We start from the raw sequence: 115343 nt of genomic DNA on the forward strand, positions 1-115343 counted from the left end.
CAACCGGCTGATCACGCATCGCTTCGCGTTCGACGACATGCTCAAGGCCTATGAGACGTTTTCGCAGGCGGCGAGCACGCACGCGTTGAAGGTCATTATCGAGACGTGATGTGGTGTTTTTGATGTTTGCGAACATCTTAAAAACGTTGATAATTTATCTTATGTAAAATTATAAAAATCCACGTGAGGCACCGTTTGCCAGGTGTTCCCGCGCCCCACGTCACTGAGCCTCCTCGAACGACGGCCTGGCGGCTGTCCGCTGCAGTTCGATTGACTTCGCTCCGGCTTTCGGATGAAACACGAATGTCGATGCGGCGAACGTTGGTCCCTGAAGAACGGCGCTTCGATACGCCAGGTATCCGTCAAGATCCACGCGGAGTAGCAAACGCACATGCGCTGCTCGAGCTTGCCTCGATGCGGCCCCATGTGACGCCTGCAGGCCAACCTCTCCCTGACCGCTCGCGCCGCGGCCCCCTTAGTAAAAGCCCTGGTCGGTTGGCTCGACGCCGCGCAGTATTATCGAGCCATATTTTCAGAACGACGTTCTATCAGATAGAACACATAGACACGTAATACACGTAACCGAAGAGTTCAGGAGAGTCCAATGTCCAGCCTGCCAATCGGAGCGACGCGCGCGTCGCTCCGGGACGATGCCGCCGCGCCCGCCACCGCGGCCGAGATCAACGCGCGCATTGACCGCCTGCCGGCCACGCGCGCCATCTGGACGCTCGTGTTCCTGCTTTCGATGGGCGGCTGGTTCGAGTTCTACGACCTGTTCTTCACGGCCTACGTCGGCCCAGGCCTCGTGAAAAGCGGTCTCTACTCGACCACCACGGCTTCGTTCTTTGGGTTCTCGGGGCTCGGTGCGTTCGTGGCGGCCTCGTTCGCGGGGCTTTTCATCGGCACGTTCTGCCTGACGAGGCTTGCCGACCGCTATGGCCGCCGCACGCTGTTTACGGCGTCACTGCTGTGGTACTCGGTGGCGACCTGCATCATGGCGCTGCAGACGAGCGCGCCCGGCATCAACCTGTGGCGGCTCATCGCCGGCATTGGCGTGGGGGTCGAGCTCGTCACCATCGACACCTACGTGAGCGAACTCGTGCCCAAGCACATGCGCGGCCGCGCGTTCGCTTTCGTGCATCTCGTGCAGTACACCGCGGTGCCGGCCGTCGCGTTGCTCGCATGGTGGTTCGTGCCGCGCGCGCCGCTCGGTTTCGATGGCTGGCGCTGGGTCGTGATGTTCGGGGCGTTCGGTGCGCTCATCGCCTGGGCGATCCGCCGCCGCGTGCCCGAGAGTGCACGCTGGCTCGCGCAGCGCGGCCGAACCGAGGAAGCCGCGCGCATTCTCGCCAGGCTCGAAGCGAAGATCGAGACGCAGTCCGGGCGCCCGCTGCCCGCGCCTGTCGTGGAACTGGCCGGCGCGCAAACCGTCAGTCAGGCGCGTTTCGCCGAAATCTGGCAACCGCCATATCGCCGCCGCACCATCACGCTGCTCGTGTTCAATCTGTTTCAGGCGATCGGCTTCTATGGCTTTGCGTCGTGGGTGCCGACCCTGCTCGTTTCCAAAGGCATCACGGTCACGCACAGCCTGCTCTACTCGTTCGTGATCGCCGCCTCGAATCCGTTCGGCCCGCTGATCGGCATGGCGATTGCCGACCGCATCGAGCGCAAGACGCTTGTCGTGCTTTCGGCGCTCGCGATCGCCGTGTGCGGCACGCTATTCGCCATGCAGACTTCCGCCGGCATGCTCATGTTCCTCGGCGTCCTGATCACGCTCGGCGGCACGCTGCTTTCCGTCGGCTATCACGCGTACCAGGTCGAGCTGTTCCCGACTCGCATGCGCGCCACGGCCGTTGGCTTCGTGTATTCGATGTCGCGCCTTTCCGCGATGTTCTCCGGCTTCATGATCGCGTTCGCGCTACGTCACTTCGGTGTGCCAGGCGTATTCGCGCTCATCACCGGCGCAATGATCGTGGTGATGGCGGCTATCGGCATCTTCGGGCCGCGCACGAAGAATCGCGCGCTCGACGACATCTCCCGCTAATCTTTTGAATACGAGACTTCAATCATGCTTCCGTTAGCCGGCGTGCGCGTCCTGGATCTGTCGAATGTGCTCGCGGGTCCGTTCTGCGCCTATCAACTCGCGCTCTTCGGCGCCGAAGTCACCAAGGTGGAACATCCTGAAGGCGGCGACCTCGCCCGGCGTCTGGGTGCCGACAAGGACGCTGCGGCGCGCAATATGGGCGCGTCGTTCGTGGCTGTGAACGCGGGCAAACGCTCGATCACGCTGAACCTGAAAGACCCGCGCGGCAAAGCCATCTTGCTCGATCTGGTGCGCCACGCCGACGTGCTCGTCGAGAACTTCCGGCCCGGCGTAATGGACCGCCTCGAACTTGGCTACGATCAGTTATCCAAAGTGAATCCGGCGCTGGTCTACTGTGCCATTTCTGGTTTCGGCGACGAAGGCGAGCTGTCGCGCCGCCCTGCTTACGACCAGATCATTCAGGGCATGTCCGGAGTCATGAGTGTGACGGGCGACGCGCAGAGCGCGCCGCTGCGCGTGGGCTATCCCGTCTCCGATACGGTGGGCGGCCTCACCGCTGCGTTCGGCATCTGCGCGGCACTCGTCGATGCGCGCGCGAGTGGCCGCGGGCGGCGCCTCGATGTTTCGATGCTCGAAGCCACGCTCGCGACCATGGGCTGGGTCGTGTCGAACTATCTAAACGCTGGCGTGGAGCCCGCGCCGATGGGTAACGAGAATTTTACGGCCGCGCCCTCGGGCACGTTCCGCACCGGCGCGGGTCTGCTCAATATCGCTGCGAATGAAACGCGCCAGTTCGAGAGCCTGTGCGAAGTCATTGGCCGCCCCGACCTGCCGCACGATGAGCGATTTTCCGCGCGCCATACGCGCAAGCAGTATCGCGAAGCGCTCAAGGCCGAGATCGAAGTCGCGCTCGCGGCAGACAGCGCGGCCAACTGGGAAACGCGTCTGCTCGAGCGCGGCGTGCCGGTGGGTCGCGTGCTCTCGGTGCCCGAAATCCTCGCCCACCCACATCTGGCCGAACGGCGCTTCATACGCGAGTTCGAGGCAGTTCAAGGCGAAGCGGCACAGCGCGTGACACGCGCGGGCCTGCGGCTCGCCGATGCCGACGCCGCACCTGCCACGCCCGCACCGACGCTTGGCGCACACACGCGCGAAACGCTTGCACAACTCGGCTACGAGGCCGCCCAAATCGACGCCCTGCACCACGACGGAGTGATCTGAACCATGTCGACGACGAACACCACCCCACCCGATCTCGCCGCCCTGTGTGCCGACTACTGGAGCACCTCGATCACCGACATTCATCCGGGCTCGATCAAGGTGCGCGGCTATCCGATCCAGGAACTGATCGGCAATGTGAGCTTCCCGCAGATGATCTGGCTGATGCTGCGCGGCGAGCTGCCCGGCGACGAGGAGGCCACGCTGCTCGAAGCCGCGCTCGTGGCCTCGGTCGATCACGGGCCGCACGCACCGTCGATCGCGATCTCGCGCATGGCCACGAGCTGTGGCCTGCCTATCAATGGCGCCATGGCATCGGCGCTCAACGCACTCGACGACGTGCACGGCGGCGCAGGCCAGCAGGCGGTCGAACTCTATGCCGACATCGCCGCGCGTATCGTGGCGGGCAGTCCGTTCGATGCGGCGGTCGAGGCAGGCGTGGACGAGTTCATCGCCGTTCATGGCAAATATCTGCCGGGCTTCGGCCATCGCTTTCATCCTGTCGATCCGCGCGCCGGGCGGCTGCTCGCGCTCGTCGATGCGCGCGTGGCGTCCGGCACGATCAAAGGCCGCTATGCGGCGATAGCGCGCGGCATCGAGGCTTTGCTGAAAAGACGCAAGGACCGGCCCGTGCCGATGAATATCGACGGCGTCACGGCAGTGATCTACGCGGAGCTGGGTTTCGCGCCGGAACTGGCGCGCGGCGTATTCTGCCTCTCGCGCGCGGTGGGCATTCTCGCGCACGCGTGGGAGCAACGCGGACGCGGCGAGCGTAACAAAGGACCCATGCCGCGCCAGATTGCCTATGCCTACACCGGCGCGCCAGAGCGGCATCTGGAGCAGTCCTGATCAATGTGCAGTGAAGGAAACCGCATGCAAGCTGCGGTCAAGCCCGCGGCGCTCCCGCTAGCTCGGTGCGGACTCAGGCGTCCTGGCGCGCACGCGCTGCATGCGCGCTTCGGGCGGCGCGCAGCACGCGCGAGTCGCCGCCGAGCGCGTCGGTAGCGCGTATCGCACAATCGAACAACGCATCGAGATGGCGCTCGATGAACGCCCCGTCGATGCGCGAACTCGGTCCGGCGAGCGTGAGCACGCCACGCAACGTCTCGTGAATGCCGAACACGGGCATGGACACGCCCGCAGTCTCACGGTCGCGCTCACCGATCGATATGCAGTAGAAGTCGCGCCGAATGCTTTCGAACGGCTCGCCCGGCTCACCGCCGAACGCGAGCAGCGCGTGCCCGCCCGAGCCGCTCTCGAGCGGCAGGACGTCCCCTTCGCGCACGTGGTGGCGCACCACATGGTGTGAATCGACGCGATGCAGGCACACGCGCACCGCGTTGTCGCGCACGTAGAACGACACGCTCTCCCCGCTCGCCGCGGCCAACTCGCGCATGAGCGGCAGCAGAATGTCGCCGATGTTGAGACTGCGCTGATAGAGTGCGCCCAGCGCGAACGTGGCGGGGCCGAGCTGATAGCGTCCGTCGTCGAGGCGCAGCAGCAGGCGATGTTGAATCAGCGCGCCGGCCAGCCGCAGCAGCGTGCTTTTATAGAGACCCGTGCGCGCCGCGAGTTCGGCGAGCGTGAGCGCGCTATCTCCGGGGCGAAACGCGAACAGGATGGCACACGCGCGGTCGATGACAGCGACGCCTTCTTCTTTCTTGACCGTACCAGCCGGATCTTGCGCGGGCATGAATAGAAAACGTGGGGATGGGGAACGCGTTCGATTTTACGCGACTTGCTGCTACCCTGGGGAGGCTCCCCACCCTCATCTTCACCGCTGTCGCCCGACGCATGCGCCCCGGCCGGCTGGGTTCACTTCACCCGCGCCACCGAGTCGCGCAATGTCACGCTAACCGGGAAGGTGCGCTCGATCGGCCACTGCGTGCCGTAGCACTGGTTGATAAGCCAGCGCACCGCGTTGCGCGTGAGTTCGGCGGTGGGAATGTGCACCGAGGTCAGCGCCGGCGCCATATAGGCGGCTGAATAGTCGTCGTCGTAGCCGATCACAGAGACGTCGTGGGGCACGCGCAACCCCGCCTGCTGCAGGCGCGCGAGCGCACTCATGGCCATCGTGTCGTTCGCGCAGAAGAGCCCGGTGAAGCGGTGTTTGCGCTCGAGGAGCGTGCCGGCCGCCACGTAGCCGCCTTCGGGCGAGAAGTCCGACACGATATGCGGCACGGTTCTGCGCTCGATGCCGTGGCGCGCCAGTTCGGCGAAAAAGCCGTGCAAACGCGCTGCATTGTCCGACGACGTGGACGGGCCGCCGATGACCGCAAGCTCGCGATGTCCGTGTTCGATGAGCGTGCGCGCAGCCATCTCGCCGCCGTGAAAGTGATCGGCGCAGAACGATGCTTCGGGCAACTGATCGAATGCGCGATTCAGGAACGCCATGCGCGGGTGCATGGCGTGCAGCATCTGCAGGTCGTCGTCGTACAGATCGTGGCTGATGACCACCACGCCGTCGCAGTCTCGCCCGATCAGGAAGCGCACGGCCTCGATCGCCTGCTCGCGCGGCGAGGCTTCGCCGCAACCCGTGGCCACTACCACGTGGCGCCGCACGGCGCGCAGTTGCGTATCCGTTTCCTTCAGGATGGTGCCGTAGTACGAGCCGAAAAAGGTCGGCACGAAAATGCCGATGATGCCGAGCGACTTCGTGGCCATCGCCCGGCCGATGGACGAAGGACGGAAATTGAGTTGCTCGATTGCGGCCTGCACGCGCGCGGCCGCCTCCGCCGACACCGGTCCGTTGCCCGATATCGCCCGCGAAGCTGTTGAAAGGCCCACGCCGGCCAGCGCCGCCACGTCTTTCAGGGTCGCCACGTTCCTGGTCTCTCTCTTGTTGTCGGTAATGTCCATCAAATTCGTGCGCCGGTTTCTTCGTCAAACAGCGAAACGTGCGCCCCGTCGATGGAGAACGGCACTGCCGCCCCACTTGCGAGTGGCGTCTTGTCCTGATCGATCGATGCGATCTGCCCCCCTTGATGCTCGATCCACAGTACACGATGATTGCCCATTGGCTCCACGAGCGTCAAGCGCCCTTCCCACGCGGCCTCGTGCGGGCGCACCGCGCCGCCCGCGCGCACGTCCTCGGGGCGCACGCCGAGCACGCAGGCGCGCGTTGGATCGGGTGTGCCCTTGAACGCGTAAGCCGAAACGTCCACGTCGAGGCCCTGCCCGCGAAAGCACAGCCGGCCTTCGTCGGCTTCGAGCCTGCCTCGCAGCAGGTTCATCGGCGGCGCGCCGAGAAAGGTCGCGACGAACAGGTTCTCGGGGCGCGCGTAGACTTCTGCCGGTGTGCCGAACTGCTGGATCGCCCCGCCCTTCATCACCGCCATGCGCGTGGCGAGCGTCATCGCTTCAACCTGGTCGTGCGTCACGTAGATCATCGTCGCTCCGAGTTGCTGGTGCAACTGCTTGAGCTCGCGGCGCAACTCGGTGCGCAACTTGGCGTCGAGGTTCGAGAGCGGCTCGTCAAACAGGAACACGTCTGCCTCGCGCACGAGCGCGCGTCCGATCGCCACGCGCTGGCGCTGGCCGCCCGAGAGCTGCGCGGGCTTGCGCGAAAGCAGCGGTCCGAGCTGCAGCATGTCGGCGGCGCGCTTCACGCGGCGGTCGATCTCCGCTTTGGGCGTGCCGTTGATACGGAGTGCGAACGAGAGATTGCGCTCCACGTTCATGGTCGGATAGAGCGCGTACGACTGGAACACGAGCGCCACGCCCCGATCCTTCGGGTCGGCCCATGTCATGTCCTCTCCGCCGATCTCGATGCTGCCGTCGGTCACGTCGACGAGGCCCGCAATGCTATGCAGCAGCGTGGACTTGCCGCAGCCCGACGGCCCGAGCAGCACGACGAACTCACCTGCGCGCACGTCGAGATCGAGTTCGTCGATCACCGTGTTCGCGCCGAGGTCGATGCGCAGATTGCGTACGGAAACGTTCGTGAGATTGCCCATGCCCTGCTCCTAGCCTTTCACCGCGCCCGAGGCGATGCCGCGGACGAACCAGCGCCCGGAAATGAAATAGATTGCGAGCGGCACGGCCGACGTGAGAATCGTCGCGGCCATGTTGACGTTGTAGATACGCTCGCCGGTCGTCGTGTTGATGATGTTGTTCAGTTGAACCGTCATCGGCAGATTCTTCGTGCCCGCGAACACGAGGCCGAGAATGTAGTCGTTCCAGATGCCGGTGACCTGCATGATGATTGCCACGACGATGATGGGCACCGACATGGGCAGCATGAGTTGCAGGAAAATACGCCAGAACCCGCCGCCGTCGATGCGCGCGGCCTTGAACAGTTCCTGCGGCAAAGACGCATAGTAGTTGCGGAACAGGAGGGTCATGACCGGCATGCCGAAGATCGTGTGGATCAGCACGATGCCGGGCAGCGAGCTGAAGAGATGCACGAAGGCCAGCACGCGCACGAGCGGATACACCATCACCTGCACGGGAATGAAGGCGCCCGCGAGCAGAATGCCGAACAGCACGCCCGCACCGCGTGGCCGCCAGAACGACAGTGCATAACCGTTCACCGCGCCCACGGCGATCGAGAGCACGGTACTCGGCACGACGATACGCACCGAATTCCAGAAGCCCACCTGAATGCCGTCGCAGTCGAGGCCCGTACAGGCGGAGGACCACGCATCACGCCACGGCGCGAGCGTAAATTGCGCCGGCAGTGCGAGCAGATGACCGAGACGGATCTCACTCATCGGCTTCACCGAGGTCACGACCATCACGTACAGCGGCAGCAGGAAAAAGAGCGCCGCCGTTAGCAGAAACGCGTAGACGCCGAGACGCGCGGGCGTGAAATGCTTGCGGGGCTTGCGCCTCGATTGCGCCGCACGCGTTTGGGTGGGCGCGGGACGCAGCGAGTCGGCCACAGGCGTGCTCATGCGCGGTCTCCTTTGAGCGCTGCGCGACTGCGCGCGTAGAAGAACGGCGCAAGAATCGCGAGCACGGTAGCGAGCAGCACGATCGACGCTGCCGAAGCCAGCCCGATGTTCGCGCGGTTGAACAGGTAATCCATGATGAATTTCGCGGGCACTTCGCTCGCGGTGCCAGGACCGCCCTGGGTCATCGCGACCACGGCGTCGTAGAGCTTCACCACCATCACGAAGAGCAGCACGAACGCGGTGGAGAGCGAAGTCTTGAGCATCGGCACGACAATGCTCGCGTACACGCGCCAGCGCGGAATGCCGTCGAGGCGCGCGGCCTTCCAGATCTCGTCGTCGATGCCGCGCAGCCCCGCGAGCAGGAGCGCCATCACGAGGCCCGAGGCCTGCCACACCGTGGCGATCACGAGCGTGTAGATCGCAAAGCGCTGCGTGACGATCCAGTCGAAGCGCGCATGCTCGAAGCCCATCTGCCGCAATACGGCCTGCACGCCGAGTTCCGGATTGAGGATCCACTGCCACACCAGACCCGTTGCGACGAACGACATCGCGTAGGGGTAAAGAAACACCGTGCGTAGCGCACCTTCCGCGACGACGCGCTGGTCGATGAAGATCGCAAGCAGAAGCCCGATCACGAGGCACGCCACGATAAAGCACGCGCCGTAGATCACGAGATTCTGCAGCGACAAGATCCAGCGGTCGTTCTGGAAGAGCCGCACATACTGCGTCACGCCCGCGAACGTGTTGGTCGGCAGCGAGCGCGAGAAGCTGAGCGAGACGCGCGCTGTGAACAACATGGTGCCCAGATACGCGAACAGGACCGTCGCCGCCATGGGCGCGAGCGCGATCCAGGCGGCGAGCGAGAGCCGCCGTCGCACGGGACGTACGCTACGCGCTTGCCCCGTTTGACGTTTGGCCGGATGCAGCTTGGCGGCGTACATGATTGCGCTCAGCTCTTGATTGCGGACGCGAAAGCCTTCTGCGCGTCTTCGGCCGACTGGTTCTTGTTCCAGAAGTTCGTGATGACGTCCTGGAGCGCGCCCTGGACATCAGGCGGAATCAGCATTTCCGGATTCGGCAGTTGCCGCGACTTGTCCTTCATGATCGCCATGCCCTCCTTCGCGCAGATGTCGAAGCCCGAGGTGTCCACGTCCGGGCGGATCGGGATCGAGCCCTTGCGCTGGTTGAACGCTGCCTGCGGTCCCGGCGACGTCATGACTGTCGCCAGCAGTTGCTGTGCCTTGACCTGCTCGGCGTTGTCGGTTTTCGGGAACACGAACACGTCGCCCGCGATCATGTACGGCGAATTCTTGAAACCGGGAAAGCATCCGAAGTCCTTGCCCGCCACCTGGTTCGCCGCCGAGAACTCGCCCTTGGCCCAGTCGCCCATGATCTGCATGCCCGCCTTGCCGGAAATGACGAGCGCCGTGGCGTCGTTCCAGTTGCGGCCCGGCGAGCCCGGGTCGACATAATTATGCAACCGCTTGAAGGTCGTGAGCACGTTGCGGAACGCAGGCGAATTCACGGCGTTCGCGTCGCGGTCGCGGTAGACCTTCATGTAGAGATCGCGGTCCATGTCGGCGAAGATCGCGTCGAAGGTGATCTTCTCCTGCCACGCCTGGCCGCCCAGCGCGAGCGGAATCAGGCCAGCCGCCTTGAGCTTGTCGAGATCGGCGAAAAGCTCGTCGAAATTCTGCGGTTCACCCTTGATGCCGGCCTTCGCGAAAGCGGGCTTCGAATAGAAGAACCAGTCCTGCATGTGGATGTTCACGGGCGTCGCATAGTAATGCCCGTTGATGCGGATCGCATTGACGATCGACTCGGGGAAAGTTCCGCCCCAGTTCTCCTTCGTCGCGACCGCATCGACATTGTTCAGGAGTCCCTGGTCGATAAGATCGTGAAACTGCTTGGACGTGTTGAACTGCGCGGCGGTGGGCGGATCGCCGCCCACGATGCGGTTGATTGCCGTTGCACGCGCCTGGTCCGCACCGGCGATCGCATTGTCCACCCACTTGCCACCCGCCTGATCGTAGGCAAGCGCGAACTGCTTGATCGCGGCAGACTCGCCGCCCGAGGTCCACCAGTGAATCACGTTGGCTTTGAGCGGCTCCGCGGCGTTGGCCGCGAGCGCGCCGGCCAGCGCGAGAGCGGCCACGATGCCGCGCAGAACGGGTGCGTTATGCTTCATTGCGTCTCCTGTCGATCCGGAGCGGGCGCGCCGCGCTTGAACCGGTCCCGCGCAGGGCTCCGGTTGCTCCGGGTTGGTCTGCAAAAGCTTATGGTTGGAAGTTTCGCGGCCACGGCGCGTCTTGCGGCATGCCCGAGCGTCGCATGCCATGCCGTGGTTGTCACGCTAGTTGTTGCCCTTGCCCGGGAACCCTGTCGAACACCCTGAAGCGTTTTCAAGCACCTTCGAGCGCGCGCCGCTGCGCGATGAAATGCGCGATGAGTTCCGCGCTGCGCTTGGGCGTGCGAACCTGCGTGTCGTAGTCGACATGCACGACGCCAAAACGCCGCTCGTAGCCGAACGCCCATTCGAAGTTGTCGAGCAGCGACCACACGAAATAGCCGCGCACGTCCACACCGGCCTTGATTGCGGCGTCCACGGCGGCCAGGTGGCGCTTGAGGAACGAGATGCGTTGCGTGTCGTTCACCTCGCCGTCGCTCACGCGGTCGTCCGACGCCATGCCGTTCTCGGTGATATAGATGGGCGGCAGGTTCTCATAGTTGCGCCCGAAACCGATCAGCAGGTCGCGCAGACCGTCGGGGTGAACCTCCCACCCCATTTGCGTGCGCTCGACGTCCTTCAGCGGCACTTCGACAAAGCCGTGCGCGCCGTCGCTCTTCACGTTGGTGCGGAAGTAATAGTTGATGCCGAGGAAATCGAGCGGCGCCGAGATCGTCTTCATGTCGCCTTCGAGCACGAGCGGCTCGGTGCCCGGCCACAACTCGAACAGCTCTTCCGGGTACGCGCCCTTGAGGAGCGGATCGAGAATCCACGCGTTGTGCTGCACTTCGAAGCGGCGCGCGGCGCGCACATCTTCCGGCGACGAGGAATCGGGTGTGCCGCGCCCCACGTTCGCGACGATCCCCTTGGTCGAGCCCGGGTCGTTCGCGCGCAGCACGTTGGTGGCAAGTCCATGGCCGAGCAGCAGGTGATGCATGGCCTGCGTGGCGTAGCGGCCGTTCGCAAGGCCCGGCGCGTGATGGCCGTTGCCGTAGCCGAGGTACGCCGAGCACCACGGCTCGTTGAGCGTCATCCATGCGTCGACGAGGCCGGAGAGTTCGCGGCTCATGAGGTCCGCGTAGTCGGCGAAGCGGTACGCCGTGTCACGGTTGAGCCAGCCACCGCGATCTTCCAGGTGCTGCGGCAGGTCCCAGTGGTAGAGCGTGGCGAAGGTGCGCACGCCCTTCTCCTTCAGGCGTTCCAGCAAACGCTTGTAGAACGCGATGCCTTTGGCATTGGGCCGTCCCGCCTCGTCCATCACGCGCGGCCATGCAATCGAAAAGCGATACGCCTCGAAGTTCAGGCTTTCGAGCAGGTCGAGATCGGCCTCCCAGCGGTGATAGTGGTCGCAGGCCACGGCGCCCGTGTCGCCGGCGAGCACTTTGCCAGGCGTTGCGCTGAACGTGTCCCAGATCGACGGCAGGCGGCCGTCCTCGTGGATCGCGCCTTCGATCTGATACGAAGCCGTGGCCGCGCCCAAAAGGAAGTCGCTGCGCCACAGTGCGGAGCTGGCGGGCGGAGTGAACGGATCGTCGGCGACTGCGGCGTCGGCATGCGGCAATGCGGTGTCCTGATTCACGAAATCTCCTGCGCGGGAATCACCGGCGTATGCATTCTGGGCAGCCGGATCGGGTTGGAGTGGAAGCGCTTCCACAGCGCTTGAGGCGCACAATAACAGTGGCCAAATCCAACGGACAATCGGGGTTTTTCTGGACGTTATTATGTAGCTGCTTCACACGTTTTTTCCACTACAGGGCTTTCTGGCTTGTAGCATGGCTACACGAGCGTCACGCATCCGCGCGCGACGCCAGATCGGGACGCACCGCCGCGAGCGCTTCGTGCAGCGTCGGGAAGATGTTCGCACGCCCCAGCACGGGGGTGATGCCGTGCCGATCCATGTCCGAGAGCAAGTAGCGGTTCACGCGGCCGAAAATCACCTTCACGCCTCGCTCCGCGAGCGCCGAGCAAAGATCGATCACGGCGCGGCCCGCGGAATAATCGAGATCGGTGATCGCACCCGCATCCACAACCACGCAATGCACCGGCGACGGCGCCCGATCGATCAGCGCGCGCAGTTCATCGACGAACAGGTGGTCGTTCGCATAGAACAGGTCCGCGCCGAAGCGATAGACGATCAACCCAGGCGCCGTGATCTGGCCGGCTTGCGCGGGTTCGGGCAGCCAGTGCCCCTCCTCGTTCGGAACGAGCACCATCGTATGCGGCCGGTAGCTATGGCGCACGTGACGCAGCAACGACAGGCCGATCGCGATGAGGATGCCGTTCTCCACGCCGATCACGACAACGCCAAGCGCCGTGATCACCGCAAGCCGGAATTCGCCGGGGCTTTCGCGGCGAATATCGATGAGCTGGCGAATGTTCACGAGCCCCACGGCAATCGTGAAGACGATCGCGGCCAGCACGCAGTGCGGCAGGTACTGCAGCAGGCGGCTGAAGAACAGCAACACGACGAGCACGACGCCTGCAAACACGAGTTGCGCGAACTGGCTGCGCGCGCCGGCCTGATCGGCCATGGCAGTCTGCGTGAGGCTGCCGTTCACGACGAAAGCGCCGCTCAGCGAAGCCGCCGCATTGGCCGCTGCGAGGCCGAGGAGATTGGCGTCCTCGTCGGTGCGCTCGCCGTAGCGCTCGGCAAACGCGCGGCTCGTGGCGGCGCTTTGCGCGACGATGATGACGAAGCACGACGCGGCCACCTGCAGCAGGTCGATCATCTGGAACCAGCCCACGGCGGGAAAGCTGATATGCGGCAAGCCGCCCTGCACCGGGCCGATCACGGAAATGCCATGACCCGCGAAGTTCAGTACGGCGCTCGCCGCGATGCTTCCCACCACCGCGACGAGCGGCACGGGCCAGCGCGGGCGCAACTTCTTGAAAACCAGGATCGCGGCCACGACGGCCACGGCGATGGCGAGCGTCGCCCAGTGAATCGTGCCCAATTGCGTCACGATCTGCTTGATCTGCAGGACCGTGCGGCGCGAATTGACAGTAATGCCAAGCATGTCGCCGAGCATGGCCACCCCCACCTGCACGCCCACACCTGTGAGAAAGCCGGCGAGCACGGTGCGGGACAAAAAATCCGCGAGAAAGCCGAGACGGAACACGCGTGCAATCAACAACAGCACGGCCGTGAGCAAGGCGGTCATGCCCGCGAGTGCGACGTATTCATCGCTCGAAGGCGCCGCCATGGTCGTAAGGCGGCTCGCGAAAATGGTGGCCGTGGCGGAGTCGGCGGCGACGACGAGGTGACGCGACGCGCCAAAGAGCGCGAATGCAACGAGCGGTAAAAAGCCCGTGTACAAACCGGTGACGGCAGGCATGCCCGCGATGCGCGCGTAGCCAAGCAGTTGCGGCACGTTCATCGAGGCGAGCTGCACACCGGCAAGCGCGTCGCGCAATGCCGACGCGCGAGAAAGCGGCCGTACGCCGCGAAACAGTTCAAACGCCATACGCCATCCTTTCGAAATCCGCCTCTACGTGCGGTGTTTTTTGCTGCGGGTTCACTGGCGCAGTATGTTAGCGCGCGTGGACGTTCCGGGACGTGTTCGATTGCAACGTCGTTGCACGCGCATCAATGAAAGAGGCCAGCCCGCAGGCTGGCCTCATGACTTATACGCGCAATCGCGTAACGCAGCGAGATGGCTATACCCGAATCGGCGGCGGCATATAGCGGCATTCATAGCGTTTTCGGACCGTGCCGTTTTCGTCCACGCTTTCGAGGAACACGTCGAACTGCCAGAGGCGCGCCATGTGGCGGAGCACTTCGTCGGTGTCGCCCGAAAGATGGCGGTTATCGCTCATGAAGTGACGCAGCGTGAGGCTGCGATCGCCGCGCGTGTTGACCGACCACACCTGGATGTTCGGCTCGCGGTGATGCATGTCGTACTGACGCGAAAGCGCCTGGCGCACGTACTGATAGCCACTGTCGTCGTGGATGGCCGAGACTTCGAGCGCGTCGCGCATGTCGTCGTCGAGCACCGAGAAGAGCCGCATTTCACGGATCAGATGCGGCGACAGATACTGTGCCACGAAACTCTCGTCCTTGAAGTTGCGCATGGCATAGTGCAGCGCCTTAAGCCACGGACTGCCGGCCAGTTCCGGAAACCACTTGCGGTCCTCCTCCGTGGGGTTCTCGCAGATGCGGCGAATGTCGCTCATCATCGAAAATCCGAGCGCATATGGGTTGATGCCGCTGTAATACGGCTTCGTCACGGGCGGCTGATAGATCACGTTGCTGTGCGAATGGAGGAACTCCATCATGAAGCCGTCTTCGAGCTTACCCTGCGTATAGAGCGTGTTGAGCAGCGTGTAATGCCAGAACGTGGCCCAGCCTTCGTTCATGACCTGGGTTTGCCGCTGCGGGTAGAAGTACTGCCCGATCTTGCGCACGATGCGGATGACTTCCCGCTCCCACGGCTCGAGCAGCGGCGCGTTCTTTTCGGCGAAGTACAGCAGGTTTTCCTGCGGCTCCGGCGGAAAGCGTTCGTCGAATTCCTCGGCAACGGGCATTTGCTGCTTGGGCAACGTGCGCCACAGCTCATTGACCTGGGACTGCAGATAAGCCTCGCGTTCCCGGCGCAGTGCTGCCTCGCGTTCGAGAGAAAGCTTCTGCGGCCGTTTATAGCGATCCACGCCGTAATTCATCAGTGCGTGGCACGAGTCGAGCAACTCTTCCACGCGGTCCAGACCAAAACGCTCCTCGCATTCGGCGATGTAATTCTTCGCGTAGACGAGGTAGTCGATGATGGCGTGCGCGTCTGTCCATAACCGGAACAGATAGTTGCCCTTGAAGAACGAGTTGTGCCCGTACGCGGCATGCGCGATCACGAGCGCCTGCATCGTCATGGTGTTCTCTTCCATGAGATACGCAATGCAGGGATTGGAGTTGATGACGATCTCGTACGCGAGACCCATCTGGCCGCGGCGATAACTCTTTTCGGTGGAGAGAAAGTGCTTGCCGAACGACCAGTGGCGATAGTTCACCGGCATGCCGACGGACGCATAGGCGTCCATCATCTGCTCGGCGCTGATCAGTTCAAGCTGGATGGGATAGACGTCCAGTTCATATTGCTCTGCAACATGAGAGATATGTGTGTCGTACTCCTCGATAAGTTCGAAGGTCCAGTCGGAGGGGCACGGCAACGGCCGTTTGTCGGCTACGTTCATTTGCACTTCCCTTTGCTGGGCGAGCCCATGCTCCTTGTGGCGAGCAGCCCCGGCGGCAGTTCCGGGCGCTTCGGCGTCTTCGTGATGATCGGGCTTGCGCTCGTCACCGTGTTCGCCATGATGCCCTTTTTCGTGGCCGCTCGTCTTCCGGCGCTCCGGCTGGTAGCCGCGCGCCTCATTGTGCAGGTGGCGTGTCGTCATGAGTGCTCCACCTGCTTTTCGAAAAGCTCCCGGAACACCGGGTAGATGTCCGCCGCGGTGTCGACTTTTTTCATCGCCAGATGCGGTTCGGTGAGTGCGAGCTGCGCGTATTCAAGCCAGAGGTTCTGCTCCTCGGGTGTCACCTGAATATACGCAAAATAGCGCACCTGAGGCAGTATGTCATCCGCAAGAATCTTGCGGCATTTGGGTGAATCGTCAGTCCAATTGTCGCCGTCTGAAGCCTGTGCGCCATAGATATTCCAGTCGCTCGGCGAATAACGGTCCTCGATCACTTTTTTCATCAGCTCCAGCGCGCTCGACACAACCGTGCCGCCGCTTTCGGTGGAATGAAAGAAGGTGTCCTCGTCGACTTCCTCGGCGCGCGTGTGGTGGCGAATGAAGACCACCTCGATCTTTTCGTAATTGCGCTTGAGGAACAGGTACAGGAGGATGAAGAAGCGCTTGGACAGGTCCTTGCGCTGCTCGTCCATCGAGCCCGACACGTCCATCAGGCAGAACATCACAGCCTGGCTCGACGGTTGCGGCTGCTTCACGCGATTCACGTAACGCAGATCGAACGGGTCGATGAACGGAATGCGCCAGATGCGCCCGCGCAGGTGATGAATCTGCTCTTCGAGCAACGCGATCTCTTCGCGCCGGTCGGCCGGGTCGGCCTTGAGCGCTTCGAGTTGCTCTTCGAGATCGTGCAGTTCGTTGACGAGCGGCGCGCCGAGCGCGATGCGCCGGCCGAGCGCGCTGCGCAACGACCGGACGACGTCGATGTTGTTCGGCGTGCCCTCGGCGGCCCAGCCCGCGCGGATGCTCTTCCACGTAGGCACGGCCATGAGATGGGTTTTGACGAGGCGCGGCAGTTCGAGGTCGTCGAAGAAGTACTGCATGAATTCTTCGCGCGAGAGTTCGAACACGAAGTCGTCCTGACCTTCGCCCTCGTTGCTCGCCTGGCTGCCGCCACCGCCTCCGCCGCCCTGTGGGCGCGGAATGCGGTCGCCGCGAATGTAGTCCTCGTTGCCTGGGTGAACCATTTCACGCTTGCCGCCAGGGCCGTGCCGGAACGACGGCTCCGCAATGTCCTTGCGCGGAATGGTGATGCTCTGGTTACTCTGTATGTCCTTGATGCTGCGGTCACGCACCGCTTCCGAGACGGCGTGACGAATATAGTTCTTCACACGGCGCAAAAAGCGCTCGCGATTGGCAATACTCTTGTTCTTTCCGGCCAGCCTGCGGTCGATGATTTGATGAAGCACATCCAGTCTCCCGCTCCAGTTTCGAATGGGCGAGGTGCGCAGTGTTCATTGCCGCGTCCGCCATCGTGCGTGCCGCGTTCACCCGCTCATGGCCACGCCGCCTGCGCCCCGCCGGGGGTCCTCTTGCGCCGCCGCAAACCCGCGGCGGCACACTCGGACGGTAAAGCCTCTTCGTTCACGACGACTTGCGCACGCGCAGATACCAGTCGCAGAGCAACCGGACCTGCTTCGGCGTATAGCCCTTCGCCACCATACGGTTGACGAAGTCCTCGTGCTTGCGCTGCTCTTCCGCCGATCCTTTCGCATTGAACGAGATGACCGGCAAAAGTTCTTCCGTGTTCGAGAACATTTTCTTTTCGATCACCACGCGCAGCTTCTCGTAGCTGATCCACGCCGGGTTCTTGCCGGCATTGGCCGCACGCGCACGCAGCACGAAGTTCACGATCTCGTTGCGGAAGTCCTTCGGGTTGCTGATGCCCGCCGGCTTCTCGATCTTCTCGAGCTCGGCGTTCAACGCCGCACGGTCGAAGCTCTCGCCCGTGTCGTGGTCGCGGAACTCCTGATCCTGAATCCAGAAGTCAGCGTACGTGACATAGCGGTCGAAGATGTTCTGCCCGTACTCGGAATACGACTCGAGGTAAGCGGTCTGAATCTCCTTGCCGATGAACTCCGCATAACGCGAGGCCAGCACGTCCTTCACGAACGACAGGTACTTCTGCTCGGTTTCCGGCGGGAACTGCTCACGCTCGATCTGCTGTTCGAGCACGTACATGAGATGCACCGGATTCGCGGCCACTTCGGTTGAGTCGAAGTTGAACACGCGCGAGAGGATCTTGAACGCAAAGCGCGTGGAGACCCCGTTCATGCCTTCGTCGACACCCGCAAAATCGCGGTACTCCTGATACGACTTTGCTTTTGGATCGGTGTCCTTGAGGTTCTCGCCGTCGTACACCTGCATCTTCGAAAAGAGGCTGGAATTCTCCGGCTCCTGCAAGCGCGTGAGCACCGACATCTGCGCCATCATCTTCAGCGTGCCCGGCGCGCACACGGCCTCGGCCAGCGACGAATTGCGCAGCAGCTTCTCGTAGATCTTCATCTCTTCCGAGTAGCGCAGGCAGTACGGCACCTTCACCACGAAGATACGATCGAGCAGTGCCTCGTTGTTGCGGTTGTTGCGGAACGCCTTCCACTCCGACTCGTTCGAGTGCGCGAGGATGATGCCGTTGAACGGGATCGCGCCGAATCCTTCGGTGCCCTTGAAGTTGCCTTCCTGGGTGGCCGTGAGCAGCGGGTGCAGCACCTTGATCGGCGCCTTGAACATTTCGACGAATTCGAGCAAGCCCTGATTCGCGAGACACAGGCCGCCGGAGTAGCTGTACGCGTCTGCGTCATCCTGTGCATATTGCTCGAGCTTGCGAATGTCCACCTTGCCGACGAGTGACGAGATGTCCTGATTGTTCTCGTCGCCAGGCTCGGTCTTCGCGATGCCGATTTGCCGCAGGATGGAGGGGAAGCGGCGCACCACGCGGAACTTGCGGATGTCGCCGTTATATTCGTGCAGGCGCTTGACCGCCCATGGGCTCAGAATGCTCCTCAGGTAACGGCGTGGGATGCCGTATTGCTCTTCGAGTATTGGACCGTCTTCGTCGTAGTCGAAAAGCCCTAGCGGAGATTCGTTCACGGGCGAGCCCTTGATCGAATAGAACGGCACGCGCTCCATGAGCTGCTTCAGACGCTCGGCGATGGAGGACTTGCCACCCCCGACCGGACCGAGCAGATAGAGAATCTGCTTCTTCTCTTCGAGTCCTTGCGCCGCATGGCGGAAGTACGCGACGACCTGCTCGATCACGTCTTCCATGCCATAGAACTCGCGGAATGCGGGATACACCTTGATGACCTTGTTCGCAAAGATGCGCGACAGGCGCGGATCGTTGCGGGTGTCGATCTGTTCGGGTTCGCCGATTGCCGTCAGCATGCGTTCGCCAGCCGTGGCGTACGCATTGGGATCTTCCTTGCAGAGCGCGAGATACTCCTCGAGCGAGAACTCCTCCTCTCGCGTTTTTTCGAAGCGGGTCGCGAAGCTGCTGTAGATATCCATGCTACCTCCTCGCCGAGATCTGCGACCGATGTCGTGCGCGGCGCGCTATTCGGAAACGACATCGCTCAAATTCATCCTAAACCCTTTTGAAATTTTTCGCACCGTTAAATCGCGCCGGATGTGCCCTCGAAAGCTAAGCATTTTTGAGCGCTTGGAGGGCGCCAGACAACGACTTACAATGATCTTCCCCATTGGTGCAAATTTCAGACCGGGGTCACGCTCCGTCTCACATGCTGTGCCCGCGTCTTGCCCAAATCTCTCGCGCTGAGCGGTCGCAGCAACCCGTCCTCTTACCCGACATTCGACCGGTTTTCGCCTTGTTTCCCGGCCGGTCCGGCGTTACGGCATACGCAGCGCCTCTTCATCAAACGCACCAGCGAAGCGCCGGTGCACAGCCACTCGTTACGATTTGTTCGCGCGCCCACATGGCGCGCTCGTATTGCGCACTGCCGCGCCATTGTTGTGAGCACGCGTCAATGCGATTTTTTTCCCGTTTTACGCGTCGAATTCGCCAGCGTCAGTGACCTGCCGCGCATTCTTGCGCGTATGCGAGCCGGCGTTGACAAGCCCTGTTGACAGTAGTGGTTTTCCCCGCTGCGTTCGAACGACGCGCGCGCAATGACGATGACGCGCGTGACAGGTTGCCAGGTTTACACCCATGAGGCGCGCAATGCGCACAAAAAAATAAAGCCGCCGCGCAATGCGCGCGGCGGCTGTTCATTAGCGCCAATATGACAGGTACGATTGTTACAGCGTGCGCACCTGCGCGACCTAGACAAATTCGACTTCGACTTCCCCTAACCCGTCGATGTGGCCGTGCAGAAGGCCGGGCTTGTCGATGCGGTGCGCACCAACATAGGTACCGGTCGTAATCGTCCATTCGGGCTCGATCGTGATGCCCATTGCAGCGCAATGATTGACGAACCAGACGAGCAATTCGCGCGGATCGCCAGCGGGGTTGCCTGGCGCCTCCGGCACGAGCGAGGCGCCGTCGAACGTCAGTTCGAGCTCGGGAGCGACGAAATCGAGCGCGCGGGCAAGTGCGGCATACGGCAGCGCATGCCCGGTCACGAGTGCGCCATTGTTCTGCGCATCGGCGAGCTGGGCGAGCGGCGCGACGTTGGGCCACTGCGCGAAGCGGCTATCGACGATCTCGATGGCCGGGAGAATCTGCCCCACACGCGCAAGCACTTCGTCGCGCGCATAGGCTTCGGCGCGCGGGACGATCGGTTCCGAAAAACGAAACGCGATCTCCAGTTCCACGAGCACGCGGAAGAAGTGGCGTCGCTCGAAGCGCGCCGGCGAGGCGTGCACGAGCGGCGCCGGGATCGGCGCGCCGGAAGCGGGGCCGCCCGGCGCGCGCGCGCCGACCTTCCAGCCGCCCGTGGTCGTTTCGAGCCCGGCGAGCACCGCCTGCTGGATCGCGTAGGCCGTGGCCGCGTCCGGCGGCACGCGCTCGGGTTCCAGGGTTTCGATCAGATGATGATGCCGGCGCGCATTCACGAGGCGTTGCGCGAGATCGTCATGCGTCATGTCGGGTTCCTTGTTTGTGCTGTCATGCCGCGCCGGCGCTCGATGCCGGCGCAATCCGTGCTGCGTGGCGCGATGCGCCCTCCCTTGCCCTGCGGCGCCACCCCGTGCGGTCCGCGCGTGGGCATGTGCGCGGGCTGAGCCGTCCAGCGCGACGCCATGCCATGCGCGGGCACCGCTGGGCGCCGCAGTGTAGCGCGCCGACCGGGCCGCGCAGATGACACGGCTGACAATGTACCGTAACGGCGCGCGCATGGCGCATGGCGGAGCCGCACATCGGGGCCAAAGGCGAAAAAAAAGCCGCTGCGGCGCAGCGGCTGGCTCTCAGGCACAGGGACGGTCCGCCCCTGACAAAAACGGCTTCAGAAGGTCTCCCAATCGCCGTTCGCGCCGGCGCCCGCTGCCTGCGCGTTCACGGGTGCGCTCGCGGCGGCAGCCGGCCGCGCGGCCGGCTGGGCGGCGGCGGGGGCGCCACGCGGCGAGCGCTTTGCCGCGGCGGCAGACGCTGCGGCGGCCGGTGCCGGGCGCGCAACAGAACGGGCCGCAGAAGGTGACCGGGCAGCTGCCCGCGCCGTCTGCGCCGGGGCCGCGCCGAGCGCCGCTTCGTCGAGGCTGAACACCGCTACGGCTTCGCGCAGGCGTCCCGCCTGGTCCTCGAGCGACTGCGCGGCGGCCGCCGCCTCCTCGACGAGCGCCGCGTTCTGCTGGGTCACCTCGTCCATCTGCGTGACCGCGCGCGCGACCTGGTCGATGCCGCCCGACTGCTCCTGGGAAGCCGCCGCGATCTCGCCCATGATGTCGGTCACGCGCTGCACTGCGGCGATGATCTCGGTCATCGTGCGGCCTGCTTCGTCAACGAGCGCCGACCCCGCCTGCACGCGCTCGACCGAAGTGTCGATGAGCCCCTTGATCTCCTTGGCCGCCGCCGACGAGCGCTGTGCAAGGCTGCGCACCTCGCCCGCCACCACGGCGAAACCGCGGCCCTCCTCGCCCGCGCGCGCCGCTTCGACGGCCGCGTTGAGCGCCAGGATGTTGGTCTGGAACGCGATGCCTTCGATGATCGTGATGATGTCGGCGATCTTCGCGGAGCTGTCGTTGATGTCGCCCATCGTGCCGACCACCTGATTGACGACCGAACTGCCCTTGTTGGCGATTTCCGAGGCGTTGGCGGCGAGCGCGCTGGCCTGGCGGGCGTTGTCGGCGTTCTGCTTCACGGTGCCCGTGAGCTGTTCCATGCTCGAGGCCGTCTCCTGGAGCGCGGAGGCCTGCTCTTCGGTCCGCGACGACAGGTCAAGATTGCCCGCGGCAATCTCGCGCGTGGCCGTGGCGATCGATTCGGTGCCCGAGCGGACCGAGCGCACCGTTTCGGTGAGGCTGCGCTGCATCTGCGCGACGCCGCCGAGCAGTTCGCCCATTTCGTCGTTGCGGCGCACGACCACGGGCCGGCGCAGATCGCCCGCGGCGATCGCATGGAAGGCACCGAGCGCTTCGCCGAGCGGCTCGGCTATGGCGCGGCGCAGCGAGAAGAATGAATAAGCGGCAGCGCCGATGCCCACCAGCAGCGCGGCAATGCACGCAATGCGCAGTTGCGAGAACGCGGCCTGGGCGTCGTCGAAACCCAGTTGCGCCTGCGTCATCTGAAACTTGTCGAGCACGGCGTCGGCCTTCGAGAGCCCGTCGTAGGCTTCCTTGAGCGCTTTGGCGCCCGCCGTGACCTTCGCCTGGTCACCCGACTGGACGGTGGTCGAGAACTGGTCCGCAATCTGGTGCAGGGCCTCGCGCCGGGCGGCGACGTCCTGAGCGAGGCGCGCTTCCTCGCCGACGCGCGGCAAGGCCATGTACTTCTTCCAGTAGTCGTCCGACATGCCGCGCAGCATACGCGCCCGGTCGATCGTCGCGGCTGCGTCGGGCGTACCCAGTTCGAAGGCGGCCCGGTCGAGTGCGAGCCGCTCGCGCGCCGCATAGATCTCAGCCAGGTTGACCGCATGCGAACTGGGCATCTGGTCTGTGAAGGTCTCGCGATACGCGTCGTTCGAACGCGTGAGACCGAGCAATCCGACCGCGCTGATCACGACGATCAACGTCGCCAGAAAACCCATTGTGATGCCAATGCGCGCCTTGATACTGATGCCCTTGCCCATGACTCCCCCAATGCTTGTAGTGTGATCGGGCCCAGCGCCCGACATAGAGTTGCTCCTCTAACAAGCGTTTACGGCACGGGATTTCATGGTCTTGAAATCTGTATATCGTATGAAGTATTAGTGAAAACCATTCATGAGCAGCGCGAATAGCCGGCACTTGGGCCGGCCAGGTCTGCCAGACGCGCAAATTCGCTCAGCCGGCGAGTTCGGCGAGCGTCGGAATGGAAGGTTGTGCGCCCGCGCGCGTGACGGAAACCGACGCCGCGCGCAGCGCGAACGCAATGGCTTCGAGCGCGGGCGCGCTCGCGGCAAGGCGCGCGGCCAATGCGCCGATGAAGGTGTCGCCGGCCGCCGTCGTATCGACGGCATCTACGCGCGGCGCGGGCAAATGAACTGGCGCCGCGCCTTCTAGCAGCGCGCATACGCCCTGCGCCCCGAGCGTCACCAGCACGTTGCGCGCGCCCGCCTCGTGCAGCGCCGACGCCGCGCGCGCGGCGGCTTCGGGGGTGCTCGCGGGCAAGCCGGTGAGCGCCGCAGCCTCAAGCTCGTTCGGCACGAGGTAGTCGATGAGCGCAAGCCACTGCGCGGGCAGCGGCCCCGTAGCGGGCGCTGGGTTGAGGATGGCGATCTTGCCGAGCCGACGTGCGGCGGCGAGCGCGGCCGCCACGGCGTCCGGGGGCGTTTCGAGCTGGCAGACCACGACGTCGGCCTGCGCGAGCACGGCCTCGTGTCGCGCGATCGTCTCTGGCGTGACTTCGCCGTTGCTGCCCGCCACGATGACGATGGCGTTCTGGCTCGCGTCGTCGACCGTGATCAGCGCCACGCCGGTTGGCGCACCAGGCGACGTTTCGAGCGCGCCGCAGTCGATCCCCTCCGCCGCCAGGCCCGCGCGCAGGACTTCGCCGTTGCTGTCGGCGCCTACGCGCCCGACCATGGCCACCTGGGCGCCGAGGCGCGCCGCGGCCACCGCCTGATTGCCGCCCTTGCCGCCCGCGACCTGCGCAAACGCACTGCCCGCGAGCGTCTCGCCGGGAGCCGGCAGACGCGGCGCACGCGCGACGAGATCCATGTTCAGGCTGCCGACCACGGCCACGCGAGCGCGCGCGCCGGTCGGCTTTGCTGCGTCAGTCGTCACGATGCCTCCTTGATGGCGGCTTGCGCGCCTTGGGTGCGGCTGCCCTGCCTCAGGCCGCGAGCGGCGCGTATTCCTCTGCGCCGACCCAAGGCCCCGTCGATTCGCGGGCGAAAAGCGTGGGCGGCATCACGCGGCGGCGCGCCGTCGCGCCTTCCTCGCGCGTGCTCGCAATGCGCTCGATCAGCGTGAGCGCCGCCATGTCGCCGAGCGCGCGCGCCGGCTGCCCGACGGTCGAAAGCGCGGGCCACGTGAAGTTGCCAAGCTCGATATCGTCGAAGCCGATGATCGAACAGTCGCCCGGCACGCGCAACCCGCGCTCGGCGGCCGCGCGCAAGGCGCCGATGCCCATCATGTCGTTGCCGGCGAAGATCGCGGTCGGCCGCACGCTGTCGAACAGTTGTGCCGCCGCGCGGTAACCGCCCGCACCGGAAAAGTCGGCTTCGACGATCGCACCGGGCGCGATCTCCACGCCGCGCTCCGACATGGCGCGCAGGAAGCCGTGCATGCGCATCGCGCTCACCGCGGTCGTGACCGGCCCGGTGATGCAGCCGATGCGCGAGTGCCCGAGTTCGAGCAGATGGCGCGTGGCGATCCAGGCGCCGCGCTCGTGGTCGATCTGCACGAGATCGGCGTCGAGCCCCTCGATGTTGCGGTCGATGACGACGATTGGCTCGCGGGTGTCGGCGAGCGTCGAAGCGAGCACGGCGTCGTCACCGGCCGAGGCGACGATGAGCCCGTCGATGCGCTTTTCCTGCAGCACGCGCAGATAGCTGCGCTGCTTGTCCGGGTCGTCGTCGGAGTTGCAGAAGAACACGCAGTAGCCCTTGCGCGCGCAGGCGTCCTCGACGCCGCGCGCTAGCTCGGCGAAGTATGGGTTCGTGCCGTTCGGCACGAGCAGCCCCACGGTCGCCGTGGCGCGCGCCTTGAGCGAGCGAGCCACCGCCGACGGCACGTAGTTCAGGTCGCGGATCGCGCGCTCGACCTTGGCCCGCACGTCCGCCGACACCGGACGCGAATTGTTCACCACATGCGACACCGTCGTGAAAGATACCCCCGCCACGGCGGCCACATCCTTGATCGTCGCCATCTTTATGTTGCTCCTGCTTTTTCGCTGCCTGTTGCTGCCGGCTCTCTGCGCGCCCGTTGTTGGTATGGTCTGGCGACGCCTGCCCGGTCATTTCCGCCGGCCCGCGCTGCGTTGCGGACCGCGCCCTCGAAGAAATTGTTATGTCCTGCTGCTTCTACGACTTCGCCTGCTGCGGTACGTGTCGAGCACGACCGCCACCACGATCACCGCGCCGGTGATGATGCGCTTGGTGGGCTCGTTCGCGCCGATCTGCGCGAGCCCCGCGGCCAGCACCGAGATGATCAGCACGCCGAAGAACGTGCTGATGACCGAGCCGCGCCCGCCCATCAGGCTCGTGCCGCCGATCACCACGGCCGCGATCACCTGCAGCTCCAGCCCGACACCCGCGTTCGGATCGGCGGCTTCGAGGCGCGAGATCTGAAAGAGCGCCGCGAGGCCCGATAGCGCGCCCATCAACGCGAACACGATCACCTTGTACGGCCGCGGATCGACGCCCGCCAGGCGCACCGCTTCCTCGTTGGTACCGATACCAATCAGATAGCGTCCGAACACCGTGCGCGTCAGCGTCAGTTGCGCGATCACCATCACCGCCACCGCGATCAGGAACGCCGGCGAAATGCCGAATGCAATCGGGTTCGAGAGAAAGTCGAACGCGTCGCCGATATACGCCGTGCGCGAATTCGTCATCTGATACGCCAGCCCGCGCGCCGCCTCGAGCACGCCGAGCGAGACGATGAACGACGGGATGCGCCAGCCCACCGTCACCGCGCCGGTGAGCGTGCCCGTAGCCGCCGCGGCGACCAGCCCGAGCAGCGCCGCCGGCAGCGCGCCCCAACCCCACTTGAGCGACGCCACGCTCACCACCGAAGCGCCGAGCGCGAGCACCGAGCCCACCGAAAGATCGATGCCCGCGATGATCAGCACCAAGGTCATGCCCACGGCCATCACCACGAGATCGGGAATCTGGTTCGCGATCGTGCTGAACGTATCGTACGTGAGGAAGTGCGAACTCAACAGCGAGAACAACACGACCATCGCGATCAGCGCGAGCGCGAGGCCCAGGTAGTTCGAAAAGCCAAAGCGCGTACCCGCGGGCTTGCCGCTCGCCTGCACCGCATGCGGCGCCGACTCAGGCGCGGCGGCCGGCGCGATTTTGGCCGAACGGGTTCCCCCGACGTTTTCGTCGCCCTGAGGCGACGGTTGCCCGCGCAACGGGTCGTTCGTCATGAAGCGCTCCCTCGTGGGTCGTCGTTTCGTTCCTGCGGCTTGCGCGTTCCTGCGTGTGGCGGCACATCACCCATGTCGGGCAGATCGGCCGCGTCGGCAACGAGCGCATCCTCGGCGCGCAGTCCCGCGAAGGCGGCGGCCAGCAACTTGTCCTGACTCCATTCATCGCGCCCGTAGATCGCCGTCATCTTCCCCGCCGACATCACGCCGATGCGATCGCAGATCAGCATCAGCTCGCGCAGGTCGCTCGACACCACCACGAGCGCGCGGCCTTCGCGCGCGAGCGCGCCCATCAGCGCGTAGATGTCGAACTTCGCACCGACGTCGATCCCGCGCGTAGGCTCGTCGAACAGCACGACGCGCATCGACTGCGTGATGTCGCGCGCGAGCCAGCGGCCGATCACGACCTTCTGCTGGTTGCCGCCCGAAAGCTCGCCCACCGGCTGTGCCGGCCCGGACGTGCGAATGCGCAGTGCGTCGATCTGCGTGCGCGCGAGTGTGTTCTCGCGCTCCGCGTCCACCACACCGTAGCGCGACACCGCACCCACGTTGCCAAGCGTCACGTTGGCGGCGAGCGGCTGCGGCAGCAGCAGCCCTTCGCCCTTGCGGTCCTCGGTGATGAGCGCGATGCCAAGCCGTACCGCGTCGGCGGGAGAGGCGATCTGCACCGGCGCTGGCGTTGCGCCCGGCGTGGGCGCCAGCGCCACCGTGCCGCGCTCCATGCGGTCGGCGCCGTAGATGAGCCGCATCAGCTCTGTCCTGCCTGCGCCGATCAACCCCGAAACGCCGAAAATCTCGCCTGCGCGCACCTCGAACGATACGTCGCGCACGGCCCTCGCACGCGTGAGCCCTTCGACCTTCAAAAGCGGCGCACCGATGCGCCGCTGCCCCAGATCGATGCGCTCGCCAAGCTCGCGGCCCACCATCAGCGCGACGATGCGCTCGGGCGTGAGGTTCGCCATGGCGTCCACGCGCACGAGCTTGCCGTCGCGCAGCACCGCGACGCGCTGTGCAATGCGCTCGAGCTCTTCGAGCCGGTGCGAGATGTAGACCAGCGCCACGCCGCGCGCCTTCAGCCGTGCGATCTGCTCGAACAGCAGTTCGACTTCGCGAGCCGTGAGCATGGCCGTGGGCTCGTCGAGGATCAGCACGCGCATGTCGCTGCGATGAGCACCATCGGCACCACTGGCACCATCGGCGCTGCCGATCAGGTTGCGCGCGATCTCCACGAGCTGCTGATGCCCGATGCCAAGCTCCCCCACCGGCGTATCGGGATCGATCGCCTCGAGCCCGACCTGCGCCATCGCGGCCCGCGCGTCGTCACGCAGCCGCTTGCGGTCGATCCAGCCGAACCGCAGCGGCCCCGACTGCGGCAGGCGGTCCAGAAAAAGATTCTCTGCGACGGTGAGCGTGGGCAGCAGGTTCAGCTCCTGCATGACCATGCGCACGCCGAGCGCCTCGGCTTCGCGGCGACTCGCCGGGGCGTAGGGCCGGCCCATCAGCGTCATGCTGCCCGCGCTCGGCGCCGTTAGTCCGCTCACGATCTTCGAGAGCGTGCTCTTGCCCGCGCCGTTTTCCCCCGTGAGCGCAAGCACTTCGCCGGCGTGCAGCGCAAGGCTGACGTCGGCGAGCACCGGCTGCTCGTAGGTCTTCCCGACGCCCGTGACCGTAAGCACGGCGGGCGCGGGTGACGCTACGTCGGGGACATTTGCATCCATCACGATCCTGTAGTCGCGAGCCGCGCCGCCGGGTTCAACCGGTGAGGAGCGCCACCCGGATACTGCGGGTCCGCGCCGCCGCGGCGCGCTCCGGTAGAGCGGCGCCGGCCGGCGCGCCGGGCAGCGATTCGGCACCCGGCAAAGGACGGCCGCCCATGCGGCCATCCCGGTACAAATAACGGCCGCCCGGCGAGATTCTTGAGCGTTTATTGAGTTCGGTGAACAAATACCGCCGTGGCGGCGCGCATCGGCGCGAATCGGCGCCCTCGCCGGCCACGGCAGGCGTCGCGCAGCCTACTTCGTGACGAGCACCACGGGCGTTTCGACGATGCCCGACAGATCCGACTGCTTCTTGTGCTCCTTGAGCGCCTTCAAGGCGGTGTCGATGCCGAACACGGCCTGCTTGGCCGCGTACTGGTCGGCGGTGGCGAGCACGCGGCCGTCCTTGAGCATCGGCTTGATGGCGTCGATGTTGTCGTAGCCGACCACGTACACCTTGCCCTGCTTGCCCGCCGCGCGCACGGCCGACACGGCGCCGATCGCCATGTTGTCGTTGCCGCACAGGAGCGCCTTGATGTCAGGGTATTCGTTGAGCATGGCGGAGGCCACGGCGTTGCCCTTGTCGATCTCCCACTCGCCCGACTGCGTCGAGACGATCTTCGCGCCCACGGCCTCCATCGCGTCCTTGAAGCCCGCGGTGCGCTGCTGCGCGTTGGTCGTGGTGGAAACGCCCTCGACGATGCCCACCTGGTCGCCCGACTTCAGGCGCTTGGCGAGGTAGTCGCCCACGAGGCGTGCGCCCTTGCGGTTGTCCGGCCCGACGAACGGCACGTTCAGGTCCTTGGACTTGAGCACGTCGGCGTCGAGCTTGTTGTCGATGTTCACGACGATGATGCCCGCGTCCACGGCCTTCTTCACGACCGGCACGAGCGCCTTGGAGTCGGCGGGCGCGAGCACGATGGCATCGACCTTCGAGACGATCATCTGCTCGACGATCTGGATTTGCGCGGCGGTGTCGGTCTCGTTCTTGATGCCGTTGGTGATGAGATCGAACTCGGAGGCGTTGTGCTTCTGGTACTCCTTCGCGCCGGTCTCCATGGTGAGGAAGAACTCGTTGGCGAGCGACTTCATGACGAGCGCGACCTTCGGCTTGTGAGGCGCCTGCGCGCGCGCGGCAAGCGGCAAGGTGCCTGTCACGGCGGTGGTGGCGAGCGCGCTGGCGGCGAGGAGGATGCGGCGGCGAATGCGGGAGTTCATTTCAGGGAGTCTCCGGTTTGTCGGGCCCGGCTGGGCCCTGCTTTCTGGTTATGCGCAAACGTTTTCTGCCGGCCCATTCTCGGCGCAGGCGCTGAACGATGTCAACTCAGGTGGCAAACTCAGGCACCAAACTGAGGCACCTGCTCCGGGTATCGATGCGGCAGCGCAGCAACCCGAAGCTCACCCGCCCGACCTTAGAGCCAGTTAATACGGCGAAACAGGAAAAACAGGAAGATGTCGAGCACGAGCATGGCGCCAAGACAGATCTGGTAGCCGAACCTGAAATGTAGCTCGGGAATATGCTCGAAGTTCATCCCATAGATACCCGCAATCATTGTCGGCACCGCGAACAGCGCGGCGAACGAGCCGAGCCGCTTCGTGACTTCGTTTTCCGCGAGCGAGATCATGCCGAGGTTCACCTGGATGGCCGTGACGATCATTTCGCGGCGCGCGTCGATCATGTTCGACACGCGCACGAGGTGGTCGTACACGTCGCGGTAATACGCTTGCATGCCCGCGCAGATTTGCGGGATGCGGCCGCCCACGAGCTTGCCGACGGCATCCACGAGCGGCGTGACGTGATGCGCGAGGATCACGAGGCGGCGCTTGAGCGAATAGAGATCTTCGATGATTGCCCGCGAGCCCGCGAGATCGTGCTTCTCGAAGATACGGTCCTCCAGTTCCTCGATTTCGGCAGCGAGCCTTTCGAGCACCGGCGCGTAGCGGTCGACCACGCTGTCCATGAGCGCGTAGAGCACGAAGCCCGAGCCTTCGCGCAGCAGGTCGGGCTCGCGCTCGCAGCGCGCGCGCACGTCGGTGAAGCCCTGCTGCGCCCGGTGGCGCACCGAGAGCACGAAATTGGGGCCGGCGAATACGTTCACCTGCCCGGTGATGACTTCGCCGTCGTCGTCGAGCTCGAGCGTGTGGAGCACGCAAAAAAGCGTGTCGCCGTATTCCTCGATCTTCGGCCGCTGGTTGCCGTTCATCACGTCTTCGATGGCGAGCGCATGGAGGCCGAACTCCTCCTTCATCGCCGCCATTTCACCCGCGTCGGGGTCCTTGAGCGCGACCCACACGAAACACTCGGGCTTCGCCAGATAGTCGCTGATGGCCTCGACGGAGACGTCGGCCAGTTTTTTGCCGCCTTGATACGCGACGCAGTTGATTAGCATGTTTCTTTTCTTCCGCGCGGCGGGTCGCGCCCGCGCCGCTTCGAGTTGCACCGGTTGCCAAGTGTAAGGCGTTCCGTTGACCGGCGGCGTCTGGACGAGGTTCCCGAGCGGCTCGCCTGAGTTACACGCTGGTTTCGCGAGCCGAACTGCCGCGTGACAGCACTGCCCGTGCCCGCTGTGCGGCGGCGGCGGACTAGCTGGCGGCGCCCGGCCTACTGCGCGACGCGGCGGATGCCGATACGGTCATTCTTGTCGAATGTGACGCTCGCGCGGTTGGTGTAACGCGGGTCCACGAGGAAGCGCAGCTCGATCACGGGATCGAACTGCGTCGTCACGGCAATGCGGTGCACGCCCGGTTTCAGGTAGAACGTGACGTGCTCGCCGTCCATCAGGTCGGTGACGCGCTCGCCGTCGATATAGACGGGTGCATCGCGAAATTTGACGATGACGTTGCGGGTGCGCTCGCGGCGCACGTCCACGGCCACGAGGCCCTCGCCGGGCTCGGTGTAGCCCGGCTTCAGAATGCGCTCGGCCGGCACGGGCTTGAATGGCACAGGCGGCGCCGGCTCCTCGGCGCAGCCGCCGAGCGCGAACACGGTTACTAACGCGGTTACCAAAACGGTTACCAACGCGCCGGTGGCGGCGATGCTCGCAATCGACCTGCGCGGCGGTATCTGCGGCATAGGCGCTTCCCCCTTGTTTTACGAGGCGAGGCTTCTGGTTCGCGCCCATCATATACGTACGGGCGCCAGATCGATCATCGATGTTATATGCTTCGGGGAATGCGCGGCAGCGCTCGCAACCTGCACAAAGAGGAGGCAGCGGCCATGTGGTACTTCTCGTGGATCCTCGGCATTGGCGTTGCGCTCGGCTTTGGCATCATCAACGTGATGTGGCTCGACGCCAACGGTAGATTCCTGAACGGGCACGGCTCCGAACAGGACGGCCCGGAAAAGACCCCGCCGGCAGACGCCGGCACTACACGCGGCGAGGCACGCCGCCCGTGACAAGACTGGTGTTCTTCTGTGGCCACGCCGGCGCCGGCAAAACATCGCTCGCCAAACGGCTATTCGCCCCGCTCGCTCGCGAGACTGGTGAACCCTTCTGCCTGCTGGACAAAGATACGCTCTACGGCGGCTATAGCGCCGCCGCGATGGGTGCGCTCACGCACGACCCGAACGATCGCGACAGCCCGCTCTTCCTGCAGCATTTTCGCGAACCCGAGTACCGCGGGCTCATCGACACCGCCCGCGAAAACCTCGAGCTTGGCGTGAATGTGCTCGTGGTCGGCCCGCTGTCGCGCGAAGTGCGCGAGCGCAAGCTGTTCGACCGCGCGTGGCTTGCCGTCGGTCCGGATGTGGGGCTCACCGTGGTGTGGGTACATACGAGCGAGGAAACGGCGCACGCGCGCATCGTCGCGCGCGCCCATCCCATCGATGCCTATAAGCTCGCTCATTGGGACGAATACCGGCAGCGGCGTTTCATGCCGTCGGGCGAGCAACTCGACGGCCTGCTCCTCTTCGACAACACCGCGCCCGCTGCGGCCGACTACGACGCGTTGCTACAGCGCGTCGTGTCGGCTACGGCATCGGCCTGAGACCTCAGGCCGCCACCTTCGCGCGGCTGTCGAGCGTCGCGCCTTCGTACACCTGACCAAAGCGGTTCGCAAGGAACTGCTGAAGCGACACCTGCTCCTGGCGCACGAACCCGGCTTGCGGCAGACGCTGCTCGCGGAACAGGTCGAGCACCGCACACATGGCGCCGGCCGTGGTGATCTGGATCGCGCTCATGGGCACGCCGCACACCGTCTTCGCGAAGATCTTGCGCGTGAACACTTCCTGAACGAGCTTGCCGTCGCGCATGCCGGTGACGGTCATGAAGATGAGCACGACGTCCTGCTCCGTGGCGGGCACCGAGCGCCGCATGATCGACTTGAGCGTGTCGCGGTCGCTCGAAAGACGCAGGTCTTCGAGCAGGAACTGCATGAGCGCGCGATGCCCCGGATAGCGTACCGACTTGTAGTCGAGCGATTCGACTTTGCCCGAAAGCGTTTCGCAAAGCGTGCCCAAACCGCCGGAGGTATTGAAGGCTTCGTACTCCACGCCGTCGAGCGAGAAATGCTCGAGGCCTTCGAGCGGCTGCACCCACTGCGTGCGGCTATCGCGGATCGCTTCGCACGGCTGGCAATACTCGTTGATGAGGCCGTCCACGCTCCAGGTGAGGTTGTACTTGAGCGCGTTGGTGGGGAACTGCGGCAGCGCGCCCACGCGCATCTTGACGTCGCGGATCTCGGTGAAGCGGCTCGCGAGCGCATGCGCCGCAATGCCGATGAAGCCGGGCGCGAGACCGCATTGCGGCATGAAGACATGATCCGAGCCCTCGGCCAGCGCGCGGATCGCGTGGGTCGCGCGCACGTCCTCGGTCAGATCGAAGTAATGGACGCCCGCGCCCTTGGCCGCCGAGGCGACGTTCACCGCCAGGTAATACGGCAGCGCGTTGACGAGCACGTCGTAGCCTTCGAGCGCGCCGCGCAGCGCGGCAGCGTCACCGGAATCGACACGCGCGGTGGGAATGCCCTGCGCGGCGAGCGGTTCGAGCGCCTTCGCATCGCGGTCGAAGGCAGCCACTTCGTAGTCGCCGCTCTCGCGCAGCATGTGGGCAATGGTGTGGCCGATCAGGCCGGCGCCTGCAATCGCAACTTTCATATGTCATCTCCTTTGGTTTTCTATGCTTGGGGATGGGCAGCGCCCGCTCAAACACAGTCTAGGGAGAGACAAAAACGGTTCATAGACACAAAACGATGCGTTTAGACCGTGGTTTTCGTCATTATGACGATGCATCTCGTCGAAATGACGAAAACGGTCAATTTCGATGCGGCAAACCCCGTCGTCCAGCCTCCCGTTTGGGCCGCATTTCGCCCGTCACTCAGCCCGTCACGGAGCCGCGATCGACCTTGCGTGCGAGCACGATGGAGGTGGTCGTGCGCTCCACGCCCGGGATGCCGCCGATCTGATCGAGCAGGTCGTTGAGGCGGTCGGGCGAATCGGCGCGCAGCCACGCCACGTAGTCGTACTCGCCGCTCACCGCGCACAGCAACTGCACTTCGGGCATCTTGCCGAGGCGCTTTTGCACATCGGGCCCGTGGCGCGGCGCGATGATGAGCCCGACCCACGCCTGCAAGCTCGCGTCGAGCACGTCCTGGCCGAGACGCACGCCGTAGCCGGCAATCACTTGCGTGCGCTCAAGACGCTCGATGCGTGCAAGCACCGTGGTACGCGCGACGCCCAGGCGCCGTGCGAGATTCGCGACACTTTCGCGCGCGTTTTCCTGCAGCAGCGCAACGAGGCTGCGGTCGAGGTCGTCGAGTTGATCGAGGCGCGGAGGTCTCATCGGGCGGTGGTCTCTTCGAGAGGTCTGAACGGCGTCATTATCGCGCGCGGCTCGCCGGCCGAGCGGCGGTCGCGGCGTGCAAGCCATGCGCGACGGGTATTTCCACGCGTTTCGTTTGTAAGCAAGTGTCGCAGCCGGGCCGTCGTGTAGCGAGAACGTGGTACTAATAACGGCTGCAGCCGATCTGGCCGTGCTACCCGCTACGACATGATTCAAGGAGTCACAATGAAGAAAGCTTTCGTCATCCTTGCCGCCACGCTCTCGATGAGCGGCGCATTTGCACAAAGCGCCGCTCCGGCCGCCGCAGCCTCGGCCGCATCGAGCGCCGACGTGCGCGCCGCGCAGCATCAGCAGCGTGTCGAGGAGCGCATCACGTGGCTGCATACGCAGCTCAAGATCACGCCCGAGCAAGAGCCGCAATGGAAGACGTTCGCCGATGTCATGCGCAGCAACGGCCAGACCATGGCCGGCCTCTACAAGCAGCGCATGGAAGGCGAGAGCACGCGCAACGCGCTCGATGACATGAAGCAGTACGCGCAAATCTCGCAGGCCCACGCCGACGACATGCAAAAGCTCGTCACGGCGTTCGAGCCGCTTTACACGAGCCTCTCGCCCGAGCAAAAGAAGCTCGCCGACCAGACCTTCCGCCACGGCAGCGAGCATGGCCCGTCGGGCAAGCCGATGAAGCCGAAGCACAAGGGTAAGGCGAAGCCGTCCGCCGACGCAGCACCAGGCGAGGGCGAAGCGGCCAGCACGCCGGCCGCGCAGTAACGCCGCGTCCCGCAGAAAGGCACAGTAAGGGCACCCGTCGAATGGGCCACGCTCCAAGGCGTGCGCGGCGGCCCGATCCAGGGTACCCTTGCGGACCGCGCGACGGCCGGGCGGTTTCGCCCGGCCGTCGTTTCTTTGGAACCCGATTCTCGTGAAGCAGGTCCGCTGCTGCCGCCATGATTGAACTGACCCAACTCGACCTGCGCGTCGACCCTGCCGCACAGCGCGTAGTCAAGGACGAAACCGTGAGCGTCGAGTTCGCAGCCGCTGCCGGCGAACTGATGAGCCTGGAAGGCCCGAACCGTTATGTCCCGGGCGACGCCATCGTCACCGGTTCGACCGGCGACCGCTGGGTCGTATCTCGCGACCGGTTCGATGCGAAGTACCTGCCGGCGAGCAACACCCTCGCCCACGGGGAAGCCGGCGCGTATCGTAACCACCAGGTCGTGGTGCTCGCCAGGCGTATGGACGAGCCGTTCACGCTCGTGCGTTCGGCCGGCGGCGATCGCCTGAGCGGCGTGGCCGGCGACTGGGTCATGCAATACGCGCCCGGCGACTACGGCGTCGTGCAGGCCGCGCGTTTCGCCAAGGTCTACAAGCTCGCCAGCTGAGCTTCAGGACAACGCAGAGCTGGCGCGATGCGCCCCGCCCTTCGTCGCTCAGTCGTCGCTCAGTCGTCGCGTCTTCGTCCTCTTCGTCCTTTACGCAAACTCTTCGTCCAGCGCGATCGTTACCTCGTGCGGCACCTCTTCGCCCTTCGCGTGCTGTTCCTCGAGCGATTCGATCGTCGCCTCCACATAGGCTCGCAACACCGCAAAGCTGCGCCCACGCAGCCGCGGCGGCAACGCACGATAGCGCGCGAGCGCTGCAGGCGCGATCGCGACCGTAAGCGCCATGCGGCGCGCCTTCGAGCCAAAGCGCATCGCCACCCAGTGCACGACCAGTTGCGGCACGCCGTTCTCGTTCGGCTCTTCGGCAAATCGCGTCTGCTCGGGAAAGATGTCGGCGATCACGCGGGCGAGCTCGTCGAAATCGGGGCTCGCACATTCAAACAAATAGGCTTCCATTGACGCCAGAAAAAAGGAGTGAAACGCGCGGACTTACGCCGCGCGCGCAACGCGCCGCTCAGCGCGGCACGTTCTGAAAAGCACGACGGCGACCACGAGAGCCGCCACCGCATACACAGAATCCACGACGACGAGCGGCGCGAGACGCGCCTGATACATCGCCGCAGGCACGTCGATGAGCGCGTGCGCGAGGATCGCGAGCGGCAGAATCCCCCGCCACCCCGCGCGCACGCCGCGCCACATCAGCACCGACAACCCAATCTGAAATACGAATGCGGCCGTACGCTCGAGCGCGAACACTCCCGCGAAAAGCGGAGAGAGGCTCGCGAGAATCAGATGCACGCGCAGGACCGAGTCCATCGTGAGGTTGGAGAGGTGCTCATCGAGATCGCCACGATTGGCGAGCACCGAAAACACGATCCACTGCAGTTGCACGAGCACGCCGACGAACCACGCCTCCGCGCCCGCATGGCCGATGCCGTAGCCGAACGCCGCGCCGTCCGCGGGCGTATTGGGCTTGCGCGCGCCGCGGCGCGCGATGATCCGCATGGCGATATAGCGGCCGACCTCCTCGCACACGCCCGCGATGAGCGCGCCGTACAGCACGAAGAAAGCGGGATTGGCGAGCACCTGCGCGGCGGCGGCGTTCTCGTGCAGCATGTAGTCGTTGATGGCGCGCTCGATCACGGTCGCGAAGAACGCGAAGACGGCGACGCCCGCGATCGTATCGCGCCAGTCGAGCGCGAATGGCACGCGCAGCCGGCGATAGAGCGATACGGGCAAGGCGGCGACGAACAGCGTCGCGAGCGAAAGGCAGACGAGCGTGATCGGGGCTACGGACATGGGCTTCCTTATGACGTTCGGCACGCACGTACGCGCGCCGCAGCCCGAATGATCGCAGATATTGGCGCCTGCGCGCAGGCCCGGCTGCGCGCAGGCTTGGGAATCGTGCCGTTGAAGCGCTCATCCAACCCGCAAGACGTGATGGGGAGATAGCGCCGAAGTCACCCCAGCGTCGAATCCCTCACCACCAGCTCGCCCTCGAACGCCGCCGCGCGGGCCTTGGGTGCCGCCCCTTCGATGCGCTCGTGCAGAAACTCCACGGCGCGATAGCCGATCGCGCGCGTGGGCTGGCGGATCGTGGTGATGCCGGCAAGCTCGGCCCACTCCGGATCGTCGATGGCGACGAGCGCCACGCGCTGCTGCCACTGCGCGCCAAGCGCCGCCTTCAGATGCAAGGCGAGGCTCAGCGCGACCGGCGCGTTGGCGGCGAACAGCGCGCAGCGCGCCCCGCGCGCGAGCGCCTCGGCCACATGGGCGTCGAGCGCCGCGAGCGCGGCTTGCACGGCCGCTTCGTCGTGCAGATCGAGCACGTGCGTAAGGCCACGCGCCGCGCCCTTCGTCGCCTGCATCGACTCGCGAAACGCCGCTTCGCGCTCGCGCCGCGAACTCACCTGCTCGAACGGCTGCACGACGAACACGATGTCGTCGTAGCCGCGCGCTAGCAGATGCTCCGTGCCAAGGCGCACGGCTGCCGCATTGTCGAGGCCGACCATATCCGCATCGAGGCCGTCGACGGTACGGTCGATCAGCACGGCCGGAATGCCGCCGCTCGCCACGGGCTTCAGCATCGATTCACGCACGCCGAGTGCATTGACGATCACGCCTTCCACGCGATACGTGGTCAGCAGTTGCAGATAGCGCCGCTCCATGTCGATTTCGTTCGCCGCGTGGCAAATAAGCGGCATGTAGCCGAGCGCGTGACATGCCTCCTCCACGCCCTGCAGGATCTCCACCGAATACGGATTGGCGAGATCGGCGAGCAAGAGGCCCAGCAGGCGATTGCGGCCGCGCTTGAGGCCACGCGCCATCTGGTTGGGGCGATAGTCGAGCCGCTCGATCGCCGCTTCGATGCGCGCGCGCAGGTCGGGCGACAGCACGCTCAGCTCGCCGTTCAGATAGCGCGAAATGCTGGTCTTGCCCGTGCCCGCTTCACGCGCCACGTCGCTGATGGTCGCGCGGCGCGGCGCCGTGGCCGCGGCGTCCTTTTCCGCGTCTTCGCCGTTGTGCGAACGCTTCGCGCCGCCCGCAGCCATATTCATCGCGCGAGCACTTCGCGGTTGACGACGTTCACGTCGAGCGTGCCGGCGAGCGCCGCGACGAGGTTCTGCGCCGCGCAGCGCGCCATTGCGTGACGCGTCTCGTGCGTGGCCGAGCCGATGTGCGGCAGCGCCACGACGTTCGGCATACGCAGCAGAGGCGACGCGGGATCGATCGGCTCGCGCTCGAACACGTCGAGACCCGCGCCGTGAATCGTGCCCGCTTCGAGCGCCGCGATCAGCGCTGGCTCGTCCACCGTCGCACCGCGCGACGCGTTGATCAGAATCGCGCTCTTCTTCATCTTCTTCAGTTGCTCCGCGCCGATCAGGTGTCGCGTGGCGTCGGTGAGCGGCACCTGGAGACAGACGAAATCCGAGCTTGCGAGCAATTCGTCGAGTTCGACACGGCGGGCGCCATAGTTGCGCTCGGCCGCCTCGTTCGGACTGCGGTTCGTGTAGAGCACCTTCATGTTGAAGCCGAGCGCCGCGCGCCGCGCAACGGCGCCGCCAATGCGCCCGAGCCCCACGATACCGAGCGTTTTGCCCTGCACTTCCACGCCGAATTGCGGCGCGCCGATGCTGCCCTTCCAGTGGCCCGCCCTCACCCAGTCGGCCAGTTCGACCACGCGGCGCGCGCTCGCGAGGATGAGCGAGAACACAGTATCGGCCGTCGATTCGGTCAGCACGTCGGGCGTATGGGCCAGCACGATGCCGCGCTTCGTGAGATCGGGCACGTCGAACTGGTCGTAGCCCACGGAGATCGTGGAGAGCGCCTTCACGCGCGAGCCTTCCAGCATCGCCGGCGTGATCTTCACACTCGCGCCGATCGCGCCGTCGGCGTCTTTTAGCGCGGCGGCGAGCGCGCCGGGCTGGTCGGCGTCGACTTCGATCAGGTCGGCGTGCTCGCGCAGGTAGTTGGCGACATCGGCGGGCACGGCTTTGTAGACAACGATTTTCGGCTTCATAAGTGCGCTGGACAAGAAGGGTTATTTACCGTGAGCCGGCGATGCATAAGCACGGGCGGCGACGCGCTGCGGCTTCACGGCGAGCGTGAGGCCCACCGAAACGAGGAGCGCCACGCTCATGAACGCATAGGATGCCGCAGGCGAGCCCGTCGCGCCATTCAGATAGCCGACCACGTACGAGCCGACGAACGAACCGAGCGCGCCCATGCTGTTGATGAGCGCCATGGCGCCGCCGGCCACGTTCTTCGGCAGCAGTTCCGGCACGATCGCGAAGAACGGGCCGTAAGGCGCGTACATCGCCGCGCCGGCCACGACGAGCAGCGCGTACGAAATCCAGAAGTGCGTCGAGCCGAGCGCATAGGAGCCCGCAAAAGCCAGTGCGCCAACCAGCAGGAACGGCCACACGAACGCACGGCGATTGTCGAGCTTGTCCGAGGCCCACGAGGCGGCGAGCATCGCGATGGTCGCCGCAAGATACGGCACCGCGGAGAGCCAGCCCGTTTCGACCATGCCGAGCGCCGAGCCATTTTTCACGATCGAAGGCAGCCACAGCACGAAGCCATACACGCCAATGCTCCAGCAGAAGTACTGCGCGGAAAGCAGCATCACGGCGGGCGTGCGGAACGCCTCGGCGTAGTTGCGCACCGGTTTGATGGCGGCCTGCTCGGCGCGCATCGCGGCGTCGAGCGCGCGCTTTTCATCGTCGGAGAGCCAGCTCACCTGTGCGGGCTTGTCGCGCACGAGGAACCACCAGCACACGGCCCACAAGACAGCCGGCACGCCTTCCGCGATGAACATATGACGCCAGCCGAACGCATGCACGAGGTAACCTGAAACGACCGACATCCACAGCACCGTGACCGGATTACCGAGGATGAGGAACGTGTTGGCGCGCGAGCGCTCGGACTTCGTGAACCAGTTGCTGATGAAGATGAGCATGGCGGGCATCACGGCCGCTTCGACCACGCCAAGCACGAAGCGGATCGCCATGAGCGACGGGATGTTCGTGACGACGCCCGTAAGCGCCGCGCAGCCGCCCCACAGCACGAGGCTCGCGAAGACGAGCGTGCGCACGCTGCGCCGCTCGGCATACATGGCGCCCGGCAGCTGGAAGAAGAAATAGCCGAGGAAGAACAGCGCGCCGATCAGCGACGAAAGCCCTGAGCTGATACCGAGATCGCGGTTGATGCCCGCCGCCGAGGCGAAGCCGTAGTTGGCGCGGTCGAGGTAGGCCAGGCTGTACGTGATGAACACGATTGGCATGATTGCCCACCAGCGGCGCGGTGCGAGCGAGGTTGAGGTCATCGGTGTCTCCAGTTGAACGGGGGGCTTGGTACCGGGTGGTGCCGCCCTCTGGTCTCATGTCATTTGGCGCGGCGCTTGCGAGTTCGCGTTGCGTTGCGTGGTTCGTGCTTGGTTCGTATCCGCGCTGATTCGGCTATGCAGCGGCCGGGGCAGCGGCGCCCGCCTGCTGTTGTGTACCTTCTAGCGCGTCGAGTTGCGCACGCGTCGGCAAGCCTTCCGAGTCGCCGATCACCTGCACGGCCAGCGCGCCGATGCGGTTGCCGCGAGCGACCGCCGCCGCGAGCGCACGCCCCTCGAGCAGCGCGCTTACCACCCCCACGGCGAAGCCGTCGCCGGCGCCCACGGTATCGACCACCCGCTCCACGCGCTGCGCCGCGACGCGGCCTTGCTCGCCTTCGGCCGTGGCGTAGTACGCGCCGTCTGCACCAAGCTTCACGATCACGCCGCGCGCGCCGCGCGAAAGATAGAACTGCGCGATGACTTCAGGATCGTCCGAGCCCGTCAGCACGCGGCCTTCGCCCACGCCTGGCAGCACCCAGTCGGCAAAGCTCGCGAGCTCGTTGAGCGTGCCGACCATCTCGGCTTGCGAGCCCCAGAGCGTCGGGCGCAGGTTCGGATCGAACGAGATCGTGCGGCCCGCAGCGCGCATTTCGTGTGCAAGCTTGAAAGCCAGTTCGCGCGACGACGAGGAGATCGCAGGCGCCACGCCGCTCAGGTGCAGATGGCGCGCGCCGAGCACATAGTCGGACTGATAGTCGCAAGCCGAGAGCTTGCTCGCAGCCGACCCGCGGCGGAAATATTCGACCGCCGGATCGCTGCCGTCGTCGTTCTTCGACTTGAGCTGGAAGCCGGTCGGATAGCGCGTGTCGGTGCTCACGCAGCGCGCGTCGATGCCTTCGTGCGCGAGCACGTCGCGCACGAACTGGCCGAACGAATCGGCACCCACGCGGCTGATCCAGCCCACCTTGAAGCCGAGGCGCGCGAGGCCGGTCGCGACATTGAGCTCCGCGCCCGCCGCGCGCTTCGTGAAATGCGCGACTTCGGCGAGCGGCCCCGGGTCGGTAGCGACGAACATCGCCATTGCTTCGCCGTAGGTGATGACATCGAGTGCTTCGGTCATGAGATGCGTTCCTGATGAATCGTATGGGATGTCTGCGGCCCGGCTGCGTGTGCTCAAGCGGCTGCGAGCCATTCGACGTAATGCGCGGCGTCGTCTTCCACGCGAGCCGGATCGAACGGAAACTCGATGCCGCGTGGCACGTGTGTCGGCAGCAACGCGAGCGCGGCGCGGCACAGCGGGTCGTCGTCGCCCGGCGCCGCGGCGAAGCGGCGTGCGCCCTCGCCCACCACGGCCTTGCAATGGATGTATTCGACGTACGGCGCGAGCGCGGCGGCGGCAAGCAGAGGCGGCTCGCCCGGCCATTGCCAGTTGCCGATGTCGAAGGTCATGCCGATCACGCCCGGTGCACCGCCGTCGCGCAGCGCATTGAAAAGGCTGATGAACTGGTCGAGCTTGCCGCCCTGCTCGAGCTGACCGTTCTCGACGACGACGCGAGGACCGTGGCCCGCTTGCGCCCTGTCGTCCGTTCCGCCAGTGCGCGCCCCCAATTCTTCGAGCAGACTCGCGAGGCGCGCCGCGCAGGCCTCGCCCGCGAAACCGCCGAGCTGCAGCTTCACGAAGCGTGCGCCAAGCGCACGGCCCGCTGCGAGCGCGGAGGAAAGCGCGGCCTCGTCGAGCGCGCCATCGTCGCCATAGAGCGCGTCCGGGGTGGACCAGACGCGCCACAAACCTTCGTCCGCAAGCGCCGTTCCGAGCGCGCGCAGCGCATCGGGCTGCGCGTCGGCATCGTGCATCAGCTCGCGCCGCACCTCGAACGCCTGGGCGCCTGCGCGCCGCGCCGGCCGGCTCCACGCCGCATGCCCGTCACGCCAGATTGCCTGCGCGCCGAACGCGCTCGCCACGATTGCTACTTCCGCCATTGCCTTCTTCCTGTTGCCTGCCACCGCGCATTTCGCTTTTCTTGGAACCGGTTCCAAATCCAGCCCGAAAAAAAGCGCCTACGCGCCGGTTGATTAGGGCGGATAGTGCGCGCTAGCCGCTCAGGCCGCCATTCTGGATTGCCCTGGGTCGGGAGTGTCTGGTGAACTACGCGCCGGGAACGTCCGCGAGACACAGTTCCAGAAAGCGCTGTGCGACGCGCGAAGCCGCGCCCGCGTGCGGCACCAGAATCGAGAAGCGCCGCGCAAGCGGTTCGGGGCCGAGGCTGATCTGCCGCAGCGCGCCGTTCTCGTGGCGCATCGACATGGCCGAAACGAAGCCGATGCCCATGCCCGCCCGCACCGCTTCCTTCACGCCCTCCACGCCCGCGATCTCGAGCGCCACGCGCATGGGCACGCCCGCGCGCGCGAATGCCCGTTCGACCACCTGGCGCACGCCCGAGCCATCCTCGCGCAAAACGAGCGGCCACTGCGCGAGCGTTTCCACCGTAATGGCCGACATCGGCGCGGCCGACTCCCCTTGCGTGTCGGACTGCGACGCCAGCGCGTGAGCGCGCGGCACGATGGCGACGATTTCGTCCTCGAGCCACGGATGCACGGCCGTATCCGGCGGCAACTGCTCGCCCACTGGCCCTTCGATCAGCGCGATGTCGACTGCCCCGAGCATGCCCACGACGTCCGTCGTATTCCCGCTCGACGTTTCGAGCTTGACCTGCGGATAGCGCCCATGAAATTGCGCCACCAGATACGGCAGCCGGTAGCTCGCGGGCGTGGTGGTCGCGCCGATGCGCAGCGTGCCGCGCTCGAGCCCGCGCAACGCGTCGCGGTAGGTCAGTGCGTCGCGCCAGGTGTCGCGCAAGCGGGCCGCGTAGCCCGCAAGTTGCTCGCCCGTGGGCGTGAGGCGCACGCCCCGGCCGTCGCGCTGATAAAGCGGCTCGCCAATCTCCTCCTGCAGCAGCCGCAGCTGGCCCGAAACGGCCGGCTGCGACAAATGCAGCGCCAGCGCCGCTCGGCTGATGTTGAGATGCTCGGCGACTGCCGCGAAAGTTATCAGTTGTTCCGGGGTCATCGTGGAAAACCATCGTGTTGTCCTATATATTACTTCACAAATCACGATTTTTCATATCGATATATCTAACTTAGGATTAGGCCATTCGATAGCGACCTGTTCGCTACCCCATTTTTCGACCGGTGCATCCGGTAGAGAGGCCGTCATGTCTACTCCCAGTCTTGCGCACGCGTTGCCGTCCACCCGCGGGCAGCTCAACGGCGTGCTGTTCGTCGCGCTCTTCGCGGCAGCCGTCACCAGCATCGCTTCGCTGCCCGCCATCGCCGGGCTCGGCATGAGCCCGCTGATCGTCGGCATCGTCGCGGGCGCGATCTACGGCAATGCGCTGCGCGACGGCATGCCCGAAAGCTGGGCCGCCGGCGTGAACTTCTCCGCGCGCAAACTGCTGCGCATTGCCGTCGCGTTCTTCGGGCTGCGCGTGAGCCTGCAGGAGATCGCCCAGGTCGGTGTGCCGGGGCTCGTCGAATCGGTCGTGATCGTCGTGAGCACGCTGGTGATCGGCACCTGGGTTGGCATGAAGCTGCTCAAGCTCGACCGCGACACCGCCATTCTCACGGCGGCCGGCAGCGCGATCTGCGGCGCGGCCGCCGTGCTCGCGTTCGAATCCACGCTGCAGTCGAAGCCGCACAAGAGCGCCATGGCGGTAGGCAGCGTCGTGCTGTTCGGCACGCTCTCGATGTTCCTCTACCCGGTGATCTACAAGGCAGGCTGGCTGCATCTGGATACGCTCGGCGCCGGGCTCTTCTTCGGCGGCACGATTCACGAAGTCGCCCAGGTGGTGGGCGCAGCGAGCAACGTGAGCCCGGAGGCCACGCATATCGCCACCATCGTCAAGATGACGCGCGTGATGCTGCTCGTGCCCGTGCTGCTCGTGCTCGGCGTGTGGCTCAACCGTGCGGCGCGCAGCAAGGCGCTGGCCGACGGCCATGCCGGCCACGGCGGCGCACGCAAGCTCGCGGTGCCCTGGTTCGCGCTCGGCTTCCTCGCGCTCGTGATCGTGAATTCGCTTCACGTACTGCCCGAAACGGCCACCCATGCGGTCAACACGCTCGACACGTTCGCGCTGACCATGGCGATGACGGCGCTCGGCATCGAGACGCGTGTCTCGCAAATCCGCCAGGCCGGCCCGCGGGCGCTGACCGCCGGCTTCATCATCTACTTGTGGCTGGTTGGCGGCGGTCTTGCGATCACCTGGGGCGTGGAGCGCCTGTTCGGATGATCCGGCGCCCAGGGGCCGCGCGCCCCGCCCCGTTCCCCCGTGTGCCGGCGCTCCCGGCCACCGGCCCCGCTTGCAGCGGGGCTTTTTGCGTTTCTGCGCACGGCCGTTTTGCGCCATCTCGCGAGTGCGCGCCACGCGCGAACCAGGCGCGACGGTTGCGAGCGATACTGTGCGTTGCTGCCCGTTGCGTGGGCAGCCGCCGCGCGCGCCGAGGCGAGCACGGCAACGAACGCAAGGGGACGACCGATGGCATACGAGCTCTATTACTGGGACGGCTTGCAGGGCCGGGGCGAATTCGTGCGGCTCGCGCTGGAAGAAGCGCAAGCGCCCTACGTGGATGTCGCGCGCGGCGAGAAGAAAGAAGGCCTCGGCATCGGCGCGATGATGAGCGAGCTGGAAAGCGCGCAGCCGTATCCGCCGTTCGCGCCGCCCTTTCTCAAGGACGGCGACCTCATCGTGTCGCAAACCGCCAACATCCTTTTCTATCTCGGACCGAAGCTCAAGCTCGCGCCGCGCGACGAAGGCCTGCGCATCGTCGCGAACGGCCTGCAGCTCACGATCGCGGACCTCGTGACCGAGGCGCACGACACGCATCACCCCATCGCGAGCGCGCTTTACTACGAGGACCAGAAGGACGCCGCGAAGGCGCGCTCGGCGGATTTCATCGCGCATCGCATTCCGAAATTCATGAGCTATTTCGAGCGCGTGCTCGCGCAGAATCCGGACGGCCCGCGCCACATGGTGGGCACCGCGCTCACCTATGTCGATCTTTCGATGTTTCAAATCGTCGAGGGTCTGCGCTACGCGTTTCCCAAAGCGACGAAGCATTTCGCGGATCACTATCCGCATGTCGTCGCGCTGCACGACGCCGTGGCGAAGCGTCCGAATATCGCTGCCTATCTTGCCTCCGAGCGGCGGTTGCCGTTCAACGAAACGGGCATCTTCCGGCACTACCCCGAACTCGACCGGGCCGTGCGCTGATTGCGCGCGCGCCGAGGGACGTGACCGCAGCCGCCCTGTTTCGCGCACGCGGCGCGCAGTTGCCGCCGCGCACCCGTTATGCTTCCTGCCGCACGTCGCGCTCTGCGCACGCGCGGCTTTCTTTCACCCGTAACCCGACCCGCTCGCCGTGCTGTCATTCCTGCTGAAACTGCGCACCCGCGCCCGCGATCTCTTTCGCCTGTCCGACGCCCACACGATGCTGATCTGGTCGGTCATCGTGGGCGTTGTGGGCGCGTTTGCGACCGTGATCTTTCGCGAAGGCATCGCGCACGTGCAATTGTTTTTCACGGGCAGCGAAGGCAGCCTCGTCGAGATGGCGCGCCACCTGCCGTGGCACCGGCGCATCTGGATGCCAACCGTCGGCGGCTTTATCGCGGGCTGCCTGCTGCTGCTCGCGCGGCGCAAGGCACCGAGCAACGGCAGCAAGGCGATCCACGCCGACTACATCGAGGCGGTGGCGATCGGCGACGGCGTCATGCCCGTGGGCACGAGCATCTGGCGCAGTCTCTCGTCGCTCTTCACGATCGCGAGCGGCGGCTCGATCGGCCGCGAGGGCCCGATGGTGCAGCTCGCCGCCCTCGCCGCCTCGCTGATCGGCCGCTGGGTGCACTTCGATCCGTCGCGCCTGCGCCTGCTCGTCGCGTGCGGCGCGGCGGCCGGTATCACCTCGGCGTACAACGCGCCTATCGCGGGCGCGTTCTTCGTGACCGAGATCGTGCTCGGCTCCATCGTCATGGAGAGCTTTGGGCCGATCGTCGTCTCCTCCGTGGTCGCCAACATCACGATGCGGGAGTTCGCGGGCTACAAGCCGCCGTATGAAATGCCGGTGTTTCCGGCGGTAACGGGCGTCGAGGTGCTGCTGTTCGTGGCGCTCGGCCTCTTGTGCGGCGCGCTCGCGCCGCAGTTCCTCATGATGATGGATACCGCGAAAAAGGGCTTCGGCCGGCTCAACGCGCCGCTGCCCGTGAGGCTCGCGCTCGGCGGCCTCGTGGTCGGTATCCTTTCCGTCTGGACGCCCGAGGTGTGGGGCAACGGCTATAGCGTCGTGAACTCCATCCTGCATTCGCCGTGGACCTGGACCGCGCTCGCCACGGTGCTCGTTTTCAAGCTCATCGCGACGGCCGCGACGGTCGGCTCCGGCGCGGTGGGCGGCGTATTCACGCCAACGCTGTTCATGGGCGCCGTGCTCGGCTGCCTGTTTGGCCAGGGCATGCACGCGCTCTGGCCCGACGGCACGTCCGCCTCGTACGCCTACGCGATGGTCGGCATGGGCGCGTTCCTCGCGGGGGCGACTCAGGCGCCGCTCATGGCGATCCTGATGATCTTCGAGATGACGCTGAGCTACCAGGTCGTGCTGCCGCTCATGCTTTCGTGCGTGGTCGCGTACTTCGTCTCGCGCGCGATCGGCAAGGCGTCGATGTACGAAATCACGCTGCATCGCAACCGCGAGGAAGCCGAACGCATGCGCCTGCGCATGACGCAGATGCGCGAGCTGGTGCGCCCCGCGCAGACTGTCGTGCTGGAGAGCGCCACCGTGCAGGAAATGACGCGCGTGTTCCTCGAATATCCGGTGAAGTACCTCTACGTGACGGACGAGACGGGGTGCTTTCTCGGCGCAGTCGCGCTGGCCGATATCACTTCGGATCTGCTGCAAAACCGCGACACCTCAAACAAGCACGCCCGCGACTACCTGAAGCCGACGTTCGACGTGCTCACGCCCGACATGTCGCTCGCCGTTGGCCTGCAGCACTTCATGTCGTTCCAGGGCGAGCGCCTGCCCGTGGTCGAAAGCACGCGTGAGCCGACGCTCGCGGGCGTGGTGTACAAGACCTCGCTTCTCGACGCCTATCAGCGCATGAACGCCGAGCGCTAAGTCTCGCGCGTGAGGCGTGTCGCGTGTGGCAAAGCGCGGCGGATTTTCTAGAATTCAGAGGGCAGTTTCAGAAAGCAGGCGCTACGCGGCGCGTGCTGTGCGCCCGCGCACCGACGCGCGTGCGCAAGGCCGCGAGAATCGACGCGGGGATCACTGGAGCGAAGATGAGCGAACCCTCACTCGAAGCCGTACGCCGCGACCACGCGGGCTGGATATTCGTGCACTTGCAGGGCGAGCCATACGACCGGGGCGAGCAGCACGGCAAATTGCTCGCCAACGAAATCCGCAACGCGATCCACACCGCGCGCTACCTCGCGAAATGGGACACGGGCGAGGACTTCGACACCTTCATCAACGCCGCGATTGCGCAGTTCACGCCGCGCCTCGACACCGAGTTCGCCGACGAAATCCAGGGCATCGCCGACGGCGCGGGTCTCAAGTTCGCCGAAGTGCTCGCCTGGAATGGCTACATGGACCTGCTGCAGAGCTGGTGGCCGGTTCATGCGGCGGCGCAGCAAGCTCCCCAGGGGCAACCGTCGGTGCGCCCGTGGCGCGGGCGGCGCGGCCACCACTGCAGCGCCTTCATCGCCACGGGCAGCGCGACGCGCGACGGCCGTATCGTCATGGCGCACAACTCGTGGGACCGCTACGCGGCCGGCGACGCCTTCAACATCGTGTTCGACATCGTGCCCGACTCGGGGCACCGCATCCTCATGCAGGGCTTGCCCGGCTGCATCTCGAGCCTCACCGACTTCTGGATCAACGGCGCGGGCCTCATGGTGACGGAGACGACCATCTCGAACTTCGTCGGCTACCGCGCGAACGGCGCGCCCGAGTTCTATCGCTCGCGCCGGGCGACGCAGTATGCGTCGAGCATTGCGCAATGGTGCGAGATGTTCGCGCAGGCGAACAACGCAGGCTATGTGAACAGCTGGCTCCTCGGCGACACCAAGACCGGCGAAATCGCGCGCTACGAACTGGGCCTGCAGCACGCCGGCTTCGAGAGCACGAAAGACGGCTTCTACAGCGGCTTCAATGCGGCCACCGACCTCAGGATCCGCAACCAGGAATGCACCGGCGAGGCCGACGACTACACCGACGTGCGCCATAACGGCGCGCGCCGCCTGCGCTTCATGCAGCTCGCCCAGGAGCACCACGGCGCAATCGACGCCGAACTCGCCAAGACGATGATCGCCGACCATCACGACGTCTATCTCGAGCGCAGCGACAACCCCTGCTCTCGCACGATCTGCGGGCACCTCGAACTCGACGATGCGCGCTTCGGCGGCGCGGACCATGGGCCGTTCAACCCATGGGGCGCGAACGACGGCAAGGTGGTCGACGGCGAAATGGCGCGCGATCTGTCGTTCTGGGCGCGTTGGGGTCACCCGTGCGGCCGCCCGTTCGACGCCCAGGCGTTCATGCAGCGCCACCCGCAGTGGAACTGGCTCAACGGCTATATGCGCGACCGTCCCTCATGGCCCTGGACGCGCTTCGAGGCGCTGCGCCGGCCCTCGCTTTAATCCCGCGTCACGCCATCGCCCACAAAAAAGCACACGCGTTCGAGACGCGCCGGTGCATTTCCTGCCATTATGGTATTTCCGTATGCGCCTCGCGCACATGAGCCGTTGATCGACTCGTTGTGCCCTTCGCGTAGCGGCGCGCCTGGCCGCCCCGGCTGGCGCGGCCGCCTGCCCCGCCATCACACCTGGCGGACGCGGTACGGCGCTTGCTGCGACCGATGGGCCGCATGAGAAAGGAGGTCGAGCGATGAAAACCTCGACACTGATGACCACCGTGCTGTTGTCGGCGTCTTGCTTCGCCGCTCCGGTACGCACTGCGCAGGAATCACCGGTCGCCCAGGCCAGCGCGCACATCCCGCTCGCAAGTGGACAGTCCCACGCCTACGACGCTCCCGTGGCGCCGCCCGCTCCCAACGTGCCCGTGACCGCGAACGGCCCGCAACACTGGGAATACCTCACACTGCCCAAATCGCACCGCCTCGACAAAACGCTAAGCCCGGACCTGCACGAACAGACCTGAGCCCGACCGGCACCCCGGTTGCGAATATGCGGCGAGTGAGCAGCGCCTGCGCACGCTACGAAGGCGTGCGAGGCCGATTGTGTATGCTTGAGGCGCCGCGCTAGCGTTGCCCGCTGCAACGCAAACCAGACGCGGACATAATTTGAACAATTCCGCATAACGAACGAGACGACGACGCGGACCGCCCACGCCGGCCGCCCGCGTAAAGGACGCCACGCATGTCTGCCTCTCGCATTCCCGACGAACCCATCGATCTGCAATTCGCCGACGTACTGCGCGAAGTGCGCTGGCCCGCCAACAAGGACGAACTCGTGAACGCCGCGCGCGAGGCCGGCGCGAGCAACGAGGTGCTGGCCATCCTCGACGGCATGCCCGAACAGGATTATCGGGACGTCGCGTCCGTTACGCGGCTGATCGGCAGCAACTACGGCCCTGGCCTCGGCGCCTGAATCGCGCGCGTCGCGGGCTTCGTGCGCGCTGGGCTCACGCGCTTCGGCCGAAGACGACTCGCGCGAAAAAGGTCCCCAGCACGGTTTCGACGACCGTTGGCGTGACATGCTGCGGATCGGCCGTGGCGAGAAACTGCACCCCGTCGCACAGCCCGATCAGGCCAACCGCGAGCAGCTCGGGATCGAGCGGCACCGGCGTACCCACGCGCGCCGCAAATTCCTCGATATAGACGGCCAGACTCTCGCGCTTTTCCTTCATGAAGGCGTTAAAGCGCGTGCGAAAGCGTGCGTCGCGCGCGGCCAGCAACTTGGCTTCCACCCACAGCAGGAAGACCTTGTTGTCCTGGGGCATGCGGCTGTAATAGGCGAGCACGCGCGCCTCCATCTGCTCACGCGAGAGCTCGGTCTCGAAGATGGCGCGCAAGTCGGTCTGCATGGCTTCGTGATCGCGCCGCAGCAATTCCACAAGCAGGTCCGACTTGCCCGAAAAGTTCGAGTAGAACGCGCCACGCGTGTATCCCGCCGCGTGCGCAATGTCCTCGACGCTCGCGCCTACGAACCCTTTTTTCATGAACGTGGCCTGCGCGGCGTCGAGCAAGCGCTCGCGCGTCTGATCGCGGCTCTGCTCGCGGGTGAGTCGAATGCGCTTCATGGCTGGGGGCATCGTGATGTGTCGTGGATTGACGCGAGTCTAGCACTGAAACATTCCTCGGATTCAGTTTCGCACTCGGATACAAGGTTGTATTAGAATCCGGCTCATCATCCCAAGTCCGGGTCGGTGCGCGAGCCGCGCCGCGCCCGCGACTCAACGGCGGCGCAACCGGCCCGGTGGTTTTGCGGTTTGCGTGCGTACAAGGCATGTCGTGGTCCAAGCGAGGTCCAAGTGAATCGTCGCGGTCGTGGCGCATCGAGCAGGATGCGCAGTGGTACCGGTAAATTCAGTGCGCCGTGGCGGCATGGCGCGCGCGTGCTTCTCGTACTCGGCGTTGCCGCGCTGGCTGCGTGCGGCAAGCAAAAGGAGGCGCCGCCGCAGCCGCGCCCGGTCGTCTCAATGGCCGTGCACCCCGACGGCGGCGGCGTGAGCCCCGTCTACCCCGGCGAGATCGAGGCGCGCAACGCCACGCCGCTTTCGTTTCGCGTGAACGGCAAAATCATCGAGCGTAGCGTGCGGCTTGGCGATAGCGTCAAACCCGGCCAGACGCTTGCGCAACTCGATCCCGCTGACTTCGAGAAAAACGCGGCAAGCGCGCAGGCCCAGTTCGACGCCGCGCAGCATCGCCTCGTCTTCGCGAAGCAACAGCTCGATCGCGACACGGCCCAGTCGGCGGCCAATCTCATCGCCCGCGCGCAGCTCGAACAGACGCAGGACGCCTACGCATCGGCCGCGGCCCAGCGCGACCAGGCGCAGCAGCAGCTCGCACTGGCAAAGAACCAGTTGCGCTACACGCAGATCGTCGCGGACCACGCCGGCGTCATCACCGCCGAAAATGCCGATACCGGCCAGAACGTGCAGGCCGGCCAGGCCGTCTACCAGCTCGCGTGGACGGGCGACATCGACGTGGTGTGCGACCTGCCCGAGCGCGCCGTGGCCACGCTGCATACCGGCGACTCCGCGCAGGTCACGCTCGGCGCCCTGCCCGGCCGCCACTACACGGCACGCCTGCGCGAACTCGCCGCCGCGGCGGACCCGCAAAGCCGCACGTGGCGCGCGAAGCTCACGCTCGAACACGCCGACGCCGACGTGCGTCTGGGCATGACCGCCAACGTGGCGTTCGCGGTCCCGAGCGAGGCCAGCGCGAGCGCGGTGTTCACGGTGCCGGCCACGGCACTCTTTCACGACGGCGAAGCGCCCGCGATCTGGGTCGTCCGCGCGCCCGACAACGTGCTGCAGCTGCGGCGCGTGAGCGTCGCGCGCTACGACGCGCGCACCATCGCCGTGACGGGTGGGCTGCACGACGGCGAGCGCATTGTGCTGCAAGGTGTGCACACGGTCCACGCAGGCGAGCAGGTGCGCCCGGTAGCGCCGCTGCATCCCGAGGACTTCGCGTCATGAGCCAGGTGACAGGCTCGGGTCCAGGCGCCGATCACGAAGAGGGCCGCTTCAACCTTTCGGCGTGGGCGCTTCGGCATCGGGCGCTCGTGACCTTTCTCGTTGCGCTGGCAACGATCTTCGGCGCGCTCGCCTATACGCGGCTCGCGCAGTCGGAAGACCCGCCCTTCACGTTCCGCGTGATGGTGATCCAGACCTTCTGGCCAGGCGCCACCGCGCGCCAGGTCGAGGACCAGGTGACGACGCGCATCGGCCGCAAGCTGCAGGAAACACCGTATATCGACTTCCTGCGCAGCTACTCGCGTCCAGGCGAATCGCTCGTGTTCTTCACGATGAAGGACTCCGCGCCTGTGAGCGAAGTGCGCGAGACCTGGTACCAGGTGCGCAAGAAGGTGGGCGACATTGCCTACACGCTGCCCCAAGGCGTGCAGGGTCCGTTTTTCAACGACGAGTTCGGCGACGTCTATACCAACATCTACGCGTTGGAAGGCGACGGCTTTTCGCCCGCGCAACTGCACGACTACGCGGACAAATTGCGCGAGCAGCTGCTGCGCGTGCCCGATGTGGGCAAGGTCGATTATTTCGGCGATCCCCAGCAGCGCATCTACATCGAGATTCCGAACACGCAATTGACGCGCCTCGGCATCTCTCCCACGCAGCTCGGACAAGTGATCGGCGCGCAGAACAGCGTTTCGGCCGCGGGCACGCTCACGACCGCCGACGACCGCGTGTTCGTGCGCCCGAGTGGCCAGTACGAGGACCTGGGCGCGATAGCCAATACGCTGATTCGCGTGAACGACCGCACGTTTCGCCTGGGCGACATCGCGACGATCCGGCGCGGCTACGACGAACCGCTCGCCACGCAGATGCGCTTCCAGAACCAGGCCGTGCTCGGCGTCGGCCTCACGATGCAGCCGGGCGGCGACGTCATTCGCCTCGGCAAGGCGCTCGATGCGCGTGTCGAGCAGTTGCGCGCGCAACTTCCGGCGGGCCTGAAGCTCGTCGAAGTGTCGAGCATGCCCGATGCCGTCTCGCGCTCGGTGGACGACTTCGTCGAAGCCGTGGCCGAAGCCGTGGGCATCGTGCTGCTCGTGAGCCTCGTCTCGCTCGGCGTGCGCACGGGCATGGTGGTCGTGATCACCATTCCGATCGTGCTCGCCGTCACCTCGCTCGCGATGTACCTCTTCGGCATCGGCCTGCACAAAGTCTCGCTCGGCACGCTCGTGCTCGCGCTCGGCCTGCTCGTGGACGACGCCATCATTTCCGTCGAAATGATGGCCGTGAAACTCGCGCAGGGCTGGAACCGCACGCGCGCCGCCGCGTTCGCGTACACCAGCACGGCGTTCCCGATGCTCACCGGCACGCTCGTCACCGTTTCGGGCTTCTTGCCCATCGTGCTCGCGAGGTCGAGCACCGGCGAGTACACGCGCTCGATCTTCCAGGTCTCCGCGATCGCGCTGATCGCCTCATGGTTCGCGGCCGTGGTGCTGATCCCGCTGCTCGGCTACCGGCTGTTGCCGGAGCGCAAGCCCGACCCGAACGCGTCGAATACCGCCCATGGCAATGACCACGAGCACGAGATTTATGACACGCGTTTCTACCGGCGCCTGCGCGGCTGGATCGGCTGGTGCATCGAGCGCCATGCGATCGTGCTCGTCCTGACCATCGCGCTTTTCGTGGCCGCGCTCGCGTGCTTCAAGCTCGTGCCGCAACAGTTCTTTCCGAGTTCCGATCGCCCCGAGCTGCTCGTGGACGTGCGCCTGCCCGAAAGCGCCTCGATCGATGCGGCGCTGCGGCAAACGAAGCGCCTCGAAGCGGCGCTCAAGGGCCGCCCCGAGATCGACCATTTCATCGACTTCGTCGGCACCGGCGCGCCGCGGTTTTATCTGCCGCTCGACCAGCAGTTGCAGCAGCCCAATTTTGCGCAGTTCGTGATCACGACGAAGTCGGTCGAAGATCGCGAGAAGCTCGCAAGCTGGCTCGAACCGATGCTGCGCGAGCAGTTCCCGGCTATCCGCACCCGCCTCTCGCGCCTCGAAAACGGGCCGCCCGTCGGCTACCCCGTGCAGTTCCGCGTGAGCGGCGACGATATCCCGACGGTGCGTGACATCGCCAACAAGGTGGCGGCGACGCTACGCGCCGATCCGCGCACCGACAACGTGAACTTCGACTGGGACGAGCCCGCGGGACGTTCGCTGCACTTCCAGATCGACCAGCAAAAGGCGCGCGCGCTCAATGTCTCGTCGCAGGACATCGCCAACTTCCTGCAGATGACCTACTCGGGCTATACCGTTACGCAGTATCGCGAGCGCGACAAGCTCATCAGCGTCGATCTGCGTTCGCCCGCCGCCGAACGCGTCGACCCCGCGCGCCTCCTCACGCTTGCCATGCCCACGCCCAACGGCCCGGTGCCGCTCGGCGCGCTCGGGCATCTCGCCAACGATCTGGAGTACGGCGTGATCTGGTCGCGCGACCGGCAGCCCACCATCACCGTGCAGTCCGATGTGCGCGCGGGCGCGCAAGGTATCGACGTCACGCATGCGCTCGACCGGCAGCTGGAGTCGGTCAAAGAAGCGCTGCCACCCGGCTACCACATCGAGGTGGGCGGCTCCGTCGAGGAAAGCGCGAAGGGCCAGGCGTCGATCTTCGCGCAGTTGCCGGTGCTTGCCATTGCCGTGCTCACGCTGCTGATGATCCAGCTGCAAAGCCTCTCGCGCGTGCTGATGGTCGTGCTGACCGCACCGCTCGGTCTGATCGGCGTGGTGATCGCCCTGCTCGTGTTCCGGCAGCCGTTCGGCTTCGTGGCCATGCTCGGTGTGATCGCCATGTTCGGGATCATCATGCGCAATTCGGTGATTCTCGTCGATCAGATCGAGACGGACATTCGCGCCGGGCACAAGCGCTTCGACGCCGTGGTGGGCGCAACGGTGCGCCGCTTCCGGCCGATCATGCTGACCGCCGCGGCCGCCGTGCTCGCGCTCATTCCGCTGCTGCGCTCGAACTTCTTCGGGCCGATGGCCACGGCGCTAATGGGCGGCATCACGATTGCAACCGTGCTCACGCTGTTCTTCCTGCCCGCGGCTTACGCGGCCGCGTTCCGCGTGCGCAGCAGCGAGACTGACGAGACCGGCAACGCGCCGGAACAGGCATCATGAAGATGGCTCATTTGACTTCGGCGGCGCGCGCGCGCAACTCAGCGCGCTCGCACGCAACAGGTTCCGTGCTTGCGCTGCGATCGCTCGCCGCATGCGTCGCGCTCGCGCTCGCAGGCTGCGCGATGGGGCCGACCGGTGAGCCGCCGGCCATGCCTCAGCCCGAGCACTACGGCACCGAGGCGCAACCGGCGCAGACTGTCGCCGCCCAGGGCGTCGCCCAGCAGTTCGTAACAGGCGCTGAGCCGGTGCCGCAATGGTGGACGCTCTACGGCTCCGACGCGCTCGATGCGCTCGTGAACGAGGGTCTCGCCCACAGCCCGAATCTCGCCGCCGCCGACCACAACCTGCAAGCGGCGCGCGAGCAATTGCGCGGCCAGATCGGCAGCTCGCTCCTGCCGACCGTCGACGCCATCGGCATCGCGCAACGCCAGCAGCAGCCCGCGATCCCGCAGTTCGGCATTGACCAGTTGCAGTACGGGATTTTCGCGGGCCTGATCGACGTTCGCTATACCTTCGACGTGTTCGGCGCGACCCGCCTGAACAACGCGGCGCTCGCCTCGCGCGTGAACGTGCAGGCGTTCCAGTTCGAGGCTGCGCAGCGCGCGCTTGCCGCGAACATCGTGGCGAGCGCGCTCGGCGCAGCGACGCTGCATGCGCAGATCGACACGACCGAGCAACTGATTGCGCTCGCCAATGCGCAGGCCGACGACGTGCAAAAGCGCTACGCGCTCGGCTCTGCTTCGCGCACCGATCTGCTGAGCGCGCAGCAAAGCGCGGCGTCGCTCGCGGCGAGTCTGCCGGGGCTGCGCCAGCAATGGGTCGCGCAGCGCCATGCGCTGGCCGTGCTGGTCGGCCGCACGCCCGACCAGGCGCCGCCAGACCTCGATCTCTCCAGCTTGACCTTGCCCGCGCAGGTGCCCGTGGTCATCCCTTCAGAACTCCTGAGAACCCGTCCAGATATCGAAGCCGCCGAAGCCACGCTCAAGGCTGCCGCAGCCGGTGTCGGCGCCGCGACCGCGCAGATGTACCCGAGCATCACGCTTTCGGCGGCGCTCGGCCAGGGCGGCTTCAGCTGGCCCGTCGTCACCTCGGGCGCGGGTGCGCTGTGGGCAATCGGCGCTTCACTTTCGCAGCCAATCTTTCATGGCGGTGCGCTCCTCGCACAACGGCGCGCGGCGTTGCAGTCGTACGAGGCAGCCAACGACACGTACAAGCAAACAGTGCTCACCGCGTTCCAGGATGTCGCCGACCGTCTCGCCGCGCTCGAGCACGACGCTCAGGCCCTCGACGCGGCGAGCACGTCGGCGCGCACGGCCCAGGGCGTTTATGAGGACACCAACGCGCGCTACAAGCTGGGCGCCGTGCCGTGGTACGCGGTGCGCCAAAGCGAGCAGCAATGGCGTAACGCGCGGCTCGACGAAATCCGCTATCGCGGCACGCGGCTTTCCGATACGGCCGCGCTCTTCCAGGCGATGGGCAATCCGCCGGTGAATCCGGCGACGCTCGGCAGCGGGCACGCCGCGAGCACAGCGGCGACAGCGCCGGCTGCAGACGTTGGCGCTGCCGCGCAGGACAAGTAACACCCGCGTTTTTCCGTGCGTCTCGCGATACCATGATCGGCAGCGCGCCGTTCGAGACGGCGCAGCCGCATCACGGAGACGACATCATGCCCAGCCCTTCGCTCGACTTCTGGTTCGACCTCGCCAGCAACTACAGCTATTTGAGCGTGATGCGCATCGAAGCGCTCGCCGGGCGGGCTGGCGTAGCGGTGCGCTGGCGTCCCTTCCTGCTCGGCCCCATTCTCGACGCGCTCGGCTGGGAAGGCCCGCCCTTCGTCGTGCAGAAGGAAAAAGGCGCGTATGTGTGGCAGGACATGCGTCGGCAGTGCCGCAAATACGCGCTGCCGTGGCAACAGCCCACCGAGTTTCCGCGCCGCACCGTGCTCGCAACGCGCGTCGCCGTGCTCGCCGCCGACGAACCGTGGCTGCCCGGCTGGTGCCGCGCCGTCATGACGCGCAACTATGGCGACGACCGTGAGGTCGATTCGCCCGAAGCGGTCGCACACATGCTCACCGCGTTGGGGCTCCCGGCGCAGCCGCTCATCGAGGAAGCCGGCAGCGATGCGAACCGGCAGCGGCTGCGTGAGCGGACCCAGGCGGCGCGCGACCTGGGCATCTTCGGCGCGCCGACGTTTTTCGTCGGCGAGGACATGTTCTGGGGTAACGACCGGCTGGAAGACGCGATCGAAGCGGCGCTCTGTGCGACGCAGAATCAGGACAGCGTGTAGCCCTCTTCCCTGCGTCCTCCGTCGTTGCTCTGTCAGGATTTTCTGACCCTTATTTTCAGGATAGAACTGTTACACTGCGCCGTAACGCGAGTCAGGTTTTCCTGACTCCACCGCTAACCGTTCGCATTCCTACATATATAGAAGAATCCTCATCGGAGAGAGATTCGCTTGATTCGAACGGCCTGAACCGTGAGAACGGCGCGACGCACGACAACCGGGGAGATCACGACCATGGGGCATCAAGTGAAGCGTAGCATTTGCTTCGCAGTATTAATTATCTCCAGCGGCGCTGCCTATGCAGGCCTCGACTGCGAGGGGTCGCGCGGCGGCTTCCGCTTCCAGACCGACGATAGCTGGACCGGCACCGACAAGCTCGAGCACTTCGCGGTGTCCGCGCCGTTCGGCGCGCTCGGGGGCTGGCTCACGCGCGACACGGACCACCCGGTCGTGTATGGCACGCTGATCGGCACGGTGCCGGGACTCCTGAAGGAAACGCTCGACGGAACCTGCCGTACCAACGGCTTCTCCATTAAGGACCTGTTTGCCGATACGCTCGGCGCCCTCACGGGTGCGTGGCTCGCACACTGGGCCCTCACGTATTCGCGAGGTTCGCACAGCCAAACCTTCGGACTGCGTTACGACAATGTGTTTTGACGCTCGATGCCTCATGCGGCTCGCCTGCGCACAAAGCCTTTGGCGTCAGGCAGTTAGCTTCGATATCCCAGGGTTATGAACAGGGGCTTCAACAAAAACTGTGGAAAACTCCGCGCGGGAGTTACCCACAGATTTTGTTGGCAGCCCTGTGGAAAAGCCCTGGAAAGCTCAGCCAACTCCTTGGCCCACAAGGAAATTCCGTTCATCAAACAAAACACGGCGCGTCGTTGCCGACGCGCCGTGTTTATCCTGCATACCTCAACAAACCCGAATCAAGGTTTGTTCGTTTCGAACAGATCCATGATCTGCTTCTTCTCCGTCGTGGTGACGCTCGGAGGCGTCATCCCGCCAGGTCCCATGCTGCCGGTCGCCCCGCTCGCATCGCTCGCCGCCCCCGCCGGGTTCGCCGAGTCCAGACCGATGCTCGCGACGAAGCCGTTACCCGGCGTCATGTCCGAAAAGAACAGCTCGTCGTTGATCGTCGTGAGGCCCTCGGGCATCGCCGGCTCTTCCTGCGGCACGCCGCGCAGCGCGCGCTGCATGTATTCCACCCAGATCGGCAACGCGAGCTGCGCGCCGAACTCGCGGCTGCCGAGGCTCTTCGGCTGATCGTAGCCCATCCACGCCACGGCAACGAGCGTGCGCTGATACCCCGCGAACCAGCCGTCCTTGGCGTCGTTGGTCGTACCGGTCTTGCCTTGCAGGTCGTTGCGATGGAGCACGTTGGTGCCCGCACCCGTACCCGCCGTCGCCACCGAATGCAGCAGGCTGTTCATCACGAACGCGTTGCGCGGCGAGAGCGTTTGCGGCGCATTCTGGCCCGCCACGAGCGGCTGCGCGCGCAGGATCGGCTGGCCGTGAGCGTCGTCGACTTCGGCGATCAGATACGGGTTGATGCGATAGCCGCCGTTCGCGAACACGCTGTACGCGCCCGCCGACTGCAGCGGCGTGACGAGGCCCGCGCCGAGCGCCATCGGCAGGTACGGCGGGGTCTTGTCCGCGTCGAAGCCGAAGCGCTGCGTCACGTAGTCCTGCGCGTACTTCGTGCCGATGTACGACAGGATGCGGATCGACACGAGGTTCTTCGACTTCTGCAGCGCGAGCCGCATCGTCATCGGGCCTTCGGGCTGGTCGTCGTCCTTCGGCTCCCATGCGTCGCCGCCCGGCGTGCTGGGCGGGAAATAGAGCGGCGCGTCGTTGATGATCGTCGCCGGTCCAAGGCCCTTTTCAAGCGAAGCCGAGTAGATGAACGGCTTGAAGCTCGAGCCGGGCTGACGCCACGCCTGCGTGATGTGATTGAACTTGTTCTTGTTGAAGTCGAAGCCGCCGATCAGCGCACGGATCGCGCCGTCCTGCGGCGTGAGCGAGACGAGCGCGCCTTCCACTTGCGGCAATTGCGTGATCTGCCAGTTGCCCTTCGCGTCTTGCATCAGGCGCACGATGGAGCCCGGGCGAATGTGCAGCGCCTGCGAGGCGCGCGGCGAGAGCGCGGCTGCCACGAAGCGCAGGCCCTCGCCCGTCACCGTCACCGAGGTGCCGTCGAGTTGTTGTGCCGTCACCGACTTCGGACCCGCGTCGATCACGACCGCCGAGACGAGGTCGCCGTTGTCCGGGTGGTCGGTCAGCGCGTCTTCGATTGCCTGCTCGCGGTCGTCGCCGTCGGCGGGCAGTTGCACGAAACCTTCCGGCCCGCGATAGCCATGGCGGCGCTCGTAGTCCATCACACCCTTGCGCACGGCCGCGTAGGCGGCGTCCTGGTCGGCGGAATCGATCGTCGTCGTGACGGTGAGCCCGCGCGTATAGGTCTCGTCCTTGTACTGCGCGTACATCATCTGACGCACCATTTCCGCGACGTATTCGGCGTGCACGTTGTACTCGGTGCCGGCGGTCTTCGTCTGCAGCGGTTCCTTCATCGCTTCGTCGTATTGAGCCTGCGTGATGTAGCCGAGATCGAGCATGCGCTTGAGGATGTACTCCTGGCGAATCTTCGCGCGGTGCGGATTGACGATCGGGTTATACGCCGAAGGCGCTTTCGGCAGCCCTGCGAGCATCGCGGCCTGGGCGACCGTAATGTCCTTCAGGTCCTTGCCGAAGTACACGCGCGCCGCCGCCGAAAAACCGTAGGCGCGCTGACCCAGATAGATCTGGTTCATGTACAGCTCGAGAATCTGGTCCTTGGTGAGCGCGCGCTCGATCTTGTAGGCGAGCAGCATCTCGTAGACCTTACGCGTGTAGGTCTTCTCGCTCGAAAGGAAAAAGTTGCGCGCAACCTGCATCGTGATCGTGCTCGCGCCTTGCGAGGCGCCACCGTGCATGAGGTCCGCCACGCCCGCGCGCAGGATGCCGACGAAGTCCACACCGCCGTGCTCGTAGAACCGGTAGTCCTCGATGGCAAGCACGGCCTTCTTCTGGATGTCAGGAATATCCTGGAAGCGGACGAGCTGACGACGCTCTTCGCCAAACTCGCCGATCAGCACGTGATCGGCGGTATAGATGCGCAGCGGCACCTTGGGCTGATAGTTGGTGAGCGCGTCGAGCGATGGCAGCTGCGGCTCCATCACGACGAGCCCGTAACCCACGAGCAGCGCACCCACCACGCAGAGCGTACCGATCAGGCCGACGAACCAGAGCGCGAGCGTCGTTCCAATGGAGCGCCGCTTCGGGCTGCCATCGCGCGGCCCGTTGCCGCCGGAACCGCCGCCTGAGCCGCCACCCGATTCAGGACGGCGAGGCGGCTGGCGCCCGTTGTTGAAGGAGGGTTCCCGATCTTCGTTCGGGTACTGCGGTGAAGGCGGTCGTTTGATGATAGGCATGACTGGAATGATGGGCGCGTCTCGCGCGCGCCGGCTGCGCGCAACTCGCACGCATGGATCTCGACCACGGCGTCATGGCGCCAATGCGGCATACGACGTCGCCGGCTCAAGCCCGGCGACGCGGCGCGACCGGCAACGCCCCCGTCCGGCCGCGCGGCGCGCACTACGGCACGCCACAGGCGAATACACGCCCGTTCAGGCGCCATTCGCGAAATGTAACAGCGCATTCTAAAGAAATCGCGGGCGGCGGGTCGCGCTTTTTTTGTAAGAGTTTCTTGGGAAATGATTCCCGCCCGATTTTTTGCCGGCCCGGCGCTCGCTTGCGCTGATTGTGGCTTTATGCGCGAAAAGTTTCGTCGCCCCCTTCATTCAGGCGACAAATTGAAAAATTTCACCCAAATAACGGCAAATTCTTGCAGGCAGGGTTATTCCCATCCGAGCACCTTCCGATTGCGCATCGGCGCACTCGTCTTATGATGAAAGATCTGCTACACGCCCCTGTTCGCGCCCGGGCAAGCCCGCACTTATTCTTACAAATCGCTGTGGCGCAGGCAGGAAAACGGACGTCATACGAAGCCGACCCAACGGCCCGCCGATTATGAACAAGCCTAGCGAACGCATCGTCGTCTTCGTCACGCCCGCGCAAAAGCGCGCGATCTCCGCTACCGCCGGCGAGCTTGGCATCAGTATTAGCGAGCTCATGCGCCGCGCCGTGATTGCGTTCAGCGCCACGAGCGATCAGGTGAAAGCCGCAAGCATTGTCGACCGGCTCAACGCGCCGCGTCAGCCCGACGCGCTCGCCCAGGTGCTGCAAAAGGCAGCGAAGCCGCTGCGTGCGGGCCGCGCAGGCGCGATCCGGCCAACCGATGGCGCGGCGGCGGCCATCGGTGCGACCAGAGCGGGCCCGGACGCGCAGCAAGATGCTGCTGACGCGGATCGCGAGACAACTGCGCCCCTTCACGGCCGCACCGCCCACGTGCAAACGCCTCATGCGTCAGACGCCCCCCTGCCCGCCGCGCACACCGACGAAACAGACGTGAGCCATGCCGCACGCGAAATTGCGCAGGCTGTGGCTCGACTCAGCGCCGAAGCGGCTGCCGCAGACGAAAGCGCCGCGCTCGACAGCGCCGCCGCGCACTCGCTCGACGTCGAGCCGCTGCAACCACTAAGCTCGGCGCCCTTCGCACGTTCGCGGCGCAACGCAAGCGACGCGGGCAACGCAGGCGACGAAGCCCACAGCGACGACGGCGCGCCCGAAGGCGGAAAATTCGCCTGACACGGGCCGCATTCGCGCCGCCATACGCCTGTGTCACAGTCGGCGCTTAACACCTGCTTACGCGTTCGTGCGCGGGCTGTGCGCGGCCTGTTCCTTTAAGTCCCTTTTAAGACAGGCCGTGGTGTAATATCCGCGGTCGATGGCGGCGCCCGGCCTCCAGCGGTACTCCCAGCCGCGCAGCCAGGCTTCGTTCTGACGAACATACGCGTGCAAGAAAACGCCGTCACGCTATTGCAATTGCCGCACTTGCCCCGATTTGCGCGGTGCATGTGCGCCAGGCGCAAAGCGGCGTAAGCTGGTAGATGGATCAGCCGTCGCCAGCCGGCCGGCGCGTGAGCCCAACCCGCATGCACGCACCTCGGCTCATCATGGCCGATCTCATTTCACTGGAGGAATTCATGTCGCTTTTCGACTCCATCTCCCGCACCGTCAAGGGCCTGCTCAACGACGCGGCTGACTCGGTGCAGGATCCGTCGCGCGACGCGCGCCAGATCGTGCGTGAGCTCGACGACAGCATCGCCCGCGCGGAGAACTCGCTCGTCGAGATCCAGGCGCAGGTCGCGACGCAGCAAAGCAAGCGCGACGTGGCCGCCGACAAGGCGAAGAAGTACGAAGACGGCGCAAAGCGCGCGCTGCAATCGGGCGACGAAGCGCTCGCACGCGAAGCACTCGGCGCGCAGCAAACCGCCGAAGCCGAGCGCGACGCCCTCGCGGGCGAACTGGCCAAGCTCGAACCATCGGTCGATCAACTCAAGCAGCAGATCGACGACATGCGCCAGCGCCGCAACGACCTGAACGCACGCTCGAACATCCTGCAGGCGAAGCAGCAGATCGCCCAGGCGAAGGATGTCGCGGCGACGGCGCTGGGCGGCATCGGTGGCAAGAATCTCGATGGCGACTTCCAGAAGCTGGAAGAGAAGGTCGCGCTGTCGAACGCGCGCTCGGACGCCCGGCTGAATTCGTCCGACCAGTCGAGCGGCAAGGCGCTCGACGACAAGCTCGCGGCGCTCAATAAGGGGCCGTCGGTAGACGAGCGCCTCGAGGCGCTCAAGAAGCAGATGAACACGCCGGCGCAGTAAAGCGCGCCAGCGTGCTGGATGCGGCGCGGCATGGGCCGCGCTGCCGGCATAGCGCCGCATCCCCGTATCGAATGCCATGGAGACGGGCGTCAAGCCGCCCGGCCAGCAACATGAAAAAGTTTCTTGCCGCTGCCAGCATCGCTGTCGCATCGCTCGCTTTCACGGGCGGCGTGGCGTTCGCCGTGCCGAGCGTGCAGCAGATCGAATCCGCGATGTCCCAGGGCGACTGGCAGCGCGCCGACTCGGGACTCACCGAAGTCCTGCAGGCGCATCCGGACAACGCTCGCGCCCACTACCTCTACGCCCAGGTGCTCAACCGCGAAGGCCGTTACGCCGACGCGCTCACGCAGGTCCAGCAAGCGAAGTCGCTCGATCCGCAAATCCGCTTCACCCAGCCGCAGCGTTTCGCGCAGGTCGAAGCGAAGATCCGCTCCGACGCCACGCGCGCCGGCGCGGTGACGACGAGCAGATCGAACAACCCGTTCACGCAGCAAGCAGCGGCGGCTCCCACGCCGCAAAGGCAGGGTCCTGGTATGGGCATGTGGATTGGTATCGCCATTCTGTTGGTCGGCATTGCGCTCGTGCTGCGCTGGACGCTGCGCCGCGCGAAGTCCACCGAAGACGCCAAGGCCGGCGACGACCGCCGCGACCAGCTCAAGCGCGCCACCGAACTGCTCAACGGCGTGCGCTCGCTCAAGCTCGACGTGAAGCTTTCGACGGCACCGGGCCACGAAGCGCTCGAGAAGGAAGTCGATGGACTCGAAGCGCAGTTGCGCAGCCTCGTCGAAACGCTCTCGAACAGCGCGAATCCGCGGCCGCCGTACGAGATCGAGGACCTCGAACGCCAGTTCGCGAGCCTCAAGGCGCGCGCCGAAGGCCGTCCCGATCCGAACGCGCAGCCCGCAGCGCCGGAGTACGGCAGCAACTCGAGCTACGCGCGTGAAGCCGATGCCGCATTCGGGCGTCAGCCGCAGTATCCGCCGGCGCCGCCGCAGCAACCGCCGCAGGTCATCGTGCAGCAAGGCGGCGGTGGCATGGGCGGCATGGGCGGACTGCTCACGGGCGTCCTGCTCGGTGAAGCGCTGAACCACGGCCGCGACCGCGTGATCGAGCGCGACGTGTTCGTCGACGAGGATGGGCGCCGTGTTCAGCGCGACGGCAGCGGCAATGGCGGCGGCCTCGACTTCGGCCAGGGATCGAACGACTGGGACGACGGCTCGGGCGGCGGCGGTGTCGACATGGGCAGCAACGACAGCTCGGACGACTGGAACAACTCCTGAGGCTTCTCCAGCGCACACCGCTTACGCAAACGACGGGCTCCTTCACGGAGCCCGTTTTGCATCGGCGCGAATCACGCCATATCGCACACTACATCGCACATCACACGTAACGGCGGACGCACACATGGGCACCAGCAACGGGGCGGCACTGCGCATCGCCATCATCGGCAGCGGCTTTTCCGGCATCGGCATGGCGATCCGCCTGCGCCGCATGGGCGTGGACTCGTTCACCATCTATGAAGCCGCCGCAAGCCTCGGAGGCACCTGGCGCGACAATGCGTATCCAGGCGCCGCTTGCGATATTCCTTCGCACCTCTACTCGTTTTCGTTCGAGCTGAATCCGGCGTGGACGCGCACCTACGCGCCGCAGCACGAAATTCTCGACTACCTGCGCCATTGCGCGCACAAGTATGACGTCGAGCGCTTCATCGAATATCGTTCGCGCGTGCACGCGGCGCGCTTCGTGCAGGCCCGCGGCGTCTGGGAAGTGGAGATCGAACGCGACGGCGCGATCAGGACGATCGAAGCCGATATCGTGATCGCTGCGAACGGCCCGCTCTCGCGCCCGGCGATGCCGCAGATCCCGGGCATCGAGCGCTTCGAGGGCAAGCTCTTCCACTCGGCGCGCTGGGACCATGACTATGCACTCGAAGGCAAGCGCATCGCCGTGATCGGCACTGGGGCAAGCGCGATTCAGTTCGTACCGCATATCCAGCCGCGCGCGGCCAAGCTCACGGTGTTTCAGCGCACGCCGCCGTGGATCATGCCGCGGCGCGATCGCGCCATCAGCGAACGTTGGCGCTGGATTTACCGGCACATGCCCTTCGCGCAACGCGTGGCGCGAGCCGCCATTTACTGGCAGCACGAATCGCGTGCGCTTGGCTTCGCGGTGGAGCCGCGCCTGCTCAAGGCGCCGACGAAGTTCGCGCTAAGCTATCTCGCGCATAAGGTCAAAGAGCCCGAACTGCGCGCGCGGCTCACGCCGGACTACGTGCTGGGCTGCAAGCGCGTGCTGCTCTCGAGCGACTACTACCCTGCCCTCGCGCAGCCAAACGCGGAGCTGGTCAGCGACGCGATCCGCGAGGTCGTTGCCGATGGCATCGTCACCGCCGACGGCAAGCACCGGCCTTACGACGCGATCGTCTGCGGCACGGGTTTTCAGGTCAACGGCGTCGACGCGCCTTTCCACGTGACGGGCGTAGACGGTCAGGACCTCAGCGAAACGTGGCGGCGCGACGGCCCCGAGGCGTACCTGGGCGCGAGCGTCGCGGGCTTCCCGAATCTTTTCTTCATGGTCGGGCCGAACACGGCGCTCGGGCACAACTCGATGATCTACATGATCGAGTCGCATATCGCCTATATCGCCGCCTGCATCCGCGCGCTGCAGCGCTCGGGCGCGCGCACGATGGAGGTTCGCGCCGAGGCGCAGCGAAGCTGGAATGCGCGCCTGCAAGCGCGTTTCGCGCGCACCGTGTGGCAGTCGGGCTGCCGCAGCTACTACCTCACGCAGGCGGGCAAGAACACCGCGCTGTGGCCAGGCTTCACGTTCATGTTCCGCCGCAAAACGCGCCGCGTGCGCAGCGCCGACTACGCGTTCGAGCGTTAGACGCGCTGCGGATGCCCCGCGTACACGCGCGTCTCGTAGGCGAAGTTCACCGTACCGTTTTTTTGCGTCGCCTCGAACAGCTCGCGCAGTGCCGCGAGCATCGGCTCGTGGCGCTCATCGCCGGCCCTCGGCGCATACGACGACGACATCAGCCGCCCGCGCAGGCCATCGAAGTCGAGCAACTGCGCATTCGGGAACACAGTCTGATGCTCGAAACCGTCGCCGAACCAGTCGGCCATCGCGGCCGAGTCGGGATAGGTTTCGGCCACTTGTGCGTAGTCGGGGCAAAAACGCTGCAGCAGCGCCTCGTAGCCCGCCAGGAACGCCGAACCTTCGAGCAGGCGGCTGTTCCAGAACAGCACGATCTTGCCGCGCGGTTTCAGGATGCGCGCGAACTCGCGCTGCGAATCGGTCTTGTGGAACCAGTGGAACGCCTGCGCGGCGCTCACGAGGTCCACGCTCGCGGCGTCGAGCGTCGTCGCCTCCGCCGTGCCCGCCACACTGCGATAGCCTTTGTAGCCGCCCAGCATTTCGTCCGCCGCGGCGCGCATGGCCGCGTTCGGCTCGACGGCCGTGACGGGGTGGCCCGCGTCGAGGAAAAGCCTGGTTGAGAGGCCCGTACCCGCGCCGATGTCGGCCACGGGCGCACCCGGCGCAATGCCGCACTCCACGTGCACGAAGGTCGCCACTTCGCGCGGATAGGTCGGCCGGTATTTCACGTAGTCTGCGACCCGGTCGGTGAAACGCCGGGTGGAATCGTCGATCATCGTTCTGCCCTTTTGTCGTTCAACCGCCGCCGCCCAGGAGCTTCACCAGCTCCCAGAGGAAGCGCAATACCATCAGGATCAGCTCCCAGAGCTGGATCAGTTGCTGCCAGAGCGCGAGCGGCGCGCTCCCGCCGAAAATCGCTTCGATCATCTTGCTCCCATCGCGACGCCCCTGTGCTCCTCATTTCAGGTTTGCGGAGCGCCCGAGTTCCCGATCATAGCGCCAGGCGCACCCCCTGCGCTCAAGTCTCCGTATTACGCGCCGTAAACAAGTTCAGAAAGCCCGGCGATCGGACCTGCTGGCGACCGGGCACGCCGCTTTTCAGAGCGTTGCGCTTTTCATTGCGCACCGGGCAAGGAGACACCCGATGACACGTTTGCGTTTGCTGGGCCTGCGCGGTCGCCGCCGCGCGGGAAAATCCGCCGGCGTCGTTGGCGACATTGCTGCGCACGCCGGCAGGCTCGGAATCGAGATCTGCGACGTGGCGGGCCACGTCGACGAAGTCGCCGCGCGCGTGCAGCGTCAGACCGACGTGTGCCACGCCCTGCGCGAGTCGGCAGCGCACACGCTCGCCGGCAACCACCAGATCGCCGCGGCAGCGCGCGCCATGCGCGAGCTGAGCACGGGCACCGCCGCCACGGTGCAGCAATCGCAGCAGACCATCGAGGAATCACTCGCCGACATTCACGGGCTGGTCGAAAGCGTCACCGTCATCGAGACGCAGATCCGCTCGCTCAAGAGCGCGCTTGCGCATGTCTCGAAGGTCTCCGAGGAAATCTCGCTGATCGCGCGGCAAACCCAGCTTCTCGCGCTGAACGCGGCCATCGAGGCGGCGCGCGCGGGCGAGTCGGGCAAGAGCTTCGCCGTGGTCGCGAGCGAGGTGAAGAACCTCTCCGCCAAAACCGCGCTGGCCACCGGCCAGATCGAGCAAACGCTCGGGCAGCTCACGCAGCAGACTGAGCAGCTCATTGCCGAAGGGACCGCCAACACCGAACGCGCGCATCGCGTGCGCGAAGGCACGCACACCATTGGCGCGGCCGTGCACAGCACCGGCCAGGCGATCATGCAGCTCGACGAGCACGCCGGACAGATCGCCCAGCTCACGGGCGAGATCGAGACGAAATGCGACGGGCTCGAAAGCCAGGTGGGCGAGATGGTCGCCGGCGTCGAAGATTCGGGGCGCAACTTCGTCCAGGCGAAGGACCAGCTCGGCAAGTTGCTCGAGGTCTCGGAAACGCTCATCGAACTTTCCGCCGCCACGGGCGTGGAAACCGACGACACACGTTTCATCGAGACCGTGCAGCGCGCCGCCGCCCAGCTCAGCAAGCAGTTCGAAGGCGCGCTCGCGCGTGGCGAGATCGGCGAAGCGGATCTGTTCGACAGCGTCTACGCGCCGGTGCCGAACACGAACCCGCAGCAGCACATGACGCGCTTCACCGCCTTCACCGACCGCGTGCTGCCCGCGATCCTCGAACCGCTGCTCGCGTTCGACGAACGCGTCGCCTTCTGCGTGGCGATCGATCCGCGCGGCTACATTCCGACGCACAATCGCAAGTTCTCGCATCCGCAGGGCGCCGACCCGGTGTGGAATGCCGCGAACTGCCGCAATCACCGCATCTTCAACGACCGCGCGGGGCGCGCAGCCGGATCGCACACCAAGCCCTTCCTGCTGCAAACGTACCGTCGCGACATGGGCGGCGGCACGTTCGTGATGATGAAGGACGCCTCCGCGCCGATCTTCGTGAACGGGCGGCACTGGGGCGGGTTTCGCATGGGATACCGTCTGTAACGATCGATCGCCCAAAAGCAAACGGCGCGCGGACATGGCTGTCCGCGCGCCGTTTTCGCATGCGCCTCGAAGCGCGTTGGCGATCAAACGGCCATCGCCATCCGCTTGCGCTCCGCGCGCTGCATGAAATAGTTGCCGGCGATCACACCCACGGTCACGACCGCAATGAACAGCGTAGCGAGCGCGTTCATCTCCGGGTTCAGGCCGAGGCGCACACGCGAGAACACCACGAGCGGCAGCGTGGTCGAGCCCGGTCCCGAAAGGAACGCCGAGAGCACCAGGTCGTCGATCGAGAGCGTGAACGAGAGCAGCCAGCCGGCCGCAAGCGCCTGCGAAATGAGCGGCAGCGTGATCTGGAAGAACACCTTGAACGGCGTCGCGCCCAGGTCGAGCGCAGCCTCTTCGAGCGACGGATTCAACTCGCGCACGCGCGACTGCACGATGATGGCGACGTACGAAATACACAGCATGACGTGGCCGATCCAGATCGTGAACACGCCGCGCCCCGCGGGCCAGCCGATCAACTTGCCCATTTCCACGAAGAGCAGCAAGAGCGAAATGCCCTGGATCACTTCGGGAATCACGAGCGGTGCGTTGATCATGCCCGAGAACAGCGTGAAGCCGCGAAAGCGCCCCATACGCGCGAGCACGAAGCCCGCCCACGTGCCGATGAATACCGACGCGAACGCCGTCATCAGCGCGATGCGCAGCGAGAGCCAGGCGGCGGTGATCAGCTCGTCGTCGGTGATGAGCGCCTGGTACCAGCGCGTGGAAAAGCGCGTCCACACCGTCACGAGTTGCGACTCGTTGAACGAGTAGACAATCAGGCTCAGGATCGGGATATAGAGGAACGCGAAGCCGAGGCCTAGCGCGATGAACATCAGAACGCGATTCGGTTTCATTTGCCGCGGCCCTCCAGTTCCTTCGCCTGGTAGTGCTGGAACAGCGCCATTGGCACGAGCAACAGGAGCACCATCGCGCAGGTCACGGCGGAGGCCATCGGCCAGTCGGCATTGTCGAAGAACTCGTTCCACATGACGCGGCCGATCATCAGCGTGTTCGCGCCGCCAAGCAACTCAGGAATGACGTACTCGCCCACTGCCGGAATGAACACCAGCAAGCAGCCCGCGATAATGCCGTTCTTCGAGAGCGGCAGCGTGATTTCCACGAACGCGCGCCACGGCTTCGCCCCGAGGTCGTACGCGGCCTCTAGCAGCGTGAGATCCATCTTCACGAGGTGCGCGTAGAGCGGCATCACGAGAAACGGCAGATACGAATACACCATGCCGATATAAACGGCCGTGTTCGTGTGATAAAGCTCGAGGGGCGAATGAATGATGCCGATCGACATCAGGAAATTGTTCAGCAGTCCGTTGTTCTTCAGAATGCCGATCCACGCGTACACGCGGATCAAGAACGACGTCCAGAACGGCAGCATCACGGCCATCATGAGGATGTTGCGCGAGGCCGGATTCGAGCGCGCGATGTAATACGCCATCGGATAGCCGATGATGAGGCACAGCAGCGTCGAAATCGCCGCCACGACCACCGAATTCACGTAGGCCGCGAAGTAGAGGCTGTCCTGGAACAGGAACGCGTAGTGCGAGAAGTCGAGCGCGATGTGCCACACGCCATCCGCGAACGACGCCAGCTCCGTGTACGGTGGAATGCCGAGCTGCTGGTCGGCGAAACTGATCTTCACCACCAGGATGAACGGCACGAGGAAGAACAGCAGCAGCCAGATGAACGGGCCCGCCACGACGGCCGTGCGGCCCGTCAGGTTAAAGCGCTTCGCGGGCCAGTTCAGGATGTTGCGCAAGGTCGTCGTGCTCATGTCGTCAGCACCACACCGGCCGAGGCGCTCCAGCGCACGTAGACTTCGTCTTCCCACGTGGGGGAGTCGATCTCGGAGAGCGCGAGACTCGACATGTTCGCGATCACCGTCTTGCCCGAGTCGAGCTTGACGTGATAGAGCGAGTAGCCGCCCATATAGGCGATGTTCTTGACCACGCCCTTGCCCCAGTTGAACACGCCTTCGGGCGGTTTGCGCGTGAGCGAGATGCGTTCGGGGCGCACCGAGATCGTCACGGGCATGCCGAGCGGCCCGGTGATGCCGTGATTCACGTAAAGTCGCACCGGCAGTTCCGGGCACTCGACGAACACGTGATCGGGCTCGTCCTCGACCACGTTGCCGTCGAAGAGATTGGTCGAACCGATGAACTCCGCCGAGAAGCGGCTGTTCGGGAATTCATAGACCTGGTTCGGCGTGCCGAGCTGGATGATCTCGCCTTCGCTCATCACCGCGAGGCGCCCCGCCATCGTCATGGCCTCTTCCTGGTCGTGCGTGACCATGATGCAGGTGACGCCAACCTTGTCGAGGATGTTGACGAGTTCGATTTGCGTGCGCTGGCGAATCTGCTTGTCGAGGGCGGACATCGGCTCGTCGAGCAGAAGCAGCTTGGGGCGCTTCACGAGCGAGCGCGCGAGCGCCACGCGCTGCTGCTGGCCGCCCGAAAGCTGGTGCGGCTTGCGCTTGGCGAAGCGCGTCATCTGCACGAGTTCGAGCGCGTTCGCCACGCGGTCCTTGAGTTCGTCCTTTTTCACGCCTTCCTGGCGCAGTCCGAAGCCCACGTTCGACTCCACCGTCATGTGCGGAAAAAGCGCGTACGACTGGAACATCATGTTGACCGGCCGGCGGTACGGCGGCATGGAGGCCAGGTCCTCGCCGTCGATCAGGATCTTGCCTGACGTCACGGTTTCGAGACCCGCGAGCATGCGCAGCAAGGTGGACTTGCCGCAGCCCGAGCTGCCGAGCAGCGCGAACAGCTCGCCCTTCTTCACCGACAGGTTGACGCCCTTGACTGCTGTCGTCTCGCCGAACTTCTTGACGACATCGACGATCTGCACGAAGTTGTCCGCGGCCGAATCTGCCGCGGTGAAGCCCGAAGGCAGCGAACCGGCGGTTGCCGGCGCGCTCGACTGGTCACTCATGATTCTCTCTGCCCTGCCTGTTTCTGCGTGAATCTTGGACGGGGTTGACGAACAAAGCCCCCGGCATCGTGCCGAGGGCTCGGGGTAAAACGGGATTGGATTCCAACCGCGTCAGCGGCCCGACTTGAACTCGGTCCACAGACGCGTCTGCAGGCGCTGGATCTCAGGCGGCAGCGGCTTGAGCAGGAACAACGTCTTCAGGACTTCGGGCGACGGGTACACGGCCGGGTCGTTGGCGATGTCCTTGTCCACGTACTTGCGCGCTTCCGCGTTCGCGCTCGGGTAGTAGACCGCGTTCGTGATCGCTGCGTGAACCTGCGGCGTCTCGATGTAGTTGATCCACTCGAGCGCGGCCTCCTTGTGCTGCGCATCCTTCGGGATGGTCATCACGTCAAACCAGATCGGCGCACCGCCCTTCGGAATGTAGTACTCGATCTTGTACGGCTTCTTCGCGTCGATGGCGCGGTGCTTGGCGATCACAACGTCGCCCGACCAGCCGTACGCGAAGCAGATGTCGCCGCCCACGAGGTCGTTGATATAGCCCGACGAGTTGAACTGCGTGATGTACGGGCGGATCTTCTTCATCATCGCGAGCGCGGCGCGATAATCGTCCGGGTTCGTCGAGAGCGGGTCACGGCCGATGTAGTGCAGTGCGGCCGCGAACATCTGGTCCGGCGCGTCGAGCACGGACACGCCGCAGGCCTTCAGCTTCGAGATGTTCTCGGGCTTGAAAAGGATGTCCCAGTTGTCGAGCGGCACGTTCTTGCCGAGGATCTGCTGTGCCTTCGTGACGTTATAGGCGAGACCGGTCGTACCGTACGCCCAGGGCACTGCGAACTTGTTGCCCGGATCCGCGCCGGCGACCAGCGCCATCAGCTGCGGATCGAGATACTTGAGGTTGGGGATCTTCGACTTGTCGAGCGGCGCGAAAATGCCGGCGGCGATCTGCTTGCCCGCGTAGTTGCTGGTCGGCACGACGATGTCGTAGCCCGAATTGCCCGCGAGCAGCTTGGCCTGGAGCGTGTCGTCGCTGTCGTAGTTGTCGTACTTGACCTGAATGCCGGTCTGCTTCGTGAAGTTCGGAATCGTGTCCTTGGCGATGTAATCGGACCAGTTGTACACGTTCAACTGCGTGTCCTTCGCTACCGACGTCATCCACGGCGCCGCGCACAGTGCGAGCGCGACCAGTTGCGCCACAACCCCTTTCTTCATCCCGTTCTCCGATCCTGACCGGCTCCGGCCGGCCGCCTGCCTCGCTTCGTGCCGCGCCACGTGTCACCCGTGCACGGCTCCCCTGTCTTGCCCAAAACCTACCATCAAACCCGCCCGGCAAGTAATAAAACGCGGGCGTGTCGCGCAAACGGAACATGGACCATGGGAGTACGGCCAGCCGCGCGCGGACGGTAAATCGCGCGCAATTTTAGCCGTTTCACGGGCCATGTCCACAAAAAACCGCTCTAGTGGCGCATGCGCGCGACGACCCGCTCCCTGCGGGGCGCGGCGCCTGACTCCACCTTGCTATCGGCTTGCAGTCGCTTTGCCGATTCATCGCGCATCGCATGCCGCCGCGGCGCGAGCACGGGCGCGGGCGGCCGCCGCGCCCGGTATCGGTTAACATAGCGGCGTTTCGTTCCCAAGCCGGCGCGCGCGACGCCCGGCCACGCCCCAAGGCTCTTCAATGGCATCCAATCTCCACGACCTCCCCGACAGCCCATGCATTGGCGTGTGCTCGACCCTTTTCGACGACGTCTGCAAAGGTTGCGGGCGCACCGCCGTGGAAGTCTCCAACTGGGTTTTCCTGAGCGACGAGGAAAAGCGCGCCGTGTGGGAGCGCATCGAGCGCGAAGGCACGGCCATGCGCTTCCAGAAAGACCGCGCCTGAAGCAAAAAACGCCGGACAAGCCGGCGTTCGAAAGTCGGTGGAGGGGCGATCGCTCAGAACTTCATGCCGACGCCCAGCCCCACCACGAGCGGATCGATATGCAGCGTGCCGAGCGACGTGCCGCCCATTGACGCGTCGGTGTGCATCCAGATCTTCTTGATATCCGCGTTCACGAAAATCCGCTTCGTCACCTGGAAGTCGATGCCGAACTGCAGCGCCGGACCAAAGCTGTGGTTGTCGATCGAAACCGGCTGGCCGCCTGCGTGCAGACCGTTGTTGTAGAACAGCGTGTAGTTGATGCCCGCGCCCACGTACGGCCGCACCTTACCCGCGTTGTTGAAGTGATACTGCAGCAGCAGCGTAGGCGGCAGCACGCCCACGCCGCCGAGTGCACCGATGTTCGACGTGACCTGGTTGCGCGACGTGCCGAGAATCAGCTCCACGCCGATGTTGTTGGTCGCCATGTAGGTGAAGTCGAGCTCGGGCACGATGGCGTTGTTCACGTCCGCGCCAATCGCACCGAGCGTACCGTTTCCGCGCGCGTCCGGCGCGATCTCGATCGCGCGCAGGCGCACCAGCCAGTCTCCCGCGTAGATGCCCGAGTCGGGCGAGCTGGCTGCGTTGGCGGGGGCTGCCAGAAGGGCCGCGCCCATGGTGAGCGCGGCGGTTGCTGCGATCTTTCTAATTGCTTTGTACATCGATAAACCCCGTGTCTGTTGTGTAGCCGTAGGAAGGCCTACAAATTGTCAGAGACGGGGTCCGGTGCCGTTTTGATAAGTGTCAAGCCAGTGCGAACGCTGCGCGCTGTGCGACCGCGGGTCGCGCAGCGCCGGTCAGCAGCAGTTCCAGCAGGTCGCGCACGCTGCGGATGGCATTGCCAAACGGCAGCGCTTCGCGGCCGCGGAAGAACAAGCCGTTCGCGACGTCGCCACGCAACGCCGCCGCGAGGCGCGTGTCGATGCAAAAGTGGCCGAACTTCTCGATGCCATCGCGCAGCCCGCAGGCCGAAAGACATTCGAGCCCGGTTGGGCAAGCGAGCTTGAGCGAGCCGATCTTGGTGCGAATACGCGACTCGTTGCGCAGATAACGTTCGAGCCACGGGGTTTTCACCGCGCGTGCCGGCAAGCCCGTCACACTCACGAACTCGACGATGTCTTCAGGCTTTGCGTCGGCGAGCACGCGCTTGAAGTCGGGGTGCGCGTCGCCCTCCTCGGTCACCGCGAACGGCGTGCCGACCTGCACGCCGTTCGCGCCCGCTTCGAGCCATTTGCGCACGGCCTCGTGGCTATTGATGCCGCCGGCCACGACGAGCGGCACGTCGCGCCGCGAGATGCCGAGCGTCGCGTAGACGCCTTCGAGTTCCTCAAAAATCTGCGTGAATGCGAAGCGCTCGTTGCCCATGTCGGCGATGTCGGTCACGCCAAGGTGACCGCCCGCGTAAGCCGGATGCTCGATCACGATGGCGTCGGGCAGGCGGCCCTTCTTCATCCACTTCTTGAGCACGAGCGCGACGCCGCGTGCATCGGACAGGATCGGTACGAGCGCGATATCCACGCCCGCCGTGAGGTCGGGCAAATCGAGCGGCAGGCCGGCGCCCATGACGATGGCGTCGGCGCCGTGCTCACAGGCGGCGCGCACATAGTCGGCGTGGGCGTTGACCGCCTTCATGACGTTCACGGCGATCATGCCGTTGCCGCCTGCCAGCTTGCGTGCCGACGCAATTTCGCGGCCAAGCGCGATGAGGTTCGCGCGCGCGAGCGTTTCGTGCCGCGGGTCGGCGCGGCACATGTCCATGAGATCGCTGTGATGATGGCGCAGGTCGATGCTCGCGATCGTGCCGAGCGCGCCTTCACGCGCGACACTGCCAGCCAGCCGGTGTGCCGAAATGCCGACACCCATGCCGCCCTGCACGACGGGCAGGAGTTGACGACCGCGAATCTGGAGCGGAGCGAAGGAGTGGCCAGGAACCATGTTGTGCTCTGTCGATGACAAAGCGCCTATGGTCGCGCGTACCCCACATATGACATTGACATGCATCAAACAAAAACGCGGACATCTGTGAAGAAGTCCGCGATCATGATTTACATCAACACGTCGCACTAAAAGATTTGCGATAGCGCGCGACGAGATGCCTCATCAGCCCTTCGGCAGCTTGAACTGCATCGATTTGTATTCGAGGTACTCCTCGAGGCCGTACGCGCCGTTTTCGCGGCCGTGTCCGGACTGCTTGAAGCCGCCGAACGGCGCGGCCATGTTCCATGTGCCGCCGTTAATGTCGATCTGGCCAGTACGAATGCGGCGCGCCACGCGCATCGCGCGCTCGTCGCTGCCGGCCCAAACCGCGCCGCCAAGGCCATACAGTGAGTCGTTGGCGATCGCCACGGCGTCGTCCTCATCCTTCGCAGTGAGAATCGTGAGCACCGGCCCGAAGATCTCCTCCTGCGCGATGGCCGCGTCGCGCGGCACGCGGCCAAACACGGTCGGCTTCACGAAGAAACCCTGTGTCACGCCTTCCGGCATGCCGGGACCGCCCGTCACGAGCTCGGCGCCGTCGGCCATGCCGCGCTCGATGTAGTGGAGCACGCGCTCCTGCTGCACCTTCGAGGCGAGCGGACCGAGCTTCGATTTCTCGTCGCGCGGGTCACCCACGGTGAATGCCTCTGCGGCCTGCTTCGCCAGGTCTCGCGCTTCTTCGTAGCGTGATTCCGGCACGATCATGCGCGTGTGCGCCGAGCAGGTCTGCCCCGAATTCAGGAAGCATGCGCCTACCGTGCCCTTCACGGCGGCCGCAAAGTCGGCGTCGTCGAGCACCACGGAGGCCGACTTGCCGCCCAGTTCCAGCGCAACGCGCTTGACCGTGGCCGATGCGACTTCCGACACGCGCTTGCCCGCGCGCGTCGAGCCGGTAAACGACACCATGTCGACGTCCGGATGGCGCGCGAGCACCTCGCCCACCACCGGGCCGTAGCCCGTCACGAGGTTGAACACACCCGCGGGCAGGCCTGCCTCATGGATGGCCTCGGCAAGCACGAATGCGTTGAGCGGCGCGACCTCGGAAGGCTTGAGCACGACGGTGCAGCCCGCGGCGAGAGCGGCGGCGACCTTGAGCGTGATCTGGTTGAGCGGATAGTTCCACGGCGTGATGGCCGCGACGACGCCCACCGGTTCGCGCACGACGAGCGAGTTGCCCACGCGCTCTTCGTACTGGAAGTCGCTTGCGAGCTTCGCGTAAGCACCCCAGTTGTAGACCGGGCCGCCCACCTGGATGGCGCGCGCGAGCTTGAGCGGCATGCCCACTTCGCCAGCGATCAATTGCGCGAGTTCGTCGGTGCGGGCCTTGAGGTTGTCAGCGATTTTCTGCAGATAAGCTCCGCGCTCGGCGGGCGGCGTCGCGGCCCAGCCGTCGAAAGCGGCGCGCGCGGCGGCGACGGCGGCTTCGGCGTCGGCTTCGATTCCTTCGGGAATCCGCCCCATCACCGTTTCGGTGCCCGAGTCGATCACGTCGATCGTGCCCTTGCCTTGCGGGGCGACCCATTGGCCGTTGATGTAGAACTGCGCGTAGTTGTTCATGGGCGGTGCTCCTGTCTCCGTATTCGTTTGCGATTTCATCGCGGCGCTTGCCGCGGCGACAGTGCATTCTAGCGTGGTTGACGCATACGTAAAGCCGGCGTGCAGGTGGCGCGATACGACGCCGGAAAAACAAAACGGGCGACGCTCACGCGCCGCCCGTTTTCATTTCACGCCCCGATCAGCGATCGAGCCTCAATGCAGCCCCTGGCTCGCCAGGAAATCTTCGTAGTTGCCGCTGTAGTCCTTGACCGTGCCGTCGGTCTTCACCTCGATGATGCGGTTGGCGAGGCCATTCACGAACTCGCGGTCGTGCGACACGAAAACCAGCGTGCCTTCGAACTTTTCGAGCGCGATCTGCAGCGACTCGATCGACTCCATGTCCATGTGGTTCGTGGGCTCGTCCATGAGCAGCACGTTGTGGCGGCCGAGCATCAGCTTGCCCCAGATCATGCGGCCCTTTTCCCCGCCCGACAGCACCTTCACCGACTTCCTGATGTCGTCGGCGTTGAACAGCAGGCGGCCGAGCGTGCCGCGCACCGACTGCTCGTCGTCGCCTTCCTGGCGGTACTGGTCGATCCAGTCCATGAGCGTGACGTCGGCCGGGAACTCTTCGTACGTGTCCTGCGGCATGTAGCCCACGCTCGCGTTCTCCGCCCACTTCACCGAGCCGTTGTCGACAGCCAGGTTGCCCAGCAGCGAGCGCAGCAGCGTGGTCTTGCCCGCGCCGTTCTCGCCGATGATCGCGATGCGCTCGCCCGGCTGCACGCTGATGCTGAGCTTGTTGAAGATGCGGCGCTCGTACGTCTTCGTGATTTCTTCCGCGACCACGACGATGTTGTGCAGCTTCTTCTCGAACTCGAAGCGGATGAACGGGTTCTGACGCGAAGAGGGCTTGAAGTCCTCGATCTTGATCTTGTCGATCATCTTCAGACGGCTGGTGGCCTGGCGCGCCTTCGACTTGTTCGCCGAGAAGCGGCGCACAAAGTCCTGAAGATCGGCCACACGTTCCTTGGCCTTCTGATTCGCGGCCTGCTGACGCTCGCGCGCCTGCGTCGACGCCAGCATGTAGTCGTCGTAGTTGCCCGGCCAGACCTTCAGCGTGCCGTAGTCCATGTCCGCCATGTGCGTGCAGACCTGGTTCAGGAAGTGTCGATCGTGGGAGATGATGATCATCGTCGAGTTGTACTCGTTCAGAACGTCTTCCAGCCAGCGGATCGAGTTGATGTCGAGGTTGTTGGTCGGTTCGTCGAGCAGCAGAACATCGGGCTTCGAGAACAGCGCCTGCGCGAGCAGCACGCGCAGCTTCCAGCCCGGCGCCACACCGCTCATCGGGCCGTTGTGGAAATCCGTGCCAATGCCGATGCCGAGCAGCAGTTCGCCCGCGCGCGCTTCGGCCGTGTAGCCGTCGTACTCGGCGAACTTCGCTTCGAGTTCGGCGGCGTGCATGTAGTCGTCGTCGGTGGCCTCGGGGTTCGCGTAGATCGCGTCGCGCTCGGTCATCGCGGCCCACATTTCCGTGTGGCCCATCATGACGACGTCGAGCACGCGCACGTCTTCATACGCGAACTGGTCCTGGCGCAGCTTGCCCAGACGCACGTTCGGCTCGAGGATGACGTTGCCCGAGCTCTGCTCGAGGTCGCCACCGAGGATCTTCATGAACGTGGATTTGCCGCAACCGTTCGCGCCGATCAGGCCATAGCGGTTGCCTTCGCCGAATTTGACCGAGATGTTCTCGAACAAGGGCTTCGGCCCGAATTGCATGGTGATGTTGGCGGTAGAGAGCACAGCGCGTCCCGGTAAGTAGATCGACGAAAAACCTGTAATTTTAGCAGGTTATGCCACTTCGCGCGCGAGTTCCAGCCGCGCGGGCGGCTCTGGGTCGGCCCTGCTCTGCGCAGCATGACACGGCTAGAAGTGAGGAATATGAAGCCGGCCGTGCGCGCCGGTTACAACGGGGCCACAACGCTTGCGGGCACCTGCAGGCACCCGCGCGACTCAGGATTCGCCGGTGCGAGGCGTCTGCAATACGTCGACGAAGCCCGAAAAATCGGCCTGCGCGAGGCCCATGGCCGCGGCCAGACGCAGCAATTGCTGGACCGTGCCCGAAACGGGCATGGGCGTGCCGGTCTGCGCGGCCGCAGCGGCGATCGTGTCCACGTCCTTCTGGAACGTCTTGAGCGCGCCGATAGGTTCGAGCCCGTCCTGCGTCATGCGCGGCACGAACGTGCGCAGCAACGTCGAATCGGCCCAGCCGCCCGCAAGCGCCTCGGGCAGCTTGGCCGCGTCGATGCCGCTGCGCCGCGCGAGGCTGACCGCTTCGGCAATCGCGGCGACGGTGGCCGTGACGATCGCCTGGTTGCACAGCTTGGTGGTCTGGCCCGCGCCCGCGCCGCCCATATGGGTCACGCGCGCCGAGTAGGCAGCCAGGATCGGCGCAACGGCGGCGACGTCGGCCGCCGCGCCGCCCGCCATGATCGCCAGCGTGCCGTTCTGTGCGCCCGCCACGCCGCCCGAGACCGGTGCGTCGACCCAACCCACGCCGAACGCCGCCGCGCGCTCTGCGAGCCTTTGCGTTGCGTCCGGAGGAATGCTCGAGTGATCGACGATGCAGCGTACGCGCACGCTTTCGCCCGACGCAGCGGCCAAAAGGCCGTGCTCGCCGAACACCACCTGCTCGACCGCCGCCGCATCGGCGACACACAGCAGCACCACATCGGCCTCGCGCGCCAGTTCGCCGGGTGTCGCGGCCACTTGCGCACCGTCGGCGATCAACGCCGCGGCCTTCGCGGGCGTCCGGTTCCACACTCGCACCGCGTGCCCGGCACGCAGCAAATGACGGATCATCGGTGCGCCCATCAGCCCCGGTCCGCAAAAACCCAGTACCTGCTCATTCATGCTTTTCGTCTCCTGCTTCCTCTGTTGCCGGCGTGTTGCGCCCGTTCCTGCCGGACACGCTCGATGCCCGGCTTCACGCGAGGCGCCATCATAACCGGCGCCGGAACCGTTCATGTTGGCGCTGGCACTCCGTTGCCTATACTCGATTGACGCGCCCACGTCGCGCGTGCTCCCGAGGAGACACTGCCATGAGCGACCACGTCTACAAGCAGATCGAACTGACCGGCTCGTCGAAGGTATCGAGCGACGACGCCATCCGCTGCGCGATTGCACGAGCGTCGAAGACACTGCGTTATCTGCACTGGTTCGAAGTCGTGGAAACGCGCGGGCTGATCGAAAACGATCAAATCTCGCACTGGCAGGTCACGATCAAGGTGGGCATCCGCATCGACGACTGACGCGTCGCGGCTTCTGGCCGCGTCGGCGCATCGCCTGCCGCATGACGATCAAGGCAAAACGGCTGCGCGAGCCTCGCGGGCTACACGCAGCCGTTTCGCGTACGCATGTCGAAATCGTACGAAGAAAGCGCACGCGCCGCCGTGTGAGACGGCACGTGCGCTCACCCGATACTTATTTCGGCAGCGAGCCGTCCACGCCTTCGACGTACCAGTTCAGGCGTTGCAGTTCCGGATCGGTCAGCGATTTGCCGGCCGGAATCTTGACTGCGCCCGCCTGATCCTTGATCGGGCCCGTGAAGACGTCCCACTTGCCGCTCGCGATTTGATCGCGCTTCGTGGCAACGGCCTTTTGCGCGTCAGCCGACAGTTCGGATGTGTTGACGTCGCCGAGATCGACGGCCTTCTGCGGGATGCCCCACCACACGGGGTCGTTCTTCCACTTGCCGTCGAGCACCTGCTGGATCACGGCGACGTAGTACACGCCCCAGTTCGCCTCGACCGAGCCGAGGTGCGCGTTCGGGCCGAACTTCTTCATGTTCGAATCCCAGCCGAATGCGTGGACGTGCTTCTCTTCGGCCGTCGCGAGCGTGGCGCTCGAGTCGGTGTTCTGGAGCAGCACGTCGGCGCCCTGGCCGATCAGCGTTTCAGCCGCCTGCTTCTCCTTGCCCGGATCGAACCAGCTGTTGATCCAGATGACCTTGGTGTGCACCTTCGGATTCACCGAGCGCGCGCCGAGCGTGTACGCGTTGATGTTGCGTACGACCTCGGGAATCGGCACCGAGGCGACGAAGCCGAGCGTGTTCGTCTTCGTCGCGTAGCCTGCCGCGACGCCCGCGAGATACGCGCCCTGATACATGCGCACGTCATAGGTGCCGAAGTTCGGCGCCTTCTTGTAGCCCGTTGCGTGGAGGAACACGGTGTCCGGGAAATCCTTCGCTACCTTGAGCTGGAAGTCCTGATAACCGAAGCTCGTGCCGAAAATGATCTTGTTGCCCTTGTTGGCGAGATCCCGGAACACGCGCTCCGAGTCCGCCGATTCCGGCACGTTTTCCACGCGCGTGATCTTGATCTTGTTGCCGAACTTCTGCTCGGCGGCCTTCGAGCCCTGATCGTGCGCGAAGGTCCAGCCGGCATCGCCCGGATTGCCGAGGTAGACAAACGCGACGCCCGGCGCATCGGCGGCGTGGGCCGCGGGCGCGAGCGCCGCCGTGCCGCACGTGGCGGCGACGGCGAAAGCGGTCAGGATGGTTTTTTTCATCGTGGATCTCCTGTCGTGGATTGGAAAACGGCGAGCATTTAATGCGTGTTGTTTAGTATTCCGTACTGCCACTACATGCTTCGCGGCTACCTGCGGCCGCCTAGGCAGCCCCAAAAAACGGCTTGCCAAGCGAAGCCGGTGCGTTCAGGCGGATCGTGTTCGGGTTGCGCGAAATGAGCACGAGCACGACGATCGTCGCGACGTACGGCAGCATGGCGAGGAACTGCGTGGGCACCGGCACGCCCACGGCCTGCGCGTAAAACTGCGCACCCGTGACCGCGCCAAAGAGCAACGCGCCGATCAAGAGACGCCCAGGACGCCACGTCGCGAACACGACGAGCGCAAGTGCAATCCAGCCGCGCCCTGCCGTGATTTGCTCCTGCCACAAATGCAACTGCACCACGGAGTAATAGCTGCCTGCGAGCCCCGCCATGGCGCCACCGAACGCCGTCGCGCCATAGCGCACGCCAATCACGGGAAAGCCTACGGAATGCGCAACCTGCGGCGACTCGCCCACCGAGCGCAGCACGAGTCCGGCGCGCGTGCGATAGAGAAACCAGCCGACCACGGCGAACATGATGAACGCGAGGTAATCGACCGGCGTGAGGCTGAAGAACGCCTGCCCGACCACCGGCAGTTGCGAGAGGCCCGGAATCGGCCAGGCCGCGATGGTCGCCGACGTGGCGGCCGACGTGTACGGTTTGCCGACATATGCCGAAAGCCCGACGCCGAAGATCGTGAGCGAGAGCCCTGTCGCGACCTGGTTGGCGAGCATGGTGAGCACGAGAAAGCCGAACAGCAGCGCCATCACCACACCTGCGGCCATGCCCGCGATCAGGCCGAGCCACGGGCTGCCGGTAATCGTCGTGACCGCGTAGCCCGTCACGGCGCCCATCAGCATCATCCCTTCCACGCCGAGATTTAGGACCCCCGACTTCTCGGTGACGAGTTCGCCCACGCCCGCAAACATGAGCGGGATGGCGGCGGTGACGGCGCTCGAGGCGAGCGAGCTGGCTTGCTGGATATCCATATCGTGTGGCCTGTTTCGTTGTTCTCAGGGTTGCGCTGATCAGTTCGCAGCGGCGACCGGATGATGGCGGCGCACGCGATAGTTCACGAACAGGTCCGCGCCGAGCAGACAGAAAAGCAGCAGCCCCTGAAAGACGCCGGAAAGCGCCTGCGGCAACTGCAGCGATGTCTGCACCGCTTCGCCGCCCAGGTAGAGCAGCGCCATCAAGAGGCTCGCGAGCACGATACCGACCGGATGCAGCCGCCCGACGAACACGACGATGATCGCCGTGAAGCCATAGCCCGGCGACCACGTCGCCTGCAGTTGGCCAATGGGGCCGGCAATTTCGCCCATGCCAGCGAGCCCCGCGAGGCCGCCCGAAAGCAGCAGCGACGTCCAGATCGTCTTTTTCTCCGAGAAGCCCGCGTAACGCGCGGCGAGCGGCGCGAGGCCGCCCACGCTCATACGGTAGCCCGCGAAGCTGCGGCGCATGAAGAGCCAAACGAGCGGAATGGCCGCGAGCGTGAGGAAGATCGACGCGTTCAGGCGCGTGCCGCGCAGCCAGTGGATGCGCCAGTCGCCGCCGAAGGTCGGATAAAGCGCGTCGCCGCTGAACATTTCGGAGAGCGGAAAGTTCATGCCTTGCGGGTCGCGCCAAGGCCCGCTCACGAGCCAGATCAGCAGTTGCGTGGCGACGTAGGTGAGCATGAGGCTCGTGAGAATTTCGTTGGTGTTGAAGCGGCTCTTGAGCCACGCGGGAATCGCCGCCCACGCCATGCCGCCCAGCACGCCCGCGAACATCATCAGGAAGAGAATCCACCAGCCCGAGGATTGATCGAAGTAGATCGCCACGCCGCTCGCCGCGATGCCGCCCAGCACCATCTGCCCTTCCGCACCGATGTTCCACACGTTGGCGCGATAACCCGCCGCGAGACCGAGCGCGATCAGGCAGAGCGGCGAGGCTTTGAGCAACAGTTCGGACCAGCCGTTGACGCTCGAAAGCGGTTCGATGAAGAACGCGTGCATAGCCTGCAAGGGATCGCGGCCCACGAGGCCGAAGATCAGGAAGCCAATCGCGAGCGTGAGCAGCGCCGCAATGACCGGCACGGCGATGCGCACTGTGCGCGAGGGCGTCGTGCGGGCTTCGAGTCGGTACGGGAAGATCATGGTCGTGAAATCGGTGGGGGGTCTCGAGTGGTTTATCAGCGTGCGCGTGTCGTTCTGTGACGCATATCAGGCGTTCGCCACGGTCTGCGCGGGCGGCTCGCCGTTCGGCCGGCCGCCGCCTCCATGTTCGGTGCGCTCGCCAAAGAGCCCCGCCATCCAGCGGCCGATTTCCTCGGCGTTCGTCTCGCCAGTCAAACGTGCGGGCGAAAGGCGTCCGCCTGCGAGCACGGCAATGCGGTCGCAGATGTCGAACAGTTCTTCCAGTTCTTCCGAGATCACGAGTATCGCCACACCGCGCGCCGAAAGGTCGAGCAACTGCTGACGGATGAACGCCGCCGCGCCCACGTCCACGCCCCAGGTGGGCTGTGCGACCACGAGCACCTTCGGCGCCTGGAGAATCTCGCGCCCCACGATGTACTTCTGCAGATTGCCGCCCGAGAGGCTTTGCGCGAGCGCGTCCGGGCCGCCGCAGCGCACATCGAACGCACCGATGCAGCGCTCGGCGAACGCGCGCATCGCGCCGGTCTTGAGCCACCCCGAGCGCACCATGCCTTCGCGGTGCGCCGTGAGCAAGGCGTTCTCGGCAAGCGACATGGCCGGCACCGCGCCGCGCCCCAGCCGCTCCTCCGGCACGAACGCGAAGCCGAGCTTGCGGCGCGCGCCGGCGGAAAGCCGTCCTGCAGCCTTGCCGCAAATCTTGACCGCATCGGCGCTCACGCCATGGCGTGCCGCTTGCGCCTCGCCCGAGAGCGCCGCGAGCAATTCCGCCTGGCCGTTGCCCGAGACGCCGGCAATGCCGAGAATCTCGCCGGCATGCACGCTGAACGATACGTCGTTGAGCGACGTGCCGAACGGGTCGTCGCTCGGCATCGACAGATGCTTTGCCTCGAGTAGCACGTCACCAGGCGTGTGTGCGCGCCGCGTGTAATCGGGCAGTTCGCGCCCGACCATCAACCGCGCGAGCGACGCATGCGTTTCTTCGCGCGGAATGACGTGGCCCGTGACCTTGCCGCCGCGCAGCACGGTGGCCGTGTCGCAAAGCTCCTGGATTTCGTCGAGCTTGTGGCTGATATAGAGAATGCTGCAGCCTTCGGAGGCCAGCCGCCGCAGTGTGCCGAACAGCTTGCGCACGGCTTGCGGCGTGAGCACCGAAGTCGGCTCGTCCATGATCAGAAGACGCGGGTTCTGCAGCAGGCAGCGCACGATCTCCACACGCTGTCGCTCGCCCACCGTGAGGCTATGCACGTGGCGCTGCGGATCGACATCGAGGCCGTATTGCGCCGACACCTCGCGAATGCGTTTGCCGAGCGTTTTCAGGTCGAACGGTTCGTCGAGCGAAAGCGCGATGTTCTCGCCAACGGTCAGCGTTTCGAACAACGAAAAATGCTGGAACACCATGCCGATGCCGAGCTTGCGCGCCGCAGCCGGATTCGCGATTTCGACGGCCTGGCCTTCCCAGCGAATCTCGCCTGCGTCCGGGCGCACCGCGCCGTAGACGATCTTCATGAGCGTGCTCTTGCCCGCGCCGTTTTCGCCGAGCAAGGCGTGTATTTCGCCCGGCGCGACCGAGAGTGTGACGTCGTCGTTCGCGCGCACCGCCGGGTATTGCTTGGTGATGCCGGCAAGCGCGAGGCGCGGCACGCCGCTGCCATCCTGCGCACGCGTTGCCTGACGTGAAGAAGAATCACCCATGGAGGTTCCGCCGTTGTACGTTATTGCTGTCCGAAAACCGTTTGATGCTTACCGCTTTGCCCAGGCGCCGTGCGCCGCCGTGCGGGGGTGACGATACCTGTTAGCCCCCCGAAGGTCGAGCCGCCAAAAATCGCTGTTGCCTCGCTGCACGGGCCGCCCGGCAAATGTCTCGGGGTAAGCCTCGCTTGACGTCACTTTTTGTCCATATTAAAAACGATATACCCCCAAGCCCCATCGATCAGCCAGAACATATAATTCGGAGAATTCATGAGTCAGCAACGCGAGGCGATCGACACGTACCTCTTGCGCGTCTTGCACACGCTTCTGATGGAGCGCAGCGTGACACGCGCGGCCGTCAAGCTCAATCAGTCCCAGCCCGCAATCAGCGCGGCGCTGCGGCGTCTGCGCGACATCACCGGCGACCCGCTCCTCGTGCGCGGCAAGTCCGGCATGGTGCCGACCGAGTACGGCCTGCGCCTGCTCGAACCCGTTCAGAACGCGCTGCGCGAGATCGAGCGCATCCGCTTCCAGCAACACAATTTCGATCCCGCCACTTCCATCCGCTGCTATCGGATTGGCTGTCCTGACTATCTGAACGTCCTGTTCGTGCCGACCGTGGTCGAGCGCTTTCGTCAGGCCGCGCCCAACGCCACGCTCGAGTTCCACTCGCTCGGGCCCGCGTTCGACTACGAGCTCGCGCTCGAGGAAGGCAAGCTCGATATCGTCATCGGCAACTGGCCCGAACCGCCCGAGCAGCTGCACCTCTCGAACCTGTTCGTCGACCAGATCGTTTGCCTGATGAGCAACACGCACCCGTTCGCCAAGCGCGGCGGGCTCACGCTCGACCAGTACCTGAACGCGCCGCATCTCGCGCCGACGCCCTATTCCGTGGGCCAGCGCGGCGCCATCGACGTGCACCTCGCCCGCGAGCGCCTCAAGCGCCACGTGGTCGTTACGCTCCCGTACTTCAATCTCGCGCCCTACGTGCTCGTCAAATCGGACCTGGTCTTCACGACCACGCGCCTTTTCGCCGACCACTATGCGCGCTTCCTGCCGCTCACGGTCGTGCCCGCGCCGCTCGACTTCCCGCCGATGCAGTACTACCAGTTGTGGCACGAACGCTGTCATTACTCGGATGAAGTACGCTGGTTGCGCAGCCTCATCGCCGAAGCGACGAAGACGCTGATCGACAAGCCTTGAGTATCACGGCCGCAAGTTGCTGCGGCCGCCTGACTGTTTCTACACCCTTGTGCGTTGCGCGCTGACCTTACTTAGCGCGCCATCTCCACGAGCTGCGCCGCGAGTCGGTTGTGCCGCTCGATGACCGGCCCGAGCTCCACCGTCTGCAACACGCCCTCCTTCACGACCACGCGCCCGCCGATCACGCTCAGCGCGACCTGCGAGGGTGCGCAAAACACCAGCGCCGCGACCGGATCGTGCAGCGCCCCGGCGAAAAGCGGCTGGCGCAAGTCGAACGCCACGAAGTCGGCCGCCATGCCGGGCGCGAGCGCGCCAATGTCGTCGCGGCCCAGCACCTGCGCGCCGCCCAGCGTCGCGATTTCGAGCGCTTCGCGCGCCGTCATGGCGTCCGGGCCGAAACCCACGCGCGCAAGGAGCATGGCCTGACGCGCTTCGGCCACCATCTGCGCGCCGTCGTTCGACGCCGAGCCATCCACGCCAAGTCCAACCGGCACGCCCGCGAGCCGCATCTTCTTCACAGGCGCGATGCCCGAGGCGAGCCGCATGTTCGAGCACGGGCAATGCGCGACGCCCGTGCCGGTCCTGCCGAACAAACCGATGCCGTGGTCGTCGAGCTGTACGCAGTGCGCATGCCATACGTCGCGGCCCACCCAGCCGAGATCCTCGGCGTATTCGGCGGGCGTCATGCCGAACTTTTCGCGGCTGTAAGCAATGTCGTTCACGTTCTCGGCGAGATGCGTGTGCATCGACACGCCGTAGTGCCGCGCGAGCACCGCCGATTCGCGCATCAGATCGCGGCTCACCGAGAACGGCGAGCATGGCGCCACCACGACGCGCAGCATCGCGTACCGGCCCTCGTCGTGATACGTCTCGATGAGGCGCTGCGTGTCGGCGAGAATCGCGTCTTCGCGCTCGACCACGGAATCGGGCGGTAAGCCGCCATCCTTCTGCCCGACGCTCATGCTGCCGCGGCTCGCATGAAAGCGCATGCCGATGCGTTGCGCCGCGCGAATGCTGTCGTCCAGACGACTTCCGTTCGGGTAGATGTACAGATGATCGCTCGACGTCGTGCAGCCCGAGAGCAGCAGTTCCGACATTGCCGTGAGCGTGGAGACCTCGATCATCTCGGGCGTGAGGTTCGCCCATACCTTGTACAGATTCGTGAGCCAGCCGAACAGTTCGGCGTCCTGCGCGGCCGGCACGGCCCGCGTGAGGCTCTGGTACATGTGGTGATGCGTATTGATGAGGCCCGGCGTCACGAGGTGGCCGCTCGCGTCGATCACCTCGTCGGCCGTGGCGGGCAACTCCGCCGTCGGGCCGACCGCGACGATACGGTTGCCTTCGATATAGAGACCGCCGCCGCGAATTTCGCGGCGGGCGCCGTCCATCGTCACCAGCATGTCGGCGTTTTTCACCAGTAAGGTCTTGCCGGTCTTTTGCGGGTCCTGGCCCTGTGCGAGTGTGCGTTCCATCGTCCTTGTTCGCTCCGTTGTCGTGCCGCCGCGAGCGCTTAGCCCTTCTCGCTCGCGCGGCGTGTGAACCAGACGCCCTCGCCTCACCCGCCGGCCTCGCCGGTCGCCCAGGCGCCCGGTGCCGACGCGTCCCGACGAGGACGCCGCTGGCCCGGTTACCCGGCGTCCACCGCCGTCTTCGGGACGCGCAGCACGCGCTGCGCATGGCCTCTACGATCCGCAACCAAAATAGTCATGGCAATTCGCGCCACTGCGATACCCACATTTACGCCACGCATATAAAGGTCGATTTTTGGCGTCGCTACGATGCAAACAAGGGGCGCTGCTTCGATCCAGGGCGCATTCGGCGATTGGACCCATGTGGCACCCACGCGGCACCCAGGGCGTACCCTCATGCTCGCGGATTTATCTTTCCTATCGCTCGCGCTCGCCGGGGGCGATCGTTCTTAAAATGCGTTCACGGCGCTCGCTTCGATCCGCCGACGGGTATGTAGCCACTGACGTGGAGCCTCGATCCGCCGCAATGCATCATGCATGGGATCGAGAGCTGCCGCTGAAACCTCGCAATCGCACCAGGCACTCACAAGGAAAACTGCGAATGGGCAAGCTGACTACCCACGTGCTCGACACCGCGAACGGCCGTCCCGGCGCGGGCATCAAGGTCGAGCTCTTTGCGCTCTCGGGCGACGCACGCCGCGCGCTCAAGACCGTGACCACCAATGACGACGGCCGCTGCGACGCGCCGCTGCTCGAAGGCGAGGCGCTCGCCAAAGGCGAATACGAACTCGTGTTCCACGCTGGCGACTACTTCGCCGCCTTAGGCGCGAATGTGCCCGAGCCGCGCTTCGTCGACCGTGTCGTGCTGCGCTTCGGCATCGCCGACGCCGGCTCGCATTACCACGTTCCGCTACTCGTTTCGCCGTGGTCGTACAGCACGTATCGGGGCAGCTGAGCGGCAACGCAGCACATTCTCAAAGGGCATTGCGGGCGATCTTCAAGCCCGATTCAACGAGCCCAAGGTCATACGAACAACAACGGCGGCGCGGCAGCGCGAGGGTCGGCGAACGGCCTGGCAACTGCACGGCGCGCTCATACCCCGCAGTTAGCGTGTGCGAACCAACGCGCGCGCCATGCATCAGGACTGGAGACGTTTCATGGAAGGCTTTATTACCGACTGGCTGAACCTCGCACTGCGCTGGTTCCACGTCATCGCGGCGATCGCCTGGATTGGCGAGTCGTTCTATTTCGTTGCGCTCGACAACAGCCTCAAACCGCCCACGGACCCGAACCAGCGCCGCCGCGGCGTGTTCGGCGAGCTGTGGCACGTGCACGGCGGCGGCTTCTACAACATGCAGAAGTACACCGTGGCGCCGCCTGAAATGCCCGACGACCTGCACTGGTCGAAGTGGCCGTCGTACACCACGTGGCTTTCGGGCGCGTCGCTTTTCACCGTGCTGTATCTGATGGCGCCGAACACGTATCTCATCGACAAGAACGTGCTCGACATGGGTCCGGTCGTCGCGGTCTTCTCCGCGCTCGGCTTCCTCGCCGCGGGCTGGATCGTCTATGACTCGCTGTGCCGCGTGCTCGGCACGAAGGACAAGCTGCTCGGCGTGTGCGTGGGCATCTACGTCGTGATCGCCGCTTACCTCGCCTGCCATATCTTCTCCGGCCGCGCCGCGTATCTCATCATGGGTGCGATGCTTGCGACGATCATGTCGGCCAACGTGTTCTTCGTCATCATCCCCGGCCAGCGCAAGATGGTCGCCGCGATGCTCAAGGGCGAAGTGCCGAACCCGATCTACGGCAAGCGCGGCAAGCAGCGTTCAGTGCACAACACCTATTTCACGCTGCCCGTGGTGTTCGCGATGCTCTCGAACCACTACGCCATGACCTATGCCCACGCCTATAACTGGGCCGTGCTCGTGGTGATCATGCTGGCCGGCGCGCTGATTCGCCAGTTCTTCGTGATGCGTCACCGCGGCCAGCAGCTGTGGTATCTGCCGATTGGCGGCGTGGCGCTGATGTTCGTCGCGCTGGTGTGGACGCTGCCGCGCCCGGTTGTGCCGCAGGCCGAAGCCGCGAATGCGCCGGCGCTCAAGGTCTCCGACATCCAGCCGATCCTGCAGCAGCGCTGCGCGTCCTGCCACTCGGCTCACCCGACGATGATGGGCGCGGCGCCCGCCGGCGTGATGTTCGATACGCCTGACGAGATCTCGCAGAACGCACAGCGGCTGTATCAGCAGGCTGTGACGCTCAAGGCGATGCCGCTTGGCAACGTCACGCACATGACCGACGACGAGCGGCAAAAGATTGCGATGTGGTTCCAGGGGGGCGCGAAGCAGTAACGTAGCCGGCAGCGCGCATCGAATGATTCGCGTGCTGCCAACCAGGAAAGGAAGGACCCGAAGTGCGATACGCTTCGGGTCCTTTTGCTTTTGAGGGGCGCGTTTCGAATGGCCTGCGTTTCGGGCAATCGTGCCGAGGACGAACTGCTCCAGCTCGTTGTCACAGCGCCCTGGCATCTGAACGCAGCCGGATACCCGATCGACGCCGTGCGTGCGCACAGCCCCCAAAAGAAGCGTTCACCAAAGGTCGCTGCGCTTTGCGCACGCATCAGATGGCGGGCATGTTCCGCGCTTGCGTGACTGTTACGCGCGGCTGCGCCTGCGCGTTGGCGCATCGAAGCGTGTCGAGATTGAACCGGCGCTCGTGCTCGGCGGGCAAATCGATCCACGTGTGCGCCTTCCTGAACCAACCGCGGCCTTCTTCTTGTCGGCGCCGCCCTCTCCCCGCGAAAGTGAAACCGTCGCGCAAACGCACAAGAATCTGGCGCAACGGCTCATCGAGCGAAGCGAACCGCGCAACCATAAAAAAAACCACGACGTCGGTCGTGGCTTTTTGGACTGCTCGGGAATGCAGATGATCAGCGTAACGCCGCGTTCATCGCCTCTTGCGTCAACCAAAGCGACTCAGGCAAATCCTGCTCGTTGAGATTGAGCCCATCGCCGCCGCGATCGACGACGATGAAATCGGTTACCTCGCCCAAAGCGATCAGCGGATGATGCCAGACGCCCTTCGCATAATTCACGCCCTGCCAACCGCGTGATACGAAAGCGCGAATCTGCGTGACGTCCAGATCGCCTGCGGGCGCGACCACCACGAGATACGGCTTCTCGTTGAGCGGCACGAACGCCTGGCTGCCAAGCGGATGCCGCTCGAGCATCTTTACTTCGAACGGCAGTTCGCGAGGCTGCCCGCGAAACAGATTCACAAGCGTACGGCCGCCTTCGTCGCTGACATCCACTTTCGCGAGGTCGTGATAGCGGATTGTGGTACCGAGATTAATCGGAATCTGCTTTGCGCCTGCCAGCTCGATCACGTCGCCGAATGGCGCGAACGCCTCGCGCGTGAGCGGCTCGATGGTCAGCGTCGTCCTTGTTTCACTCATGATGGCCTCGTCACCCGATCACGCGAGCGTGCCCCACAGACGCACGCGCGAAACGCCGCCATCGGGGAAAATATTGAAGCGTACGTGCGTAACCGGACCGAGCGCGGCCAGCTCACTCTCAAAGTAGTGCTGCTTGTCCATTTGCAGCTTTTGCTCGCCGAGCAGCACCGGCCAGAACATGGCCTGGGTCACGAGCGAGCTGTCCGTGCCACCGACCACGCGCGCGGCCTGGAACGAGCAGCGGTCGGGGTAGTTGCCCTTGAAGTGCGCCGTATCGACTTCGATCTTCTTGATGATGCCCGGTTGCGCGAGCGCGATGATCGCCCAGTCGTTGCCAGGCTCGCGGCGGCGGCGCGTTTCCCAGCCGTCGCCCATGTTCACGCCGCGGCCCGGCATGAGCAGCGTGGAGGCCATGCCAAAGTGCTGGTTGTTCGCGCCAACGAGGTACGCGCCGTTTTCCATCGCGGCCAGGTCAAACAGTTCGGTGCGACTCGCGCCCGCCCAGTCCACTTGCGGCTGGCCATACACACGCAGACGCGCAATGCCGCCATCGGGATAGATGTTCACGCGCAAGTGCGTGTACGGCTTGTCGCTCGATACCTCCACGTAGTGGTGGCTATTGCCGTTCAGCGACGTCGAGGGGACGATTTCCGTCCATTGCGTCGTCGCAGTGGGGGCGCCGTCCGCCACATACGCGCCTTCAACCGACGCCGCCGGCGGATAGTTGCCCGTAAAGTGACTCGTGTCGATATCGAGGCCCTTGATGACGCCAGGGCGCGCGAGCTTCACGATGCACCAGTCGTAGCCGGTCGTGCGCTTGCGACGCGTTTCCCAGCCGTCCATCCACTTGCCGTGTTCGTCGTACTTGCCCGGAATGAAGACGGCAGCCTCCGGATTGAGCATGCGATCCTTCGGTGCGAAGAAGTCGTCGCTCGCCTCGAGCGCCTGCGCACCCAGGCGCGGGTCCGCGAGATTCACGAAGCGGCGCGTGAAATCAGGGGCGTTGGGGTCGAGAGTCGGGAGTGCCATCGTTGTCTTCCTTCGTGTCTTTTCTGTAGATCAAAACGGCGCTGCGCCCTCTCGTGAAAAACCGGAGGGCGCATCGCCACGTTACGCGTCGATCAGTTCGTCCAACCTGAAGCGCGCAATGCGGTAAATCTGGTCGAGGCTCGCGCGCATTTCATCGGCGCGACTGTTGTTCACGCGCGCCTCGAAGTTCGCGATGATGCCGTGGCGGTCATAACCACGCACAGCCAGAATGAATGGGAATCCGAACTTCTCGCGATACGCGCTGTTGAGCGCGAGGAGCTTGTCGAACTCTTCCTGCGTGCACTGATTCAGGCCCGCGCCGCTTTGCTCTCGCGTGGACTCGGCAGTCAGCTCGCCGCGCACGGCAGCCTTGCCCGCAAGCTCCGGGTGGGCGTTAATGAGCGCAAGCTGCTTGACCTCGCCCGAGGCTTCCACGGCCTGCGACATGGTGCGATGCAGCGCGTCGATGCTTGCAAACGGGCGCTGCCGCGCGGCCGCTTCGGCCACCCAGGGCGAGTGCTCGAAGATGCCCGAAAGCGCCGCCACGAAGGCGTCGGCCGAAGCTTGATTCAGCTGTTCGAGGGTGTAGTGCATTGCCTTCATGCGGCGGCCCCGCGGTGGTCGTTCTGCTGCGGTTGATAGGGATGATGCTCGCGCCAGTGGCGCGCGATGTCCACGCGGCGCGTGACCCACACGCGCTCATGTTTTTCGATGTGATCGAGAAAGCGCTGCAGCGCACGAAAACGCCCCGGGCGCCCGAGCAGCCGGCAGTGCATGCCGATCGACAGCATCTTCGGCGCCTCGTCGCCTTCTTCGTAGAGCACGTCGAACGCGTCGCGCAAGTACGTGAAGAAGTGGTCCGCCGTGTTGAAGCCCTGGGGCGACGCGAAGCGCATGTCGTTCGTGTCGAGCGTGTAAGGCACGATCAGTTGCGGCACCGTCTTGCCGCCCGTGACTTCCACGTCCATCCAGAAAGGCAGGTCGTCGCCGTAGTAATCGGAGTCGTAGAGGAAGCCGCCATACTCGGCCACCAGACGATGTGTATTCGGGCTGTCGCGGCCCGTGTACCAGCCGAGCGGGCGCACACCTGTCACGCGCTCGATCGCTTGCATGCCGAGCTTCATGTGCTCGGCTTCTTTGGCCGGCGAAACGTCCTGGTAATGAATCCAGCGGTAGCCGTGGCACGCGATCTCGTGGCCCAGCTCGACGAATGCGCGCGCGACTTCGGGATGACGCTCGATCGCCATGCCCACGCCGAACACGGTAAGCGGCAAACCGCGCTTTTCGAATTCGCGCAGGATGCGCCACACGCCCGCACGCGAACCATATTCGTAGATCGACTCCATGCTCATGTGGCGCGCGGGATACGCAGCCGCGCCCACGATTTCGGAGAGGAACTGTTCGGAGCCGGGGTCGCCGTGCAGCACGCAGTTTTCGCCGCCTTCTTCGTAGTTGAGCACGAACTGCACCGCGACGCGCGCCTGGCCGGGCCAGTTGGCCTGCACTGGATACCGGCCATAACCGATCAGATCGCGGGGATATTGGGGATCGAGTGGCATGCTGGTCGAATCAATCGAATAGAGAGGATGAGACGAAATATCCGCGCAACGGCGAGGCGCCGTGAAGCGGCCGCCGGCGCTGCTTGGCCAGGCCTGGCGGACGGTCCGCGCAACCTGCTTACAGGACCGGTTCAGTGTAGCGAAATCACCCGTACGCGCCCATACGCACGCTCAGATAGTACGGGTCAAGCGAGGTGTATGTGGCCGCCCGGTTTGCCGGACAGATGGGCGTCCACATCGGCTCACAGGCGTTACACGTTTACCCGTAGCGCAGCGGGCGCACGGGCGGCGGCGTCTCCGTGACCGGCGCGGGGTTGGTCGGGCTGAAGCGCGCGAAATCGCCGTCGTAACGCTTGGCCAGCGGCCGCGCGAAGTCACCCCGCTTGGCGGTCGTCAGGCGCAGTGCGACGAGCGCCTCCACCCATTTCACGGCGGCCGTCACACCGTCCACCACGGGCACGCCCAGCGCGTCCTCCACTTGCGCGCACAAACTCGTCATGCCCGCGCAACCCAGCACAATGGCGTCCGCGCCATCTTCCTCGAGCGCACGGCGGCACTCTTCGACGATCGCGCGGCGCGCGGCCGATCCCGGCTCATCGAGTTCGAGCACGGCCACGTCGATTGCACGCACGTTGCGGCAAAAACGCGTCATGCCATAGCGCTCTGCGAGATGCCAGGCCATTGCACGGGTGCGCGAGAGCGTCGTGACGACCGAGAAGCCGGGCGCGAGCACGCTCGCCGCATGCATCGCGGCTTCCGCGATGCCCACGACGGGCCCGCGAGCCAACTCGCGCGCCGCGTAGAGGCCAGGGTCGCCAAAACACGCGATCACGTAGCCGTCGAAGCCTTCGCGCTCGCCCGCCTCCACTTCGGCGAGCAGGCCAGGTGTGGCGAGCGCCTCGTCGTAATAGCCTTCGATCGACGGCGGGCCCATCGTCGGGCTCACCGCCACCACCTCCGTGCCCGGTGCGATCACGGCACGCGCGCACTGCTCCATCGCTGCGGTCATACGCTGCGTGGTGTTCGGATTGATCAGTTTGATGCGCATTTCGATTCCTTCGTCGATGCCTGGTTTTGCGTGCCGCTCATGCCTTTGCGCGAGCGCGTTCGCCCATCGTGAGCGCGCGATAGAACAACGCGCCGAGCGCTGCGCCAATGAACCACGAGAAGTTCGCGGCACCTCCGAGCGACGGCACCATCACGCAGAGAATCGCGATCACCGCTGCGGGCAGCAAGGCCGACACCGCACGCCAGTTCACGCCGTTGCGATACCAGTACGCGCCCTTCGGCGACACCGAATAGAGATCATCCACGGCAAGACGTCCACGCTTCACGAGATAGAAGTCGATGATCAGGACACCATACAGAGGCCCAATGAAAGCACCGAGTATGTCGAGCGTGTAGTGGATCACAGCCGGGTTGTTGAAGAGATTCCACGGCGTGATGAAGATCGAGGCCACGGCAGCAAGCATGCCCCCCGCACGCCAGCTGATGAGGCGCGGTGCGACATTGGAAAAATCGAACGCGGGCGAAACGAAGTTCGCGACGATGTTGATGCCGATGGTCGCAATCGTGAACGTGAGTGCACCGAGAATCACAGCGGTGGGGTGGTCGATGCGGCCGACCGTTTCGACGGGATCGGTAATCAGTTCTCCGAACACAGGAAGCGTGGCCGACGTCGTGATGACCGTGACGAGCGAGAATGCGAGGAAGTTGACCGGCAGCCCCCAGAAGTTGCCCTTGTGAACGCTCTTGAGCGACTTGCCGTAGCGCGAGAAGTCGCCGAAATTGAGCATCGGTCCCGAGAAGTACGACACCACGAGCGAGATCGCCGTGATCATCACGGGAATCACTTCCGCACCGTGATACTTCACGCCGCCGAGATTCAGACCAATGTTGTGCCAGCCCGCGCGATACACCATGTAGCCCGCGAGCGCGAACATCACGACGTACACCGCCGGGCCCGCGAAGTCGATGAACTTCTTGATGGTCTCCATGCCGTTCCAGAACACCAGGGCCTGAAGCACCCAAAGCGTCATGAAGCCGGCCCAGCCAACAGCCGACAGCCCAAGCAGGCCGTGCTTGTGCACATCGGCATAAGGCATGAGTTGCGGAACGAACTTGAGCACGACGATCACGAGCGCGCTCGAAGCAAGATAGGTCTGGATGCCGTACCACGCCACGGCGATAAGACCACGAATCACAGCGGGAATATTGGCGCCAAGCACGCCGAAGGTACCGCGACAGGCCACCGGGTACGGTACGCCGTGACGCTGGCTGGGCCGCGCGATCAGGTTGCAAAGCACGTTGACGATGGAGATGCCGACGATCAGCGCTACGAGCACTTGCCAGCTCGTGAGGCCAAGCGCGAAGAGGCTCCCCGCGAACACATAGCCGCCGACGCTATGCACGTCGGACATCCAGAACGCGAAGATGTTGTACGCGCCCCAGGTCTGCTCCTTGAGCGGCGCGAGGTCGTGGTTGTAGAGCCGCTCGCTGTAGCCGGCCGGCAAGCGCAGGTTTTCTGCGGACTCGCTGCTTTCGCCAGATTCGAAATTGGGCACTGCCGGACTGCCAGGTGACGCGCTGAACTGAGCCATGATCCGCTCCTTGGATGGATTTGCCGACGGAAAAAAGACGCCTGAACGCCTCGAAACGCGTGCGTACCGCCGCTGGACGCGGCCGCCGCGATATCCCCGAATGGTTTGGCCCTTGCAGGCACCGCACCGGTCGCCGCTTGCGGGCGCCCTGTAACGCTGTGCCTGTGTGAGCCGTACGCATGCACGGCATGCGCCCCACTCCATCCTTTTCAGCCGCGGCGGCCACCGTACGTCGTGAGCCGCCGCGCATTACTGCAATCCTTTACCGCAATCCGCTTCAAGTCCCGCTTCAGTGCCGCCTCAGAAGCCGCTCAGCGTCCGTGCGCAGCCGCCTCGCGAGCGCCGAACACTTCCTGTAAATCGACCGAAGCGCCTGCCGGCCGGTCAAGCATCCGAAGCTCGACACCCTGCAAATGGCGCACCATGAGCTCGACTGCCTCTTTCTCGTTTCCGGCCTCGAGCGCCGCGAGAATCGCCTCGTGGTCGTCGAACGAACACGGGCTGCGGCCCGGCGATTCGTAGAGCGCCGAAATCAATGTCGAACGCGCCACGAGTCCATTGAGGCAATCGCACAGCACCGTATTGCCGGTGAGCGTGGCGAGCGACGTATGGAATTCGCCCGAAAGCCGGATCCACGTCGGAAAGTCGCGCCCTTCAAAAGCCTTGCGCTCGCGCCGGATCGTCTCGCCGATGCTTTTCAAACGACGGTTGCCATGCTGCGCGCTGCAAATTCGCCCCACCACGGCCAACTCGATGATCCGCCGCATTTCAAACACCTCGTGCACTTCCTGCAGCGTCGGGCTTGCGACGAACGCGCCACGATTGGGCTCCAGATCCACGAGATGGTCCTTCGCAAGCAGCGCGAGCGCCTGGCGGATCGGGCCGCGCTTCACGCCGAATACTTCGCACAACTGTGCTTCCGTCAACTTCGCGCCTGGCGGCAGCCGGTGCTCGAGAATCGCTGCGCGGATTCGCGCGGCGATGGCTTCGGGCTTCATGCCGGTTGCTTCGGCGTCGATATCGGTCTTTGCCATGGCTCGGGTCTCTATGTTGGGTATCCTAGGTTGGACATAAATATTGTCAACAATTTTTTGGGCGAACCTGGGGAAGATCCCCACGCACGCACCTGCTGCCACATGCTTCTTATCGGTGAAATGCGCTTTATTTCGGGGAATTCAGCACCTGCATGGTGATTCCCCGCCCCAACTCGGTCACATTTTTTTGTCAACAATTTACGGAAGAAGCGTTGCAATGAACATGGTCGGACGCCGCTTGGATCTGGCCGTTAGTTGCGTAATAGCCCATAAAAAAAGCGCCCGAAAGCGCTTCTGTGGTAGTGCGGAATCAGCTCAAATACGGATAATCGCTCACGGTCAACTCGAAGCCATGAGCCGTGCTGCTCAGTTGTGCCGGCGCGCCCATCGGCAACGTGACCATATCCGGAATATGGCCGAACGGCAGGCCCGTCACCACCGGAATGCCAACCAAAGCGCGCACCTGCTCCACCATTTCACGCAGATCGTAGCCGTTGTCGTAATCGAACTGCTTGTGGCCCGAAAAGTCGCCCAGCACCAGCGCTTGCTGACGCGCGAGAATGCCGGCCAGGTGCAACTGGTAAATCATGCGCTCGATGCGAAACGGCTGCTCGTTCACGTCTTCCACGAACAGGATACCGCCCTCGACAGGCGGCAGATAAGGCGTGCCGATCAACGAAGTCAGCACCGCCAGATTGCCGCCCCAGAGCGTGCCCGAAACATTCGTCGATTGAGCCTGGGGCGCATTCACCTTGAGCGTGTAGCTCGGTTTCGAGAGCGCGTCCCAGAAGTGATGCATCGTGAAACTACTCAGGCTTTCGGCGCCGAAGTCGCTGCACAGCATCGGACCGCCGAACGTCGTGAGCCCGGCGCGCGCGAGCAGCGCGAGCTGAACGGCGGTGAAGTCGCTATGCCCCACAAACGCAATGGGCTGGTCCTTCAAGCGCCGCTGCAGTCCGTCGTAGTCGAGGCCGTGGAGGATGCGCACTGCGCCGTAGCCCCCGCGCACGGCGAGCACGATGTCCGGCAAATCGCGCGACGGGTCGGCCAGGCGATTCAGTTCGGCCGCGCGCTGGCCATCTGTGCCGGCAAAACGCTGATAGCGCCGCTCGGTCGCCTGCACGCCGTCGACGTGATGGCCCTGCGCGCGCAACCGTGCGAGCCCGCGGTGCACCGCTTCCGGGTCGTGCGGATAACCAGACGGTGCGATCAGTTCGATGGTGCGATGAATGGTCATGTCGAATTCGATTCAACCGTGAGATTCAACCCGCGGGTTCGTTCGGACCGGCTACGCCGGTTCCTCCCTGCGCTTCCTCGGCCTGTGCGCGAGCTGCACGGCGCGCTTCCCGGCTCGCACGGCGCCGGTCGGCGAAGAATGATCGCAACGCCTCGCCGCACTCGTCCGCCAGCACACCGCCGGACACACTCGTGTGGTGATTCAACTGCTCGTTGGCAAAGGCATCGACCACGCTGCCGCATGCGCCGGTTTTTGGATCATGGGCGCCGAACACCACGCGTGCGATACGCGCGTGCATGATCGCGCCGGCGCACATCAGGCACGGTTCAAGGGTCACATAGAGTTCGCAGCCGGGCAAGCGGTAGTTACCCAGCGCGTGAGCGCCCGCGCGCAACGCCGCCATTTCCGCGTGCGCAGACGGATCGTGCGCGCCGATCGGGTGATTGAAGCCCGAAGCAATCACTTCGTCACCGCGCACGAGCACCGCGCCCACGGGTACTTCGCCGGCAGCGCGCGCCTGTTCGGCTGCGGCCTGCGCGAGGCGCATGAAATGCTGGTCGCGCTCGGAGACGGGATCGGGTTGGGAAGCGGTTTGTGAAGCGGCCCCGGACGCCGGCGCGAGCGAATCGGCGGGAGCCGGTCCAGCCTTCAGACTGGCAGCCGGGTGCGCCTCTTCGCGCTCGCCGCCGGGGGCGTGTGGCTGAACGGGAGAGCCCGTCACGCCGCCCCCGCCGAGAGCGCCAGCTGACCGGACTCGCCGGCGGCACGTTCGGACAGACGCTCCGCAATGCGGCGGCGATATTCGTGCGGCACGACCATCGGGCCGCCGCGCAAGGATTCGAGCGCCATGTCGAGCGCGAGCATGCGCGCGCGCAGGCGGCATTGCGCGGCCTTGTCGCCCACGGCGGCGAGGTCGTCTTCGAGGTCGCGCAAGGCCCGCAGTTGTTCGACTGCGGGCGGCACGAACCCCGCATTCTTCAGGATGCGGTGGGCTATGCGCACTTCTTCGGGCACGAGCAGGTCGTCGTCGAGCGCCTGCGGCGCACCGGCGCCGGGCAGGTCGTCGAAGTCACCGCGCGCGGCTGCGGCGGCAATCCGTTGTTCGACGAGGGCATCAAGCAATTTCATCAGCAATCCACTACGTTGCGGCCCACGCATTCTATCAGGGTAAGACCTGGAAGACCGTGCGCCGCTGGCATGTGTGTCATCTACTTCCTACGGCTTGACAGGCTTGGGGTTTGATGCGGGATGAATGGCCGCAGACGACGAAACCTGGAATTGTCTGATGGCACGGGGCTGCGGCCGAGGCGTATTGTTAAGCGGTTAGACCCGCCACGCCCTCTTCACCCTCGATGATGAAACAACACATCCGCCTCAAACGGCCCGCTACGCGGCGACTTCGCCTCGTCACCCTCTGCCTCCTGCTCACCGCCAGTCTTTCGGGCTGCGGCGTGTTCTGCGGAGCGGCAGGCGGCAGCGGCGGCGGCATTGCCGGTGGATGCGGCGCCGGCATGCGATTCTGACCGCCAGATGCAAAAAGCGCCGCTGGAACGCCCGGCTTGTACCGGCTCCCCAGCGGCGCTAGAAGGATTGACGGGCTTTCGGCCCTGCCCTCAGTCCTTCATCACCTTGCCGACCGCGTCGACCACAACGCTCACGTTCTTCTCATTCAGGCCGGCCACGCACATGCGGCCCGAGCGCAGGATATACACGCCGAATTCTTCCTTCAGGCGCTCGACTTGCTTCTCGCTCAAGCCCGTGTACGTGAACATGCCGCGCTGCTTCACGTAGCGCGCGAGCGCCGCTTCGCTCGCATGCGCGCGCAGGCCGTCGTGAATCGCCACGCGCATGCGCGCAATGCGCTCGCACATCGCCGCCAGCTCCTGCTCCCACGACGCCTTCAGTTCCGGTGTGTTGAGCACACGCGTGACGATCTTCGCGCCGTGAGTCGGCGGATTGCTGTAGTTCGAGCGCACCGAGCCCGTGAGCTGACCGAGCACACGGTCGGCCGCCGCCGCGTCCTCGCAGATCACGTGCAGGCCGCCGCAACGCTCGCCATAGAGCGAGAAGTTCTTCGAGAACGAATTCGCCACCAGCGCCGGCACACCTCGGCGCGAGAGTTCGCGCACCGCGAACGCGTCGTCCTCGAGGCCCGCGCCGAAGCCCTGATACGCCATATCGACGAACGGCAGCAGATCGCGCTTTTGCAGCACGTCGATCAGTTGCTCCCACTGCCCGCGGTCCAGATCGACGCCCGTCGGGTTGTGGCAGCACGCGTGGAGCAGCACGACGCTCTTCGCCGGCAGCGCGTCGATGGACGAGAGCATCGCCTCGAACTTCAGGCCGCCCGTCAGCTCGTCGTAGTACGGGTACGTGTTCACCGTGAACCCCGCACGCTCGAAGATAAAGCGGTGGTTCTCCCACGTCGGATCGCTCACCCATACCTGGCTGGTCGCGAAATAGCGCTTGATGAAATCGGCGCCGACCTTGAGCGCGCCCGAGCCGCCCAGCGTCTGCACGGTCGCGATGCGGCCGGCCGCGCGCGACGGGCACTCAGCGCCGAACACCAGTGCCTGCACGGCGTCGCGGTACTGCGCGAAACCCGCCATCGGCAGATACGGCTTCGGACCCGGCTCTTCGAGAATCGCCGCCTCGGCCTTGTGAACGGCCTTCATGACGGGCAGACGGCCTTCGTCGTCGAAGTAAATGCCAATGCTCAGATTGACCTTGTTCTGACGCGGGTCCTTCTGAAAGTTCTCGTTGAGCGAGAGGATCGGGTCGCCGGGGTAGGCATCGATGTGTTCGAACATGCTGTTTAACTCTCTGGACGAAATTCGGGACGAATATCAGCGCTTACGGAGCCGGCACGCCACGCTGCAGCGCCGGCGCCGACTTGCGGCACCACAGACGGTAGGCGAGCCCAAGCACGCCCAGCCAGACCGGAATCAGGTACACGGAAATCCGAAGATCCGGAATCAGATACATTACAACGAGAATCCCGCCGAGGAACACGAGGCACACGTAATTCGTCAGCGGATAGCCGAGGCTGCGGAACGTGGTCGTCTGGCCGGTACGCGCCTTCTCGCGGCGGAATTTCAGGTGAATCAGGCTGATCATCGCCCAGTTGATGATGAGCGCCGACACGACGAGGCCCATCAGCAGTTCGAACGCCTTGCCCGGCATGAAGTAGTTGATGATCACGCAGGCAGCCGTGACGAACGCCGATACACCAAGCGCCGTGAGCGGAATGCCGCGCCGGCTCACCTTGAGCAGCGCCTTCGGTGCATTGCCCTGCTGGGCGAGGCCGAACAGCATGCGGCTATTGCAGTACACACCGCTGTTGTAGACCGAGAGCGCGGCCGTCAGCACGACGACATTGAGCACGTTGGCCACGAGGTCGCTGTTCATCGCGTGGAAGATCAGCACGAACGGGCTGCCGCCAGCCACGACCTTCTGCCACGGGTAGAGCGAAAGCAGCACGCCGAGCGCGCCGATGTAGAAAATCAGGATGCGGTAGATCACCTGATTCGTCGCGCGTGGAATGCTATGCGAAGGATCGTCAGCCTCTGCTGCGGTAATGCCGACAAGCTCCAGTCCTCCGAACGAGAACATCACGACGGCCATGGCCATGACGAGACCCGAAACGCCGTGAGGGAAGAAACCGCCGTTGCGCCAAAGGTTCGAGACGCTCGCTTCGGGACCGGCCGAGCCCGAAAACAGCAGCCAGCCGCCGAAGGCGATCATGCCGACGATCGCCAGCACCTTGATGATCGCGAACCAGAATTCGAGTTCGCCGTACGACTTGACGCTCGTGAGGTTGATGCCGTTGATCAGGACGAAGAACACGAGCGCCGAGACCCACGTGGGCAGCGTCGGCCACCAGTAGTGCATGTAGATGCCGACCGCCGAAAGCTCGGCCATGCTCACGAGCACGTAGAGCACCCAGTAGTTCCAGCCGGAGAGAAAGCCCGCGAACGGGCCGAAATACTTGTCGGCGAAATAGCTGAACGAACCGGCGACGGGCTCATCCACGACCATCTCGCCCAGCTGCCGCATGATGAAGAACGCGATGATCCCGGCAACGCCGTAGCCGAGCAGCACCGAAGGGCCGGCGGTCTGGATCGTCTGCGCGATGCCGAGGAACAGGCCCGTGCCGATCGCCCCGCCCAGCGCAATGAGCTGGATGTGGCGATTCTTGAGGCCGCGTTTTAGCTGGCCGCGATTTTCACGCGTGTCGTTTGAAACCATGTCTCTTCCTGTCTCCGACTTATCGGCGCGGGGTCCAGGCATCCGGATAGGACGCCGGCTCCGCTCCACGAAATAAAATTGCGCACGCAACGTTCTGCGTTGCCGCGCTGCCAGGCTTGGCGGTATGGGCCGCCAGCCCGATCGGGTGCGCCCAGTGTATAGTTGGCGCGGAAAAATATGATTTCATCTCGTACGCAGGCAAACCCTGATTGATACAATTCCCTCTCGCCTTAAACCCATCTCACGCAAGATAAATGCAAAATCTCGCGCTCGATACGATCGACATGCGGCTGCTCGCCGCACTGCAGGAACACGGCCGCGCCTCGAACCTCGAACTCGCGGCCGCGATCAAGCTCTCGCCCGCGCAGACGCTGCGCCGTCACCGGCGCCTCGAAGAACTCGGCGTGATCCGGCGCTATGAGACGCGTCTCGACGCGCAGGCGCTCGGCTTCGGCGTGGTCGCCTTCATTCAGGTAACGATGGAACGCGGGCACATGCGCGAGCTCATGAAGTTCAAGGAACTCGTCGCAACGTTGCCGCAGGTGCAGGAGTGCTACTCCGTGACTGGCGATATCGACTACGTGCTGAAGGTGGTGGCGCGCGATCTGAAGGCGCTATCCGAATTCCTGCTCGATACGCTGATGCGCGCGCCCGGCGTGAACAGCGTGCAATCGATCGTCTGTCTTGATGAACTCAAGGGGACGAGTGCGATGCCGCTGGAAGCCTGAGACTAACGCGCGCCAGGTCCGTCTGGCGGAGTTTTTCGGCGAAAACGCAATTTTATCTCATCGGCGCCCTTTTAGAGGCGCCGCAGGACCGGCTGATGAAATAGTCTTGCTAAAAGCCCCATCGTGCTCTAAAAAACAGGCTAGTCAGCATGTCTCCCGGCCGCCCTGGACACTGCAGCGAGCGGCTTCACAAGCGCGAGCGCGACAGTCCATGAGTCTTCTTGAACTCAGAGGCGTTTCCAGGCACTTCGGCGCCATTCAAGCGCTGACCGACGTGACGCTGAGCCTGGAACCCGGCCAGGTGGTCGGACTGATGGGCGACAACGGGGCCGGAAAATCGACGCTGGTGAAAGTCATCGCCGGCAACTTCCCGCCCTCCCATGGCGAAGTGCTCATCGACGGCAAGCCCGTTCATTTCAGCCGGCCCGTGGACGCCCGCGCGAAGGGCATCGAGGTCGTGTATCAGGACCTCGCCCTCTGCGACAACCTCACGGCGGCGGCCAATGTTTTTCTCGGACGCGAGCCGCGCATCGGCATATGGCCCTTTCGCGTGCTCGATCACGCGGCCATGTACCGGCGCGCCGCCGAGCTTTTCAAGGAACTGAAGTCCGAAACGCGCCCGCGCGATCTCGTCCGGCAGATGTCGGGCGGCCAGCGGCAGGCCGTGGCGATTGCGCGCACGCGTCTGTCTGACGCGCGACTCGTGCTCATGGACGAACCCACCGCTGCGATCAGCGTGCGCCAGGTGGCGCAGGTGCTCGACCTCATCAAACGCCTGTCCGAGCACGGCATTGCCGTCATTCTCATCAGTCACCGCATGCCTGACGTTTTCGAGGTCGCCCACCGCGTGGTTGTCATGCGGCGCGGGCGCAAGGTAGCGGACAAACAAACCGCTGCGTCTTCGCCGGAGGAAGTCACCGGCCTGATTACCGGAGCCATCGCCGCCGCCTGAAGCCGACCCGCGCGACTGCGTTGCATGGGGCCGCACCAAGCGCTGAAGCGCCAAGTGCGGCCGACAGGAGACCTGAAATTGAACGATGCGCCGCAAAGGCCAAATGCGATGCCAACAGTGCTCGACGATCCCCAATCCGCGAAGACCCACACACGCTGGAGTGCACTGATCGCGAGCCAGGTGTTCTGGGTCGTGCTGGCTACGCTGATCGCCTGTGTCCTGCTTTCGTTCGTCACTTCGACGTTCGCCACGCAGCAGAATCTCTTCAACGTCACGCGCAACTTCGCCTTCGTCGCCATCGTCGCGCTTGGGATGATGGCCATCATCATCACGGGCGGCATCGACATTTCGGTCGGCTCGACGATTGGCCTGAGCGGCATCGTGCTTTCGGTCGTCATGAACGCGGGCTATCCGATCTGGGCCGGCATTGGCCTCGGCCTGCTCACCGCCGGCCTGGTCGGGCTCGTGAACGGCCTGCTCATCGCGTATCTCAACATGCAGCCTTTTGTCGTGACGCTGGGGATGCTCAGCGTGGGCCGCAGTCTAGCGCTCGTGATCTCCGGCAGCCGCACCATCTTCGAATTCGGACCCGACGGCCACAAGCTCCTCGTGCTCGGCGGCGGCAAGACACTCGGCGTGGCCAATCCCGTGTGGTTCCTGATCGTCCTCGGCGTGCTGTTCTGGTTCGCCTTCGCCTTCACGCGCTGGGGCCGCTACGTATTCGCGGTTGGCGGGAATCGTCATGCGGCGAATCTCACCGGCGTGCCGGTGCGGCGCGTGATCTGTTCGGTCTATGTGCTGGGCGGCCTGATGGCGGGCGTCGCGGCCATTCTGGAAGTGGGCTGGCTCGGCGCGGTGACCACTGGCCTGGGTACCGGCGACGAACTGCGTGTGATCGCCGCCACGGTGATCGGCGGCACCAATCTCGCGGGGGGCGTGGGCAGCGCCTTCGGCACGATAGTCGGCGCCGCGCTCATCGAAGTGATCCGCAACAGCCTGATCCTGCTCGGCGTCGACTCGTTCTGGCAGGGCACCGTGGTGGGCGGCTTCATCATCATCGCCGTGCTGCTCAACCGGCTCGGCGGCGAGCGACAAGGAGACTGAACCGTTTTCAGGGAGGCGCGGCCGGACTGCACGCGGAACCGCCGGACGCCAGCCATCACACATAACGCAAGGTTCCGCAGGAAGCCCAAGGCACGGGCGCGGGCTTTCCTTCCGATGACGAAGACTGTACGAGACACGCGCGCCGCACAACCGGCGCCGAACAGGAGGAAACCATGAAGAATGCGTGGAAGTATTTCGCTGCGATCGGAGGGCTCGCCATGCTGGCCTCTTCCGCCTACGCAGCCGACAAGACCCTCGCGCTGGTCGTGAAGGGCCTCGACAATCCTTACTTCGACCTCATGAAACAGGGTTGCGACCGGGCGAACAAGGAACTCGGCAAAGAGGGCTACAACTGCTACTACACCGGCCCAGCCACGGCGGCCGACGAAAGCGCCGAAGTGCAGATCGTCGACGACCTGCTGACCAAGGGCGTCGCGGCGATTGCGATATCGCCTTCGAACGCGCCAGCCATCGCTGAGGTGATCCGCCGCCGCAGCACGAAGATCCCGATCATCACCGCCGACGCCGATCTGCTGCCGAAGGACCAGTCGCTGCGCAAGGCGTATGTGGGCACCGACAACTACGAACTGGGCGTGAAGCTCGGCGAGCAGTTGAAGATGCTCATGCCCAAGGGCGGCAACATCTGCCTCGTGATGGGCAACCCCGCGGCCGAGAACATCAACCAGCGCGCTCAGGGGACGCGTGATGTGCTTTCTGGCAAGAAGGGCGTCAAGAAGCTTGCTGGCGAGAACAACTGGCATGAGATCAGCGCCTGCCCGCTTTACGTGAACGACGACGCCGCGAAAGCGAACCAGATGATGCAGGACACGCTTACCGCGAACGCCACTAGTCTCCAGGCGTTCGTGCTTGAGGGCGGCTGGCCGCTCTTTGCGCCTGAGGCGTATTCGCAGGTTGTCGCGCCGATCATGGACAAGATCAACAGCGGCCAGTTCGTGATCGTTTCAGCCGATACGCTGGGGCCTGAGCTGCAGGCGCTCAAGGATCATAAGGTCAACGTGCTGGTTGGGCAGCGGCCTGAGGAAATGGGCTATCAGGCGGCGATGGTGATGCGTGATCTGGCGGAAGGGAAGACAGTGAAGCCGATTATTCACACTGGGCTGGATACGTGTACGTGGAAGAATGCGGATACGTGCCTCAAGCATTGAGAGCGCAGCCGTGCGCGGGCCGAGGCTTGGATAGCTCGGCTTGCGGTGCGTGGGTTCTCTTTGCTCCCAGCGCTCCCGAGTACACGGACGACCGCACGCGTGCCGTGGCCCTTGGCAATTACGCCGTCGCGCACAACGATCGCGCCAGCCATGCCGAATTCCTCGATGCTCGCCGCAATACGCGCGATCTGTTCTTCCGAATGCGTGCGCGCGTTTCGCGCGTACGGAATCAGACTGTCGATACCTCGGAGGGTTATTTCCATTTGTCGCCCCTCTTATAGGCGGAAGAACCCCGTAAAAACGAAATGCGCGTCCCTGCCGACCGTGCGGACGGAATCTATCCGGCGACGTCACATGGCGCGCAACCGGTGTTTTCTATAGACACTTACCGGCTTGTCTGGACGTGGCGCGCGGCGTGACCTGGGCGGTCGAAGCGTCCCGAGCGCGCCAAAGCTACGCATTTGTCAGTTCTACGTGCGGCAACGAACGGAAGACCCCACTGCATGGACAGATGTTTCCAAGAATCCGCCCATTGGTTTGGAGACCGCAATGGACTTCGTCCGAGCTGTGGCCACAGTCACCGGCAAAGCCGTCGCAACCATCCTGATAATAGCTGTCGCATTGTTTGTCGTAGTACAAGGAGTTCTCTGGCTTCTTCCATCATCCATCGAACATCAGATGTACCTCCGACTACAATCGCTCGTCACCGGCGGCAACCCAATAGGACTGGAAGTGAAGAAAAGCGAGCCGGGCGACGACGACTCTTACTCGGCGAATGAAAGCAATGAGCAAGTCTCCGCATGGATAACTCATTGCTTCCCGCAGGGGGTCACAATTCCACGCGAGCTGTCACGCCAGATGGTCTGGATAGGTCAAACCTTCAACGCAACGGACTGGTCGGATCCCGTTAATGATGTCTTCTACCGCGTCGCCGCACTAAGCCAATCCATCACAATGAAACGCGCTGCGACTGCGTCAAAGGTCGACACGGCGTATAGCACCGCTCAGATCGGTGCGTTCCTCACGATCGGGATCGGATTGCTGACCACCATTTTTGTGAGTCTCAGCACGATGGAGCTGTTCGGCGACAAAGACAAACAACCCGGCAAAAGCATTCGTATAGCTGCGCTAATACTTCCTGCTATCGGCACTGCGACAGCAGCGTTAATCGCCTTTTACGATCCGAATGGCAATCTCGCACGGCAGTCGCAGATTGCGACAGGATTACGGCAGGTGCACACGCAGTTAGTAATTACACTCTGGAAAACAAAATGTCCGGCCAGTGGATCAGACGAAATCGACAAGGACACCAAGACGAGTCTGGACGCATACGAACAGAAGTTCCAAGATCTCATAGCTAGCACCGGGGACGCCAAGACACCGACAGGCCAGAGCGCGCAGGGCGCAGGGAATGCCAATACAGGTGGGGGCTCGCCAGGAGCACCCACGGCTGGCACCGGGAAGTCTGGAGGCTAAAAAGCCCGCTGGCTTGCGCTCAGCGTGCTCCGTCCAGAACCAATTACCTCCGAACGCTACTTCTTGTACCCGAAGTAGTGCATCGCTCGGTCAAGACCTTCAGCCAACTCAGCTGCGGCACTCTTCGTGAACTCGACCGTAAAGCCCTGTCCCTGATGTTCCTCGTCGAGCAAGCCGACGCGGAGCCACAACCCGTCTCCATGCGTGAAGATTTCCACCTGGCGTTGGCTGCCGGGAACCTTCCGCGCCTCTGTATCCGCGGCAGGCAACAACTTGTCAAAAAAGAAATTAGCTCCCAAGGACGACTCCTGGACATTGAGGAAAGGCCAGTATGACAAAGGCAATTCAGATAGACGACGCAGATAGAACAAAGCCCGCTGGCTTTTCGGCTCAGCGGGCTTTGGTCGCACGTACGACGTGTGTCGATTAACGGCGATGTGTGATTTACTGCCAGGTCGTGCCGGTACGTGCTAGACGTCCAATCACTCCCACTCGATCGTCGCAGGCGGCTTGCCCGAAATGTCATACACGACACGATTAATCCCACGCACCTCGTTGATGATGCGATTCGACACGTGCCCAAGCAGCTCATGCGGCAGATGTGCCCAATGCGCCGTCATAAAGTCGAGCGTCTGCACCGCACGCAGCGCGACGACATACTCATAAGTCCGCCCATCGCCCATCACGCCCACGCTCTTCACCGGCAGGAACACGGCGAACGCCTGGCTCGTGAGCTCGTACCACGACTTGCCGGTTTCCTTGTCGATCGTGTTACGCAGCGTCTCGATGAAAATCGCATCTGCACGGCGCAGCAGATCCGCAAAATCGCGCTTCACTTCGCCGAGAATCCGCACGCCAAGGCCCGGGCCCGGGAACGGATGGCGATAGACCATTTCGTGCGGCAGGCCGAGCTTCACGCCCAGTTCGCGCACTTCGTCCTTGAAGAGTTCGCGCAGCGGTTCGAGCAGCTTGAGGTTGAGCGTTTCCGGCAGGCCGCCCACGTTGTGGTGGCTCTTGATCGTGTGCGCGGCCTTCTTGCCCTTGCCAGCCGACTCGATGACGTCCGGATAGATCGTGCCTTGCGCAAGCCACTTCGCGTCGCTGAGCTTGCCCGCTTCGGTCTGGAACACCTCGACGAACTCTGCGCCGATGATCTTGCGCTTCGCTTCCGGGTCGGTCACGCCCGCGAGCTTCGACATGAACGCTTCGCTTGCATCGACGTGGATGACCTTCACGCCGAGGTTGTCGGCGAACATCGTCATCACCTGCTCGGCTTCGTTCAGACGCAGCAGGCCGTGATCGACGAACACGCAGGTCAGCTGGTCGCCAATCGCGCGGTGCAGCAGCGCCGCGGCCACCGACGAATCCACGCCGCCCGAGAGGCCGAGAATCACGTGCTCGTTGCCCACCTGCTTGCGGATCGTTTCGACGGCCTCGTCGATGTAGTGGCCCATCTCCCAGTCGGCCTTGGCGCCGCAGATGCCGAGCACGAAGCGCTCGAGCATCGCGCGGCCCTGCACCGTGTGCGTGACTTCCGGGTGCCATTGCAGGCCGTAGAAGTGGCGCGCTTCGTCGGCCATCGCCGCGATCGGGCACGATTCCGTCGAGGCCATCAGCTTGAAGCCCTGCGGCATTTCCGTGACCTTGTCGCCGTGGCTCATCCACACCTTGAGCATGCCGTGGCCTTCGCTCGTGCGGAAGTCTTCGATGCCTTCAAGGAAGCTCGTGTGGTTGCGCGCGCGCACTTCGGCGTAGCCGAATTCGCGCAGGTGGCCACCGTCGACCTTGCCGCCGAGCTGTTCGGCCATCGTCTGCATGCCGTAGCAAATGCCGAGCACCGGCACGCCCAGTTCGAACACGGCTTGCGGCGCGCGCGGGGTATCGGTGTCGGTGACCGAGTTCGGGCCGCCCGAGAGGATGATGCCCTTCGGTGCGAATTCGCGAATGAACGCGTCGTCCACATCGTACGGATGGATTTCCGAATAGACGTGGGCTTCGCGCACGCGGCGCGCGATGAGCTGGGTGACTTGCGAGCCGAAGTCGAGGATCAGGATTTTGTCGTGCATGGCTGCGGACGAGACCTAAAAAAAGAACGGATACGGAAAGCCGCGCGACAATGCAAACGCGCGCAGCGTGAATTCATCGGGACCAGGGCAGCGCACTACGGCGGAACCGGGTAGCGCAAATTCGGGTGTGCTTCAGGCGCTGCTGTGGACGCATTGAGTCTGGTGTTTCGGAGGCCGGGTCTGAGCGCGGCTTCAGCCACGCAGCGGCGGCCTCGGTGCGTCGGCCGCTTCGTCGCGAGCCGCCTGGCGCGCCTCTTGAGCTTGCACCGCACTGGCGGCCGGCGGCGCAACCGTCGCTGGGCGGGGCGGAACCGCTGCGGGCGTCACGGTCGGCATTTCCACGACCGGTTCGACCGGCGCCGCCGGCCGTTTCGCCTCGCGCGCACCGCCCCACGCCATCGTTTTCAGAAAGCCCGGCTTCGCGTACGTTACCGGCTCGTCGCGGCGTTCCGGCTGCGCCTTCGCCGCTTTACGCTGCTGCACGATGTTGCCGCTCGCCTGCCCCTTCTGGCGCTTGCGCACCGCGCCCGCGAGCCGGACGCCGCCGAGGCCGAGGAGGATCAGCCACACGCCAACCGCGCCGGCCACCAGTTGGCCCAACCCGGTGAGCTGCGGCGCACGCAACCCGATCAGCCAGACCAGCATGAGCACGCCGGCAATCCAGTTGACGTGCCCCACGGTGCGGCCCACAGGCACTGTCATCTCCCCGTGGAAGGCCGCACGCAGCGCAAGCCAAGCAAAGCCCAACAGCACCACACCAAACGCTTGTCCAACGAGTGCCGGCTGCGTTTGCACCAGTTGCAACGCGTTGTACACCAAGGTCGAGGGCGTGAGAACGAACAGCACGCCAAACCCCAGTAACGTCAACGCATCGACAATCAGCAGCACGCGCAGCAGCGGCTTCATCGGGGCTTAGTCCACGTGATAGTTGGGCGCTTCCTTCGTGATCTGCACATCGTGCACGTGCGATTCGTTCAGGCCGGCGCCAGTGATCTGCACGAACTCCGCCTTCGCATGCAGGTCGTCGATCGTGCGGCAACCGCAGTAGCCCATCGAGGCGCGCACGCCGCCGATCAGCTGGAACAGGATCGCGTTGATGGGCCCCTTGTAGGCAACGCGGCCTTCGATGCCTTCCGGCACGAGCTTGTCGATATTGGCCGAGTTGTCCTGGAAGTAGCGGTCCGCGGCGCCGTCCTTCATCGCGCCGACCGAGCCCATGCCGCGGTACGACTTGTACTGGCGGCCCTGATACAGGAACACGTCGCCCGGCGACTCTTCGGTGCCCGCGAACATGCTGCCCATCATCACAGCGTTCGCGCCGGCTGCGAGCGCCTTCGAAACGTCACCCGAGTAGCGCACGCCGCCGTCGGCGATGCACGGCACGCCGGTGCCCTTGAGCGCTTCCGAGACATTGGAAATCGCGCTGATCTGCGGCACGCCCACGCCTGCCACGATACGCGTCGTGCAGATCGAACCCGGGCCGATGCCGACCTTCACGCCGTCCGCGCCGTACTCGACGAGCGCGCGCGCCGCATCAGCCGTTGCGATGTTGCCGCCGATCACTTCGACGTGCGGGAAATTCTTCTTGACCCAGCGAACGCGCTCGAGCACGCCCTTGCTGTGGCCGTGCGCCGTGTCGACCACGATCACGTCCACGCCGGCCTGCACCAGCAGTTCGACGCGCTCTTCGTTGTCCGGACCCACGCCGACGGCCGCGCCTGCGCGCAGCTTGCCGTGCTCGTCCTTACAGGCGGCCGGGTGCTCGGTCTGCTTCGTGATGTCCTTGACGGTCATGAGACCGCGCAGTTCGAACGCGTCGTTCACGACCAGCACGCGCTCGAGGCGGTGGCTGTGCATGAGCGCCTTGGCTTCGGTCAGCGGCGTGCCTTCCTTGACGGTCACGAGGCGCTCGCGCGGCGTCATGATCGAGCGCACCGGCTCGTCCAAACGCGTTTCGAAACGCAGGTCGCGGTTCGTGACGATACCGACGAGTTGTGCGCCTTCCACGACCGGGAAACCCGAGATGCCATGCTGCTGCGAAAGCGCGATGACGTCGGCGACCTTCATTTGCGGCGGAATCGTGATCGGATCGCGCACCACGCCCGACTCGAAGCGCTTCACCTTCGCGACCTCGCGCGCCTGCTCGGCCGGCGTGAGGTTCTTGTGGATGATGCCAACGCCGCCCTGCTGCGCCATGGCAATTGCCAGACGGCCTTCCGTGACGGTATCCATAGCGGCCGACACGAGCGGAATGTTCAGGGAGATATTGCGGGTCAGCCGGGTCTTCAGGCTGGTGTCGCGCGGGAGAACGTCGGAAAAGGCGGGGACGAGGAGCACGTCATCGAACGTGAGTGCTTTCTGGATCAGACGCATGGCAAATCCTATAGGCGCAAAAGCAGATTATACGCGATAGCGCCCTGGAAATCATCAGCGCTAACAGTAGCTTAGCGCCGTTTTCGGGATTATTTCCACGCTCGGGCCCTGCCGGCGCAAGGCGTGCGTGTGCGCCACGCCTCCGACCCGAATATCGCGCACACGGTGCAGGATCGAACAAGACGGCCACGCACGCCTCCAGTTAAGCTTCGGCCGTCCTGTTAAAACGGCCCGATTGGGTCACCCGAAGTTTCTGGAGGCAATACAAATGCAGCGTGGTGTGTTGTACGGCGTGCTCGCCGGCGCGTTATGGGGAACGGTGTTCGTCGTGCCCCGGCAACTGGCGGAATTCTCGCCACTGCTCCTGAGCGCGGGCCGCTACGTCATGTATGGGCTTGTCTCGCTCGCCGCGCTCCTGCCCATGCTGCGCCGGGTCTGGCCACGCTTGACGCGTGCCGATCTCGTCGCGCTCGTGAAACTGGCGCTCGTGGGCAACGTGCTCTATTACCTCTTTCTCGCGAGCGCCATTCATTTGGTAGGCATTGCGCCGGCCTCGCTGATCGTCGGCGTGCTGCCCGTCACGGTCACGCTGCTCGGCCGCCGCGACCACGGCGCCGTGCCGCTTTCACGCCTGATCTGGCCGCTCGCCATGATTGCGGCCGGCATCGTCTGCATCAACGTGGACGTGTTCACCACCGCTGGCGACGCTGGCGGCGCGAGCATCCTCACACGCATTGCCGGCATTGGCTGCGCCGTGGGCGCACTCGTGTGCTGGACCTGGTTCGCCGTCGAGAACGCCCGCTATCTGCAGCGCAATGCGCACTTCGGCGGCAACGAATGGTCGGTGCTCTGGGGCGTGGTGACGGGCGGGCTAGGCGGGCTGCTCTGGCTCGGCATTCTCGTCGTGCCGTCGCACTGGGTCCAGGAAACCGTCGCCGACGGCCGCTGGACCACGTTCTGGCAGTTGAATCTGGTGCTCGCGATCGGCGCCTCGTGGCTCGGCAACGGCCTGTGGAACGCCGCCGCCAAGCGCCTGCCGCTCACGCTCTCGGGTCAGATGATCGCCTTCGAAACGCTGTTCGCCCTGCTCTACGGCTTTATCTACGATCACCGGCTGCCGCGAGGCCTGGAAATCGCGGCCGTCGTGCTGCTGGTGGCGGGGGTGAGCTGGTCGGTGCGCCAGCATTCGGCCGGCCCCGAAGATACCGCGCACGGCGACGGCATCGTGCCGGACGGCGATCTACCAGGAATCGGCAACGACAGCCGCCTCACGCACTCCCATACCGACGCGAAGCGAAGCGGTCGGACTACCACCGCCTGAGCGCGATGCCCTTAAAGGCCAAATGGGCGAGACAGCGCACGCTGTCTCGCCCATTACGTTTGTGCGGCCGCCCGTTGCAACCCGCTTCGAGCCCTAGCGCGAGTCCTTGGGCAACCACTTGCGCCCTTCGATCGAACCTTCCTTGCGGGTCTTGTCGACGCGGCGCTGGCGCGCCATCTTCGGGTCGACGATCAGCGGCCGGTAGATTTCCACGCGGTCATGGTCGGCGAGCACGGTGTCGAGCGGCTTGACCTTGCCGTACACGCCCACCTTGAGCTTTGCCAGATCGATCTCGGGATGGCGTGCGAGGATGCCGCTCGCGTCGATGGCCTGTTGAACGGTCGCGCCGGGCGGCAGTTCGATGCTGATGAGCGTCTGCGCGTCCGGCAGCGCATAGCAGACGTCAACGGAAAGGTTCGCGCTCATGGCTTGCCGTAGCGCTGGTCGGCGCGCTTCACGAAGGAGTCGACAAAGGTGTTCGCGATGTGATGGAACACTGGCCCGATGAGCTTTTCGAGAATGATGTTTGAAAACTCGTAATGCAGCGCAAACTCGATCTTGCAGGCGTCGGCGCGCAGCGGCGTGAAGCGCCAGTAGCCCGTGAACTTGCGGAACGGGCCGTCGGCGAACTCCATGTCGATACGCTCGGGCCGCTTTTGCGAGTTGCGCGTGGCGAAGTGCTGCTTGATGCCCTTGAAGTTGATGTCGATTTTCGCCTCCATGCCGTTTTCGTCCTGACGGCGAATCTCGACGCCGCCGCACCACGGCAGGAATTTGGGGTAGTCGGCGACGTCGGTGACGAGGTCGAACATCTGCTCCGCCGAATGGCGAATCAACACGGTTTTCTGGACATCCGCCATAAATTGCGCAATGCGTGGCTAGGGTGAAAGCGCCACGGGCTTTCGGGAGCCCGCTTTGCTAAAATCGTAATTTTAAACGAGTTGGGCCGATCCCATTTTCCTATGAGCATCATCGACAACAGAAAAGCGTTCTTCGATTACTTCATCGAAGAGCGTCACGAGGCCGGGCTCGTGCTGGAAGGATGGGAAGTCAAGGCCATGC

General features: G+C 64.7%; 102 protein-coding genes (1 of these 102 running past the window's edge). 35 read left to right on the forward strand and 67 right to left on the reverse strand.

Translation table 11 applies throughout. The annotated features are described in order from the left end of the window. Nucleotides 1–619 precede the first annotated feature (619 nt). The 3 genes from U5A58_RS11345 to U5A58_RS11355 are packed head-to-tail and all read left to right on the forward strand — an operon-like array spanning nt 620 to nt 4111. The gene (locus U5A58_RS11345; protein WP_321961737.1) at nt 620–2044 is read left to right on the forward strand and encodes an MFS transporter; all 1425 of its coding nucleotides are present in this window, start codon (nt 620–622) and stop codon (nt 2042–2044) included. Between the two features lie 21 nt (nt 2045–2065). Next, nucleotides 2066–3265, forward strand: coding sequence for a CoA transferase (locus U5A58_RS11350; RefSeq protein ID WP_321961738.1), 1200 nt, complete (start codon nt 2066–2068; stop codon nt 3263–3265). Between the two features lie 3 nt (nt 3266–3268). Beyond that, nucleotides 3269–4111: a citryl-CoA lyase gene (locus tag U5A58_RS11355; RefSeq protein WP_321908598.1), complete on the forward strand. Its 843-nt coding sequence runs from the start codon at nt 3269–3271 to the stop codon at nt 4109–4111. 73 nt (nt 4112–4184) lie between these two features. Here the strand turns inward: U5A58_RS11355 and U5A58_RS11360 are convergent, their stop codons facing one another. From U5A58_RS11360 to U5A58_RS11460, 21 genes are all read right to left on the reverse strand, one after another. After that, entirely contained in the window at nt 4185–4955 is a 771-nt protein-coding gene (locus U5A58_RS11360) for an IclR family transcriptional regulator (RefSeq protein ID WP_321961530.1), read from the reverse strand. Between the two features lie 122 nt (nt 4956–5077). Further along, nucleotides 5078–6085, reverse strand: coding sequence for a substrate-binding domain-containing protein (locus tag U5A58_RS11365; protein ID WP_199272081.1), 1008 nt, complete (start codon nt 6083–6085; stop codon nt 5078–5080). Nucleotides 6086–6120: 35 nt separating this feature from the next. Next, nucleotides 6121–7218, reverse strand: coding sequence for an ABC transporter ATP-binding protein (locus U5A58_RS11370; RefSeq protein WP_321961531.1), 1098 nt, complete (start codon nt 7216–7218; stop codon nt 6121–6123). A 9-nt stretch (nt 7219–7227) separates the two neighbouring features. Beyond that, nucleotides 7228–8157 (reverse strand): carbohydrate ABC transporter permease, encoded by a 930-nt coding sequence (locus U5A58_RS11375; RefSeq protein ID WP_321961532.1) that lies wholly within the window; start codon nt 8155–8157, stop codon nt 7228–7230. Continuing rightward, complete coding sequence (locus U5A58_RS11380) at nt 8154–9098, reverse strand: sugar ABC transporter permease (protein ID WP_321961533.1); 945 nt, start codon at nt 9096–9098, stop codon at nt 8154–8156. Before U5A58_RS11380 ends, U5A58_RS11375 begins: the two co-directional genes overlap by 4 nt. Nucleotides 9099–9106: 8 nt before the next feature. Continuing rightward, on the reverse strand, nt 9107–10345 hold the full coding sequence (locus U5A58_RS11385; protein WP_321908606.1) for an ABC transporter substrate-binding protein: 1239 nt from the start codon (nt 10343–10345) through the stop codon (nt 9107–9109). A gap of 214 nt (nt 10346–10559) precedes the next feature. Beyond that, complete coding sequence (locus U5A58_RS11390) at nt 10560–11963, reverse strand: GH1 family beta-glucosidase (protein ID WP_321934812.1); 1404 nt, start codon at nt 11961–11963, stop codon at nt 10560–10562. A 208-nt stretch (nt 11964–12171) separates the two neighbouring features. Then, nucleotides 12172–13848 (reverse strand): SulP family inorganic anion transporter, encoded by a 1677-nt coding sequence (locus tag U5A58_RS11395; protein WP_321961534.1) that lies wholly within the window; start codon nt 13846–13848, stop codon nt 12172–12174. Between the two features lie 193 nt (nt 13849–14041). Further along, a complete protein-coding gene (locus U5A58_RS11400; RefSeq protein WP_321961535.1) occupies nt 14042–15766 on the reverse strand; it encodes a SpoVR family protein in 1725 nt (574 codons plus the stop codon). Then, nucleotides 15763–17031: a YeaH/YhbH family protein gene (locus U5A58_RS11405; RefSeq protein ID WP_321908613.1), complete on the reverse strand. Its 1269-nt coding sequence runs from the start codon at nt 17029–17031 to the stop codon at nt 15763–15765. Before U5A58_RS11405 ends, U5A58_RS11400 begins: the two co-directional genes overlap by 4 nt. A gap of 175 nt (nt 17032–17206) precedes the next feature. Further along, complete coding sequence (locus U5A58_RS11410; protein ID WP_069265701.1) at nt 17207–19129, reverse strand: PrkA family serine protein kinase; 1923 nt, start codon at nt 19127–19129, stop codon at nt 17207–17209. 771 nt (nt 19130–19900) lie between these two features. Next, a complete protein-coding gene (locus U5A58_RS11415; protein ID WP_321908614.1) occupies nt 19901–20662 on the reverse strand; it encodes a hydratase in 762 nt (253 codons plus the stop codon). A 359-nt stretch (nt 20663–21021) separates the two neighbouring features. Continuing rightward, complete coding sequence (locus U5A58_RS11420) at nt 21022–22800, reverse strand: methyl-accepting chemotaxis protein (RefSeq protein ID WP_321961536.1); 1779 nt, start codon at nt 22798–22800, stop codon at nt 21022–21024. A 193-nt stretch (nt 22801–22993) separates the two neighbouring features. Next, nucleotides 22994–23935, reverse strand: a complete 942-nt coding sequence (gene rbsK / locus U5A58_RS11425; protein ID WP_321961537.1) for a ribokinase — start codon at nt 23933–23935, stop codon at nt 22994–22996. A 49-nt stretch (nt 23936–23984) separates the two neighbouring features. Beyond that, nucleotides 23985–25022 carry a LacI family DNA-binding transcriptional regulator gene (locus tag U5A58_RS11430; RefSeq protein ID WP_321908617.1) on the reverse strand — a complete coding sequence of 346 codons (1038 nt, stop codon included), beginning with the start codon at nt 25020–25022 and terminating at the stop codon, nt 23985–23987. 138 nt (nt 25023–25160) lie between these two features. Then, a complete protein-coding gene (locus U5A58_RS11435) occupies nt 25161–26249 on the reverse strand; it encodes an ABC transporter permease (protein ID WP_321961538.1) in 1089 nt (362 codons plus the stop codon). Continuing rightward, complete coding sequence (locus U5A58_RS11440) at nt 26246–27967, reverse strand: sugar ABC transporter ATP-binding protein (RefSeq protein WP_321961539.1); 1722 nt, start codon at nt 27965–27967, stop codon at nt 26246–26248. Before U5A58_RS11440 ends, U5A58_RS11435 begins: the two co-directional genes overlap by 4 nt. 34 nt (nt 27968–28001) lie before the next feature. After that, nucleotides 28002–28193 carry a hypothetical protein gene (locus U5A58_RS11445; RefSeq protein ID WP_321961540.1) on the reverse strand — a complete coding sequence of 64 codons (192 nt, stop codon included), beginning with the start codon at nt 28191–28193 and terminating at the stop codon, nt 28002–28004. Nucleotides 28194–28261: 68 nt separating this feature from the next. Further along, nucleotides 28262–29224, reverse strand: coding sequence for a sugar ABC transporter substrate-binding protein (locus tag U5A58_RS11450; protein ID WP_321961541.1), 963 nt, complete (start codon nt 29222–29224; stop codon nt 28262–28264). A 194-nt stretch (nt 29225–29418) separates the two neighbouring features. After that, nucleotides 29419–30396 carry a magnesium/cobalt transporter CorA gene (corA, locus tag U5A58_RS11455; protein WP_321908622.1) on the reverse strand — a complete coding sequence of 326 codons (978 nt, stop codon included), beginning with the start codon at nt 30394–30396 and terminating at the stop codon, nt 29419–29421. 212 nt (nt 30397–30608) lie between these two features. Next, nucleotides 30609–31079 carry a hypothetical protein gene (locus U5A58_RS11460; protein WP_321961542.1) on the reverse strand — a complete coding sequence of 157 codons (471 nt, stop codon included), beginning with the start codon at nt 31077–31079 and terminating at the stop codon, nt 30609–30611. 144 nt (nt 31080–31223) lie between these two features. Between U5A58_RS11460 and cydX the strand changes: the two genes are divergently transcribed. Together cydX and U5A58_RS11470 are read left to right on the forward strand one after the other, a co-directional pair. Further along, complete coding sequence (cydX, locus tag U5A58_RS11465) at nt 31224–31403, forward strand: cytochrome bd-I oxidase subunit CydX (protein ID WP_321934820.1); 180 nt, start codon at nt 31224–31226, stop codon at nt 31401–31403. Next, nucleotides 31400–31993 carry an ATP-binding protein gene (locus U5A58_RS11470; RefSeq protein ID WP_321961543.1) on the forward strand — a complete coding sequence of 198 codons (594 nt, stop codon included), beginning with the start codon at nt 31400–31402 and terminating at the stop codon, nt 31991–31993. The genes cydX and U5A58_RS11470 overlap by 4 nt, the downstream gene beginning before the upstream one ends. A 4-nt stretch (nt 31994–31997) precedes the next feature. On the opposite strand, the gene U5A58_RS11475 is transcribed toward U5A58_RS11470, so the two are convergent. Beyond that, nucleotides 31998–33101 (reverse strand): saccharopine dehydrogenase family protein, encoded by a 1104-nt coding sequence (locus U5A58_RS11475; protein ID WP_321961544.1) that lies wholly within the window; start codon nt 33099–33101, stop codon nt 31998–32000. Between the two features lie 220 nt (nt 33102–33321). Further along, nucleotides 33322–33786, reverse strand: a complete 465-nt coding sequence (locus U5A58_RS11480; protein ID WP_042265707.1) for an Lrp/AsnC family transcriptional regulator — start codon at nt 33784–33786, stop codon at nt 33322–33324. A 225-nt stretch (nt 33787–34011) separates the two neighbouring features. On the opposite strand from U5A58_RS11480, the gene U5A58_RS11485 reads away from it, so the two are divergent. Both U5A58_RS11485 and U5A58_RS11490 read left to right on the forward strand, forming a co-directional pair. Next, nucleotides 34012–34557 carry a Spy/CpxP family protein refolding chaperone gene (locus U5A58_RS11485; protein ID WP_321961545.1) on the forward strand — a complete coding sequence of 182 codons (546 nt, stop codon included), beginning with the start codon at nt 34012–34014 and terminating at the stop codon, nt 34555–34557. A gap of 176 nt (nt 34558–34733) precedes the next feature. Further along, entirely contained in the window at nt 34734–35168 is a 435-nt protein-coding gene (locus U5A58_RS11490; RefSeq protein WP_321961546.1) for a PGDYG domain-containing protein, read from the forward strand. Between the two features lie 90 nt (nt 35169–35258). Here the strand turns inward: U5A58_RS11490 and U5A58_RS11495 are convergent, their stop codons facing one another. The 8 genes from U5A58_RS11495 to U5A58_RS11530 form a co-directional block, all read right to left on the reverse strand. Beyond that, nucleotides 35259–35624: a DUF3022 domain-containing protein gene (locus U5A58_RS11495; RefSeq protein ID WP_321934823.1), complete on the reverse strand. Its 366-nt coding sequence runs from the start codon at nt 35622–35624 to the stop codon at nt 35259–35261. A 33-nt stretch (nt 35625–35657) separates the two neighbouring features. Continuing rightward, the gene (locus U5A58_RS11500; RefSeq protein ID WP_321961547.1) at nt 35658–36467 is read right to left on the reverse strand and encodes a YhfC family intramembrane metalloprotease; all 810 of its coding nucleotides are present in this window, start codon (nt 36465–36467) and stop codon (nt 35658–35660) included. Nucleotides 36468–36628: 161 nt separating this feature from the next. After that, nucleotides 36629–37726, reverse strand: coding sequence for a substrate-binding domain-containing protein (locus U5A58_RS11505; RefSeq protein WP_321961548.1), 1098 nt, complete (start codon nt 37724–37726; stop codon nt 36629–36631). Further along, nucleotides 37723–38688, reverse strand: coding sequence for a D-glycerate dehydrogenase (locus tag U5A58_RS11510; protein WP_321961549.1), 966 nt, complete (start codon nt 38686–38688; stop codon nt 37723–37725). The genes U5A58_RS11505 and U5A58_RS11510 overlap by 4 nt, the downstream gene beginning before the upstream one ends. Nucleotides 38689–38709: 21 nt before the next feature. Continuing rightward, the gene (locus tag U5A58_RS11515; RefSeq protein ID WP_321961550.1) at nt 38710–39993 is read right to left on the reverse strand and encodes an MFS transporter; all 1284 of its coding nucleotides are present in this window, start codon (nt 39991–39993) and stop codon (nt 38710–38712) included. A gap of 133 nt (nt 39994–40126) precedes the next feature. Further along, nucleotides 40127–41113 carry a sugar kinase gene (locus U5A58_RS11520; RefSeq protein ID WP_321961551.1) on the reverse strand — a complete coding sequence of 329 codons (987 nt, stop codon included), beginning with the start codon at nt 41111–41113 and terminating at the stop codon, nt 40127–40129. 53 nt (nt 41114–41166) lie between these two features. After that, a complete protein-coding gene (locus U5A58_RS11525; RefSeq protein WP_321961552.1) occupies nt 41167–41973 on the reverse strand; it encodes a TIM barrel protein in 807 nt (268 codons plus the stop codon). Nucleotides 41974–42139: 166 nt separating this feature from the next. Then, on the reverse strand, nt 42140–43060 hold the full coding sequence (locus tag U5A58_RS11530) for a LysR family transcriptional regulator (RefSeq protein WP_321961553.1): 921 nt from the start codon (nt 43058–43060) through the stop codon (nt 42140–42142). 145 nt (nt 43061–43205) lie between these two features. Here U5A58_RS11530 and U5A58_RS11535 point away from each other — a divergent pair, with 145 nt between their 5' ends. From U5A58_RS11535 to U5A58_RS11560, 6 genes are all read left to right on the forward strand, one after another. Next, the gene (locus U5A58_RS11535) at nt 43206–44279 is read left to right on the forward strand and encodes a YeiH family protein (protein ID WP_321961554.1); all 1074 of its coding nucleotides are present in this window, start codon (nt 43206–43208) and stop codon (nt 44277–44279) included. Between the two features lie 246 nt (nt 44280–44525). Next, nucleotides 44526–45260 carry a glutathione S-transferase gene (locus U5A58_RS11540; protein ID WP_321961555.1) on the forward strand — a complete coding sequence of 245 codons (735 nt, stop codon included), beginning with the start codon at nt 44526–44528 and terminating at the stop codon, nt 45258–45260. Between the two features lie 148 nt (nt 45261–45408). After that, entirely contained in the window at nt 45409–47154 is a 1746-nt protein-coding gene (locus U5A58_RS11545) for a ClcB-like voltage-gated chloride channel protein (RefSeq protein ID WP_321961556.1), read from the forward strand. Between the two features lie 164 nt (nt 47155–47318). Further along, on the forward strand, nt 47319–48677 hold the full coding sequence (locus U5A58_RS11550; RefSeq protein ID WP_321961557.1) for a C45 family peptidase: 1359 nt from the start codon (nt 47319–47321) through the stop codon (nt 48675–48677). Between the two features lie 247 nt (nt 48678–48924). After that, nucleotides 48925–49197: a hypothetical protein gene (locus U5A58_RS11555; RefSeq protein WP_321934832.1), complete on the forward strand. Its 273-nt coding sequence runs from the start codon at nt 48925–48927 to the stop codon at nt 49195–49197. 218 nt (nt 49198–49415) lie between these two features. Continuing rightward, nucleotides 49416–49646, forward strand: coding sequence for a DUF2795 domain-containing protein (locus U5A58_RS11560; RefSeq protein ID WP_321961558.1), 231 nt, complete (start codon nt 49416–49418; stop codon nt 49644–49646). Nucleotides 49647–49680: 34 nt separating this feature from the next. Here the strand turns inward: U5A58_RS11560 and U5A58_RS11565 are convergent, their stop codons facing one another. Next, complete coding sequence (locus U5A58_RS11565; RefSeq protein ID WP_321961559.1) at nt 49681–50298, reverse strand: TetR/AcrR family transcriptional regulator; 618 nt, start codon at nt 50296–50298, stop codon at nt 49681–49683. A gap of 264 nt (nt 50299–50562) precedes the next feature. Here U5A58_RS11565 and U5A58_RS11570 point away from each other — a divergent pair, with 264 nt between their 5' ends. The 5 genes from U5A58_RS11570 (at nt 50563) to U5A58_RS11590 (ending at nt 57792) form a co-directional block, all read left to right on the forward strand. Beyond that, nucleotides 50563–51699 carry an efflux RND transporter periplasmic adaptor subunit gene (locus U5A58_RS11570; RefSeq protein ID WP_321961560.1) on the forward strand — a complete coding sequence of 379 codons (1137 nt, stop codon included), beginning with the start codon at nt 50563–50565 and terminating at the stop codon, nt 51697–51699. After that, complete coding sequence (locus U5A58_RS11575) at nt 51696–54851, forward strand: efflux RND transporter permease subunit (protein WP_321961561.1); 3156 nt, start codon at nt 51696–51698, stop codon at nt 54849–54851. Before U5A58_RS11570 ends, U5A58_RS11575 begins: the two co-directional genes overlap by 4 nt. Next, on the forward strand, nt 54848–56431 hold the full coding sequence (locus U5A58_RS11580) for an efflux transporter outer membrane subunit (RefSeq protein WP_321961562.1): 1584 nt from the start codon (nt 54848–54850) through the stop codon (nt 56429–56431). Before U5A58_RS11575 ends, U5A58_RS11580 begins: the two co-directional genes overlap by 4 nt. An 86-nt stretch (nt 56432–56517) precedes the next feature. After that, complete coding sequence (locus U5A58_RS11585; protein WP_321961563.1) at nt 56518–57138, forward strand: 2-hydroxychromene-2-carboxylate isomerase; 621 nt, start codon at nt 56518–56520, stop codon at nt 57136–57138. Between the two features lie 231 nt (nt 57139–57369). Next, nucleotides 57370–57792 (forward strand): hypothetical protein, encoded by a 423-nt coding sequence (locus U5A58_RS11590; protein ID WP_321961564.1) that lies wholly within the window; start codon nt 57370–57372, stop codon nt 57790–57792. Nucleotides 57793–58064: 272 nt separating this feature from the next. Here the strand turns inward: U5A58_RS11590 and U5A58_RS11595 are convergent, their stop codons facing one another. Next, nucleotides 58065–60605 (reverse strand): penicillin-binding protein 1A, encoded by a 2541-nt coding sequence (locus U5A58_RS11595; protein ID WP_321908660.1) that lies wholly within the window; start codon nt 60603–60605, stop codon nt 58065–58067. Between the two features lie 598 nt (nt 60606–61203). On the opposite strand from U5A58_RS11595, the gene U5A58_RS11600 reads away from it, so the two are divergent. The 4 genes from U5A58_RS11600 to U5A58_RS11615 all read left to right on the forward strand — a co-directional run bounded on the left by U5A58_RS11600 (nt 61204) and on the right by U5A58_RS11615 (nt 65846). Continuing rightward, complete coding sequence (locus tag U5A58_RS11600) at nt 61204–61881, forward strand: hypothetical protein (RefSeq protein WP_321961565.1); 678 nt, start codon at nt 61204–61206, stop codon at nt 61879–61881. 398 nt (nt 61882–62279) lie between these two features. Continuing rightward, nucleotides 62280–62960, forward strand: coding sequence for a PspA/IM30 family protein (locus U5A58_RS11605; protein ID WP_042265728.1), 681 nt, complete (start codon nt 62280–62282; stop codon nt 62958–62960). 110 nt (nt 62961–63070) lie between these two features. Further along, a complete protein-coding gene (locus U5A58_RS11610) occupies nt 63071–64240 on the forward strand; it encodes a tetratricopeptide repeat protein (RefSeq protein WP_321961566.1) in 1170 nt (389 codons plus the stop codon). 124 nt (nt 64241–64364) lie between these two features. Then, nucleotides 64365–65846: an NAD(P)/FAD-dependent oxidoreductase gene (locus tag U5A58_RS11615; RefSeq protein WP_321961567.1), complete on the forward strand. Its 1482-nt coding sequence runs from the start codon at nt 64365–64367 to the stop codon at nt 65844–65846. Here U5A58_RS11615 and U5A58_RS11620 read toward each other — a convergent pair. Together U5A58_RS11620 and U5A58_RS11625 are read right to left on the reverse strand one after the other, a co-directional pair. Next, nucleotides 65843–66613, reverse strand: a complete 771-nt coding sequence (locus U5A58_RS11620) for a class I SAM-dependent methyltransferase (protein WP_321961568.1) — start codon at nt 66611–66613, stop codon at nt 65843–65845. The two genes, U5A58_RS11615 and U5A58_RS11620, sit on opposite strands and share 4 nt — an antisense overlap. A 19-nt stretch (nt 66614–66632) precedes the next feature. Continuing rightward, nucleotides 66633–66764, reverse strand: coding sequence for a hypothetical protein (locus U5A58_RS11625; protein WP_267904745.1), 132 nt, complete (start codon nt 66762–66764; stop codon nt 66633–66635). Nucleotides 66765–66981: 217 nt separating this feature from the next. On the opposite strand from U5A58_RS11625, the gene U5A58_RS11630 reads away from it, so the two are divergent. Next, complete coding sequence (locus tag U5A58_RS11630) at nt 66982–68403, forward strand: methyl-accepting chemotaxis protein (protein ID WP_321961569.1); 1422 nt, start codon at nt 66982–66984, stop codon at nt 68401–68403. An 83-nt stretch (nt 68404–68486) separates the two neighbouring features. Here the strand turns inward: U5A58_RS11630 and U5A58_RS11635 are convergent, their stop codons facing one another. From U5A58_RS11635 to U5A58_RS11650, 4 genes are all read right to left on the reverse strand, one after another. Beyond that, a complete protein-coding gene (locus tag U5A58_RS11635) occupies nt 68487–69305 on the reverse strand; it encodes an ABC transporter permease subunit (protein WP_158757721.1) in 819 nt (272 codons plus the stop codon). After that, nucleotides 69302–70237 carry an ABC transporter permease subunit gene (locus U5A58_RS11640; RefSeq protein ID WP_321961570.1) on the reverse strand — a complete coding sequence of 312 codons (936 nt, stop codon included), beginning with the start codon at nt 70235–70237 and terminating at the stop codon, nt 69302–69304. Before U5A58_RS11640 ends, U5A58_RS11635 begins: the two co-directional genes overlap by 4 nt. Further along, entirely contained in the window at nt 70234–71394 is a 1161-nt protein-coding gene (locus U5A58_RS11645) for an ABC transporter ATP-binding protein (RefSeq protein ID WP_415774209.1), read from the reverse strand. Before U5A58_RS11645 ends, U5A58_RS11640 begins: the two co-directional genes overlap by 4 nt. Before the next feature lie 111 nt (nt 71395–71505). Then, on the reverse strand, nt 71506–72606 hold the full coding sequence (locus tag U5A58_RS11650) for a polyamine ABC transporter substrate-binding protein (protein ID WP_321934840.1): 1101 nt from the start codon (nt 72604–72606) through the stop codon (nt 71506–71508). Nucleotides 72607–73072: 466 nt separating this feature from the next. Between U5A58_RS11650 and U5A58_RS11655 the strand changes: the two genes are divergently transcribed. Further along, nucleotides 73073–73276 (forward strand): DUF1289 domain-containing protein, encoded by a 204-nt coding sequence (locus U5A58_RS11655; protein WP_028204006.1) that lies wholly within the window; start codon nt 73073–73075, stop codon nt 73274–73276. 53 nt (nt 73277–73329) lie between these two features. Here U5A58_RS11655 and U5A58_RS11660 read toward each other — a convergent pair whose 3' ends face one another. The 5 genes from U5A58_RS11660 to U5A58_RS11680 form a co-directional block, all read right to left on the reverse strand. Continuing rightward, nucleotides 73330–73974, reverse strand: coding sequence for an OmpW/AlkL family protein (locus tag U5A58_RS11660; protein ID WP_321961571.1), 645 nt, complete (start codon nt 73972–73974; stop codon nt 73330–73332). 82 nt (nt 73975–74056) lie between these two features. Next, the gene (locus U5A58_RS11665; RefSeq protein WP_321961572.1) at nt 74057–75247 is read right to left on the reverse strand and encodes a nitronate monooxygenase family protein; all 1191 of its coding nucleotides are present in this window, start codon (nt 75245–75247) and stop codon (nt 74057–74059) included. A gap of 165 nt (nt 75248–75412) precedes the next feature. Then, nucleotides 75413–76846 carry an aldehyde dehydrogenase family protein gene (locus U5A58_RS11670; protein ID WP_321961573.1) on the reverse strand — a complete coding sequence of 478 codons (1434 nt, stop codon included), beginning with the start codon at nt 76844–76846 and terminating at the stop codon, nt 75413–75415. A gap of 192 nt (nt 76847–77038) precedes the next feature. Next, on the reverse strand, nt 77039–78631 hold the full coding sequence (locus U5A58_RS11675; RefSeq protein WP_321961574.1) for an ABC-F family ATPase: 1593 nt from the start codon (nt 78629–78631) through the stop codon (nt 77039–77041). Between the two features lie 210 nt (nt 78632–78841). After that, nucleotides 78842–79741 (reverse strand): NAD(P)-dependent oxidoreductase, encoded by a 900-nt coding sequence (locus tag U5A58_RS11680; RefSeq protein ID WP_321961575.1) that lies wholly within the window; start codon nt 79739–79741, stop codon nt 78842–78844. Between the two features lie 188 nt (nt 79742–79929). On the opposite strand from U5A58_RS11680, the gene U5A58_RS11685 reads away from it, so the two are divergent. Continuing rightward, nucleotides 79930–80139, forward strand: a complete 210-nt coding sequence (locus tag U5A58_RS11685) for a dodecin (protein ID WP_158757712.1) — start codon at nt 79930–79932, stop codon at nt 80137–80139. Between the two features lie 172 nt (nt 80140–80311). On the opposite strand, the gene U5A58_RS11690 is transcribed toward U5A58_RS11685, so the two are convergent. From U5A58_RS11690 to U5A58_RS11705, 4 genes are all read right to left on the reverse strand, one after another. After that, nucleotides 80312–81397, reverse strand: a complete 1086-nt coding sequence (locus tag U5A58_RS11690; RefSeq protein ID WP_321908682.1) for a BMP family ABC transporter substrate-binding protein — start codon at nt 81395–81397, stop codon at nt 80312–80314. Nucleotides 81398–81497: 100 nt separating this feature from the next. Then, a complete protein-coding gene (locus tag U5A58_RS11695) occupies nt 81498–82427 on the reverse strand; it encodes an ABC transporter permease (RefSeq protein ID WP_321961576.1) in 930 nt (309 codons plus the stop codon). 39 nt (nt 82428–82466) lie between these two features. Next, nucleotides 82467–83573 carry an ABC transporter permease gene (locus U5A58_RS11700; protein ID WP_321961577.1) on the reverse strand — a complete coding sequence of 369 codons (1107 nt, stop codon included), beginning with the start codon at nt 83571–83573 and terminating at the stop codon, nt 82467–82469. Nucleotides 83574–83639: 66 nt separating this feature from the next. Further along, a complete protein-coding gene (locus tag U5A58_RS11705) occupies nt 83640–85265 on the reverse strand; it encodes an ABC transporter ATP-binding protein (protein WP_321961578.1) in 1626 nt (541 codons plus the stop codon). A gap of 267 nt (nt 85266–85532) precedes the next feature. On the opposite strand from U5A58_RS11705, the gene U5A58_RS11710 reads away from it, so the two are divergent. Next, a complete protein-coding gene (locus U5A58_RS11710; protein ID WP_158757707.1) occupies nt 85533–86465 on the forward strand; it encodes a LysR substrate-binding domain-containing protein in 933 nt (310 codons plus the stop codon). 71 nt (nt 86466–86536) lie between these two features. Here the strand turns inward: U5A58_RS11710 and U5A58_RS11715 are convergent, their stop codons facing one another. Continuing rightward, nucleotides 86537–87937: an 8-oxoguanine deaminase gene (locus tag U5A58_RS11715; protein WP_321961579.1), complete on the reverse strand. Its 1401-nt coding sequence runs from the start codon at nt 87935–87937 to the stop codon at nt 86537–86539. 598 nt (nt 87938–88535) lie between these two features. Between U5A58_RS11715 and uraH the strand changes: the two genes are divergently transcribed. Further along, complete coding sequence (gene uraH / locus U5A58_RS11720) at nt 88536–88889, forward strand: hydroxyisourate hydrolase (RefSeq protein WP_321908690.1); 354 nt, start codon at nt 88536–88538, stop codon at nt 88887–88889. 202 nt (nt 88890–89091) lie between these two features. Beyond that, nucleotides 89092–90285, forward strand: coding sequence for a urate hydroxylase PuuD (locus tag U5A58_RS11725; RefSeq protein ID WP_321908692.1), 1194 nt, complete (start codon nt 89092–89094; stop codon nt 90283–90285). A 578-nt stretch (nt 90286–90863) separates the two neighbouring features. Here the strand turns inward: U5A58_RS11725 and U5A58_RS11730 are convergent. The 12 genes from U5A58_RS11730 to U5A58_RS11785 form a co-directional block, all read right to left on the reverse strand. Next, nucleotides 90864–91388, reverse strand: coding sequence for an ureidoglycolate lyase (locus U5A58_RS11730; protein ID WP_321961580.1), 525 nt, complete (start codon nt 91386–91388; stop codon nt 90864–90866). A gap of 18 nt (nt 91389–91406) precedes the next feature. Further along, entirely contained in the window at nt 91407–92417 is a 1011-nt protein-coding gene (alc, locus tag U5A58_RS11735; RefSeq protein ID WP_321961581.1) for an allantoicase, read from the reverse strand. An 81-nt stretch (nt 92418–92498) separates the two neighbouring features. Further along, nucleotides 92499–93020 (reverse strand): 2-oxo-4-hydroxy-4-carboxy-5-ureidoimidazoline decarboxylase, encoded by a 522-nt coding sequence (gene uraD, locus U5A58_RS11740; RefSeq protein ID WP_321961582.1) that lies wholly within the window; start codon nt 93018–93020, stop codon nt 92499–92501. Then, on the reverse strand, nt 93017–93976 hold the full coding sequence (gene puuE / locus U5A58_RS11745) for an allantoinase PuuE (protein WP_321961583.1): 960 nt from the start codon (nt 93974–93976) through the stop codon (nt 93017–93019). The genes uraD and puuE overlap by 4 nt, the downstream gene beginning before the upstream one ends. A 259-nt stretch (nt 93977–94235) precedes the next feature. Further along, on the reverse strand, nt 94236–95024 hold the full coding sequence (locus U5A58_RS11750) for an aspartate/glutamate racemase family protein (protein ID WP_321934850.1): 789 nt from the start codon (nt 95022–95024) through the stop codon (nt 94236–94238). A 37-nt stretch (nt 95025–95061) separates the two neighbouring features. After that, nucleotides 95062–96576 (reverse strand): NCS1 family nucleobase:cation symporter-1, encoded by a 1515-nt coding sequence (locus U5A58_RS11755; RefSeq protein ID WP_321908702.1) that lies wholly within the window; start codon nt 96574–96576, stop codon nt 95062–95064. A gap of 311 nt (nt 96577–96887) precedes the next feature. Further along, the gene (locus U5A58_RS11760; RefSeq protein WP_321908703.1) at nt 96888–97610 is read right to left on the reverse strand and encodes a GntR family transcriptional regulator; all 723 of its coding nucleotides are present in this window, start codon (nt 97608–97610) and stop codon (nt 96888–96890) included. Between the two features lie 310 nt (nt 97611–97920). Beyond that, complete coding sequence (ldcA, locus tag U5A58_RS11765; RefSeq protein ID WP_321908705.1) at nt 97921–98847, reverse strand: muramoyltetrapeptide carboxypeptidase; 927 nt, start codon at nt 98845–98847, stop codon at nt 97921–97923. A 25-nt stretch (nt 98848–98872) separates the two neighbouring features. Further along, complete coding sequence (gene tadA / locus U5A58_RS11770) at nt 98873–99499, reverse strand: tRNA adenosine(34) deaminase TadA (RefSeq protein ID WP_415774215.1); 627 nt, start codon at nt 99497–99499, stop codon at nt 98873–98875. 65 nt (nt 99500–99564) lie between these two features. Continuing rightward, a complete protein-coding gene (locus tag U5A58_RS11775; RefSeq protein WP_321961585.1) occupies nt 99565–99975 on the reverse strand; it encodes a DnaJ family domain-containing protein in 411 nt (136 codons plus the stop codon). A 485-nt stretch (nt 99976–100460) separates the two neighbouring features. Beyond that, the gene (locus tag U5A58_RS11780; protein WP_321961586.1) at nt 100461–101657 is read right to left on the reverse strand and encodes an amino acid aminotransferase; all 1197 of its coding nucleotides are present in this window, start codon (nt 101655–101657) and stop codon (nt 100461–100463) included. Between the two features lie 43 nt (nt 101658–101700). Continuing rightward, nucleotides 101701–103095, reverse strand: coding sequence for an amino acid permease (locus tag U5A58_RS11785; protein ID WP_321961587.1), 1395 nt, complete (start codon nt 103093–103095; stop codon nt 101701–101703). A 254-nt stretch (nt 103096–103349) separates the two neighbouring features. Between U5A58_RS11785 and U5A58_RS11790 the strand changes: the two genes are divergently transcribed. The 5 genes from U5A58_RS11790 (at nt 103350) to U5A58_RS11815 (ending at nt 108521) form a co-directional block, all read left to right on the forward strand. Then, complete coding sequence (locus tag U5A58_RS11790; RefSeq protein WP_158757692.1) at nt 103350–103823, forward strand: Lrp/AsnC family transcriptional regulator; 474 nt, start codon at nt 103350–103352, stop codon at nt 103821–103823. A gap of 211 nt (nt 103824–104034) precedes the next feature. Beyond that, entirely contained in the window at nt 104035–104775 is a 741-nt protein-coding gene (locus U5A58_RS11795; RefSeq protein WP_321961588.1) for an ATP-binding cassette domain-containing protein, read from the forward strand. 108 nt (nt 104776–104883) lie between these two features. Further along, a complete protein-coding gene (locus U5A58_RS11800) occupies nt 104884–105879 on the forward strand; it encodes an ABC transporter permease (protein ID WP_321961589.1) in 996 nt (331 codons plus the stop codon). 173 nt (nt 105880–106052) lie between these two features. Continuing rightward, on the forward strand, nt 106053–107045 hold the full coding sequence (locus tag U5A58_RS11805) for a sugar-binding protein (RefSeq protein ID WP_321961590.1): 993 nt from the start codon (nt 106053–106055) through the stop codon (nt 107043–107045). Between the two features lie 549 nt (nt 107046–107594). Further along, nucleotides 107595–108521 (forward strand): hypothetical protein, encoded by a 927-nt coding sequence (locus U5A58_RS11815; RefSeq protein WP_321961591.1) that lies wholly within the window; start codon nt 107595–107597, stop codon nt 108519–108521. A 56-nt stretch (nt 108522–108577) separates the two neighbouring features. Here the strand turns inward: U5A58_RS11815 and U5A58_RS11820 are convergent, their stop codons facing one another. The 4 genes from U5A58_RS11820 to guaB all read right to left on the reverse strand — a co-directional run bounded on the left by U5A58_RS11820 (nt 108578) and on the right by guaB (nt 112960). Then, nucleotides 108578–108820, reverse strand: coding sequence for a hypothetical protein (locus U5A58_RS11820; RefSeq protein ID WP_321961592.1), 243 nt, complete (start codon nt 108818–108820; stop codon nt 108578–108580). 183 nt (nt 108821–109003) lie between these two features. Then, nucleotides 109004–110587 (reverse strand): glutamine-hydrolyzing GMP synthase, encoded by a 1584-nt coding sequence (gene guaA / locus U5A58_RS11825; RefSeq protein WP_321908764.1) that lies wholly within the window; start codon nt 110585–110587, stop codon nt 109004–109006. Nucleotides 110588–110779: 192 nt separating this feature from the next. Continuing rightward, nucleotides 110780–111493, reverse strand: a complete 714-nt coding sequence (locus U5A58_RS11830) for a hypothetical protein (RefSeq protein WP_321961593.1) — start codon at nt 111491–111493, stop codon at nt 110780–110782. A 6-nt stretch (nt 111494–111499) separates the two neighbouring features. Continuing rightward, nucleotides 111500–112960 carry an IMP dehydrogenase gene (gene guaB / locus U5A58_RS11835; protein ID WP_321908767.1) on the reverse strand — a complete coding sequence of 487 codons (1461 nt, stop codon included), beginning with the start codon at nt 112958–112960 and terminating at the stop codon, nt 111500–111502. 268 nt (nt 112961–113228) lie between these two features. Here guaB and U5A58_RS11840 point away from each other — a divergent pair, with 268 nt between their 5' ends. After that, nucleotides 113229–114281: a DMT family transporter gene (locus tag U5A58_RS11840; RefSeq protein ID WP_321961594.1), complete on the forward strand. Its 1053-nt coding sequence runs from the start codon at nt 113229–113231 to the stop codon at nt 114279–114281. 93 nt (nt 114282–114374) lie between these two features. Here the strand turns inward: U5A58_RS11840 and U5A58_RS11845 are convergent, their stop codons facing one another. Together U5A58_RS11845 and U5A58_RS11850 are read right to left on the reverse strand one after the other, a co-directional pair. Beyond that, nucleotides 114375–114707, reverse strand: a complete 333-nt coding sequence (locus tag U5A58_RS11845; protein WP_321961595.1) for an RnfH family protein — start codon at nt 114705–114707, stop codon at nt 114375–114377. Then, nucleotides 114704–115141, reverse strand: a complete 438-nt coding sequence (locus U5A58_RS11850) for a type II toxin-antitoxin system RatA family toxin (protein ID WP_321961596.1) — start codon at nt 115139–115141, stop codon at nt 114704–114706. Before U5A58_RS11850 ends, U5A58_RS11845 begins: the two co-directional genes overlap by 4 nt. A 102-nt stretch (nt 115142–115243) precedes the next feature. Between U5A58_RS11850 and smpB the strand changes: the two genes are divergently transcribed. Continuing rightward, nucleotides 115244–115343, forward strand: the 5' portion of a protein-coding gene (gene smpB, locus U5A58_RS11855) for an SsrA-binding protein SmpB (protein WP_028204044.1). The gene runs 347 nt beyond the window's last position; only the first 100 of its 447 coding nucleotides appear in the window; its start codon is at nt 115244–115246; its stop codon lies beyond the right edge, outside the window.

Origin of the sequence: Paraburkholderia sp. J7 (assembly GCF_905220155.1) — a bacterium.
Classification (GTDB): Bacteria; Pseudomonadota; Gammaproteobacteria; order Burkholderiales; family Burkholderiaceae; genus Paraburkholderia.

Bases quoted from the DNA above. Each gene is read 5' to 3' on its own strand.
- U5A58_RS11440 (WP_321961539.1), bottom strand. From the start codon at position 27,967: ATGGATGCAAATGTCCCCGACGTAGCGTCACCCGCGCCCGCCGTGCTT.
- U5A58_RS11655 (WP_028204006.1), top strand. From the start codon at position 73,073: ATGGCATCCAATCTCCACGACCTCCCCGACAGCCCATGCATTGGCGTG.
- U5A58_RS11830 (WP_321961593.1), bottom strand. From the start codon at position 111,493: ATGAAGCCGCTGCTGCGCGTGCTGCTGATTGTCGATGCGTTGACGTTA.
- ldcA (WP_321908705.1), bottom strand. From the start codon at position 98,847: ATGACCATTCATCGCACCATCGAACTGATCGCACCGTCTGGTTATCCG.
- U5A58_RS11840 (WP_321961594.1), top strand. From the start codon at position 113,229: ATGCAGCGTGGTGTGTTGTACGGCGTGCTCGCCGGCGCGTTATGGGGA.
- U5A58_RS11460 (WP_321961542.1), bottom strand. From the start codon at position 31,079: ATGCCGCAGATACCGCCGCGCAGGTCGATTGCGAGCATCGCCGCCACC.
- U5A58_RS11695 (WP_321961576.1), bottom strand. From the start codon at position 82,427: ATGGATATCCAGCAAGCCAGCTCGCTCGCCTCGAGCGCCGTCACCGCC.
- U5A58_RS11635 (WP_158757721.1), bottom strand. From the start codon at position 69,305: ATGAAACCGAATCGCGTTCTGATGTTCATCGCGCTAGGCCTCGGCTTC.
- U5A58_RS11570 (WP_321961560.1), top strand. From the start codon at position 50,563: ATGCGCAGTGGTACCGGTAAATTCAGTGCGCCGTGGCGGCATGGCGCG.
- U5A58_RS11785 (WP_321961587.1), bottom strand. From the start codon at position 103,095: ATGGTTTCAAACGACACGCGTGAAAATCGCGGCCAGCTAAAACGCGGC.
- U5A58_RS11755 (WP_321908702.1), bottom strand. From the start codon at position 96,576: ATGGCTCAGTTCAGCGCGTCACCTGGCAGTCCGGCAGTGCCCAATTTC.
- U5A58_RS11580 (WP_321961562.1), top strand. From the start codon at position 54,848: ATGAAGATGGCTCATTTGACTTCGGCGGCGCGCGCGCGCAACTCAGCG.
- U5A58_RS11500 (WP_321961547.1), bottom strand. From the start codon at position 36,467: ATGTCCGTAGCCCCGATCACGCTCGTCTGCCTTTCGCTCGCGACGCTG.
- U5A58_RS11550 (WP_321961557.1), top strand. From the start codon at position 47,319: ATGAGCGAACCCTCACTCGAAGCCGTACGCCGCGACCACGCGGGCTGG.
- cydX (WP_321934820.1), top strand. From the start codon at position 31,224: ATGTGGTACTTCTCGTGGATCCTCGGCATTGGCGTTGCGCTCGGCTTT.
- U5A58_RS11815 (WP_321961591.1), top strand. From the start codon at position 107,595: ATGGACTTCGTCCGAGCTGTGGCCACAGTCACCGGCAAAGCCGTCGCA.
- U5A58_RS11600 (WP_321961565.1), top strand. From the start codon at position 61,204: ATGAACAAGCCTAGCGAACGCATCGTCGTCTTCGTCACGCCCGCGCAA.
- U5A58_RS11610 (WP_321961566.1), top strand. From the start codon at position 63,071: ATGAAAAAGTTTCTTGCCGCTGCCAGCATCGCTGTCGCATCGCTCGCT.
- U5A58_RS11850 (WP_321961596.1), bottom strand. From the start codon at position 115,141: ATGGCGGATGTCCAGAAAACCGTGTTGATTCGCCATTCGGCGGAGCAG.
- U5A58_RS11395 (WP_321961534.1), bottom strand. From the start codon at position 13,848: ATGGCGTTTGAACTGTTTCGCGGCGTACGGCCGCTTTCTCGCGCGTCG.
- U5A58_RS11360 (WP_321961530.1), bottom strand. From the start codon at position 4,955: ATGCCCGCGCAAGATCCGGCTGGTACGGTCAAGAAAGAAGAAGGCGTC.
- U5A58_RS11670 (WP_321961573.1), bottom strand. From the start codon at position 76,846: ATGAACAACTACGCGCAGTTCTACATCAACGGCCAATGGGTCGCCCCG.
- U5A58_RS11590 (WP_321961564.1), top strand. From the start codon at position 57,370: ATGGGGCATCAAGTGAAGCGTAGCATTTGCTTCGCAGTATTAATTATC.
- U5A58_RS11710 (WP_158757707.1), top strand. From the start codon at position 85,533: ATGAGTCAGCAACGCGAGGCGATCGACACGTACCTCTTGCGCGTCTTG.
- alc (WP_321961581.1), bottom strand. From the start codon at position 92,417: ATGGCACTCCCGACTCTCGACCCCAACGCCCCTGATTTCACGCGCCGC.
- U5A58_RS11685 (WP_158757712.1), top strand. From the start codon at position 79,930: ATGAGCGACCACGTCTACAAGCAGATCGAACTGACCGGCTCGTCGAAG.
- U5A58_RS11725 (WP_321908692.1), top strand. From the start codon at position 89,092: ATGGAAGGCTTTATTACCGACTGGCTGAACCTCGCACTGCGCTGGTTC.
- U5A58_RS11385 (WP_321908606.1), bottom strand. From the start codon at position 10,345: ATGAAGCATAACGCACCCGTTCTGCGCGGCATCGTGGCCGCTCTCGCG.
- U5A58_RS11555 (WP_321934832.1), top strand. From the start codon at position 48,925: ATGAAAACCTCGACACTGATGACCACCGTGCTGTTGTCGGCGTCTTGC.
- U5A58_RS11625 (WP_267904745.1), bottom strand. From the start codon at position 66,764: ATGATCGAAGCGATTTTCGGCGGGAGCGCGCCGCTCGCGCTCTGGCAG.
- U5A58_RS11480 (WP_042265707.1), bottom strand. From the start codon at position 33,786: ATGAGACCTCCGCGCCTCGATCAACTCGACGACCTCGACCGCAGCCTC.
- U5A58_RS11410 (WP_069265701.1), bottom strand. From the start codon at position 19,129: ATGGATATCTACAGCAGCTTCGCGACCCGCTTCGAAAAAACGCGAGAG.
- U5A58_RS11775 (WP_321961585.1), bottom strand. From the start codon at position 99,975: ATGAAATTGCTTGATGCCCTCGTCGAACAACGGATTGCCGCCGCAGCC.
- U5A58_RS11530 (WP_321961553.1), bottom strand. From the start codon at position 43,060: ATGACCCCGGAACAACTGATAACTTTCGCGGCAGTCGCCGAGCATCTC.
- U5A58_RS11645 (WP_415774209.1), bottom strand. From the start codon at position 71,394: ATGAGTGACCAGTCGAGCGCGCCGGCAACCGCCGGTTCGCTGCCTTCG.
- U5A58_RS11750 (WP_321934850.1), bottom strand. From the start codon at position 95,024: ATGCGCATCAAACTGATCAATCCGAACACCACGCAGCGTATGACCGCA.
- U5A58_RS11640 (WP_321961570.1), bottom strand. From the start codon at position 70,237: ATGAGCACGACGACCTTGCGCAACATCCTGAACTGGCCCGCGAAGCGC.
- U5A58_RS11370 (WP_321961531.1), bottom strand. From the start codon at position 7,218: ATGGGCAATCTCACGAACGTTTCCGTACGCAATCTGCGCATCGACCTC.
- corA (WP_321908622.1), bottom strand. From the start codon at position 30,396: ATGCTAATCAACTGCGTCGCGTATCAAGGCGGCAAAAAACTGGCCGAC.
- U5A58_RS11510 (WP_321961549.1), bottom strand. From the start codon at position 38,688: ATGAAGCCGAAAATCGTTGTCTACAAAGCCGTGCCCGCCGATGTCGCC.
- U5A58_RS11595 (WP_321908660.1), bottom strand. From the start codon at position 60,605: ATGCCTATCATCAAACGACCGCCTTCACCGCAGTACCCGAACGAAGAT.
- U5A58_RS11565 (WP_321961559.1), bottom strand. From the start codon at position 50,298: ATGAAGCGCATTCGACTCACCCGCGAGCAGAGCCGCGATCAGACGCGC.
- U5A58_RS11630 (WP_321961569.1), top strand. From the start codon at position 66,982: ATGACACGTTTGCGTTTGCTGGGCCTGCGCGGTCGCCGCCGCGCGGGA.
- puuE (WP_321961583.1), bottom strand. From the start codon at position 93,976: ATGCCACTCGATCCCCAATATCCCCGCGATCTGATCGGTTATGGCCGG.
- uraD (WP_321961582.1), bottom strand. From the start codon at position 93,020: ATGAAGGCAATGCACTACACCCTCGAACAGCTGAATCAAGCTTCGGCC.
- U5A58_RS11485 (WP_321961545.1), top strand. From the start codon at position 34,012: ATGAAGAAAGCTTTCGTCATCCTTGCCGCCACGCTCTCGATGAGCGGC.
- U5A58_RS11575 (WP_321961561.1), top strand. From the start codon at position 51,696: ATGAGCCAGGTGACAGGCTCGGGTCCAGGCGCCGATCACGAAGAGGGC.
- U5A58_RS11380 (WP_321961533.1), bottom strand. From the start codon at position 9,098: ATGTACGCCGCCAAGCTGCATCCGGCCAAACGTCAAACGGGGCAAGCG.
- U5A58_RS11435 (WP_321961538.1), bottom strand. From the start codon at position 26,249: ATGACGAACGACCCGTTGCGCGGGCAACCGTCGCCTCAGGGCGACGAA.
- U5A58_RS11690 (WP_321908682.1), bottom strand. From the start codon at position 81,397: ATGAAAAAAACCATCCTGACCGCTTTCGCCGTCGCCGCCACGTGCGGC.
- U5A58_RS11375 (WP_321961532.1), bottom strand. From the start codon at position 8,157: ATGAGCACGCCTGTGGCCGACTCGCTGCGTCCCGCGCCCACCCAAACG.
- U5A58_RS11730 (WP_321961580.1), bottom strand. From the start codon at position 91,388: ATGAGTGAAACAAGGACGACGCTGACCATCGAGCCGCTCACGCGCGAG.
- U5A58_RS11430 (WP_321908617.1), bottom strand. From the start codon at position 25,022: ATGGCGACGATCAAGGATGTGGCCGCCGTGGCGGGGGTATCTTTCACG.
- U5A58_RS11520 (WP_321961551.1), bottom strand. From the start codon at position 41,113: ATGACCGAAGCACTCGATGTCATCACCTACGGCGAAGCAATGGCGATG.
- U5A58_RS11705 (WP_321961578.1), bottom strand. From the start codon at position 85,265: ATGGGTGATTCTTCTTCACGTCAGGCAACGCGTGCGCAGGATGGCAGC.
- U5A58_RS11805 (WP_321961590.1), top strand. From the start codon at position 106,053: ATGAAGAATGCGTGGAAGTATTTCGCTGCGATCGGAGGGCTCGCCATG.
- U5A58_RS11525 (WP_321961552.1), bottom strand. From the start codon at position 41,973: ATGGCGGAAGTAGCAATCGTGGCGAGCGCGTTCGGCGCGCAGGCAATC.
- U5A58_RS11495 (WP_321934823.1), bottom strand. From the start codon at position 35,624: ATGGAAGCCTATTTGTTTGAATGTGCGAGCCCCGATTTCGACGAGCTC.
- U5A58_RS11560 (WP_321961558.1), top strand. From the start codon at position 49,416: ATGTCTGCCTCTCGCATTCCCGACGAACCCATCGATCTGCAATTCGCC.
- guaA (WP_321908764.1), bottom strand. From the start codon at position 110,587: ATGCACGACAAAATCCTGATCCTCGACTTCGGCTCGCAAGTCACCCAG.
- U5A58_RS11475 (WP_321961544.1), bottom strand. From the start codon at position 33,101: ATGAAAGTTGCGATTGCAGGCGCCGGCCTGATCGGCCACACCATTGCC.
- U5A58_RS11540 (WP_321961555.1), top strand. From the start codon at position 44,526: ATGGCATACGAGCTCTATTACTGGGACGGCTTGCAGGGCCGGGGCGAA.
- U5A58_RS11845 (WP_321961595.1), bottom strand. From the start codon at position 114,707: ATGAGCGCGAACCTTTCCGTTGACGTCTGCTATGCGCTGCCGGACGCG.
- uraH (WP_321908690.1), top strand. From the start codon at position 88,536: ATGGGCAAGCTGACTACCCACGTGCTCGACACCGCGAACGGCCGTCCC.
- U5A58_RS11760 (WP_321908703.1), bottom strand. From the start codon at position 97,610: ATGGCAAAGACCGATATCGACGCCGAAGCAACCGGCATGAAGCCCGAA.
- guaB (WP_321908767.1), bottom strand. From the start codon at position 112,960: ATGCGTCTGATCCAGAAAGCACTCACGTTCGATGACGTGCTCCTCGTC.
- U5A58_RS11790 (WP_158757692.1), top strand. From the start codon at position 103,350: ATGCAAAATCTCGCGCTCGATACGATCGACATGCGGCTGCTCGCCGCA.
- U5A58_RS11615 (WP_321961567.1), top strand. From the start codon at position 64,365: ATGGGCACCAGCAACGGGGCGGCACTGCGCATCGCCATCATCGGCAGC.
- U5A58_RS11420 (WP_321961536.1), bottom strand. From the start codon at position 22,800: ATGGGCAAGGGCATCAGTATCAAGGCGCGCATTGGCATCACAATGGGT.
- U5A58_RS11715 (WP_321961579.1), bottom strand. From the start codon at position 87,937: ATGGAACGCACACTCGCACAGGGCCAGGACCCGCAAAAGACCGGCAAG.
- U5A58_RS11355 (WP_321908598.1), top strand. From the start codon at position 3,269: ATGTCGACGACGAACACCACCCCACCCGATCTCGCCGCCCTGTGTGCC.
- U5A58_RS11800 (WP_321961589.1), top strand. From the start codon at position 104,884: ATGCCAACAGTGCTCGACGATCCCCAATCCGCGAAGACCCACACACGC.
- U5A58_RS11650 (WP_321934840.1), bottom strand. From the start codon at position 72,606: ATGAAGAAAGGGGTTGTGGCGCAACTGGTCGCGCTCGCACTGTGCGCG.
- U5A58_RS11660 (WP_321961571.1), bottom strand. From the start codon at position 73,974: ATGTACAAAGCAATTAGAAAGATCGCAGCAACCGCCGCGCTCACCATG.
- U5A58_RS11535 (WP_321961554.1), top strand. From the start codon at position 43,206: ATGTCTACTCCCAGTCTTGCGCACGCGTTGCCGTCCACCCGCGGGCAG.
- U5A58_RS11505 (WP_321961548.1), bottom strand. From the start codon at position 37,726: ATGAATATGGCTGCGGGCGGCGCGAAGCGTTCGCACAACGGCGAAGAC.
- U5A58_RS11400 (WP_321961535.1), bottom strand. From the start codon at position 15,766: ATGACGACACGCCACCTGCACAATGAGGCGCGCGGCTACCAGCCGGAG.
- U5A58_RS11585 (WP_321961563.1), top strand. From the start codon at position 56,518: ATGCCCAGCCCTTCGCTCGACTTCTGGTTCGACCTCGCCAGCAACTAC.
- U5A58_RS11605 (WP_042265728.1), top strand. From the start codon at position 62,280: ATGTCGCTTTTCGACTCCATCTCCCGCACCGTCAAGGGCCTGCTCAAC.
- U5A58_RS11415 (WP_321908614.1), bottom strand. From the start codon at position 20,662: ATGACGCATGACGATCTCGCGCAACGCCTCGTGAATGCGCGCCGGCAT.
- U5A58_RS11795 (WP_321961588.1), top strand. From the start codon at position 104,035: ATGAGTCTTCTTGAACTCAGAGGCGTTTCCAGGCACTTCGGCGCCATT.
- U5A58_RS11515 (WP_321961550.1), bottom strand. From the start codon at position 39,993: ATGACCTCAACCTCGCTCGCACCGCGCCGCTGGTGGGCAATCATGCCA.
- U5A58_RS11780 (WP_321961586.1), bottom strand. From the start codon at position 101,657: ATGTTCGAACACATCGATGCCTACCCCGGCGACCCGATCCTCTCGCTC.
- U5A58_RS11700 (WP_321961577.1), bottom strand. From the start codon at position 83,573: ATGATCTTCCCGTACCGACTCGAAGCCCGCACGACGCCCTCGCGCACA.
- U5A58_RS11450 (WP_321961541.1), bottom strand. From the start codon at position 29,224: ATGAACTCCCGCATTCGCCGCCGCATCCTCCTCGCCGCCAGCGCGCTC.
- U5A58_RS11665 (WP_321961572.1), bottom strand. From the start codon at position 75,247: ATGGTTCCTGGCCACTCCTTCGCTCCGCTCCAGATTCGCGGTCGTCAA.
- U5A58_RS11680 (WP_321961575.1), bottom strand. From the start codon at position 79,741: ATGAATGAGCAGGTACTGGGTTTTTGCGGACCGGGGCTGATGGGCGCA.
- U5A58_RS11490 (WP_321961546.1), top strand. From the start codon at position 34,734: ATGATTGAACTGACCCAACTCGACCTGCGCGTCGACCCTGCCGCACAG.
- U5A58_RS11620 (WP_321961568.1), bottom strand. From the start codon at position 66,613: ATGATCGACGATTCCACCCGGCGTTTCACCGACCGGGTCGCAGACTAC.